General features: G+C 51.8%; 104 protein-coding genes, 1 tRNA gene, 1 other RNA gene and 3 pseudogenes (2 of these 109 running past the window's edge). 75 read left to right on the plus strand and 34 right to left on the minus strand.

Annotated elements, in window-relative coordinates; translation table 11 throughout:
- Nucleotides 1–459 carry the 5' portion of a YggS family pyridoxal phosphate-dependent enzyme gene (locus tag GFC06_RS08375; RefSeq protein ID WP_016154400.1) on the minus strand. The gene continues 246 nt to the left of window position 1, outside the view, so 459 of the gene's 705 nt are visible here — the first part of the coding sequence; it begins with the start codon at nt 457–459; its stop codon lies beyond the left edge, outside the window.
- 17 nt (nt 460–476) lie between these two features.
- Here GFC06_RS08375 and GFC06_RS23235 point away from each other — a divergent pair.
- The 3 genes and pseudogenes from GFC06_RS23235 to GFC06_RS08385 form a co-directional block, all read left to right on the plus strand.
- A pseudogene (locus GFC06_RS23235) lies at nt 477–602 on the plus strand (type IV pili twitching motility protein PilT); the annotation flags it as partial.
- A gap of 274 nt (nt 603–876) precedes the next feature.
- Nucleotides 877–1,314, plus strand: coding sequence for a hypothetical protein (locus tag GFC06_RS08380; protein WP_373365346.1), 438 nt, complete (start codon nt 877–879; stop codon nt 1,312–1,314).
- A complete protein-coding gene (locus GFC06_RS08385; protein ID WP_049281521.1) occupies nt 1,314–1,733 on the plus strand; it encodes a DUF3828 domain-containing protein in 420 nt (139 codons plus the stop codon). Before GFC06_RS08380 ends, GFC06_RS08385 begins: the two co-directional genes overlap by 1 nt.
- A 5-nt stretch (nt 1,734–1,738) precedes the next feature.
- Here GFC06_RS08385 and GFC06_RS08390 read toward each other — a convergent pair.
- Nucleotides 1,739–1,909: pseudogene (locus GFC06_RS08390) on the minus strand (YggS family pyridoxal phosphate enzyme); the annotation flags it as partial.
- 17 nt (nt 1,910–1,926) lie between these two features.
- Here GFC06_RS08390 and GFC06_RS08395 point away from each other — a divergent pair.
- A complete protein-coding gene (locus GFC06_RS08395; RefSeq protein ID WP_103766651.1) occupies nt 1,927–2,907 on the plus strand; it encodes a type IV pilus twitching motility protein PilT in 981 nt (326 codons plus the stop codon).
- On the opposite strand, the gene ruvX is transcribed toward GFC06_RS08395, so the two are convergent.
- From ruvX to metK, 8 genes are all read right to left on the minus strand, one after another.
- Nucleotides 2,904–3,320, minus strand: a complete 417-nt coding sequence (gene ruvX, locus GFC06_RS08400) for a Holliday junction resolvase RuvX (RefSeq protein WP_003825428.1) — start codon at nt 3,318–3,320, stop codon at nt 2,904–2,906. The genes GFC06_RS08395 and ruvX overlap by 4 nt on opposite strands.
- The gene (locus GFC06_RS08405) at nt 3,320–3,883 is read right to left on the minus strand and encodes a YqgE/AlgH family protein (RefSeq protein WP_016154395.1); all 564 of its coding nucleotides are present in this window, start codon (nt 3,881–3,883) and stop codon (nt 3,320–3,322) included. The genes ruvX and GFC06_RS08405 overlap by 1 nt, the downstream gene beginning before the upstream one ends.
- Nucleotides 3,884–4,059: 176 nt before the next feature.
- Nucleotides 4,060–5,007, minus strand: a complete 948-nt coding sequence (gene gshB / locus GFC06_RS08410) for a glutathione synthase (RefSeq protein ID WP_016154394.1) — start codon at nt 5,005–5,007, stop codon at nt 4,060–4,062.
- Between the two features lie 12 nt (nt 5,008–5,019).
- Nucleotides 5,020–5,751, minus strand: coding sequence for a 16S rRNA (uracil(1498)-N(3))-methyltransferase (gene rsmE / locus GFC06_RS08415; RefSeq protein ID WP_016154393.1), 732 nt, complete (start codon nt 5,749–5,751; stop codon nt 5,020–5,022).
- Nucleotides 5,752–5,826: 75 nt separating this feature from the next.
- Entirely contained in the window at nt 5,827–6,534 is a 708-nt protein-coding gene (gene endA / locus GFC06_RS08420; RefSeq protein ID WP_016154392.1) for a deoxyribonuclease I, read from the minus strand.
- A 94-nt stretch (nt 6,535–6,628) separates the two neighbouring features.
- Complete coding sequence (locus GFC06_RS08425) at nt 6,629–7,126, minus strand: SprT family zinc-dependent metalloprotease (protein ID WP_016157438.1); 498 nt, start codon at nt 7,124–7,126, stop codon at nt 6,629–6,631.
- Nucleotides 7,127–7,203: 77 nt separating this feature from the next.
- The gene (gene galP / locus GFC06_RS08430; protein WP_153690030.1) at nt 7,204–8,598 is read right to left on the minus strand and encodes a galactose/proton symporter; all 1,395 of its coding nucleotides are present in this window, start codon (nt 8,596–8,598) and stop codon (nt 7,204–7,206) included.
- Nucleotides 8,599–8,996: 398 nt separating this feature from the next.
- Nucleotides 8,997–10,151, minus strand: a complete 1,155-nt coding sequence (gene metK, locus GFC06_RS08435) for a methionine adenosyltransferase (protein ID WP_003027071.1) — start codon at nt 10,149–10,151, stop codon at nt 8,997–8,999.
- 538 nt (nt 10,152–10,689) lie between these two features.
- Between metK and GFC06_RS23485 the strand changes: the two genes are divergently transcribed.
- The 5 genes from GFC06_RS23485 (at nt 10,690) to speB (ending at nt 14,972) form a co-directional block, all read left to right on the plus strand.
- Complete coding sequence (locus GFC06_RS23485) at nt 10,690–10,827, plus strand: hypothetical protein (protein ID WP_269149342.1); 138 nt, start codon at nt 10,690–10,692, stop codon at nt 10,825–10,827.
- Nucleotides 10,828–10,918: 91 nt separating this feature from the next.
- Nucleotides 10,919–11,050, plus strand: a complete 132-nt coding sequence (gene yqgB, locus GFC06_RS08440) for an acid stress response protein YqgB (RefSeq protein WP_049041971.1) — start codon at nt 10,919–10,921, stop codon at nt 11,048–11,050.
- An 8-nt stretch (nt 11,051–11,058) separates the two neighbouring features.
- Complete coding sequence (gene speA, locus GFC06_RS08445) at nt 11,059–13,035, plus strand: biosynthetic arginine decarboxylase (protein ID WP_153690031.1); 1,977 nt, start codon at nt 11,059–11,061, stop codon at nt 13,033–13,035.
- Nucleotides 13,036–13,187: 152 nt separating this feature from the next.
- Nucleotides 13,188–13,919, plus strand: coding sequence for a hypothetical protein (locus GFC06_RS08450; RefSeq protein WP_153690032.1), 732 nt, complete (start codon nt 13,188–13,190; stop codon nt 13,917–13,919).
- A 132-nt stretch (nt 13,920–14,051) separates the two neighbouring features.
- The gene (speB, locus tag GFC06_RS08455) at nt 14,052–14,972 is read left to right on the plus strand and encodes an agmatinase (protein WP_153690033.1); all 921 of its coding nucleotides are present in this window, start codon (nt 14,052–14,054) and stop codon (nt 14,970–14,972) included.
- Nucleotides 14,973–15,083: 111 nt separating this feature from the next.
- On the opposite strand, the gene loiP is transcribed toward speB, so the two are convergent.
- Complete coding sequence (gene loiP, locus GFC06_RS08460; RefSeq protein ID WP_016154387.1) at nt 15,084–15,842, minus strand: metalloprotease LoiP; 759 nt, start codon at nt 15,840–15,842, stop codon at nt 15,084–15,086.
- Between the two features lie 279 nt (nt 15,843–16,121).
- On the opposite strand from loiP, the gene tkt reads away from it, so the two are divergent.
- The 11 genes from tkt (at nt 16,122) to GFC06_RS08515 (ending at nt 28,521) form a co-directional block, all read left to right on the plus strand.
- Complete coding sequence (gene tkt / locus GFC06_RS08465; protein WP_016154386.1) at nt 16,122–18,113, plus strand: transketolase; 1,992 nt, start codon at nt 16,122–16,124, stop codon at nt 18,111–18,113.
- Nucleotides 18,114–18,429: 316 nt separating this feature from the next.
- On the plus strand, nt 18,430–18,873 hold the full coding sequence (gene cmtB, locus GFC06_RS08470; RefSeq protein ID WP_049282161.1) for a PTS mannitol transporter subunit IIA: 444 nt from the start codon (nt 18,430–18,432) through the stop codon (nt 18,871–18,873).
- A 27-nt stretch (nt 18,874–18,900) separates the two neighbouring features.
- Complete coding sequence (locus tag GFC06_RS08475) at nt 18,901–20,280, plus strand: PTS mannitol transporter subunit IICB (protein ID WP_153690034.1); 1,380 nt, start codon at nt 18,901–18,903, stop codon at nt 20,278–20,280.
- Nucleotides 20,281–20,304: 24 nt separating this feature from the next.
- Nucleotides 20,305–21,582, plus strand: coding sequence for a zinc-binding dehydrogenase (locus tag GFC06_RS08480; RefSeq protein WP_016154383.1), 1,278 nt, complete (start codon nt 20,305–20,307; stop codon nt 21,580–21,582).
- On the plus strand, nt 21,579–22,550 hold the full coding sequence (gene glpX, locus GFC06_RS08485; RefSeq protein ID WP_153690035.1) for a class II fructose-bisphosphatase: 972 nt from the start codon (nt 21,579–21,581) through the stop codon (nt 22,548–22,550). Before GFC06_RS08480 ends, glpX begins: the two co-directional genes overlap by 4 nt.
- 15 nt (nt 22,551–22,565) lie before the next feature.
- On the plus strand, nt 22,566–23,075 hold the full coding sequence (locus GFC06_RS08490) for an MltR family transcriptional regulator (protein ID WP_153690036.1): 510 nt from the start codon (nt 22,566–22,568) through the stop codon (nt 23,073–23,075).
- Entirely contained in the window at nt 23,072–23,782 is a 711-nt protein-coding gene (locus GFC06_RS08495) for a nucleoside/nucleotide kinase family protein (RefSeq protein ID WP_153690037.1), read from the plus strand. The genes GFC06_RS08490 and GFC06_RS08495 overlap by 4 nt, the downstream gene beginning before the upstream one ends.
- Nucleotides 23,783–24,069: 287 nt before the next feature.
- Nucleotides 24,070–25,098: an erythrose-4-phosphate dehydrogenase gene (epd, locus tag GFC06_RS08500; protein ID WP_016154379.1), complete on the plus strand. Its 1,029-nt coding sequence runs from the start codon at nt 24,070–24,072 to the stop codon at nt 25,096–25,098.
- A 39-nt stretch (nt 25,099–25,137) separates the two neighbouring features.
- Nucleotides 25,138–26,301, plus strand: a complete 1,164-nt coding sequence (gene pgk, locus GFC06_RS08505) for a phosphoglycerate kinase (RefSeq protein ID WP_003027032.1) — start codon at nt 25,138–25,140, stop codon at nt 26,299–26,301.
- An 88-nt stretch (nt 26,302–26,389) separates the two neighbouring features.
- Entirely contained in the window at nt 26,390–27,469 is a 1,080-nt protein-coding gene (gene fbaA, locus GFC06_RS08510) for a class II fructose-bisphosphate aldolase (RefSeq protein ID WP_003027029.1), read from the plus strand.
- A gap of 191 nt (nt 27,470–27,660) precedes the next feature.
- Nucleotides 27,661–28,521, plus strand: a complete 861-nt coding sequence (locus GFC06_RS08515; RefSeq protein WP_019077645.1) for a small-conductance mechanosensitive channel MscS — start codon at nt 27,661–27,663, stop codon at nt 28,519–28,521.
- Between the two features lie 41 nt (nt 28,522–28,562).
- Here the strand turns inward: GFC06_RS08515 and dctP are convergent, their stop codons facing one another.
- Entirely contained in the window at nt 28,563–29,609 is a 1,047-nt protein-coding gene (gene dctP, locus GFC06_RS08520) for a TRAP transporter substrate-binding protein DctP (protein WP_153690038.1), read from the minus strand.
- A 200-nt stretch (nt 29,610–29,809) separates the two neighbouring features.
- On the opposite strand from dctP, the gene argO reads away from it, so the two are divergent.
- The 3 genes from argO to srsR all read left to right on the plus strand — a co-directional run bounded on the left by argO (nt 29,810) and on the right by srsR (nt 32,344).
- A complete protein-coding gene (gene argO, locus GFC06_RS08525; protein WP_003027005.1) occupies nt 29,810–30,445 on the plus strand; it encodes an arginine exporter ArgO in 636 nt (211 codons plus the stop codon).
- A 93-nt stretch (nt 30,446–30,538) separates the two neighbouring features.
- Nucleotides 30,539–31,261 (plus strand): oxidative stress defense protein, encoded by a 723-nt coding sequence (locus tag GFC06_RS08530; protein WP_029139653.1) that lies wholly within the window; start codon nt 30,539–30,541, stop codon nt 31,259–31,261.
- Between the two features lie 186 nt (nt 31,262–31,447).
- Nucleotides 31,448–32,344: a LysR family transcriptional regulator SrsR gene (srsR, locus tag GFC06_RS08535; protein ID WP_153690039.1), complete on the plus strand. Its 897-nt coding sequence runs from the start codon at nt 31,448–31,450 to the stop codon at nt 32,342–32,344.
- On the opposite strand, the gene GFC06_RS08540 is transcribed toward srsR, so the two are convergent.
- From GFC06_RS08540 to argP, 5 genes are all read right to left on the minus strand, one after another.
- On the minus strand, nt 32,341–33,807 hold the full coding sequence (locus tag GFC06_RS08540; RefSeq protein ID WP_153690040.1) for an acetyl-CoA hydrolase/transferase family protein: 1,467 nt from the start codon (nt 33,805–33,807) through the stop codon (nt 32,341–32,343). The two genes, srsR and GFC06_RS08540, sit on opposite strands and share 4 nt — an antisense overlap.
- Before the next feature lie 24 nt (nt 33,808–33,831).
- Nucleotides 33,832–34,617 carry a methylmalonyl-CoA decarboxylase gene (scpB, locus tag GFC06_RS08545; RefSeq protein WP_049041966.1) on the minus strand — a complete coding sequence of 262 codons (786 nt, stop codon included), beginning with the start codon at nt 34,615–34,617 and terminating at the stop codon, nt 33,832–33,834.
- 10 nt (nt 34,618–34,627) lie between these two features.
- Nucleotides 34,628–35,623, minus strand: a complete 996-nt coding sequence (meaB, locus tag GFC06_RS08550) for a methylmalonyl Co-A mutase-associated GTPase MeaB (protein ID WP_049282164.1) — start codon at nt 35,621–35,623, stop codon at nt 34,628–34,630.
- The gene (scpA, locus tag GFC06_RS08555) at nt 35,616–37,760 is read right to left on the minus strand and encodes a methylmalonyl-CoA mutase (protein ID WP_153690041.1); all 2,145 of its coding nucleotides are present in this window, start codon (nt 37,758–37,760) and stop codon (nt 35,616–35,618) included. The genes meaB and scpA overlap by 8 nt, the downstream gene beginning before the upstream one ends.
- Before the next feature lie 226 nt (nt 37,761–37,986).
- The gene (gene argP, locus GFC06_RS08560) at nt 37,987–38,880 is read right to left on the minus strand and encodes a DNA-binding transcriptional regulator ArgP (protein ID WP_003825477.1); all 894 of its coding nucleotides are present in this window, start codon (nt 38,878–38,880) and stop codon (nt 37,987–37,989) included.
- Nucleotides 38,881–39,050: 170 nt separating this feature from the next.
- Between argP and rpiA the strand changes: the two genes are divergently transcribed.
- Nucleotides 39,051–39,710, plus strand: a complete 660-nt coding sequence (rpiA, locus tag GFC06_RS08565; RefSeq protein ID WP_016154364.1) for a ribose-5-phosphate isomerase RpiA — start codon at nt 39,051–39,053, stop codon at nt 39,708–39,710.
- Nucleotides 39,711–39,980: 270 nt separating this feature from the next.
- A complete protein-coding gene (gene serA, locus GFC06_RS08570) occupies nt 39,981–41,213 on the plus strand; it encodes a phosphoglycerate dehydrogenase (protein ID WP_016154363.1) in 1,233 nt (410 codons plus the stop codon).
- 381 nt (nt 41,214–41,594) lie between these two features.
- Here the strand turns inward: serA and GFC06_RS08575 are convergent, their stop codons facing one another.
- From GFC06_RS08575 to zapA, 3 genes are all read right to left on the minus strand, one after another.
- Complete coding sequence (locus tag GFC06_RS08575) at nt 41,595–42,191, minus strand: 5-formyltetrahydrofolate cyclo-ligase (RefSeq protein ID WP_047499309.1); 597 nt, start codon at nt 42,189–42,191, stop codon at nt 41,595–41,597.
- Between the two features lie 19 nt (nt 42,192–42,210).
- Nucleotides 42,211–42,394, minus strand: a non-coding RNA gene (gene ssrS / locus GFC06_RS08580) — 6S RNA.
- Nucleotides 42,395–42,435: 41 nt separating this feature from the next.
- Nucleotides 42,436–42,765, minus strand: coding sequence for a cell division protein ZapA (gene zapA / locus GFC06_RS08585; protein ID WP_003026980.1), 330 nt, complete (start codon nt 42,763–42,765; stop codon nt 42,436–42,438).
- A gap of 167 nt (nt 42,766–42,932) precedes the next feature.
- On the opposite strand from zapA, the gene GFC06_RS08590 reads away from it, so the two are divergent.
- From GFC06_RS08590 to GFC06_RS08625, 8 genes are all read left to right on the plus strand, one after another.
- Entirely contained in the window at nt 42,933–43,511 is a 579-nt protein-coding gene (locus GFC06_RS08590) for a YecA/YgfB family protein (protein ID WP_016157420.1), read from the plus strand.
- A 24-nt stretch (nt 43,512–43,535) separates the two neighbouring features.
- Nucleotides 43,536–44,861, plus strand: coding sequence for a Xaa-Pro aminopeptidase (gene pepP / locus GFC06_RS08595; RefSeq protein ID WP_049282166.1), 1,326 nt, complete (start codon nt 43,536–43,538; stop codon nt 44,859–44,861).
- Complete coding sequence (ubiH, locus tag GFC06_RS08600; RefSeq protein WP_049282167.1) at nt 44,858–46,036, plus strand: 2-octaprenyl-6-methoxyphenyl hydroxylase; 1,179 nt, start codon at nt 44,858–44,860, stop codon at nt 46,034–46,036. The genes pepP and ubiH overlap by 4 nt, the downstream gene beginning before the upstream one ends.
- 139 nt (nt 46,037–46,175) lie before the next feature.
- Nucleotides 46,176–47,378: an FAD-dependent 2-octaprenylphenol hydroxylase gene (gene ubiI, locus GFC06_RS08605; protein ID WP_047499314.1), complete on the plus strand. Its 1,203-nt coding sequence runs from the start codon at nt 46,176–46,178 to the stop codon at nt 47,376–47,378.
- 452 nt (nt 47,379–47,830) lie between these two features.
- Entirely contained in the window at nt 47,831–48,925 is a 1,095-nt protein-coding gene (gene gcvT, locus GFC06_RS08610) for a glycine cleavage system aminomethyltransferase GcvT (protein ID WP_016157417.1), read from the plus strand.
- Between the two features lie 25 nt (nt 48,926–48,950).
- Nucleotides 48,951–49,340 (plus strand): glycine cleavage system protein GcvH, encoded by a 390-nt coding sequence (gene gcvH / locus GFC06_RS08615; RefSeq protein ID WP_003026965.1) that lies wholly within the window; start codon nt 48,951–48,953, stop codon nt 49,338–49,340.
- Between the two features lie 176 nt (nt 49,341–49,516).
- On the plus strand, nt 49,517–52,390 hold the full coding sequence (gene gcvP, locus GFC06_RS08620) for an aminomethyl-transferring glycine dehydrogenase (protein WP_047499316.1): 2,874 nt from the start codon (nt 49,517–49,519) through the stop codon (nt 52,388–52,390).
- Nucleotides 52,391–52,451: 61 nt separating this feature from the next.
- Nucleotides 52,452–53,195: an SDR family oxidoreductase gene (locus GFC06_RS08625; protein WP_016154354.1), complete on the plus strand. Its 744-nt coding sequence runs from the start codon at nt 52,452–52,454 to the stop codon at nt 53,193–53,195.
- 94 nt (nt 53,196–53,289) lie between these two features.
- Here the strand turns inward: GFC06_RS08625 and bglA are convergent, their stop codons facing one another.
- A complete protein-coding gene (gene bglA, locus GFC06_RS08630) occupies nt 53,290–54,723 on the minus strand; it encodes a 6-phospho-beta-glucosidase BglA (RefSeq protein ID WP_016154353.1) in 1,434 nt (477 codons plus the stop codon).
- A gap of 121 nt (nt 54,724–54,844) precedes the next feature.
- A complete protein-coding gene (locus GFC06_RS08635; RefSeq protein WP_003838265.1) occupies nt 54,845–55,573 on the minus strand; it encodes a MurR/RpiR family transcriptional regulator in 729 nt (242 codons plus the stop codon).
- A 52-nt stretch (nt 55,574–55,625) separates the two neighbouring features.
- Here GFC06_RS08635 and yqfB point away from each other — a divergent pair, with 52 nt between their 5' ends.
- Nucleotides 55,626–55,937 carry a N(4)-acetylcytidine aminohydrolase gene (gene yqfB / locus GFC06_RS08640; protein ID WP_016154352.1) on the plus strand — a complete coding sequence of 104 codons (312 nt, stop codon included), beginning with the start codon at nt 55,626–55,628 and terminating at the stop codon, nt 55,935–55,937.
- 163 nt (nt 55,938–56,100) lie between these two features.
- On the plus strand, nt 56,101–56,760 hold the full coding sequence (gene trhA, locus GFC06_RS08645) for a PAQR family membrane homeostasis protein TrhA (RefSeq protein WP_153690042.1): 660 nt from the start codon (nt 56,101–56,103) through the stop codon (nt 56,758–56,760).
- 79 nt (nt 56,761–56,839) lie between these two features.
- Here the strand turns inward: trhA and ygfZ are convergent, their stop codons facing one another.
- The gene (gene ygfZ / locus GFC06_RS08650) at nt 56,840–57,820 is read right to left on the minus strand and encodes a tRNA-modifying protein YgfZ (protein ID WP_153690043.1); all 981 of its coding nucleotides are present in this window, start codon (nt 57,818–57,820) and stop codon (nt 56,840–56,842) included.
- A gap of 257 nt (nt 57,821–58,077) precedes the next feature.
- On the opposite strand from ygfZ, the gene sdhE reads away from it, so the two are divergent.
- Complete coding sequence (gene sdhE / locus GFC06_RS08655) at nt 58,078–58,344, plus strand: FAD assembly factor SdhE (protein WP_016154349.1); 267 nt, start codon at nt 58,078–58,080, stop codon at nt 58,342–58,344.
- The gene (locus GFC06_RS08660; RefSeq protein ID WP_016154348.1) at nt 58,325–58,732 is read left to right on the plus strand and encodes a protein YgfX; all 408 of its coding nucleotides are present in this window, start codon (nt 58,325–58,327) and stop codon (nt 58,730–58,732) included. The genes sdhE and GFC06_RS08660 overlap by 20 nt, the downstream gene beginning before the upstream one ends.
- A 100-nt stretch (nt 58,733–58,832) precedes the next feature.
- Here GFC06_RS08660 and fldB read toward each other — a convergent pair whose 3' ends face one another.
- Nucleotides 58,833–59,354, minus strand: a complete 522-nt coding sequence (gene fldB / locus GFC06_RS08665; protein WP_016154347.1) for a flavodoxin FldB — start codon at nt 59,352–59,354, stop codon at nt 58,833–58,835.
- A gap of 113 nt (nt 59,355–59,467) precedes the next feature.
- Between fldB and xerD the strand changes: the two genes are divergently transcribed.
- The 5 genes from xerD (at nt 59,468) to lysS (ending at nt 65,683) form a co-directional block, all read left to right on the plus strand.
- Nucleotides 59,468–60,364: a site-specific tyrosine recombinase XerD gene (xerD, locus tag GFC06_RS08670; protein WP_016154346.1), complete on the plus strand. Its 897-nt coding sequence runs from the start codon at nt 59,468–59,470 to the stop codon at nt 60,362–60,364.
- Between the two features lie 23 nt (nt 60,365–60,387).
- A complete protein-coding gene (gene dsbC / locus GFC06_RS08675) occupies nt 60,388–61,101 on the plus strand; it encodes a bifunctional protein-disulfide isomerase/oxidoreductase DsbC (RefSeq protein ID WP_153690044.1) in 714 nt (237 codons plus the stop codon).
- A gap of 5 nt (nt 61,102–61,106) precedes the next feature.
- Nucleotides 61,107–62,840, plus strand: coding sequence for a single-stranded-DNA-specific exonuclease RecJ (gene recJ / locus GFC06_RS08680; protein WP_016157413.1), 1,734 nt, complete (start codon nt 61,107–61,109; stop codon nt 62,838–62,840).
- Between the two features lie 217 nt (nt 62,841–63,057).
- Nucleotides 63,058–64,156 (plus strand): peptide chain release factor 2 gene (prfB, locus tag GFC06_RS08685; protein WP_100250065.1). Its coding sequence is split into 2 segments (ribosomal slippage): nt 63,058–63,132 and nt 63,134–64,156, totalling 1,098 coding nucleotides; the frame shifts between segments, so codons are not numbered across the junction.
- A gap of 9 nt (nt 64,157–64,165) precedes the next feature.
- Nucleotides 64,166–65,683: a lysine--tRNA ligase gene (gene lysS, locus GFC06_RS08690; RefSeq protein WP_005123357.1), complete on the plus strand. Its 1,518-nt coding sequence runs from the start codon at nt 64,166–64,168 to the stop codon at nt 65,681–65,683.
- A gap of 85 nt (nt 65,684–65,768) precedes the next feature.
- Here lysS and idi read toward each other — a convergent pair whose 3' ends face one another.
- Nucleotides 65,769–66,317, minus strand: a complete 549-nt coding sequence (idi, locus tag GFC06_RS08695) for an isopentenyl-diphosphate Delta-isomerase (protein ID WP_049282175.1) — start codon at nt 66,315–66,317, stop codon at nt 65,769–65,771.
- A gap of 166 nt (nt 66,318–66,483) precedes the next feature.
- Here idi and actS point away from each other — a divergent pair, with 166 nt between their 5' ends.
- From actS to vexE, 12 genes are all read left to right on the plus strand, one after another.
- A complete protein-coding gene (actS, locus tag GFC06_RS08700) occupies nt 66,484–67,242 on the plus strand; it encodes an amidase activator ActS (protein ID WP_046274955.1) in 759 nt (252 codons plus the stop codon).
- Nucleotides 67,243–67,321: 79 nt separating this feature from the next.
- Nucleotides 67,322–67,395 (plus strand) — tRNA-Gly (locus GFC06_RS08705).
- Nucleotides 67,396–68,636: 1,241 nt separating this feature from the next.
- Nucleotides 68,637–69,164: a Vi polysaccharide biosynthesis protein TviA gene (locus GFC06_RS08710; protein ID WP_047499323.1), complete on the plus strand. Its 528-nt coding sequence runs from the start codon at nt 68,637–68,639 to the stop codon at nt 69,162–69,164.
- 257 nt (nt 69,165–69,421) lie between these two features.
- Nucleotides 69,422–70,699 carry a Vi polysaccharide biosynthesis UDP-N-acetylglucosamine C-6 dehydrogenase TviB gene (tviB, locus tag GFC06_RS08715; RefSeq protein ID WP_016157409.1) on the plus strand — a complete coding sequence of 426 codons (1,278 nt, stop codon included), beginning with the start codon at nt 69,422–69,424 and terminating at the stop codon, nt 70,697–70,699.
- A 2-nt stretch (nt 70,700–70,701) separates the two neighbouring features.
- On the plus strand, nt 70,702–71,742 hold the full coding sequence (gene tviC / locus GFC06_RS08720; RefSeq protein WP_141875615.1) for a Vi polysaccharide biosynthesis UDP-N-acetylglucosaminuronic acid C-4 epimerase TviC: 1,041 nt from the start codon (nt 70,702–70,704) through the stop codon (nt 71,740–71,742).
- Between the two features lie 29 nt (nt 71,743–71,771).
- Nucleotides 71,772–74,267, plus strand: a complete 2,496-nt coding sequence (gene tviD / locus GFC06_RS08725) for a Vi polysaccharide biosynthesis protein TviD (protein ID WP_152607523.1) — start codon at nt 71,772–71,774, stop codon at nt 74,265–74,267.
- On the plus strand, nt 74,267–76,003 hold the full coding sequence (tviE, locus tag GFC06_RS08730; RefSeq protein ID WP_153690045.1) for a Vi polysaccharide biosynthesis glycosyltransferase TviE: 1,737 nt from the start codon (nt 74,267–74,269) through the stop codon (nt 76,001–76,003). The genes tviD and tviE overlap by 1 nt, the downstream gene beginning before the upstream one ends.
- A gap of 45 nt (nt 76,004–76,048) precedes the next feature.
- Nucleotides 76,049–77,116 carry a Vi polysaccharide ABC transporter protein VexA gene (gene vexA / locus GFC06_RS08735; RefSeq protein WP_047499329.1) on the plus strand — a complete coding sequence of 356 codons (1,068 nt, stop codon included), beginning with the start codon at nt 76,049–76,051 and terminating at the stop codon, nt 77,114–77,116.
- A 9-nt stretch (nt 77,117–77,125) separates the two neighbouring features.
- Nucleotides 77,126–77,920: a Vi polysaccharide ABC transporter inner membrane protein VexB gene (gene vexB / locus GFC06_RS08740; protein ID WP_047499331.1), complete on the plus strand. Its 795-nt coding sequence runs from the start codon at nt 77,126–77,128 to the stop codon at nt 77,918–77,920.
- Between the two features lie 25 nt (nt 77,921–77,945).
- A complete protein-coding gene (gene vexC, locus GFC06_RS08745; protein WP_153690046.1) occupies nt 77,946–78,641 on the plus strand; it encodes a Vi polysaccharide ABC transporter ATP-binding protein VexC in 696 nt (231 codons plus the stop codon).
- Between the two features lie 22 nt (nt 78,642–78,663).
- Entirely contained in the window at nt 78,664–79,968 is a 1,305-nt protein-coding gene (vexD, locus tag GFC06_RS08750) for a Vi polysaccharide ABC transporter inner membrane protein VexD (RefSeq protein WP_047499334.1), read from the plus strand.
- A 19-nt stretch (nt 79,969–79,987) separates the two neighbouring features.
- Nucleotides 79,988–81,970, plus strand: coding sequence for a Vi polysaccharide transport protein VexE (vexE, locus tag GFC06_RS08755; protein WP_049282179.1), 1,983 nt, complete (start codon nt 79,988–79,990; stop codon nt 81,968–81,970).
- Nucleotides 81,971–82,198: 228 nt separating this feature from the next.
- On the opposite strand, the pseudogene GFC06_RS08760 reads toward vexE, so the two are convergent.
- Nucleotides 82,199–82,734: pseudogene (locus tag GFC06_RS08760) on the minus strand (N-acetyltransferase family protein).
- 950 nt (nt 82,735–83,684) lie between these two features.
- Here GFC06_RS08760 and pgaA point away from each other — a divergent pair.
- The 6 genes from pgaA (at nt 83,685) to GFC06_RS08790 (ending at nt 90,609) form a co-directional block, all read left to right on the plus strand.
- Complete coding sequence (gene pgaA / locus GFC06_RS08765) at nt 83,685–86,147, plus strand: poly-beta-1,6 N-acetyl-D-glucosamine export porin PgaA (protein ID WP_016154307.1); 2,463 nt, start codon at nt 83,685–83,687, stop codon at nt 86,145–86,147.
- Nucleotides 86,148–86,156: 9 nt separating this feature from the next.
- A complete protein-coding gene (gene pgaB, locus GFC06_RS08770) occupies nt 86,157–88,178 on the plus strand; it encodes a poly-beta-1,6-N-acetyl-D-glucosamine N-deacetylase PgaB (RefSeq protein WP_153690047.1) in 2,022 nt (673 codons plus the stop codon).
- Nucleotides 88,175–89,509 carry a poly-beta-1,6-N-acetyl-D-glucosamine synthase gene (gene pgaC / locus GFC06_RS08775; protein ID WP_075847468.1) on the plus strand — a complete coding sequence of 445 codons (1,335 nt, stop codon included), beginning with the start codon at nt 88,175–88,177 and terminating at the stop codon, nt 89,507–89,509. The genes pgaB and pgaC overlap by 4 nt, the downstream gene beginning before the upstream one ends.
- Nucleotides 89,506–90,012, plus strand: coding sequence for a poly-beta-1,6-N-acetyl-D-glucosamine biosynthesis protein PgaD (pgaD, locus tag GFC06_RS08780; RefSeq protein WP_049041934.1), 507 nt, complete (start codon nt 89,506–89,508; stop codon nt 90,010–90,012). Before pgaC ends, pgaD begins: the two co-directional genes overlap by 4 nt.
- Nucleotides 90,013–90,094: 82 nt before the next feature.
- A complete protein-coding gene (yjdI, locus tag GFC06_RS08785; protein ID WP_153690048.1) occupies nt 90,095–90,325 on the plus strand; it encodes a 4Fe-4S mono-cluster protein YjdI in 231 nt (76 codons plus the stop codon).
- Between the two features lie 11 nt (nt 90,326–90,336).
- On the plus strand, nt 90,337–90,609 hold the full coding sequence (locus GFC06_RS08790) for a GNAT family N-acetyltransferase (RefSeq protein ID WP_103766706.1): 273 nt from the start codon (nt 90,337–90,339) through the stop codon (nt 90,607–90,609).
- A 42-nt stretch (nt 90,610–90,651) separates the two neighbouring features.
- Here GFC06_RS08790 and GFC06_RS08795 read toward each other — a convergent pair whose 3' ends face one another.
- Complete coding sequence (locus tag GFC06_RS08795) at nt 90,652–91,581, minus strand: LysR substrate-binding domain-containing protein (RefSeq protein WP_016154301.1); 930 nt, start codon at nt 91,579–91,581, stop codon at nt 90,652–90,654.
- Between the two features lie 391 nt (nt 91,582–91,972).
- On the opposite strand from GFC06_RS08795, the gene GFC06_RS08800 reads away from it, so the two are divergent.
- The 7 genes from GFC06_RS08800 to GFC06_RS08830 all read left to right on the plus strand — a co-directional run bounded on the left by GFC06_RS08800 (nt 91,973) and on the right by GFC06_RS08830 (nt 100,476).
- Nucleotides 91,973–92,578, plus strand: a complete 606-nt coding sequence (locus GFC06_RS08800; protein ID WP_153690049.1) for an ankyrin repeat domain-containing protein — start codon at nt 91,973–91,975, stop codon at nt 92,576–92,578.
- 126 nt (nt 92,579–92,704) lie between these two features.
- The gene (locus GFC06_RS08805; protein ID WP_153690050.1) at nt 92,705–93,493 is read left to right on the plus strand and encodes a DUF2877 domain-containing protein; all 789 of its coding nucleotides are present in this window, start codon (nt 92,705–92,707) and stop codon (nt 93,491–93,493) included.
- Nucleotides 93,471–95,018: an acyl-CoA synthetase FdrA gene (gene fdrA / locus GFC06_RS08810; protein ID WP_016157393.1), complete on the plus strand. Its 1,548-nt coding sequence runs from the start codon at nt 93,471–93,473 to the stop codon at nt 95,016–95,018. Before GFC06_RS08805 ends, fdrA begins: the two co-directional genes overlap by 23 nt.
- Entirely contained in the window at nt 95,018–96,436 is a 1,419-nt protein-coding gene (locus GFC06_RS08815; protein ID WP_016154297.1) for a YlbE family protein, read from the plus strand. Before fdrA ends, GFC06_RS08815 begins: the two co-directional genes overlap by 1 nt.
- A 117-nt stretch (nt 96,437–96,553) precedes the next feature.
- On the plus strand, nt 96,554–98,104 hold the full coding sequence (locus GFC06_RS08820; protein WP_016154296.1) for a permease family protein: 1,551 nt from the start codon (nt 96,554–96,556) through the stop codon (nt 98,102–98,104).
- A 26-nt stretch (nt 98,105–98,130) separates the two neighbouring features.
- Nucleotides 98,131–99,081, plus strand: a complete 951-nt coding sequence (locus GFC06_RS08825) for a carbamate kinase family protein (RefSeq protein ID WP_047499340.1) — start codon at nt 98,131–98,133, stop codon at nt 99,079–99,081.
- A 12-nt stretch (nt 99,082–99,093) separates the two neighbouring features.
- Nucleotides 99,094–100,476 carry an amidohydrolase family protein gene (locus GFC06_RS08830; RefSeq protein ID WP_016157391.1) on the plus strand — a complete coding sequence of 461 codons (1,383 nt, stop codon included), beginning with the start codon at nt 99,094–99,096 and terminating at the stop codon, nt 100,474–100,476.
- Nucleotides 100,477–100,521: 45 nt separating this feature from the next.
- On the opposite strand, the gene GFC06_RS08835 is transcribed toward GFC06_RS08830, so the two are convergent.
- A complete protein-coding gene (locus tag GFC06_RS08835; RefSeq protein ID WP_151222352.1) occupies nt 100,522–101,397 on the minus strand; it encodes a nickel/cobalt efflux protein RcnA in 876 nt (291 codons plus the stop codon).
- Nucleotides 101,398–101,517: 120 nt separating this feature from the next.
- On the opposite strand from GFC06_RS08835, the gene rcnR reads away from it, so the two are divergent.
- Nucleotides 101,518–101,790 (plus strand): Ni(II)/Co(II)-binding transcriptional repressor RcnR, encoded by a 273-nt coding sequence (rcnR, locus tag GFC06_RS08840; protein WP_016154292.1) that lies wholly within the window; start codon nt 101,518–101,520, stop codon nt 101,788–101,790.
- A 53-nt stretch (nt 101,791–101,843) separates the two neighbouring features.
- Here rcnR and GFC06_RS08845 read toward each other — a convergent pair whose 3' ends face one another.
- Nucleotides 101,844–103,073, minus strand: a complete 1,230-nt coding sequence (locus GFC06_RS08845) for an amino acid permease (RefSeq protein WP_029139645.1) — start codon at nt 103,071–103,073, stop codon at nt 101,844–101,846.
- A gap of 142 nt (nt 103,074–103,215) precedes the next feature.
- Nucleotides 103,216–103,671, minus strand: a complete 456-nt coding sequence (locus tag GFC06_RS08850) for a multidrug/biocide efflux PACE transporter (protein ID WP_016154290.1) — start codon at nt 103,669–103,671, stop codon at nt 103,216–103,218.
- Between the two features lie 101 nt (nt 103,672–103,772).
- Here GFC06_RS08850 and GFC06_RS08855 point away from each other — a divergent pair, with 101 nt between their 5' ends.
- The 4 genes from GFC06_RS08855 (at nt 103,773) to kduD (ending at nt 108,077) form a co-directional block, all read left to right on the plus strand.
- Complete coding sequence (locus GFC06_RS08855; RefSeq protein WP_016154289.1) at nt 103,773–104,657, plus strand: LysR family transcriptional regulator; 885 nt, start codon at nt 103,773–103,775, stop codon at nt 104,655–104,657.
- A 102-nt stretch (nt 104,658–104,759) separates the two neighbouring features.
- A complete protein-coding gene (locus tag GFC06_RS08860; protein ID WP_006686936.1) occupies nt 104,760–105,938 on the plus strand; it encodes an acetyl-CoA C-acetyltransferase in 1,179 nt (392 codons plus the stop codon).
- Between the two features lie 483 nt (nt 105,939–106,421).
- Nucleotides 106,422–107,258: a 5-dehydro-4-deoxy-D-glucuronate isomerase gene (gene kduI / locus GFC06_RS08865; RefSeq protein WP_016154287.1), complete on the plus strand. Its 837-nt coding sequence runs from the start codon at nt 106,422–106,424 to the stop codon at nt 107,256–107,258.
- Nucleotides 107,259–107,315: 57 nt separating this feature from the next.
- Nucleotides 107,316–108,077, plus strand: a complete 762-nt coding sequence (gene kduD / locus GFC06_RS08870; protein ID WP_046276126.1) for a 2-dehydro-3-deoxy-D-gluconate 5-dehydrogenase KduD — start codon at nt 107,316–107,318, stop codon at nt 108,075–108,077.
- Nucleotides 108,078–108,221: 144 nt separating this feature from the next.
- Here kduD and GFC06_RS08875 read toward each other — a convergent pair whose 3' ends face one another.
- Entirely contained in the window at nt 108,222–108,548 is a 327-nt protein-coding gene (locus tag GFC06_RS08875; protein ID WP_065554331.1) for a cupin domain-containing protein, read from the minus strand.
- Nucleotides 108,549–108,685: 137 nt separating this feature from the next.
- Between GFC06_RS08875 and GFC06_RS08880 the strand changes: the two genes are divergently transcribed.
- Nucleotides 108,686–109,393 carry an aspartate/glutamate racemase gene (locus GFC06_RS08880; RefSeq protein ID WP_016154284.1) on the plus strand — a complete coding sequence of 236 codons (708 nt, stop codon included), beginning with the start codon at nt 108,686–108,688 and terminating at the stop codon, nt 109,391–109,393.
- On the opposite strand, the gene GFC06_RS08885 is transcribed toward GFC06_RS08880, so the two are convergent.
- On the minus strand, nt 109,365–110,300 hold the full coding sequence (locus tag GFC06_RS08885; protein ID WP_016157385.1) for a LysR family transcriptional regulator: 936 nt from the start codon (nt 110,298–110,300) through the stop codon (nt 109,365–109,367). The genes GFC06_RS08880 and GFC06_RS08885 overlap by 29 nt on opposite strands.
- A gap of 118 nt (nt 110,301–110,418) precedes the next feature.
- On the opposite strand from GFC06_RS08885, the gene lysA reads away from it, so the two are divergent.
- Nucleotides 110,419–111,675, plus strand: coding sequence for a diaminopimelate decarboxylase (lysA, locus tag GFC06_RS08890; protein WP_016154282.1), 1,257 nt, complete (start codon nt 110,419–110,421; stop codon nt 111,673–111,675).
- A gap of 51 nt (nt 111,676–111,726) precedes the next feature.
- On the opposite strand, the gene GFC06_RS08895 is transcribed toward lysA, so the two are convergent.
- Nucleotides 111,727–112,737 carry a LacI family DNA-binding transcriptional regulator gene (locus GFC06_RS08895; RefSeq protein ID WP_153690051.1) on the minus strand — a complete coding sequence of 337 codons (1,011 nt, stop codon included), beginning with the start codon at nt 112,735–112,737 and terminating at the stop codon, nt 111,727–111,729.
- Nucleotides 112,738–112,750: 13 nt separating this feature from the next.
- Nucleotides 112,751–113,779: an HTH-type transcriptional regulator GalR gene (gene galR, locus GFC06_RS08900; protein ID WP_016157382.1), complete on the minus strand. Its 1,029-nt coding sequence runs from the start codon at nt 113,777–113,779 to the stop codon at nt 112,751–112,753.
- A 598-nt stretch (nt 113,780–114,377) separates the two neighbouring features.
- On the opposite strand from galR, the gene aas reads away from it, so the two are divergent.
- Nucleotides 114,378–115,343, plus strand: the start of a protein-coding gene (aas, locus tag GFC06_RS08905) for a bifunctional acyl-ACP--phospholipid O-acyltransferase/long-chain-fatty-acid--ACP ligase (RefSeq protein WP_153690052.1). It continues 1,194 nt past the right edge of the window; the window shows 966 of its 2,160 coding nt (coding positions 1–966); it begins with the start codon at nt 114,378–114,380; its stop codon lies off the right edge, out of view.

The following is a 115,343-nucleotide window of genomic DNA, read 5'->3' on the forward strand; positions in this document are numbered from 1 at the left end:
GGCGACTTCAGCGGCCAGTGCATCAAGCTCTGCAAGCGGAATACCTGACTTACTGTTCTCATCGCTGATATTAATCTGAATCAACACATTGAGCGGCGGCAGTTCCGCAGGGCGCTGTTCGCTCAGACGGGCAGCGATACGCAGACGATCAATTGTATGGCACCAGTCAAAATGTTCAGCGACCAGACGACTTTTGTTCGACTGCAGCGGGCCGATAAAGTGCCACTGCAGATCGTTAACGCCTTTTTCCTGAAAGTAGCGGATCTTATCCACCCCTTCCTGGACATAGTTTTCACCGAAGGCACGCTGCCCTGCGGTCATGGCTTCTTCGATGGCGCTCGCAGGTTTGGTTTTGCTGACCGCAAGCAACATAACTTCTTCTGAAGACCGCCCGCAACGCGTCGCGGCGGCTGAGATTTTGTCCCGGACATGTGCCAGGTTATGCGCGATATCGTTCATTTTCCGAGGATGTTCATATGAATATGGAAGAAATAGTGGCCCTTAGTGTAAAGCATAACGTGTCGGATCTACACCTGTGCAATGCATGGCCCGCGCGCTGGCGCATAGGTGGAAAAGTCGAAATAGCACCATTTACTACGCCTGGGAAGGCTGCAGATAGGCTGAGTATAAAAATGTGAGTCTGTAGGAGGACGTAAACAGATTTAACTGACAGGATTTTCAATTCGTTTTATTCAGCTCCAGTTTGCGCCAGTGTAAATATTCTACAGTTATAAAATTTGGGATGATATTTATTTCTAATAAAGCAAAAACATTAGATAATTGGTAAGGTAAATATTATAACTTCATTTATTATTAAGCAGTAATACACATCGAAAATACAGATTACGGGCATATTTGCGATGTCAATAAATAGAGTTGGAAGCATTTAATGTTCAAGGTGATGGTTCGCTTTGTGATATTTCATACTCTTCGTTTATAAATGAGGTTTTGCAAATGTGGAATAAAGAAGCCGCTGTAAATTTTGTTAGGAATAATGCTCATGCGCACTCTACAGGTTATTGTGCCAGGGCAGTAACAGCAGCAATCGAACATGGAGGCGTATCCTTGCATCATGATAATGCTAAAAATATGGGGAAATATTTAGTATTGGCTGGTTTTCGTGAAGTATATGGCAATCCTATTAAAGGTGATGTTGCTATAATTCAACCATATACTGGAGGAAATACAGCAGGGCACATGGCGATTTTTGATGGACATTACTGGTGGTCAGATTTCAAACAGGAACATGGCGTGTATCCCGGACCTGGTTATCGTAAAAATCAGCCCTCGTATAAACTCTATAGGCATAACTGATGAAACGATTGATATTATTTACTTTTCTATTCTCATCGTTTGCTATGGCAGGAATAATACCTGCTGATACTCAGGCATTAAGATTCAATGCCTGGTATATCAAGCAGATTGCTCATAATATCATCCCAGTTGCAGATGATCCGACGGCATTAGAGCCTTATGTTATTATTGATACATTGAATAAATTAAAGCAAGCTTATAGAAGCAATGAGCTTGAAGAGGATTATTTTCTAAAAGTTCAGGATTTTGCCGATGAAGACTGGAGTAAGCATATTAGTATTGATCTAATTATAGCTGATCCTATTTGTACCAATGTCTATTTGACATTTGGAACAGGTGAGTCATCTCAAAAAGTTATTGACTGCATGGTAGAAGAAAAAGGTGTATGGAAAATCAAGAGCGTGACTACTCGCTATTAGTCGTTGTTTTCACCAATTGAAAATAATCCTGCGACGATGGCTTCTTCGATGGCGCTCGCAGGTTTGGTTTTGCTGACTGCAAGCAACATAACTTCTTCTGAAGACCGCCCGCAACGCGTCGCGGCGGCTGAGATTTTGTCCCGGACATGTGCCAGGTTATGCGCGATATCGTTCATTTTCCGAGGATGTTCATATGAATATGGAAGAAATAGTGGCCCTTAGTGTAAAGCATAACGTGTCGGATCTACACCTGTGCAATGCATGGCCTGCGCGCTGGCGCATAGGTGGAAAAGTCGAAATAGCACCATTTACTCCCCCTGACGTGGAGAATCTGCTGATGTGCTGGCTCAGTGAGCAACAACAGGTACAGTGGCGGGAACAGGGGCAGATTGATTTTGCCCTTACGCTGGCGGACTCCCGGCGTCTACGCGCCAGCGCATTTGCTCATCAGCAGGGAACCTCGCTGGCGCTAAGATTGCTACCGCTTGAATGTCCTCGTTTAGACGATCTTCAGACCCCCGAGGCCATACCTAAACTGCTGCACGGTGAAAATGGATTAGTTCTGGTCACTGGAGCCACCGGCAGCGGTAAATCAACTACCCTGGCGGCGATGGTGGAGTACCTTAATCAACATATTGCGGGGCACATTCTGACGCTGGAAGATCCGATTGAATATCGCTACACCAGCCAACGTTGTCTTATTCAACAGCGGGAGGTGGGCGTACACTGCGCTTCTTTTGCTGCCGGTTTGCGCGGCGCGTTACGCGAAGATCCCGACGTTATTTTGCTGGGCGAGCTGCGCGACGTGGAAACTATTCGTTTGGCCTTAACGGCAGCGGAGACCGGGCATCTGGTGTTGGCAACCTTACATACGCGAGGGGCGGCGCAGGCCATCGCGCGGCTGGTGGACACCTTTCCCGCTCAGGAGAAAGATCCGGTGCGTAACCAGCTGGCAGACAGCCTGCGGGCGGTACTTTCGCAAAAGTTGGAGGAAGATAAGCAGGGAGGACGCGTGGCGCTATTCGAACTGCTCGTCAACACGCCCGCCGTGGGTAATTTGATCCGCGAAGGGAAAACGCATCAGCTACCCGGTGTGATTCAAACCGGGCAGCAGACAGGTATGCAGACGTTTGCACAAAGTCAGCAGCAGCGCCAGGCGCAGGGGCGACTTTAGTAGCCCTGCTCGAAATAGCTTTCAAGGATAATAACGGCAGAAGCGGAATCTACTTTGCCTTTATTCAACGCCCGGTATCCGCCTTGCTCAAACAGGCCTGAGCGGGCTTCGACGGTGCTCAAACGTTCATCGTGCAGCGTTACGGTTACGCCAAAGCGACCGTGAATGCGGTTAGCGAATTTGCGCGCGCGCGCAGTAAGGGGTTGTTCGGTGCCATCCATGTTGAGCGGCAGGCCGACAATGATTTCGTCCGGCTGCCACTCTTTTAGCAGGCGTTCAATCAAACTCCAGTCTGGCGTACCGTCCTGTGCTTTGATGGCGGGCAAGGGTCTCGCCGTACCGGTAATGCGTTGACCAACCGCGACGCCGATACTTTTCGTACCAAAATCAAAAGAGAGTAATGTTCCGCTCATCAGGCGTGTCCCGCCACGCCAGGCATGGTCTGAATATCAATCCCGATAAGCTTCGCCGCATCGCGCCAGCGGTCGGCAATCGGCGTTTTAAATAAGATGTTGAGGTCTGCGGGAGCAGTGAGCCAGGCGTTATCCAGTAGCTCTTGTTCCAGTTGACCTTTTTCCCATGATGAATAGCCCAGCGCAACCAGCACTTCAGATGGCTGCTCCTGCGTACCCAGGGTTTCAAGTACATCGCGGGAGGTGGTGATGATAGTGTTATCTGAAATGCGAATACTGGAGGCAAAGCGTGACGGCGGGGTGTGTAGAATAAATCCACGGTCTTCCGCCAGTGGGCCGCCGAGCATCACCGGTTTGTCCAGACGAATGGCAGGATCGCGTGCTTCTGGAGTAATCTTCAGCTTTTCCAGAATCCCTTCAATTTGTAAGTTTTCCAGAGGCTTATTGACGATAATCCCCATTGCTCCGTTCTCATTGTGTTCACAGATATACACCACGGAACGGCGGAAAATCGGATCCTGGAGAGCAGGCATGGCAATTAGAAAGTGATGCTGTAAATTCATTGTCAGAGGTTCTGTTTCCTGGTTCAAAAAAGCAACAGAGCCCAGTATGTGGGCAAAGCGCGAAGATGTCACCCTCTGAAGATAGCTTTGCCGGATGGCGGCTTCGCCTTATCCGGCCTACGGGGTGCAAATGTAGGCCGGATAAGACGCGAAGGCATCGCCATCCGGCAACTTATTTATTTCTGCAAACGTGCCTCGATGGCGTCCATCAGCATACCGGTAATCGAAACCGGGAACTCCGCTTCAATTTCACGAATACAGGTTGGGCTGGTGACGTTAATTTCCGTCAGACGGTCGCCAATGATATCCAGACCGACAAAAATCAAACCTTTTGCTTTCAGCGTTGGCCCAATGCGACGTGCAATTTCCCAGTCGCTGTCGGTTAATGGACGCGGCTCGCCACGACCGCCGGCTGCCAGGTTGCCACGGGTTTCGCCGCCTTGTGGAATACGCGCCAGGCAGTACGGAACGGGTTCGCCATCGACCACCAGCACGCGTTTATCGCCGTCTTTAATTGCCGGCAGATAGTTCTGCGCCATGCAATAACGGGTACCGTGCTCGGTCAGCGTTTCGGCAATAACGCCAAGGTTCGGATCGCCTTCCTTGACGCGGAAAATAGATGCGCCGCCCATGCCGTCCAGCGGTTTGAGAATGATGTCGCTGTGTTTTTGCCAGAAGGCTTTCAGCTGCGCTTTGTTACGCGTGACCAGCGTTTCCGGCGTCAGGTCGGCAAACCATGCGGTGAACAGCTTCTCGTTACAATCGCGCAGGCTCTGCGGTTTGTTGACGATTAGCGTCCCTTTCTCCTCTGCACGTTCCAGAATATAGGTTGCGTAGATGAACTCGGTATCAAACGGCGGATCCTTACGCATCAGAATGACGTCCAGATCTGCCAGCGGGAGATCCTGCTCGCTATTGAACTCATACCATTTGTCGTAGTTCTGCTCTACGCTCAGGGTACGCGTACGGGCGCGGGCTTCACCGTTGATCAGATAGAGATCGGCCATTTCCATATAATGAATTTCGTAACCGCGACGTTGCGCTTCCAGCAGCATAGCGAAGCTGGAATCTTTCTTGATGTTGATGCTTGCGATGGGATCCATCACGATGCCGAGCTTGATCATTGTTCTTCTCCGTTAGCCCAGATCGCCAAAACGCACCTGTAGCGCGGTGATGGCGGTGAGCGCAGTTGTCTCAGTACGCAGAACGCGAGGTCCTAACAGAATATCAGTAAACTGATACCGTGCGGTCATGGCAATTTCATCTGCCGACAGCCCACCTTCGGGGCCAATCAGCAAGCGGATGCGTTCCACCGGGAGCGGCAGCGTATTGATGCTGGCGCTGGCGCGGGGATGCAGGTTCAGTTTCAGACCTTCATCCTGTTCGGCGCACCACGCTTCCAGATCCATCGCCGGGCGAATTTCAGGCACCCGATTACGACCGCACTGTTCGCAGGCGGCAATGGCGATTTTCTGCCACTGCTGGAGCTTCTTGTTCAGGCGTTCGCTGTCCAGTTTAACGCCGCAGCGCTCAGAAAAAAGTGGCGTAATGAGGCTTACACCCAGTTCAATCGATTTTTGGATAGTAAATTCCATTTTTTCACCCCGCGACATCACCTGGCCCAGGTGGATGTGCAGCGGCGATTCTCGATCGTCGAGTTCAGCGTTAAGCACCTTCACGTCCACGCTTTTCTTACTGGCGTGGGTGATTTCGGCGTCGAATACCTGATTGCTGCCATCAAACAGCTGTAGCGCCTGGCCAGGCCCCATACGCAGCACGCGGCCGATATGGTTGGCTGCATCTTCACACAGTGAAATTTGGCTGCCGGAAGTGAGTGGCTCAGGGTGATAAATGCGAGGAATGCGCATAGTTAAACATCCGCGTCATGGCCCTGGGCTGCAAAAGGCCAGGGCATGGTTAAAAAATATTGCTGCTAGTGTAGGTTAGCTCTTTTGCGCCTGGCAAGCGCGTTGCACATAGGGGTTATGGTTCCCCTGTACCTTCGCAATGCGTTCGTCGCGCTCACACTCCCAATCGGTGACCGGATACTGCTTATTCCAGGCATTAAAAAGCTGAGTTTGCTGGCGGGAGAGCGTCAGGTTGTATTGGTCGCGCATGTAAAAATAGGTACGCGCGATGGCGCCACGGGCGCGGGCTGGCGGCTCGGCAACTTTCTCTTTGAAGTCAACCTTCATGGTGCATTGTCCATATTGGCCTTCGCCACCGTTCCACTGGCTGTACATAAAGTTTGCGCGATCGCCATTGACCTCACCCACCGCGGGCTGCAGGTTATGCATATCGCTTTCCATTTTGCGATAGACCGGATCTTTAGCGCAGTTTTTACGCCCTCCGTCCTGCCAGCACTGGCGCTGATGACCAAATTGCCAGGCGGGGACCACGTGTTCCCATTCAATTCGACTGGCGCGGTTTTCATTTTTTCGCACTTTATAGCCGCAGGATTCGAGGTCAACGACCCCTTTTTTTCCTTGCCAGTTAATTTTACATCCGCAATAGAAATCGCCTGGCGCATCGGCGTTAACTTTAACGCCTGCTGCTTTTGCCTGAGAAAAACTGTTGATGCCTTCGGCTAAAACCGAGCCTGAAAACGCAGCGGCTAACAAGGCCGCAGCAAAAGAAAGATTACGGTACATCACGAACTCCGTGTCAAAACGAGCCCGCAACGTAGCGAAAGTCATTCCTGTATGCAATCAGTTAGATCAGAAAAGTTCCTGATAATTCTGAAGATTATTCTGCAACCAACGGTTCACCGCAGTGAACGCAGCGGTAGGTGGCTTCGCCGCGTACAACGCGGTTATGGCGGCGGACGGTCAGTTGGTGTTCCTGACACTTACAGCGGTATGTAAAGGTCTTACGCTGCACGGATTGCAGCTCAAACTGATGCGTGCGCCGGGCCGGTACGCCCAGCACGCTCTCCATCATCCATTTCCACTCTTTCCCGTGCGGCGGTACTCGGCCAAAGTGTTTCCACACCAGTAGATGCGCCAGTTCATGGGGCACCACTTCGTTAACGAACGCGTCAACATTCTCCATCAGCAAAACTGGATTAAGACGAATTTCGTAGGTTTGTAGCCACGCGGTACCCGCGGCGGTTCCGCGCTGTTGGTAAACCAGCTTTGGTTCCGGGTATTGGCGTTCGAGCTTGAGATTGGCCTGAGCGAGTTTTTCCCGCAGGCTGCGCATAACGGCTTGCTGGATGGCGATCGGGAGACGGGAGGTTTTCATAACGCCAGAGGATAGTGCGACAGGGAAGGGACTGCAAGAGGAAGGCTCCCTCCCACGGGGGAGGAAGCCTAACGAGATTAGTCGTGTGCGCCAATTTCGCGCAGTTTACGACCTTTCATCAGGTTACGTTCAATGTGTTCCAGAGAGACGTTTTTAGTTTCAGGGATCAGCCACAGGGTCAGGAAGATGAACAGTACGTTCAGGCCACCGTAGACCCAGAAGGTGTTGGCGCTGCCCAGCGAGTTCAGCATCGTCAGGAAGGTTGCGCCGACAATCATGTTGGCAATCCAGTTAGTTGCGGTAGAGCAGGTGATGCCGAAATCGCGACCTTTCAGCGGCTGGATTTCAGAGCACAGTACCCAAATCAGCGGACCGGCGCTCATCGCAAAGCCAACGATAAACATTAGCAGCATCAGGACAGCGAAGTATTGTGCGGCTGGCGAGTGAATACCCACGTGCATCATTGTACCCAGCACGCCCATACCGACGGCCATGACGATAAAGCCGAGGATCAGCGTAGGTTTACGGCCCCAGCGGTCAACCAGGCCAATGGCGATAAAGGTTGCCAGCACGTTGGTCAGACCGACAATAACGGTCCCCCACATCTGTTCGGTGGTGTTGGTGTAACCCGCCAGCTCAAAGATTTTTGGCGCGTAATACATAATGACGTTCATCCCGGTGAACTGCTGCATCACCTGTAACAGGACGCCAAGGAATACCGCGCGGCGGAAGTTGCTGTTTTCTTTAAACAGCGCCCAGCCGCTCTGCTTCACTTGCAGGCTTTCACGAATTTCATCCAGCTCGCGTTTAGCTTCAGCGCTGGTGTCACGCAGACGCAACAGAACGCGTTCGGCATCGACAAAACGACGTTTAGCCGCAAACCAACGCGGGCTGTCCGGCAGGAAGATGACGCCAACCAGCAGTAACAGGGCAGGGATGATGATCACGCCCAGCATCCAGCGCCATGCACCGCTGTAGCTAAACGCCGTATCGGAAAGATACGCACCTAAAATACCGATGGTGATCATTAACTGATACATAGAAATCATGCTGCCGCGAATTTTTTCCGGGGCGATTTCGGACAAGTACAACGGTGCGGTATAAGACGCAACGCCGACTGCCAGGCCGAGCAGCACGCGGGAAACCAGCAGCACTTCAACGTTTGGCGCTGCGGCGGAGAACAGCGAACCGGCAACAAACAGGATTGCGCCGATCATCAGGCTTTTTTTACGCCCCAGCTTGAAGGAGAGCCAACCGCTGCCGACGGCGCCCACTGCCGCACCAAACATCATGGAACTCACCACCCATTCCTGAGTGTGTGGGGTAATTTGGAACTCGTCGGTGATGAATGGTAAAGCACCGGCAATAACACCGATATCCAGGCCAAAAAGTAATCCAGCCAGGGCTGCCAGGAAGCAGACAAAAAATGTCATGGCTCTGTTGGAATGCCCCGTTTTTTTATTGTCAGGCATGATGCCCTCCGTTGGGTAGCTAGTTTTGTTGATGTTAAGGGTAGGTGAGTACGGGGTAAAAAAATGCGAATCACATCACATTAGTGTAATCGGTTACACTGGCATTCATGTGGATTATTGTTTAATGAGTTGAAAGTTAACATTATTTATTATTATAGAGTAAAGTTGATTGGCTGATTTTAAGACAATGCTGAAATATGATGTAACAGTGATGCAATGCTGGTAACGAAGAGATGTGAATTCAAGGTAGATAGAAATACCGTGCTATGTAATCGCTTTCATTTGTTATTGAAGCAAATGAAATTAGCGTGGTTATAGCGATGGGGGATGGGAGAGCAAATGACATAAAAAAAGACCAGCGCGAGGCTGGTCTTCATAAGCATTGAGCCGTAGAGGAATTACTTCAGACCGGCAGCTTCACGCAGCAGGGCGGCTTTGTCGGTTTTTTCCCATGGGAAATGTTCGCGACCAAAGTGACCGTAAGCAGCGGTTTCTTTGTAAATCGGGTGCAGCAGATCCAGCATCTGAATCAGGCCATACGGGCGCAGGTCGAAGAACTCACGCACCAGCAGGGTCAGCTGCTCTGAAGGCACTTTTTCAGTACCGAACGTTTCCACCATGATAGAGGTCGGTTCAGCCACGCCGATTGCGTAGGAAACCTGAATCTCACAACGGTCAGCCAGACCAGCGGCAACGATGTTTTTCGCTACGTAGCGGGCTGCATAAGCTGCGGAACGGTCAACTTTAGACGGATCCTTACCAGAGAATGCGCCGCCGCCGTGACGGGCCATGCCGCCGTAGGTATCAACGATGATTTTACGACCCGTCAGACCGCAGTCACCCATTGGACCGCCGATAACGAAACGACCAGTTGGGTTGATGAAGAACTTGGTTGAAGCTGTCAGCCATTCAGTCGGCAGTACCGGTTTGATGATCTCTTCCATAACGGCTTCTTGCAGCGATTTCTGATCGATATCTTCAGAGTGCTGAGTCGACAGAACAACCGCATCGATCCCGACGATTTTACCGTCGTCATACTGGAAGGTTACTTGGCTTTTTGCATCCGGGCGCAGCCAGGATAAGGTGCCGTTTTTACGCACTTCAGCCTGACGCTGCACCAGACGGTGAGCATAGGTAATCGGGGCTGGCATCAGCACGTCGGTTTCGTTGGTTGCATAACCAAACATCAGACCCTGGTCGCCTGCGCCCTGTTCCAGCGGATCCGCACGGTCAACACCCTGGTTGATGTCCGGAGACTGTTTACCAATCGCGCTCAGTACCGCACAAGAGTTGGCATCAAAGCCCATGTCGGAATGCACATAGCCAATTTCGCGAACCGTGTTACGGGTGATCTCTTCGATATCAACCCATGCGCTGGTGGTGATCTCACCGCCAACTAAAACCATGCCGGTTTTGACGTAGGTTTCGCAGGCAACGCGTGCTTTCGGATCCTGCTCCAGGATTGCATCCAGCACGGCATCAGAGATTTGGTCAGCGATTTTGTCAGGATGCCCTTCTGATACGGACTCGGACGTAAAAAGGTGTTTTGCCATATTTAATTTCACCTAAGGAGAATGTAGTTAGCTCAAACTGTCGAGTGGAATAGCCATGTGTAGAAGATTCTACCATGAGTCTGCAGATGACGGACACTGGCAGTCTGAGTGTTAATCGGTATAGATGGATTAACATCTGGACGGCTATTTTAAGGCGGTTCTGCGCCTGATTTCCAGCTTTTTTTGATTGAGCTCGCATTGTACTGAAAATGTAACTGGAAATTTTTCCTGACGGTGCTGGCAATGCGCGTATTTATCTTTTGCTTTTTCGTACTGTTGTCGGTATAAAACGCGGCGCGCGGCTCATATCCGTCATACTTCAAGTTGCATGTGCGTTGGCAATACTCGCCCAGTCACTTACTCCTGTAAGCGCCCGGGGATTCACTGCGTTGCCGCCTTCCCGCAACTCGATTTATTGAGGATAGACAAAAAAGCACACGAAGTTTTCATCGTGTTGCCACTTCCAGCCGGGTTAAAACTTTAGCTTTGGCTTGTGGGTTCGTTCCGTCAGGAGCAACCGTGGAGGTGATACGAGATAATGAACCGTTGTATTCTGCTGAATCTGTCGCACCGTTCTGGTGTACATATGTCCCCCGCAATCTGCATCTTGCATACCTGCCGATGTTATACCCATCTCGGCGCTTCTCAGGACTCCAGGGCCGGCAACGGTCACTAAGAACTGAACAAGGGCGCTCTTGGTAAACAAGAGTTTTCTCGTGGTTTCGCCGAACCGTCAGCATTAAGTTCGGTTACGTGTTTACATTGATATGAAAAAGAAACCGGTCGCACAGTCGGAGCGTCAGCACTATCTGCTGGAAATTCTGCCTGTATTTGGGTTGTTATCGCGTCTTCGGATTGCGATAGTAGTCAACTGTTTTACACTTGTTAATAAAATTTGAGGTTCGCTATGTCTGACGACATTTCTTTGGGTTCGCCTTCGTCAGCAGGCGAATACGGTGTACTACGCTCCATGCAGGAGGTTGCAATGAGTTCCCAGGAAGCCAGCAAGATGCTGCGTACTTACAATATTGCCTGGTGGGGTAATAACTATTATGACGTCAATGAACTGGGCCACATCAGCGTGTGCCCGGATCCCGACGTACCAGAAGCGCGCGTTGACCTTGCTGAGTTGGTGAAAGCCCGTGAAGCGCAGGGCCAGCGTTTGCCTGCATTGTTCTGCTTCCCGCAGATCCTGCAACACCGTCTGCGTTCGATTAACGCCGCGTTTAAGCGCGCCCGTGAGTCTTACGGCTACAACGGTGACTATTTCCTCGTTTACCCGATCAAGGTTAACCAGCACCGTCGCGTGATTGAATCGCTGATCCACTCCGGCGAACCGCTGGGGCTGGAAGCCGGTTCTAAAGCTGAACTGATGGCCGTTCTGGCTCATGCCGGAATGACCCGCAGCGTGATCGTGTGTAACGGCTATAAAGACCGCGAATACATCCGCCTGGCGCTAATTGGCGAGAAGATGGGCCATAAGATCTATCTGGTCATCGAGAAGATGTCTGAAATCGCTATCGTGCTGGATGAAGCTGAACGACTGAATGTTGTTCCGCGTCTGGGCGTGCGTGCGCGTCTGGCGTCGCAAGGGTCCGGCAAATGGCAGTCTTCCGGCGGAGAGAAATCGAAATTCGGCCTGGCGGCAAACCAGGTGCTGCAACTGGTAGAAATGCTGCGCGAGCGCGGTCGTCTGGACAGTATTCAGTTGCTGCACTTCCACCTCGGCTCACAGATGGCGAACATTCGTGATATTGCCACCGGCGTACGTGAGTCGGCGCGTTTCTACGTTGAGCTGCACAAGCTTGGCGTAAATATCCAGTGCTTCGACGTGGGCGGTGGCCTGGGCGTGGACTACGAAGGTACCCGTTCGCAGTCTGACTGCTCCGTAAACTACGGCCTGAACGAATACGCGAACAACATCATCTGGGCCATTGGCGACGCCTGTGAAGAGCACGGTCTGCCGCACCCGACGGTAATTACCGAATCCGGTCGCGCTGTTACCGCGCATCATACCGTGCTGGTGTCTAATATTATCGGCGTTGAGCGTAGCGAGCATACCGAAGCAACGCCTCCGGCTGACGATGCGCCGCGTGCCCTGCAAAGCATGTGGGAAACCTGGCAAGAGATGCATGAGCCGGGAACCCGTCGTTCGCTGCGTGAATGGCTGCACGACAGCCAGATGGATCTGCACGATATTCACGTTGGGTACTCTTCAGGCACCTTTAGCCTGCAGGAACGCGCGTGGGCAGAACAGCTCTATCTGAACATGTGTCACGATGTGCAAAAACAACTCGACCCGAGCAACCGCGCGCACCGTCCGATTATCGACGAGTTGCAGGAGCGTATGGCGGATAAGATTTACGTCAACTTCTCGCTGTTCCAGTCGATGCCGGATGCGTGGGGGATCGATCAGCTGTTCCCGGTGATGCCGCTGGAAGGGCTGAACAAGGCTCCTGAGCGCCGTGCGGTGCTGCTGGATATCACCTGTGACTCTGATGGCGCTATCGACCACTATGTTGATGGTGACGGCATTGCGACCACCATGCCGATGCCGGAATACGATCCGGAGAACCCGCCGATGCTGGGCTTCTTTATGGTGGGGGCGTACCAGGAGATCCTTGGCAACATGCACAACCTGTTCGGTGATACTGAAGCGGTTGACGTGTTCGTCTTCCCTGACGGCAGCGTGGAAGTTGAGCTGTCTGACGAAGGGGATACCGTGGCGGATATGCTGCAGTATGTGCAGTTGGATCCGAACACCCTGCTAACGCAGTTCCGTGATCAAGTGAAAAACACCGATCTGGATACCGAGTTGCAGCAGCAGTTCCTCGAAGAGTTTGAGGCAGGTCTGTACGGATATACCTATCTCGAAGACGAGTAATTGAGATATATCTGCTTGAGAGCCGGCTTATTTATATAAACCGGCTCTTTTTTTATTAATGAAATCTGAAATATGGTGGCAACTCTTTCTTTTATCTTTTTAGAACTCTACTGTTGCCGATGTAATAACTCGGAAACAGAAAAGGAATCGAGATGAAGGGATTTAAGTGGAACGTGTTTTTTGCCGTAATTTTTTTACTTGCTGGTGGCTGTTCCGTGCCCGCATATTATAGCAGTGCACCTTCGCCAGGCGTGGGAACGGCCTGGGGCGGCGACGTGCACTCAACGGTAACGGGCGTATCTGTAGAACGTGCGGAGCGCGACCCTGCCGAAGTCATATTAATAAATTATTCTGCAAAGTATTCGACGGGTTACGATAGAGTATACAGCATACGCATTAGTGATTTGGAATATGCTGTTCGCGATGCTAATTTTAATTCTATCCCTATTACCCGTCTTTACAACTCCTCTGTTGGGCAATGGCAATATAGTCTTCCAGCCAGGGTGGGGACAAATTATCAATTGTATGTGCGCAATCACAGTCGAGATACGAACTATGAAATCGTCGCGACTGTAGATGGGCTTGATGTACTTAACGGCAAACCTGGTTCGCTGAATAACAGCGGTTATATTGTTAATGCGGGAGATTCGCTGGCAATCAAAGGGTTCAGAAAAGATAAGTATACTGAAGCCGAATTTCGGTTTTCTGATGCTTCAAACTCCTACGCCGCTAACTCTGCGCAGGGTGACAGGCGCAACATCGGAGTGATTGGTTTCGCCGCATTTGCTTTGCAGGGCCTGGTCGTTAAAACGCTCTCGCCTTGCTCTGCGCAGGCATTCCCGGCGGACAGTAATGGTTATGCCCCGCCGCCATGTCGTCAATAAAAGCGCTGCTTGAAGCGGGGAAGTTTTAAGGCGATAATTACACAAAATCTGTTTTAAAAAATCTAACCCTTCCTCGTCGGGCCTAACGACGCGGAAGGGTTTTTTTATACCGACGAATATGAGGTTTTTGCCATGAGCACCTTAGGTCATCAATACGACAACTCCCTGGTTTCTAACGCCTTTGGTTTTTTGCGTCTGCCGATGAACTTCATGCCGTACGACAGCGACGCCGACTGGGTGATCACCGGCGTACCGTTTGATATGGCAACGTCTGGCCGCGCGGGCGGTCGTCATGGTCCGGCTGCGATCCGTCAGGTTTCCACTAACCTGGCGTGGGAACACAATCGCTTCCCGTGGGACTTCGATATGCGCGAGCGCCTGAACGTGGTGGACTGCGGCGATCTGGTTTATGCGTTCGGTGATGCCCGTGAAATGAGTGAAAAACTGCAGGCGCATGCTGAGAAGTTGCTTTCTGCCGGTAAGCGCATGCTCTCTTTCGGCGGTGACCACTTCGTCACGCTGCCGCTCCTGCGCGCGCATGCTAAACACTTTGGTAAAATAGCGCTGGTGCACTTTGATGCCCACACCGACACCTACGCTAACGGCTGTGAATTCGACCACGGTACCATGTTCTACACTGCGCCGAACGAAGGTCTGATCGATCCGAATCACTCTGTGCAGATCGGTATTCGTACCGAGTTCGACAAAGATAACGGATTTACCGTGCTGGATGCTTGTCAGGTGAACGATCGCGGCGTAGATGACATCATCGCCCAGGTTAAGCAGATTGTTGGTGATATGCCGGTGTATCTGACCTTTGATATCGACTGCCTCGATCCGGCGTTTGCTCCAGGAACCGGTACGCCCGTGATCGGCGGTCTGACTTCCGATCGCGCGATCAAGCTGGTACGTGGTCTGAAAGATCTGAATATCGTCGGGATGGATGTGGTGGAAGTAGCTCCGGCCTACGATCAGTCAGAGATCACCGCGCTGGCGGCGGCTACGCTGGCACTGGAAATGCTGTATATCCAGGCGGCGAAGAAAGGCGAATAACGGGTTTCGGACTATTTTGCCGGATGTCGCTGACGCTAGTCCGGCCTACATTATTGCTGAATTTGTAGGCCGGATAAGGCGCTCACGCCGCCATCCGGCACTGTTCGAGGATTATTTTATCCCGTCTGCGCTCATGCGATCGCGAATGTGTTGCGCACGTTCTGCAGATGCCGGGTGATCGTCAAACATTGAGCTTTGGCGTCCTGCTTCCAGTTTAGCCAGTTTCTCAAAGCTGGTGGCCAGTCCTGCCGGATTGATCCCACGTTTGCGCAACAAATCATACGAGTAATCATCTGCTTCGGATTCCTGACGCTGGGAGAACTGCGAGTTCACCAGTTTCTCGCCAAGATCGCCCAATTGCGACTGCGACAGGCTGCCGACAATGCCGCCAGCGGAAGCCGCTGCTGCACGTACGGCGTTAGTGCCCAGCGCGACCTGCATGCCTTTTTTCACGTGACCCAGCGCGACGTGGCCCATTTCGTGGCCGATCACCGCTTCGACTTCGTTATCGGTCATCATGTCCATCAGGCCGCTGTACACGCGGATACAACCGTTCGCCATGGCAAAGGCATTCACATCTTTCGCCATATAGACTTTGTAGTTCACCGGCTGGCCGTTAATGTTGTCGCCAAGCGCGGCGGCGATTTTGCCAAGACGCGTTGCGTACTCGCTGCTGGCAGGGGCGATAGTAGCCTTGCTGTCCATATCTTTACAGGCCTGATCGCTCAGCGCTTTTACCTGAGTATCGCTCAGACTATAGGCCTGAAAAGCCTCTGCGCCAGAAGAAAGCAGTCCGTTTGAGTCCATGTTCTGGCAGCCGGTCAATGCCGCCGCCATGCTCGTAGCAAGCAGTAAAGCGCGAATTTTCATTTTTTCTCTTCCGCACAAAGTCAGGATTTTTCTAAAAAATGCGTCGTTTGCAGGTAAACCGACGCTCGGCCTTAGTATAAAGAAAAGAACATTCAGCGGGCGAGAAGATTGCGCAACTTGCGCGCATGATCCAGAGATTTCTGAAGCGGTAAAAGGATGCTCCATGTACATGACACGCGGCTTGGGTTACATTGTTGGCACTTTTTTCCGGCGTAGCCCAAAACGCGCTGTCGTCAAGTCGTTAAGGGCTCAGCCTTCATTATCCGATCTGGAGTCAAAATGTCCTCACGTAAAGAGCTTGCCAATGCTATTCGTGCGCTGAGCATGGACGCAGTACAGAAAGCCAAATCCGGTCACCCGGGTGCCCCGATGGGTATGGCTGACATTGCCGAAGTCCTGTGGCGTGATTTCCTGAACCACAACCCGACTAACCCGTCCTGGGCTGACCGTGACCGCTTCGTGCTGTCCAACGGCCACGGCTCCATGCTGATTTACAGCCTGCTGCACCTCACCGGCTACGATCTGCCGATGTCCGAGCTGCAGAACTTCCGTCAGCTGCATTCCAAAACGCCGGGTCACCCGGAAGTGGGTTACACCGCGGGTGTTGAAACCACTACCGGTCCTCTGGGTCAGGGCATTGCGAATGCAGTGGGTATGGCTATCGCCGAAAAAACGCTGGCGGCGCAGTTTAACCGTCCTGGTCACGACATCGTTGACCACTTCACCTATGCTTTCATGGGCGACGGCTGCATGATGGAAGGTATCTCTCACGAGGTATGTTCCCTGGCCGGTACGCTGAAGCTGGGTAAACTGGTAGCGTTCTACGATGACAACGGCATCTCTATCGATGGCCACGTTGAAGGCTGGTTCACCGATGACACCGCTAAACGTTTCGAAGCTTACGGCTGGCACGTGGTTCGTGGCGTTGATGGTCACGATGCTGACGCGATTAAGCGCGCAGTTGAAGAAGCTCGCGCTGTGACCGACAAACCGTCCCTGCTGATGTGCAAAACCATCATCGGTTTCGGTTCCCCGAATAAAGCTGGTACCCACGACTCTCACGGTGCGCCGCTGGGTGATGCAGAAATCGCACTGACCCGCGAACAGCTGGGCTGGAAATACGCGCCGTTTGAAATTCCGTCTGAAATCTACGCGCAGTGGGATGCGAAAGAAGCAGGCCAGGCAAAAGAAGCTGCATGGAACGAGAAGTTCGCTGCTTATGCGAAAGCCTTCCCGCAGGAAGCCGCTGAATTCACCCGTCGTATGAAAGGTGAAATGCCGTCTGACTTTGACGCAAAAGCGAACGAGTTCATCGCTAAGCTGCAGGCTAACCCGGCGAAAATCGCCAGCCGTAAAGCGTCTCAGAACGCGATTGAAGCGTTTGGTCCTCTGCTGCCTGAATTCCTCGGCGGCTCCGCTGACCTGGCACCAAGTAACCTGACTCTGTGGTCTGGTTCTAAAGCTATCAACGAAGATACTGCCGGTAACTACATCCATTACGGTGTACGTGAATTCGGTATGACCGCTATCGCTAACGGTATCTCCCTGCACGGTGGCTTCCTGCCGTACACCTCCACCTTCCTGATGTTTGTGGAATATGCCCGTAACGCGGTGCGTATGGCTGCGCTGATGAAACAGCGTCAGGTGATGGTCTATACCCACGACTCCATCGGTCTGGGCGAAGATGGCCCGACTCACCAGCCGGTAGAGCAGGTAGCTTCGCTGCGTGTGACCCCGAACATGAGCACCTGGCGTCCGTGTGACCAGGTTGAATCTGCCGTTGCATGGAAATACGGTGTAGAGCGTCAGGACGGTCCGACCGCGCTGATCCTCTCCCGCCAGAACCTGGCACAGCAGGAACGTACCGAAGAGCAGCTGGCGAACATCGCGCGCGGTGGTTACGTGCTGAAAGATTGCGCCGGTCAGCCGGAACTGATCTTCATCGCTACCGGTTCTGAAGTTGAGCTGGCTGTGGCTGCCTGGGACAAACTGACCGCTGAAGGCGTTAAAGCGCGCGTGGTTTCCATGCCGTCTACCGACGCGTTTGACAAACAGGATGCCGCTTATCGCGAGTCTGTACTGCCGAAAGCTGTTTCCGCACGTGTTGCAGTGGAAGCGGGTATCGCAGACTACTGGTTCAAATACGTGGGCCTGAACGGCGCTATCGTTGGTATGACTACCTTTGGTGAGTCTGCACCGGCTGAGCTGCTGTTTGAAGAGTTTGGCTTCACTGTCGACAACGTTGTCGCGAAAGCAAAAGAACTGCTGTAATTTTGATTACAGGTGAAAACGGGTCGCTTATGCGGCCCGTTTTTTTAAAGTAAGTAAATTTATTTGATCGTTCGCAACCCAAAAATGTAGATTTGCATCACAAATATGATATTTAGCGATGTTTTATATTTGCAGCTTGAATCACATTATTGCTATTGATTTTTATATTTCTTTTCTCAATCCATTGTTTTTAAAGGCATCACCAAAAAACATTCTGCGCTGTATGTAGTTTTCTCCTCGATTGATTTCATTTTGCCGTGCGCGTATTTTATTTTTAACGCTAACTCGTACCCTAAAAATAAAATAAGGAAAATGTATGCGGCTGATTGATTACTTTCCCGAATCATCTATCTCAATAAAAAATTCAGCAAAGAACTGGCAGGAGGCAATTGACTTTTCTATGTCATCCTTACTCGCCAATCATTATGTCAATTCAGATTATATTCAGGCCATTAAAGACTCAACGACTAACAATGGTCCTTATTATATTTTAGCGCCAGGCGTCGCCATGCCGCACGCTCGACCGGAGTGTGGCGCGTTAAAAACCGGTATGTCATTAACGCTTCTCAAACAGGAAGTGAAATTTGCCGAAGATGATGAAGGTATCAGATTATTAATCGGATTGTCGGCGGCTAATGCTGATTCACACATTGGCGCTATTCAGGCCTTAAGCGAATTATTATGTGAAGAGGAAGCACTAACCGCTTTGTTAGCGGCTAAATCAGAAAAACAATTGGCGGATATTATCGCTCAAGCATAATTAACGGTTTCCTTTCAGGACATTATTATGGAAAACAAGTCTGCTCGTGCCAAAGTCCAGGCTTTTGGTGGGTTTTTGACTGCAATGGTCATTCCCAACATCGGCGCATTTATTGCCTGGGGTTTTATTACCGCATTATTTATTCCTACTGGTTGGATGCCGAATGAGCATTTCGCCAAAATTGTCGGTCCGATGATTACCTATTTACTGCCCGTCATGATTGGCTCCACTGGGGGGCATCTGGTTGGCGGGAAACGCGGTGCGGTAATGGGGGGCATTGGTTCTATTGGCGTTATTGTGGGCGCGGATATCCCGATGTTCCTTGGCGCGATGGTAATGGGGCCGCTTGGCGGTTGGGTGATTAAGCATATCGACCGTCTGCTGGAAAAACGCATTCCTGCAGGCTTCGAGATGGTTATCAATAATTTCTCTCTTGGTATTGCGGGAATGCTTTTATGCTTGCTGGGGTTTGAAGTTATCGGCCCAGCGGTTCTCATTGCCAATAATTTCGTGAAGGAGTGTATTGAAGCGTTGGTTCATGCGGGCTATCTGCCGTTGCTATCCGTAATCAATGAGCCGGCAAAAATCCTCTTTCTGAACAATGCCATCGATCAGGGGGTGTATTATCCGCTGGGGATGCAGCAAGCTTCTGAAACGGGAAAATCGATTTTCTTCATGGTGGCATCTAACCCAGGGCCGGGATTAGGTTTGTTACTCGGCTTTGCTATCTTTGGCAAAGGGATGAGTAAAAAGTCTGCGCCAGGCGCCATGATTATCCACTTCCTCGGTGGTATTCATGAACTGTATTTCCCGTATGTGCTGATGAAGCCTCTGACCCTGATCGCGATGATTGCCGGGGGAATGACCGGGACGTGGGTATTCCACCTGCTGGACGGTGGGTTAGTTGCGGGGCCAAGCCCAGGATCTATATTCGCCTATCTGGCATTAACGCCGAAAGGTTCTTTCCTCGCGACCATTGCAGGAGTCACCGCGGGAACCGTTGTTACTTTTGTTATTACCTCTGTCATCCTGAAAATAGAAAAGAACGTTGAAACAGAAAGTGAAGATGACTTTGCTGAATCAGCCAGAACCGTCAAAGCGATGAAGCAGGAAGGGAAATTCTCTTATAAAAACATTAAACGTGTCGCTTTTGTCTGTGATGCAGGAATGGGTTCCAGTGCTATGGGGGCAACCACGTTTCGTAAGCGTCTGGAGAAAGCGGGATTGAATATTACTGTGACTCATTATGCTATCGAAAACGTTCCGCAAGATGCCGATATTATTGTCACCCATGCCAGTCTTGAAGGTCGTGTTAAACGTGTAAGTGAAAAGCCATTAGTGCTGATTAAGAACTATATTGGTGACCCATTGTTGGATGATTTATTTAAACGCATTACTGCGAACTAGCCTTCTTATATTTTTGGAGTGAATATGAAAACGAAAGTTGCTGCCATATATGGCAAGCAGGATATTCGTATCCGCGAATTTGAACTGCCTGCAATTACAGATAATGAATTGTTAGTAAGCGTAATATCCGATAGCGTTTGTTTGTCCACCTGGAAAGCAGCAGCATTGGGGAGCGATCATAAACGCGTACCGGACGATCTGGAAAATCATCCGGTTATTACCGGACATGAATGTGCTGGTATCATTGTTGAGGTGGGGAAAAACCTGACGGATAAATATAAGAAAGGTCAGCGTTTTGTGTTGCAACCCGCGATGGGATTGCCAAGTGGATATTCAGCAGGATACAGCTATGAATATTTTGGCGGCAATGCGACATATATGATTATCCCGGAAGTGGCGATTAACCTGGGATGCGTTTTGCCTTACCACGGCTCTTATTTTGCTGCCGCCTCATTGGCAGAACCGATGTGCTGCATTATTGGCGCGTATAACGCGAATTTTCACACCACGCCTTACGTTTATGAGCATCGCATGGGGATTAAGCCAGGGGGGAACATTGCGCTTCTGGCCTGCGCCGGGCCGATGGGTATTGGTGCAATAGATTATGCCATTAACGGGAATATTCAGCCGTCGCGCGTGGTGGTGGTCGACATTGACGAAGCACGACTGGCGCAAGCTAAAAAACTGTTGCCCGTTGAGTTGGCGGCTGAAAAGGGGATTGAGCTCATCTATGTGAATACTACTGGCATGGATTCTCCGACAGCGATGCTGCGAGCGTTAACTCATGACGCAGGTTTTGATGATGTCTTTGTGTATGCGGCAGTGCCTGCAGTTGTTGAGATGGCTGATGATTTACTCGCGGAAGATGGTTGCCTGAATTTTTTTGCCGGTCCTACGGACAGTAACTTCAAAGTGCCGTTTAATTTTTATAACGTGCACTACAACAGCACTCACGTTGTCGGGACATCTGGTGGTTCAACGGATGATATGAAAGAGGCCATTGCGCTCAGTGCAACCGGCCAACTGCAACCGTCGTTTATGGTGACGCACATTGGCGGCCTTGATGCAGTTCCGGAAACTGTATTGAATTTACCGGCGATCCCCGGCGGTAAGAAGCTGATATATAACGGCGTTACCATGCCACTAACCGCCATTGCTGATTTTGCCGAGAAAGGGAAAACTGACCCATTATTCAAAGAACTGGCGCTGCTGGTGGAGGAGACGCACGGTATCTGGAATGAAAAGGCAGAAAAATACCTTTTGGCACACTTTGGCGTTGATATCGGGGAGGCGGCGATATGATGTCGCTGGCATGGCCGCTATTTCGTATCACGGAGCAGGCTGCACTGGCAGCCTGGCCGCAAACCGGGTGCGGCGATAAAAACAAGATTGATGGTCTGGCTGTGACGGCAATGCGGGAAGCATTGAACAGTATTGCCATTCGCGGACGCATCGTTATTGGCGAAGGGGAGATTGATCAAGCCCCGATGCTGTGGATTGGTGAGGAAGTGGGAACCGGCAGCGGACCTGAGGTAGATATCGCCGTTGATCCTATCGAAGGAACCCGAATGGTGGCTATGGGGCAAAGCAATGCGCTGGCCGTCATGGCGTTTGCCCCTCGCGGTAGTTTGTTACACGCTCCTGATATGTACATGAAAAAACTGGTTGTTAATCGGTTTGCGAAAGGGGCGATTAATCTGGCGCTGCCGTTGGCAGATAATCTGCGTAATGTAGCAGAGGCGTTGGGTAAACCGCTGAAGCGACTGCGGATGGTGACGCTGGATAAGCCGCGCCTTCAACCAGCGATTGCCGAGGCGACACGGCTTGGCGTCAAGGTCTTTGCTCTGCCCGACGGCGACGTGGCCGCCAGCGTGCTGGCCTGTAAGCAGGAGAATCCTTATGATCTGATGTATACCATTGGCGGCGCGCCTGAAGGGGTTATTTCAGCCTGTGCGGTTAAAGCGCTGGGGGGCGATATGCAGGCTGAACTGATTGATTTTTGCGAAGCGAAAGGAAATAACGCAGATAATCGTCTGATTGCGGCACAGGAACATCAGCGCTGCGCGGAAATGGGCGTTGAGATCAACCGGATCTACGCGCTGGACGAACTGGTAGGGGGAAATAAGATCCTCTTTAGCGCGACAGGGGTCACGGGTGGCGATCTTGTGAAAGGGATCCAACAGGTTACGAATGGTGTGCGCACGCAAACTTTACTGATCGGCGGCGCGGATCGAACGTGTAATATAATAGACTCTCTGCATTCATGGTGATTTATCGAGAAACGAATGACGACGCTGACAGAAGACGATGTGCTTGAGCAACTGGATGCTCAAAATAATTTACTCTCGTTTATGACGACGGCACATAACATTTTGCTCCAGGGCATTAAGCGCTTTCTACCGTCGCTGTTCGTTAATAACGATGAAGAGATCGTGGAATATGCAGTGAAGCCGTTACTCGCCCAGAGTGGACCGCTTGACGATATCGACGTTGCGTTACGTCTGATTTATGCGTTGGGAAAAATGGATAAATGGCTTTATGCCGACATCACCCATTTCTCTCAATTTTATCAGTACCTGAACGAGCAGGATAATATCCCCGGTTTTGTCGATGACATTACCTGGGATTTTGTCAGCAACGTGAACAGTATCACCCGCAACGCAACGCTCTACGGTGCGCTGGAGTCGATGAAATTTGCCGACTTTGCTGCGTGGTCCGAAGTGCGCTTTAGCGCAATGGTCAAGACGGCAATGACGCTGGCAGTGACGGCGATTTTAAAGGAATTAACGCCGTGAAAATCAAACTAACGGTGAATGGGCTACAGGTTGAAGCACATTACCGTGATGATGAGATAGAGAACGTCCACAAACCGTTATTACAACAGCTGGCAAAAATACATGCCACTCACCCGCAGCGACGAACGATCATTTTTCTCAGCGCACCGCCTGGTACGGGTAAATCGACGCTGACCACCTTCTGGGAATATCTCTCCCGTCAGGATCCTGGCCTGCCGGAGATCCAGACGCTGCCGATGGATGGCTTCCATCACTACAACACCTGGCTGGATGCTCATAACCTGCGAGCATACAAAGGTGCGCCGGAAACCTTTGATGTGGATAAGCTTGCACAGAATCTACGTCTGATAAGGGAAGGGGAGGGCACCTGGCCACAGTACGACCGGCAAAAACACGATCCGGTAGAAGCGGCCATAACAGTGACCGCGCCGATTGTGATTGTGGAAGGAAACTGGTTATTACGCGATGATGAAAGGTGGCGGGCGTTAGCTGAGTTTTGTGATTACTCGCTGTTTATTCGTGCTCCTGCCAACGCGCTCCGTACACGACTGGTAGGTCGTAAACTGGCGGGCGGACTATCACAAGCTGACGCTGAGGCGTTTTATGAGCGTACCGACGGACCGAATGTTCATCGGGTACTGGAAGCGAGTCTGCCTGGTGACCTGACGCTGGAGATGCTGGAATCTGGTGAATATCGGATTGCGTGAAGGCCAATTATTCCTGTTAAGCCGTAATGATTATTACGGCTTACTGGAATAATTTCCCCCGGTCTTAGCGGGAAAAGTGTGATGTACGTCAGATAACTGTTTTCTTTGGCTGGACAATCATTCCTTTTATTCCGCGTTTCGCTTATTCTAGCTGAAGCGTTTCAGTCGATTAAATGTTCGACAATTAACCAATTAGTCGCAGTTTGCGACAGGTAAGGTTTCCCTGAGCGATTTGCTGCATTACTCTGTCTGCCACATCGTTTCTGAGAAATCCTTGCAGGAGACCTATGACCGTACGCGTAGCGATTAATGGTTTCGGTCGCATCGGACGCAACGTGGTTCGTGCTTTGTATGAATCCGGGCGTCGGGCGGAAATCACCGTGGTGGCAATCAACGAACTGGCGGATGCTGCAGGCATGGCGCATTTGTTGAAATATGACACCAGCCATGGACGTTTTGCCTGGGATGTTCGTCAGGAACGTGACCAGCTCATCGTTGGCGATGACGCGATCCGCATTCTGCATGAGCGAACGCTCGATGCGCTTCCCTGGCGCGAACTGAGTGTCGATGTTGTGCTGGACTGTACGGGGGTTTTCGGCAACCGCGAACACGGCGAGGCGCATATTGCCGCTGGTGCAAAAAAAGTGCTCTTTTCACATCCTGGTAGTCACGACATCGACGCAACCGTTGTGTATGGCGTTAATCAGGATCAGCTGCGCGCTGAACACCGGATCGTTTCCAACGCCTCCTGCACCACGAATTGCATAATACCCGTCATTAAATTGCTGGATGATGCTTACGGCATTGAGTCTGGTACCGTCACCACGATCCACTCCGCGATGCACGATCAGCAGGTTATTGATGCCTATCATCCTGACCTGCGTCGCACGCGAGCGGCCAGCCAGTCTATTATTCCGGTTGATACCAAACTGGCGGCGGGCATCACGCGAATTTTCCCGCAGTTTAACGATCGTTTTGAAGCGATTGCGGTGCGTGTACCGACCATAAATGTGACGGCGATCGACTTAAGCGTGACGGTGAAAAAACCAGTAAAAGCCAGTGAAGTCAACCAGTTGCTGCAAAAAGCAGCACAAGGTGCATTTCATGGTATAGTTGACTATACGGAATTACCGTTGGTCTCTGTAGATTTTAACCACGACCCGCACAGCGCCATCGTTGATGGTACGCAAACGCGCGTGAGTGGCGCTCACCTGATCAAAACGCTGGTCTGGTGTGATAATGAATGGGGCTTTGCTAACCGTATGCTCGACACAACGTTAGCGATGGCTGCTATTGGTTTCAGGCTCGACGCTTGAGCGTCGACAAAACTTTATGAATCAACGAGAGGATTCACCATGTCTGTAATTAAGATGACCGATCTGGATCTGGCTGGTAAACGCGTTTTTATCCGTGCGGACCTGAACGTACCAGTTAAAGAAGGGAAAGTAACCAGCGATGCGCGTATCCGTGCTTCCCTGCCGACCATCGAACTGGCCCTGAAACAGGGTGCTAAAGTGATGGTAACTTCCCACCTGGGTCGTCCTACCGAAGGCGAGTACAACGAAGAATTCTCTCTGCTGCCGGTTGTTAACTACCTGAAAGACAAACTGTCTGCTCCGGTTCGCCTGGTAAAAGATTACCTGGACGGCGTTGAAGTCGCTGCCGGTGAACTGGTTGTTCTGGAAAACGTTCGCTTCAACAAAGGCGAGAAGAAAGACGACGAAGCGCTGTCCAAAAAATACGCTGCGCTGTGCGACGTATTCGTAATGGACGCTTTCGGTACAGCTCACCGTGCACAGGCTTCTACCCACGGTATCGGTAAATTCGCCGACGTAGCTTGCGCTGGTCCGCTGCTGGCTGCTGAGCTGGATGCGCTGGGTAAAGCGCTGAAAGAACCTGCTCGTCCGATGGTGGCTATCGTTGGTGGTTCTAAAGTTTCTACCAAACTGACCGTTCTGGACTCTCTGTCAAAAATCGCTGACCAGCTGATCGTTGGTGGTGGTATCGCGAACACCTTCGTTGCTGCTCAAGGCCACAACGTCGGCAAATCCCTGTACGAAGCTGACCTGGTTGATGAAGCTAAGCGTCTGCTGACGACTTGCGATATCCCGGTCCCGACTGACGTTCGCGTAGCGACTGAATTCTCTGAAACTGCACCGGCTACGCTTAAATCCGTTAGCGATGTAAAAGAAGACGAGCAGATCCTGGATATCGGCGACGCTTCTGCACAGCAGCTGGCTGACATCCTGAAGAATGCGAAAACCATTCTGTGGAACGGCCCGGTTGGCGTGTTCGAATTCCCGAACTTCCGCAAAGGTACTGAAATCGTTGCTAATGCTATCGCAGACAGCGAAGCATTCTCTATCGCAGGCGGCGGTGACACCCTGGCAGCAATCGACCTGTTCGGCATTGCTGACAAAATCTCCTACATCTCTACTGGCGGCGGCGCATTCCTCGAATTCGTGGAAGGCAAAGTACTGCCAGCAGTAGCCATGCTCGAAGAGCGTGCTAAAAAGTAAGACATTGATGGGCAGGGAAACCTGCCCAATTATTAGCGCGCTGTCGAGCGCGCCCCCTTTCCAAGGCCGAAGATACAGGACTCGCAACATGTCTAAAATTTTTGATTTCGTAAAACCAGGCGTAATCACTGGTGATGACGTACAGAAAGTTTTCCAGGTAGCTAAAGAAAACAACTTTGCTCTGCCAGCTGTTAACTGCGTTGGTACCGACTCCATCAACGCCGTTCTGGAAACCGCTGCAAAAGTTAAAGCGCCGGTCATCGTCCAGTTCTCCAACGGTGGTGCTTCTTTCATCGCGGGTAAAGGCGTGAAGTCTGACGTTCCTCAGGGCGCTGCAATCCTGGGTGCTATCTCTGGTGCGCATCACGTTCACCAGATGGCTGAACACTATGGTGTTCCGGTTATCCTGCACACTGACCACTGCGCGAAGAAACTGCTGCCGTGGATCGACGGTCTGCTGGACGCGGGTGAAAAACACTTCGCAGCAACTGGCAAACCGCTGTTCTCTTCTCACATGATCGACCTGTCTGAAGAGTCTCTGGAAGAGAACATCGAAATCTGCTCCAAATACCTGGCGCGCATGTCCAAAATGGGCATGACTCTGGAAATCGAACTGGGTTGCACCGGTGGTGAAGAAGATGGCGTGGACAACAGCCACATGGACGCTTCTGCACTGTACACCCAACCGGAAGACGTTGACTACGCATACACCGAGCTGAGCAAAATCAGCCCGCGTTTCACTATCGCAGCGTCCTTCGGTAACGTACACGGCGTTTACAAGCCGGGTAACGTAGTTCTGACCCCGACCATCCTGCGCGACTCTCAGGACTATGTTTCTAAGAAACATAACCTGCCGCATAACAGCCTGAACTTCGTCTTCCACGGTGGTTCCGGTTCTACTGCTCAGGAAATCAAAGACTCCGTAAGCTACGGCGTAGTGAAAATGAACATCGACACCGATACCCAATGGGCTACCTGGGAAGGCGTTCTGAACTACTACAAAGCAAACGAAGCTTACCTGCAGGGTCAGTTGGGCAACCCGAAAGGCGAAGATCAGCCGAACAAGAAATACTACGATCCGCGCGTATGGCTGCGTGCTGGTCAGGCAACCATGATCACCCGTCTGGAACAGGCTTTCAAAGAACTGAACGCGGTTGACGTTCTGTAATTTACGCCGTCCAACGTGACATGAGGCCCGCAAATGCGGGCCTTTTTTATTGCCATTTCAATGTGCTGCTGACAGAGAATTCTGTGATCTGTTTGGCAAAATCTGAGTTTATTGTTTACCCTTGTCAGGTTGCCAGTCCCGTTAGGGCGGCTTTATTTCTCCCGTTTGGGTAAGCAAAAAAGGAATATTGAATGGAAGATTTGAATGTTGTCGACAGCATAAACGGTGCGGGCACCTGGCTGGTCCGCAATCAGGAGCTACTGTTGAGCTATGCCGTCAACATCGTTGCGGCTCTCGCGATTGTCATTATCGGTATGATCGTGGCGCGTATCGTATCAAACACCGTTAACCGCCTGATGCTGGCGCGTAAAATTGATGCCACCGTTGCCGACTTTCTTTCTGCACTGGTGCGCTACGGTATTATCGCTTTCACGCTGATTGCCGCGCTGGGTCGCGTTGGAGTGCAAACTGCCTCCGTGATCGCCGTTCTCGGTGCCGCAGGTTTAGCTGTCGGTCTGGCACTGCAAGGGTCGCTGTCCAACCTCGCCGCAGGCGTGCTTCTGGTGATGTTCCGTCCGTTCCGCGCGGGTGAATATGTAGACCTTGGCGGCGTTGCGGGAACCGTGCTTAACGTGCAGATTTTCTCCACAACTATGCGTACCGTAGACGGTAAGATTGTGGTGATCCCAAACGGTAAAATCATTGCCGGGAACATCATTAACTTCTCTCGCGAGCCGGTCCGTCGTAACGAATTTATTATCGGCGTGGCCTACGACTCCGATATCGATCAGGTGAAAAAAATCCTCACTGATATCATCCAGTCTGAAGATCGCATCCTAAAAGACCGTGAAATGACGGTACGCCTGAATGAGCTGGGCGCTTCCTCGATTAATTTCGTCGTACGCGTCTGGAGCAACAGCAGCGATCTGCAAAGCGTCTACTGGGATGTACTGGAGCGCATTAAGCGCGAGTTTGATGCCAACGGTATCAGCTTCCCGTACCCGCAGATGGATGTGAACTTTAAACGCGTGAAAGAGAACGCGACCGAGTAACTTCAGCTAAAAACGCCCGCCAGAGAGATGCGGGCGTTGATTTATCTCGTCTTGTTAAGAATTGCGCTGACACCCTGCATCAGCTCGCCAACATCGTTTATTCCTTTACTTTCCTGTTGGGCAATCCATTCGGCCTGAACGTGCTGATACCCGGTAGCGGCTTGCCACGCATTCAGATCGCTGTTGGTCAGGTAATGAACGTGTGCACCCTCTTTTGCCATCTTTTTCGCCATTGCGGTCAGGCTTGCGTCCTGCACTGCGCCAATACGCTTTTGCGTCATGGCGGCGGCCCGATTGATGGCTGCGCGATCTTTCACGTCCAGGCTATCCCAGACGTCTTTATTCATCACCAGAAGATAAACGTGTCCGAGCCAGAGCGAAGGGGAGAGCTGAATATAGGGGGCCGCCCGCTGGGCATGGATATCATCTCCGCTGTCGAGGTTAACCATCAGGCCGTCAAGCTGTCCGGTCTGAAGCGCATCGGTAATTTTTTCATTCCATGGCATGCTGACCGGCACGCCGCCCGCGTTGCGTAAAAATGATTGATGCCAAAAGCTGGCGGTCCGCCATTGGCTTGCATTCAGCTGTGCCAAATCGACGTTCGGTTTGGTAGTAAAAAATCCAACCGGATAGCCGAGGAAAAACTGAAGATTCACCAGATTGTTGTTTTCCAGCTCGCGACCAAACTGGCGATACTCGCGGAAAATCCGCTGAAAGGCGTTAACCTGCGCTTCACCACGACCCGGTCCGAGGGGGAAGCTCTTAAAAATCTGGTGTCGCGGCAGTTGTTCGGGCGTGTACTCAGGGACCACGATCCCCATATCCGCCACGCTGCCCTGGCCGATCGTTTTTAAGGCGTCATAGCTGGTGGACAGCTCGCCGTTCCAGTGAGCGTCGATTTTCAAACGTCCAAGCGACTCTTGTTCGATTGCGCGAAAAAAAGTCTCTTTTATGAGCCGGGTACGCATGTTGCCATACGGCTCGTGATCGGTATAGCGCAGCGTTCTGTCTGCGCTGGCGACAGTGGGCCACAAACTGGTAACTACCAGCGAGGCACAGAAGAGAAAAATGTTCGCGTTATGCTTCATACCCATTCCTTTGGTATAGACAGACTTATCTTTCAGCATACCTCGGGTAACGCACAATCGCTATTGTCAGAGACTGAATATGGAGGGGAGTGTGCGCGGTATTATTAATAATGCTAATTACTGATTAATATTATCCATTTCCTCTAATGAATCCCGCGCAGTATAGTCTGCCCACAAGACAATTATGTGAGATGCTTTACATGTTATCCTACTATTTTCAAGGGCTTGCGCTTGGTGCAGCCATGATACTTCCGCTTGGTCCACAAAATGCCTTCGTGATGAATCAGGGGATCCGTCGTCAGTATCACATCATGATTGCTTTACTCTGCGCCATCAGCGATTTAGTGCTGATTTGCGCGGGGATCTTCGGCGGTAGCGCCTTGCTGATGCAGTCGCCATGGCTGATGGCGCTGGTCACCTGGGGCGGGGTCGCATTTTTACTCTGGTACGGATTCGGTGCGCTAAAAACGGCGATGAGCAGTAATCTGGAACTGGCCAGCGCCGAGGTGATGAAGCAGGGGCGCTGGAAAATTATCGCCACTATGCTGGCGGTGACATGGCTCAACCCACATGTTTACCTGGATACCTTTGTGGTGCTCGGGAGTCTGGGGGGACAACTGGACGTTGAGCCTAAACGCTGGTTTGCACTGGGAACCGTCAGCGCTTCGTTCCTGTGGTTCTTCGGTCTGGCATTGCTGGCGGCCTGGCTGGCACCGCGTCTGCGAACTGCGAAAGCACAGCGCATCATCAATACGCTGGTAGGATTAGTGATGTGGTTTATCGCTTTTCAGCTGGCAAAAGAAGGTGTTGCGCACGTTCATGCGCTGTTCAACTAAGTGTTGTCTGATGGACAACGCAGCGAGATCGGCTAAGCTTGCCTGCATGTGCCCTGAGTTTTGGGGTAATTAATGAAACATGGAGGAACGACCGTGAAGTTCAAAATAATGGCCCTGGCGGCATTAGTCGGATTCAGCGCACTATCGGTACAGGCAAATGAGTTGCCAAATGGACCGCACATCGTGACTTCCGGAACGGCAAGCGTAGATGCAACACCAGACATCGCCACCCTGGCGATTGAAGTGAACGTTGCTGCAAAGGATGCGGCTTCCGCGAAGAAGCAGGCCGATGAGCGCGTGGCGCAATATCTGTCTTTCCTTGAACAGAACCAGATAGCGAAGAAAGACATTAGCGCTGCAAACTTGCGTACGCAGCCGGACTACGACTACCAGAACGGCAAAAGCATCCTCAAAGGTTATCGTGCAGTGCGCACCGTTGAAGTCACGCTGCGTCAGTTGGACAAACTCAACGCTCTGCTTGATGGCGCGCTGAAGGCCGGTCTGAATGAGATTCGTTCGGTATCGCTGGGCGTTGCCCAGCCGGATGCTTACAAAGACAAAGCGCGTAAAGCGGCGATTGATGATGCTGTTCATCAGGCTGAACAGCTGGCAGCGGGCTTTAATAGCAAACTGGGTCCCGTTTACAGTGTGCGTTACCACGTTTCCAATTATCAACCGAGCCCGATGGTACGGATGATGAAAGCAGATGCAGCGCCTGCAACCTCTGCTCAGGAAACCTACGAACAGCCGGTTATTCAGTTTGACGATCAGGTTGATGTCGTCTTCCAGATTGAGCCTACAGTAACCAATAAGTAGTCTTGATATAGGCGTAAGTCGCCATCCGGCAAGTTTTTAGCCTGATGGCGATGCTTACGCGTCTCATCAGGCCGACAAAACATTCCAGCCGGTTTTTCTGTGAGCAACTGTAAAAATGAGACCTCACATTCAGTCTTTTTTTTCGTGGTAATGAGGATAGGCCATAGCGATTTTTAAGGGGACGCTATGGATATTTTTATCTCGAAAAAGATGCGTAATTTCATTCTGCTGGCGCAAACCAATAACATCGCCAGAGCGGCAGAAAAAATACATATGACCGCATCGCCTTTCGGTAAAAGCATTGCTGCACTGGAAGATCAAATCGGCTATACGCTGTTTACCCGTAAAGATAACAACATCAGCCTGAATAAAGCCGGACAGGAGCTGTATCAGAAGCTGTTTCCTGTCTATCAGCGCCTCTCTGCCATTGATAACGAAATCCATAACGCCTCTTGTCGCTCGCGGGAAATCGTCATCGGTATCGATAATACTTATCCAACGATTATTTTTGACCAGTTGATTAGCCTTGGCGATAAATATGACGGCGTGACGGCCCAGGCCGTTGAATTCAGTGAGAATGGGGTGATTGATAATCTGTTCGACCGCAAACTGGATTTCATTATCTCGCCACAGCACGTTTCCCCCCGCGTACAGGAGTTGGAAAATCTGGCGATCAGCGAACTGCCTCCGCTACGTCTGGGGTTTCTCGTTTCCCGGCGCTACGAAGAGAAACAGCCGCAGGATCTGCTGCGCGAGCTACCCTGGCTGCAAATGCGCTTCCAGAATCGCGCCAACTTTGAGGCGATGCTGGATGCTTATATGCGGCCCTGCGGGATCAATCCGACAATTATCTACCGTCCGTACAGCTTTATGGCCAAGATTAGCGCGGTGGAGCGCGGGCAGTTTTTGACGGTGATTCCTCATTTTGCCTGGCGGCTGGTGAATCCGTCGACGCTAAAGTATTTCGACGCGCCCGGCAACCCCATGTATATGCAGGAGTTTCTCTATTCGCTGAAAAATCATCGCTATACCGGCACCATGCTCCAGCATATTGCTGAAGATCGTGACGGTACGGCAAGTTAACCGAGCATCGATCCTGTCTCGAGAAGGTTGCGATGCAGATCGAACGCATGGCTGAGATCGTGATGGATATGCCCGCCGGGTGCTTTTTCCAGATAGCGGTGCAGGTAGTCCCGGTAAAGGGGATGCGCACAGTTATCGATAATCGTGTGCGCCCGCTGCATCGGAGATAACCCACGCAGATCGGCAATCCCTTGTTCGGTCACGATCACTTTAACGCTATGTTCGCTGTGGTCGACATGGCTGCACATCGGCACGATGGTTGAGATTTTCCCGCCTTTGGCAATCGACGGCGCCATAAAGATAGACAGGTAGGCGTTGCGCTCGAAATCCCCGCTGCCGCCGATCCCGTTCATCAGGTTCACGCCCGCAACGTGCGTGGAATTGGCATGGCCGTAGATATCAAACTCAAGCCCAACGTTGAGCGCAATGACCCCCAGCCGACGGATGATTTCCGGGTTATTGGAGATCTCCTGCGGGCGCAGCACAATTCGGCTGGCGAAGAAGTCCATGTTGTCGTAAATCTTCTGTAGCGACGGGGCTGAGATGGTCAGGCTGGAGGCGCTGGCACCGGTGATCTTGCCCGTTTCCAGCAGATGCACCACCGATTCCTGTAACACCTCTGAATACATCATAAAGGGCGGGATATCCGGATTCTCTCCCAGTCTCGCCATTACCGCGTTATTGATATTGCCCACGCCGCTTTGTAAGGGCAGAAACTCTGCTGGAATGCGTTTGTGCGCCATTTCTGCCAGTAGGAAAGTGACGACGTTATCGGCAATTTGTTGGCTGACCGGATTGGTTTTATCCGACGCATTCCCGGCATCGGGCAGGTCGGTATCCACTACCGCGACCACTTTCCTGGGGTCTATCTGCACGCACTGACTGCCCACGCGATCCATGGTATGAAATATGGGCACGCTGTTACGCCGCGGCGGTGCGCCGGGTATTACGATGTCGGCAAACTCAGCCACGCGTGGATTATGGTAATGATTCAACTCGATAATCACCTTTTTCGCCCGCAGCAGCCAGGTAGGCGCATTGCCAATACCGCTGGAAAGCCAAATCCGGCCATCCGGCGCAATGGCGGAAGCTTCAATGACGGCAACATCGATATCGCCAAAAAAGCCGTAATTAACCATCTGCGCGACTTCGCTCAAATGGAGATCGACAAACCTCACCTGGCCCTGGTTAATTTTCTCGCGCAGGCCAGAGGAGGTTTGATAAGGCGCACGCCAGGAAACGGCATCCGCCGCGGATAATGCATCATCAGCGGCGGCGCCAATTGACGCCCCGGTCAACAGGCGGATCTGAAAAGGCTGCCCGTCCTGATGCCGTTCGCAGGCGCGTTGGGCAATTGCGGTGGGTAACGCTTTTGGCGAACCCGCGGGGGTAAAGCCGCTAAACGCCACCATATCATCGTGCTGGATAATTTCTGCCGCCTGTTCGGCGCTCATCCGTTTCATGGCCGTCTCCTTCGTCGGGCGTGATTAATGGCCAACAAAATTAGGTTTACGTTTTTCCATAAACGCGTTCATCCCTTCCTGATAATCCTCGCTGTCGTACACCGCGCGGCGCATGCCCTGAATGCGCTCGAATTCGTCAGAGTTCATGGTGTGTGCTTCGCCCAACACGCGCAGTTCTTCTTTGATGACGGCGATTGCCAGCGGCGCTTTTTCCGAGATGTGATGCGCCATTTGCAGGGTGAAATCTTCCAGTTCCTCGGTTGGAACGACATGATTGAGGATCCCGACCGCCATGGCGCGTTGAGCGGTGATGGGCGAGGCGGTAAAAATCAGCTCCTTAACGATGTGAAAACCAGCGTCGCGGGTCAGGTTGTGGATGCCCACCAGGTTATAGGGCACGCCGAGGTTGACCGGGGTCATGGAGAAGGTAGACGTACTGGCTGCGATGATCAGATCGGAACTCATGATCATCTCAAACGCGCCGCCCCAGACGCTGCCTTCAACCATGGAGATCACCGGCTTCGGATATTTTTGGATCATGCGAGTTATCTGACGCAGCGGATCGTCATAAGAGAGCGGATCGCGACGTCCGGTGGGGAGCTCATGAATATCATGCCCGGCAGAGAACACTTTGGCCCCGCTCGGGGCGCGCAGAATGATGCAGCGAATGTCCGGACGATTGAGGTCGCTCAGCGCCTGCATCAGATCGTCAATAAACACTTTGCTCAGGGCATTGAGCTTGCGGGCGTAATTGAACTCAATGACCGCGACTTTCTGGATGATGACCACGTTGACGTATTGATAAGACATAATGTTCTCTTTATTGAAAGTAATGATGCTGAATAAATTCGCTGATGTGCCGCAGGCCGGTGCGCGGCGAAAGATCATTGTTTTTGACGGCCAGCAGCGTCTGCTGGAAATACTGGTCGAAATCAGCCCGGGCAAACAGCAGATGCAGGGCTTCTTCTTCAGCCTGCTTGTGTAGCCATTCCACCGCCTGCTGCTGGCGGACTTTTTCCAGTCGACCGCTGGCGGTAAGGCACGTTTTAAAGTCGGTTATCGCCTGCCAAACCTCCTCAATGCCGCGTTTTTCCAGGGCGCTACAGGTCAGAACCTGCGGCTGCCACTCGTCATATTTGCGGCGCAGAATATGCAGGGCGGATTCGTACATATGGCGGGCGATGGCAACGCTGGTACGGTTATCACCGTCGTCCTTGTTGATGACGACCAGATCCGCCATCTCCATCAGGCCTTTTTTGATGCCCTGCAAATCGTCGCCACCGCCGGCGATTTGCAGTGAGAGAAAGCAATCCACCATGCTTGCGACTTCGGTTTCCGACTGCCCAACGCCGACGGTTTCCACAATCACCACGTTGAAGCCAGCCGCCTCGCACAGCAGCATTAATTCGCGGGCGCGCTGGCTGGCGCCGCCTAAATGACCGCTGGAAGGAACCGGACGTATAAACGCAGATTCTGCGCGAGCCAGTTCCGTCATGCGGGTTTTATCACCAAGAATGCTGCCGCCGCTGACCGGGCTGCTGGGATCGACGGCGATCACCGCTACCCGTAACCCGCGGCGAATCAACAGCATGCCGAATGCTTCCAGAAAGGTGCTTTTACCCGCGCCCGGCGTGCCGGTGATCCCCAGACGCAGGGCGTTACCGGTGAACGGCATAATCGCGTCCAGCAATTGCGTACTCAGCGGCTGGTGGCGCGGGTGATTGCTTTCGACCAGCGTCATCGCCTGGGCGAGCGTAGCCCGTTCACCGAGTCGCAAGCGGCGGACGGTATCCTCAAGCGTGGTGGCGTTAATCATGATGTTTACTGATACGGGTTAACACATCGCGGACGCTGTCGAGCATCGGCGTGCCTGGGCCATAAATGGCTGCCACGCCATGTTCGTGTAGAAAAGCGTAATCCTGTGGCGGAATAACCCCGCCGGCGACGACGCAAATGTCTTCGCGTCCCCAGCCTTTGAGCGCGGTGACCAGCTCCGGGATCAATGTCTTATGACCCGCCGCCAGCGATGATGCGCCAACGACATGCACATCGTTTTCTACCGCCAGACGGGCAATTTCCTCCGGTGTGGAGAACATCGGGCTGAGATCGACATCGAAGCCGAGATCGGAGTAGGCGCTGGCGATCACTTTTGCGCCGCGATCGTGGCCGTCCTGACCCATCTTGGCGATCAGAATACGCGGGCGGCGGCCATTTTCTGCGAGGAACTGTTCAGTTTGCGCAACAATGGCATCGAACTCATCGGCGGATTTGTCGGACTGGTGATAGCTTTGCGCAATCACCCCAGTAACACACTGGCTGGGAACCAGATAACGGTCAAAGGCGGCCTCCAGCGCATCGGAGATTTCACCGAGCGTGGCGCGAACGCGGGCGGCGTTGACGGCGGCTGCCAGCAGATTTTCATTCTGCTGCGCGGCGTGGGTCAGCGCGGATAGCGCGGCTTTAACCGCATCATTGTCGCGGGTGGCGCGGATATGCTGCAGTGAGGCAATCTGCTCGTTGCGCACCTTCACGTTGTCGATCTCCAGCACCGACGTGTCGTCTTCTTTATCCAGCTTGTATTTGTTCACCCCGACGATAACGCGCTTACCCTGGTCGATCAGCGACTGTTCGCGCGCGGACGCTTCTTCGATCATCCGTTTAGGAAGTCCGGCTTCAATCGCCTTCGCCATGCCGCCTGCCTCATCAATCTGCTTGATGATCGTGCGCGCCTGCTTCACGATTTGATCGGTGAGTGATTCGACGTAATACGATCCGGCCAGCGGATCGACGGTGCGGCAGATCTCTGATTCTTCCTGAATGATGATCTGCGTATTACGCGCAATACGGGCGGAGAAATCGGTGGGCAGGCCGAGCGCTTCATCAAAAGCGTTGGTATGCAGAGACTGGGTGCCGCCAAGCGTAGCGCCGAGCGCTTCAATGGTGGTTCGTACCACGTTGTTGTACGGGTCCTGCTCGGTCAGGCTCCAGCCTGAGGTCTGGCAGTGGGTACGCAGAGCGAGAGATTTCGGGTTGGTCGCGCCAAAACTGCTGACCGCTTCGCTCCACAGATACCGTGCAGCGCGCAGCATGGCGACGTTCATAAACAGATCCATGCCGATGCCGAAGAAGAATGACAGGCGCGGGGCGAAGTCATCAATTTTCAGTCCGGCGGAAAGCGCGGCCTTGATGTATTCAATACCGTCTGCCAGCGTAAACGCCACCTGCTGTACGCAGTTTGCCCCGGCTTCACCCATGTGATAGCCGCTGATGCTGATGGTGTTAAAGCGCGGCATGTTGCCTGAGCACCAGGCGATGATGTCGGCGATAATGCGCATGGAGGGTTTTGGCGGATAAATGTAGGTGTTGCGGCACAGGTACTCTTTCAGAATATCGTTCTGAATGGTCCCGGTGAGCTGTTCCGGCGTCACGCCTTGCTCCTGCGCCGCGACGATATAAAACGCCAGCACCGGCAGCACCGCGCCGTTCATGGTCATCGATACCGACATCTTATCCAGCGGGATCTGGTCGAACAGCACCTTCATATCTTCGACGGTATCGATCGCCACGCCGGCTTTGCCGACGTCGCCCGCTACGCGCGGGTTGTCTGAGTCATAACCACGATGAGTGGCAAGGTCAAAGGCGACGGAAAGCCCTTTTTGCCCAGCGGCGAGGTTACGGCGGTAAAAGGCGTTGGACTCTTTGGCGGTAGAGAAACCGGCGTATTGGCGAATCGTCCACGGCTGCGCGGTATACATTGTGGCGCGCGGGCCACGCACGTAAGGCGGCAGACCGGGCAGGGTGCCCGTGACTTCCAAATTATCGAGATCCGCTTCGGTGTACAGCGGCTTGATGACAATCCCTTCCGCCGTCTGTCTTTCCAGCGACTCAACGGTTTTTTCCCGTCGACTGAGTTCTTTATTGGCGAGTGTTTGCCACTCCTGCACGTTTGCCATTTTTTGCTCCGTATTACGCAATAAGTTGAATCTTTGCGAATACGGTGTGCTTTTTCATTTGGCTTGTCGCCAGCAAAAAATAGCCAACAGGACGTCGTTTTTTGCCGTGTGGCGTGTTTTATTTTGTGATGTATTTCAAAGACGTGGCGGGAATAGCATGAAATGAGGGGAAAGGCTTGTAGGCCGGATAAAGCGTTACGCCGCTATCCGGCCTCTGTTCGAGGAATTAATCCTGACGCAGTACGTTGTGGCCATAGGCCAGCAGCGCGTCGGTGACGTTGCGCATCATGCGGCTTTCTGGTGCAAAGCGGTGCCAGTACAGCATCCGACGCTGGAACAGGCCTGGCGTTAAGTCGATAAGCTCACCGCTTTCCAGCTCTTTCTCAATCTGTAAGTGTGGGATCATGCAGCAGGTTGTTCCCTGACGGGCTAACTGGACGAAGGCTTCAGACGAGTTAACGATATGGCACGGTACGCTGCCCGGCGGTAGGTCGAAGTTTTGTTGCAAGAACGCCTGGTGCATATCATCAAGATGGTCAAACGCGACCGCCGGGGCTTTCAGCAGGGCGGAACGGGTGACGCCGTTTGGGAAATAACGCTCGGCGAAAGGTTTAGAGCCAACAAACAGGTAGTCCAGCGCGCCCAATTTATCCACCAGACAGCTTGGCAGCGCCTGATGTTGAATACTCACCGCGCCGACTACTTCACCCCGACGCAGACGTTCCTGGGTTCGGGTTTCATCTTCAACCTGCAGGTTCAGTCGAATCGGTGAATTAGCCAGTACCGGGGCCAGCGCCGGAAGTAACCAGGTCGCCAGACTGTCGGCGTTCACCGCCAGCGAAAGCAGAAGCGGCGTCGAGCCGGTTTGTTCATCGCCCAGCCACTCGTCTTCCAGCAGTTCAACCTGGCGCAGAAGCGCCAGTAGTTTCTGTCCCTGTTCCGTTGGGCGCGGCGGTACGGTGCGCACCAGCAGCGGTTGTCCGAACATATTCTCAAGCTGTTTTATGCGCTGTGAAACCGCGGATTGCGTGATGCACAGCTTTTGCGCCGCGCGCTCAAATCCTCGTTCACGAATAACCGCATCCAGTGCTTGTAGTGTTCTGTAGTCCGGACGTTTCATTGCTTTGACGCACTCCTGAAATTTTTGCTTGTTCTGCACTATGACACAATTTTTGATTGGGTAAAGACGAAATCCGCCGCTTGCGAGCGGGTGTGGGGACATTTTTCTGCACAATGTTCTATAATGCGCGTGAATTTTCCCACCATATTCACACCACAGGCGAAACGATCATGACGCAGGATGAACTGAAAAAAGCAGTAGGATGGGCGGCACTTCAGTATGTACAGCCCGGCACCATTGTGGGCGTAGGTACAGGTTCAACAGCCGCACACTTTATTGATGCGCTGGGCACAATGAAAGGTCAGATTGAAGGTGCGGTATCCAGTTCGGACGCATCGACTGAAAAACTCAAAAGCCTTGGCATCCACGTGTTCGATCTTAACGAAGTGGATAGCCTCGGCGTATACGTTGACGGCGCGGATGAAATCAACGGTCACATGCAGATGATCAAGGGCGGCGGCGCAGCGTTGACCCGTGAAAAAATCATTGCTTCCGTGGCGAAGAAATTTATCTGCATCGCGGATGCGTCTAAAGAAGTCGATATTCTCGGCAACTTCCCGCTGCCGGTCGAAGTGATCCCAATGGCGCGCAGCGCTGTGGCTCGCCAGTTGGTGAAGCTGGGCGGTCGTCCTGAATACCGTCAGGGCGTCGTGACGGACAACGGCAACGTGATCCTCGATGTGCACGGTCTGGAGATCCTCGACGCCATCGCGCTGGAGAATGCCATCAATGCGATTCCAGGTGTGGTAACCGTCGGCCTGTTTGCCAACCGTGGTGCGGATGTCGCGCTGATCGGTACGCCTGACGGCGTGAAAACTATCGTAAAATGATCTGACGGGAGCGTCTTCTCCCGTTAAAAAAATTTTGGCAGGGCAAATTTGGTGACTTGTGTCACGTTTATAATATTGTCCTGCCGATCTCTCCAAAGAAAAAGTTATCGCCAGTATTTTCCTCTGACATTTCCCGTTGAATGACATTTCTTCAGCACGGCGACGCAAACGTTCATATTGCCGCAATATTATTTTTTGATATGTTGAAGAGACGGATGAAAATCCCACACACAACACATCAGTTTGAACAAAAAAGACAGGGTCGGGGAAATGGCAAAGGTATCACTGGAGAAAGATAAGATTAAATTTCTGCTGGTTGAAGGCGTGCACCAAAAAGCACTCGAAAGCCTTCGTGCAGCAGGTTATACCAACATCGAGTTTCACAAAGGTGCTCTGGACACTGAACAACTGAAAGAGTCCATCCGTGATGCCCACTTCATTGGCCTGCGATCCCGTACCCATCTGACTGAAGATGTGATTGACGCCGCAGAGAAACTGGTCGCGATTGGCTGCTTCTGCATTGGCACCAACCAGGTTGATCTAAGTGCAGCGGCAAAGCGCGGGATCCCTGTGTTTAACGCACCATTCTCTAACACGCGTTCCGTTGCTGAGCTGGTGATTGGCGAACTGCTGCTACTGCTACGTGGCGTACCCGAAGCGAACGCCAAAGCGCACCGCGGCGTGTGGAATAAACTGGCTACCGGCTCTTTTGAAGCGCGTGGTAAAAAACTGGGGATCATCGGCTACGGCCACATTGGTACTCAGTTGGGCATTCTGGCGGAATCGCTCGGGATGCATGTCTTTTTCTATGATATTGAAAATAAACTCCCGCTTGGCAATGCCACGCAGGTACAGCATCTTTCCGACCTGCTCAATATGAGCGACGTGGTCAGTCTGCACGTGCCGGAAAATGCCTCCACCAAAAACCTGATGGGCGCGCGTGAGATTTCGTTGATGAAACCGGGGGCGCTGCTGATTAACGCCGCACGCGGTACGGTTGTTGATATTCCTGCGCTGTGCGACGCGTTAGCGACTAAACATCTGGCGGGGGCTGCAATCGACGTATTCCCAACCGAGCCGGCAACTAACAGCGATCCTTTCACTTCGCCGCTGTGTGATTTCGATAACGTGATCCTGACGCCGCACATTGGTGGTTCAACGCTGGAAGCGCAGGAAAACATCGGTCTGGAAGTAGCTGGGAAACTGACCAAGTATTCCGACAACGGCTCTACGCTGTCTGCGGTAAACTTCCCGGAAGTTTCGTTGCCGCTGCACGGTGGTCGTCGTTTGATGCACATTCACGAAAACCGTCCGGGCGTACTGACGGCACTTAACCAGATTTTTGCCGAGCAGGGCGTCAACATTGCCGCGCAGTATCTGCAGACTTCCGCGCAGGTAGGTTATGTGGTTATCGATATTGAAGCGGATGAAGATGTGGCGGAGAAAGCGCTGCTGGCGATGAAAGCCCTTCCGGGAACCATTCGCGCTCGTCTGCTGTACTGATTTCCTCTACATGGGCAGGCGGTTGACCTGCCCATCTTTCCTCTGATTTCCCTGCCTCAAAATCTCTTTCTGTAACGCATACATTCTGTTTTCGAGCTTTGCCGCAGTTGGCAACTAAAGGCAGCGTTGCGTGTTGTACAGCAATAAAAGGAATTTACGATAGGGGCGCAGCATAGCGCTGAAACGGGAAAGCCCCTACCGAAGCAGGGGCTCTAAAAAGGAAAGGGACGATGATGAGATACGTCATCATGCTGCTGATCCTGTTAATCATCGCTTGGCCAGCATATTAACAGAGAGTACGCAGGAGGGAGGTTCGCCTCCCTCACCCTTCACCGAGGAATTTAGGTCAAAAAAACGGCGCTGTCAATCGGCAAAAAACGGCTACCACTCCCAGATTTTGGACGGCGTCACCACCGCTGGCAGCGGGATATCCCACTCTTCAACCGGCAATTTTTCTACTAACTGGCAGTCATGCGCGTAGCCCACGGGTTGGAGCTTATGCTGTTGCCAGTTTTGTAGCGTGCGGTCGTAAAATCCGCCGCCCATGCCCAGGCGTTGCCCGTCCTCATCAAATGCCACTAACGGCGTAATCAGTACGTCCAGCTTTGACAGCGGCAATACGTCGCGTACATCAAGCCGTGGTTCCTGGATCTTTAAGCGATTGGTCACCAGGTCGCTGCGCGGATGATAGTGCAGGAACAGTAAATTACCGGGACTGAAGGGATGAAGAACCGGAAGGTAAACGCGCTTGCCCGCTCGCCACAGCTGATCTATCAGCGGCTGGGTATCGAGTTCGCCATCGAACGAGAGAAATACCGCCACAGTATGCGCGAGTACAACAGGGGGAAAACTGAGCATTCGGGTCGCGGCTTGCTGACCGTAGTGTCGTTGCTGTTCAGAGGTCAGCGCGCGACGACGCTGTCGAATCAGTTGACGAATTTCTTGCCGTGATAAAGGGAGTTCAGAAAGTAGTGTCATGGCTGTTGCCAGGTAGAAGGGAATCTCCGAGATGCCGCCGCAGGCTGTAACCCTTGAACCCTTGGTTCAAGGTGAATGCGTCGTCACAGTTTTAAGGCTTCTCGGACGGGCCGAGCATGCTCACCAACCATGGAGCGCCACATTCTTGTGGTATGAAATATCGGCTCAGGGGACTGGCCCGCTTGCAAACATCTCAGAGAAATTTTGTCTTCACGGTCACTCTACCACAGTAAACCGAAAAGTGTTATTCAAAGTTTTGGCCCGTTTTTTCGGTTATGCGACCCTGATCAAGCAACGCCTGTTCGATGGTCTGTTGTAGCATCCGAATACGTTGTTCCATGCTCGCCGCGTACTCACGCGTCTTCGCTTTTTCCTGAGTTAATTCATAGCTGATGTTCAACGCGGCGATGAAAACCAACTGCTCAGTATTTGTGACTCTAGTGCGAACTTTCAGATCTTGCAATCGCTGATTGAGATCGTCCGCAGCCTGATTCAACGCATCCCTTTGTTCAGGCGGGCAATTCACTCGCAGTGAACGGCCAAATATTTGGATATCGACGGGTTGTGCAGACATGCCACCTTCCTGCTGATTGACTGCGCTGCCTTCGTCTCCAGACCTTGGGTCCGCGAAGGGGCGACACTATAGCTACCCTGGTATCAAGATACAAGCCCTTTTCTGGTCCACCAGGGCCCAAAGTGGTAGCATACCATGAATATTCCTCCCTTTGATGACGAATGCTTATGTCTATACAGAACGAAATGCCTGGCTACAACGACGTTAGCCAGTTTTTGAACCAACAAGGGGCTGGATTAACCCCGGCCGAAATGCACGGCTTGATCAGCGGGATGATTTGCGGCGGCAACAACGACAGCTCATGGCAGCCGCTGCTGCACGACCTGACGAACGAAGGTCTGGCCTTCGGTCACGAGCTGGCTCAGGCACTGATGAAAATGCACTCTGCCACCAGCGATGCCCTCGAGGACGACGGTTTCCTTTTTCAGCTTTATCTGCCTGAAGGCGACGATGTTAGCGTGTTTGATCGTGCCGATGCGCTGGCGGGGTGGGTAAACCACTTTTTGCTGGGCCTTGGCGTTACGCAGCCAAAGCTCGACAAAGTGACCGGTGAAACCGGTGAAGCAATTGACGACCTGCGCAATATCGCTCAGTTGGGATATGACGAAGACGAAGATCAGGAAGAGCTGGAAATGTCGCTCGAAGAGATTATCGAATACGTGCGCGTAGCCGCCTTGCTGTGTCATGACACGTTTACGCGTCAGCAGCCGACCGCGCCGGAAGTCCGTAAACCGACTCTGCACTAAGAACGAAACGCAAAGGAGAGTGTGATGAGCGAGATATCTCAGCAAGAATTCCAGCGTCGTCGCCAGGCTTTACTGGCACAAATGCAGCCTGGCAGCGCCGCGCTGATTTTTGCCGCGCCTGAAGCGACGCGCAGCGCGGACAGTGAATACCCGTACCGCCAAAGCAGTGATTTCTGGTACTTCACCGGTTTTAACGAACCGGAAGCCGTGCTGGTGCTGATTAAAAGTGATGACACTCATAACCACAGCGTTTTGTTTAATCGGGTTCGCGATCTGACGGCGGAGATCTGGTTTGGCCGCCGTCTGGGCCAGGATGCCGCACCGGCAAAACTCGGCGTTGACCGGGCGCTGGCCTTCAGTGAAATCAACCAACAACTGCACCTGTTGCTCAATGGCCTGGACGCGGTGTACCACGCGCAGGGCGAATATGCCTGGGCAGATGAGATCGTGTGCACGGCGTTGGATAAACTGCGTAAAGGCTCCAGACAAAATCTGCACGCACCCGCCGCGATCATCGACTGGCGTCCAATGGTGCATGAAATGCGCCTGTTCAAATCAGCAGAAGAAATTGCGGTCATGCGCCGTGCCGGAGAGATCAGTGCGCTGGCGCATACCCGCGCGATGGAAAAATGCCGTCCGGGAATGTTTGAATACCAGTTGGAAGGGGAGATTCACCACGAGTTTACTCGCCATGGCGCGCGTTACCCATCCTATAACACGATTGTCGGCAGCGGCGAAAACGGCTGTATTCTCCATTACACCGAAAATGAAAGTGAAATGCGCGATGGCGATCTGGTGTTGATTGACGCCGGGTGTGAATACAAAGGTTATGCGGGCGACATTACGCGTACCTTCCCGGTAAACGGCAAATTTTCCCCTGCTCAGCGTGAAATCTACGACATCGTACTGGAGTCATTAGAGACCAGTCTGCGCCTGTATCGCCCGGGGACGTCCATCCAGGAAGTCACCGGCGAAGTGGTGCGCATCATGATTACGGGTCTGGTGAAGCTTGGCATTTTGCACGGCGAGATCGACCAACTGATTACCGAAAATGCGCATCGCCCATTCTTTATGCATGGTCTTAGCCATTGGCTGGGACTGGATGTGCACGACGTTGGCGTTTATGGTCAGGACCGCTCACGTATTCTCGAGCCAGGAATGGTGCTCACCGTCGAACCGGGGCTGTATATCGCGCCGGACGCCGATGTGCCGCCTGCTTATCGTGGTATCGGCATTCGTATTGAAGATGACATCCTCATCACCGAGGACGGCAATGAGAACCTGACCGCCAGCGTGGTGAAGAAAGCGGATGACATTGAAGCCTTAATGGCTGCGGCGCGGCTGCAATGAGCGTGATTATCGTTGGCGGTGGTATGGTCGGTGCAACGCTGGCGCTGGCCATTTCTCAGCTCAGCCACGGGACTCTGCCTGTTCACCTGATAGAAGCGAGCGAACCTGAAACTGACCGCCATCCAGGGTTTGACGCCCGGGCGATCGCGCTGGCGGCAGGGACCTGCCAACAGCTGGCGCGAATTGGCGTATGGCAGGCGATTGCCGATTGCGCAACGGCGATCAAAACGGTTCACGTCAGCGATCGCGGCCATGCCGGATTTGTGACGCTGGATGCGCAGGAATACCGTATTCCGGCGCTGGGCCAGGTGGTAGAACTGCACGATGTCGGGCTGCGTTTGTTTGCGCTGTTGCGTAAAGCGCCGGGCATCACGCTGCACTGCCCCGACCGTGTAGCCAGCGTGTCACGCACGCAGGAACGCGTTGAGGTTACGCTGGAAAATGGCGAGATGATCAATGGTCGCCTGTTGGTGGCCGCCGATGGCACGCGCTCCGCGCTGGCTACCGCCTGCGGCGTTGGCTGGCAGCAACAACCCTATGAACAACTGGCGGTGATTGCCAACGTCACGACCTCCGTTGCGCATGACGGGCGAGCGTTTGAACGTTTCACACAATATGGTCCGCTGGCAATGCTACCGATGTCTGATGGTCGCTGCTCGCTGGTGTGGTGCCATCCGCTGGAGCGGCGGGATGAGATTATGGCCTGGTCCGACGAACAATTTTGCCGCGAACTGCAAACTGCGTTTGGCTGGCGGTTGGGGCGTATTACCCAGGCCGGTAAACGCAACGCCTATCCGCTTTCGTTAACCTCGGCGCAAAAAGCCATTACCCATCGTACTGTGCTGGTGGGGAACGCAGCACAGACGCTGCATCCCATTGCCGGACAAGGTTTCAACCTTGGTCTGCGCGATGTGATGAGCCTGGCTGAGACGTTGACGCAGGCGCAAAACTGCGCGGAAGATATCGGTGATTATGCGGTACTGGCACGCTATCAGCAGCGCCGCGAACGCGATCGCGAAACGACGATTGGTGTGACCAACAATTTGGTGTATTTGTTTGCCAATCGCTGGGCCCCGCTGATCGTTGGGCGTAATGTCGGGCTGATGGCGATGGAATTATTCACGCCTGCACGCGATGCGCTGGCGGAGCGGACCCTCGGTTGGGTTGCGCGATAGATATATCCTGTAGGCCGAATTAAAGAAGCTGGCCTGATTAGCGCAGCGCCATCAGGCAATGTCGCGGAAGTAATGCCGGATGGCGGCTTTGCCTTATCCGGCCTACGGTTTTTGATTGTCCTATTTTCAGGAGCAAACAGTGCAAAGTGTTGATGTAGCAATTGTTGGTGGCGGCATGGTGGGACTGGCGGTTGCCTGCGGCTTGCAGGGCAGCGGGTTGCGCGTTGCGGTGTTAGAACAACATGTTCCGCAGCCTTTGGCGGCGGATGCACCTCCTCAGCTTCGCGTATCGGCCATTAATGCCGCCAGTGAAAAACTGCTTAGCCGACTGGGCGTCTGGTCCGACATTGTTGCCCGTCGCGCTTGTTGCTACCACGGCATGGAAGTCTGGGACAAAGACAGCTTTGGGCGTATTGCGTTTGATGACCAGAGCATGGGCTACAGCCATTTAGGCCACATCGTTGAAAACTCAGAGATCCATTACGCACTCTGGCAAAAAGCGCAGCGTTCAGCGGACATTACGCTGATGGCGCCCGCTGAGTTACAGCAGGTAGCCTGGGGTGAGAATGAGGCATTTCTGTCCCTGAAAGATGGCGCAATGCTGACCGCTCGCCTGGTGGTCGGCGCCGATGGCGCTAACTCCTGGCTGCGCAACAAAGCGGATATTCCGCTCACTTTCTGGGATTACCGTCATCATGCGCTGGTGGCGACTATCCGTACGCAGGAAGCTCACGGCGCGGTTGCGCGGCAGGCGTTTCACGGTGAGGGGATCCTGGCGTTCCTGCCGCTCAGTGACCCGCACCTGTGCTCTATCGTCTGGTCGCTTTCGCCGCAGGAAGCAGAACGCATGCAGCAGGCAAGCGTTGACGAGTTTAATCAGTCGCTGAATATCGCTTTTGATAATCGCCTGGGGCTGTGCAGCCTTGAAAGCGAGCGTCAGGCGTTTCCGCTGACGGGACGCTATGCCCGTCAGTTCGCTGCTCATCGTCTGGCGCTGGTGGGGGATGCGGCGCATACCATCCACCCGCTGGCGGGTCAGGGGGTTAACCTTGGCTTTATGGATGCGGCGGAGCTGATCGATGAGCTGAAGCGGCTACAGCGTCAGGGCAAAGATATTGGTCAGTATCTCTATTTGCGCCGCTACGAGCGTAGCCGTAAGCACAGCGCAGCGATGATGCTGGCCGGTATGCAGGGATTTCGTGAACTGTTTGCAGGCGAGAATCCGGCGAAAAAACTGCTGCGTGATATTGGTCTGAAACTGGCCGATACCCTGCCAGGCGTAAAACCACAGCTCATCCGCCAGGCGATGGGACTGAACGATCTTCCTGAGTGGTTACGCTAGCGTCCGTAAGGACAATCTTAAGAGTTTGAGACCCGTCACACTTTCCACTCCCGGCCTGCGCGCCGGGGTGCTTCTCTCATTTGAAATAATCTAATTCCACGCCTTTTTTCGCATTAGTTTTTTTAATATTACGTTTTTTTCATAACGCCATTTTTGACAATTTTTCCACATTTAATGTTGGTTGGTGCTGTTAATTCCAGCTTGTATTTATTTTTTATTCTGATTATTTGCCGTATGGATGGGGTTTTGTTCTGCCGGTGATTTTGCTGTTTTTGGCCATAAGCTAATGTGATGGTTAATTTTGCCTTATGGTTTAGCGTCTGTTTCGGTGGTAAGTTCAGGACAAAGAGAACGTTTGCGTCGTGGCCCCTGGAGCGGCTGCGGTGCTGGGTTTCGTGGCGAAAATTTCACCGCGAAAGAGTTGGTAGCCCCGCTTATTCAACGAGGAAAAGATGGCTCAACAGACTCCTTTGTACGAACAACACACGCTATGTGGCGCGCGCATGGTAGATTTCCATGGCTGGATGATGCCACTGCATTACGGTTCTCAGCTTGATGAACACCATGCTGTTCGCACCGATGCCGGAATGTTTGATGTGTCACATATGACCATCGTCGACCTGCGCGGTAGCCGCACCCGGGAGTTCTTGCGTTATCTGCTGGCAAACGACGTCGCGAAGCTAACGAAGACGGGTAAAGCCCTCTACTCCGGTATGCTCAACGCGTCGGGCGGCGTGATAGATGACCTGATTGTCTACTACTTCACTGAAGATTTCTTCCGCCTCGTTGTAAACTCCGCCACCCGCGAAAAAGACCTCTCCTGGATTACCCAACACGCTGAACCTTACGCCATCGACATCACCGTTCGAGATGATCTGTCGCTGATTGCGGTGCAGGGCCCAAACGCGCAGGAAAAAGCAGCCACATTGTTTACTGACGAGCAGCGCCAGGCGGTAGAAGGCATGAAGCCGTTCTTCGGCGTTCAGGCGGGTGATTTGTTTATCGCAACCACCGGTTATACCGGCGAAGCAGGCTATGAAATTGCCATGCCGAGTGAAAAGGCGGCAGACTTCTGGCGTGCGCTGGTACAAGCAGGTGTCAAACCTTGCGGTCTTGGCGCGCGCGACACGCTGCGTCTGGAAGCCGGCATGAACCTGTACGGTCAGGAGATGGACGAAGGCATTTCCCCGCTGGCGGCCAACATGGGCTGGACCATCGCGTGGGAACCGACTGACCGCGACTTTATCGGTCGGGAAGCGCTGGAAATGCAGCGTGAAAAAGGCCACGAACAGTTGGTCGGACTGGTGATGACCGAGAAAGGCGTACTGCGTAATGAACTGCCGGTGCGTTTCACCGATGCTTCCGGCAATCAGCAGGAAGGCATTATCACCAGCGGAACATTCTCCCCAACCCTGGGTTACAGCATCGCGCTGGCGCGTGTCCCTGCGGGTATTGGTGAGAATGCGATCGTACAGATCCGTAACCGCGAAATGCCGGTAAAAGTGACTAAACCTGTTTTTGTGCGTAACGGCAAAGCCGTCGCGTAATTCATCCTTTTTTGGAGATTGATTGATGAGCAACGTACCTGCAGAACTGAAATACAGCAAAGAACACGAATGGCTGCGCAAAGAAGCTGACGGCTCTTACACCGTTGGGATCACCGAACATGCTCAGGAGCTGTTAGGTGACATGGTTTTCGTTGACCTGCCCGAAGTTGGCGCAACCGTCAGCGCGGGCGATGACTGCGCCGTTGCGGAATCCGTAAAAGCGGCATCCGATATTTATGCGCCAGTAGGCGGTGAGATTGTTGCGGTTAACGACGCGCTCAGCGACTCCCCGGAACTGGTCAACAGCGAGCCGTATGCAGGGGGCTGGATCTTCAAAATCAAAGCCAGCGATGAAAGCGAAATTGAATCGCTGCTGGATGCGACTGCATATGAAGCTTTGTTAGAAGACGAATAAATACGCTTCATTCTTCACGTTGCAGGTGTGTTGGCTTTCTTGCACACCTCAGTTACTTACTGATGTAAGCTCCTGGGGATGTGCTGCGTCGCCGCCTTCCTGCAACGCGAATTTTTCGCGTATTCAGGTAAGTAGAGACACCTACGATTCACTGCACGTTTCAGGAACCATCGCCCATGACACAGACGTTAAGCCAGCTTGAAAATAGCGGCGCTTTCATTGAACGCCACATCGGACCGGACGCCGCGCAGCAGCAAGAGATGCTGAATGCGGTTGGCGCAGAGTCGTTAAACGCGCTGATCGGCCAGATTGTGCCGAAAGACATTCAGCTCGCAACCCCGCCACAGGTGGGCGAGGCGGCGACCGAATACGCTGCGCTGGCTGAATTAAAAGCCATCGCCGGGCGTAACAAGCGCTTCACGTCCTACATTGGCATGGGCTACACCGCCGTGCAGCTGCCACCGGTTATCCTGCGTAACATGCTGGAAAACCCGGGTTGGTACACCGCCTACACCCCGTATCAACCGGAAGTCTCCCAGGGCCGTCTGGAAGCACTGCTGAACTTCCAGCAGGTGACGCTGGACCTGACCGGCCTGGACATGGCTTCCGCTTCTCTGCTGGATGAAGCTACTGCTGCAGCTGAAGCCATGGCGATGGCCAAACGCGTCAGCAAACTGAAAAACGCCAACCGTTTCTTTGTGGCGGCTGATGTTCATCCGCAAACGCTGGACGTAGTGCGTACTCGTGCGCAAACTTTTGGTTTTGACGTCATTGTTGATGACGCGGCAAAAGCATTGGATCATCAGGATGTGTTCGGCGTGCTGTTGCAGCAGGTTGGCACCACCGGTGAAGTGCACGACTACAGCGCCCTGATGGCTGAGCTGAAATCCCGTAAAATAGTGGTCAGCGTCGCTGCCGACTTTATGGCGCTGGTACTGCTGACTGCACCGGGCAAACAGGGCGCGGATATCGTTTTCGGCTCTGCGCAACGCTTCGGCGTACCGATGGGCTACGGCGGCCCGCACGCGGCATTCTTTGCCGCTAAAGACGAATTCAAGCGCTCCATGCCAGGCCGTATTATCGGCGTCTCCAAAGATGCAGCGGGTAATACCGCCCTGCGCATGGCGATGCAGACTCGCGAACAGCATATCCGCCGCGAGAAAGCGAACTCCAACATTTGTACCTCGCAGGTTCTGCTGGCCAACATCGCCAGCCTGTATGCCGTTTATCATGGCCCGGTTGGCCTGAAACGCATCGCTAATCGCATCCATCGTCTGACCGATATTCTGGCAGCCGGTCTGCAACAGAAAGGATTGAAGCTGCGTCATGCGCACTACTTTGACACTTTGTGTGTTGAAGTGGCCGATAAGGCTGCGGTACTGGCACGTGCTGAAGCGGCAGAAATCAACCTGCGTAGCGATATCCATAACGCGGTAGGTATTACGCTCGATGAAACCACCACCCGTGAAAACGTGGTGCAGTTGTTCAATGTTCTGCTGGGAGACTGCCACGGTCTGAACATCGATACGCTGGACAAAGACGTGGCGCTCGACAGCCGTTCCATTCAGGACAGCATGCTGCGTGATGATGCGATCCTCAGCCATCCGGTGTTTAATCGCTATCACAGCGAAACCGAGATGATGCGTTACATGCACTCGCTGGAGCGCAAAGATCTGGCCCTGAACCAGGCAATGATCCCGCTGGGATCTTGCACCATGAAGCTGAACGCTGCCGCCGAGATGATCCCTATCACTTGGCCGGAATTCGCTGAACTGCATCCGTTCTGCCCGCCAGAGCAGGCAGAAGGTTATCACCAGATGATCGGCCAGCTTTCCGAATGGCTGGTAAAACTGACCGGTTATGACGCAGTCTGCATGCAGCCGAACTCCGGCGCGCAGGGCGAGTATGCGGGTCTGCTGGCGATTCGCCATTATCACGAAAGCCGTAACGAAGGCCATCGCGATATCTGTCTGATCCCGGCCTCTGCCCACGGTACCAACCCGGCCTCCGCACAGATGGCGGGTATGCAGGTAGTGGTTGTCGCCTGTGATAAGAACGGCAACATCGATCTTGGCGATCTGCGTGAAAAAGCGGCGCAGGCGGGTGAAAACCTCTCCTGCATCATGGTGACCTATCCCTCTACTCATGGCGTGTATGAAGAAACGATCCGTGAAGTGTGCGACGTTGTGCACCAGTTTGGCGGCCAGGTTTATCTTGATGGCGCGAACATGAATGCTCAGGTTGGGATCACCACACCGGGCTTTATCGGTGCCGATGTCTCACACCTTAACCTGCATAAAACATTCTGCATTCCGCACGGCGGCGGTGGCCCAGGTATGGGACCAATCGGTGTTAAATCGCATCTGGCGCCGTTCGTGCCGGGTCATAGCGTAGTACAGATTGAAGGGATGCTCACCCGTCAGGGCGCGGTTTCTGCGGCACCGTTCGGTAGCGCATCCATTCTGCCGATCAGCTGGATGTACATCCGTATGATGGGCGCAGAAGGTCTGAAGCAGGCAAGCCAGGTGGCGATCCTGAACGCTAACTACATTGCCAGCCGTCTGAAAGATGCCTATCCGGTGCTGTATACCGGTCGCGATGGTCGCGTGGCACATGAATGTATTCTCGACATTCGCCCACTGAAAGAAGAGACCGGCATCAGCGAACTGGATATTGCCAAGCGTCTGATCGATTACGGTTTCCATGCGCCGACCATGTCGTTCCCGGTAGCGGGTACGCTGATGGTGGAACCGACTGAATCGGAAAGCAAAGTGGAACTGGATCGCTTTATCAATGCGATGCTGGCAATCCGCGCAGAGATCGATCGCGTGAAAGCCGGTGAATGGTCGCTTACAGATAACCCGCTGGTTAACTCCCCGCACACGCAAAATGAGCTGGTCGCGGAGTGGAATCACGGTTACAGCCGCGAAATCGCCGTCTTCCCGGCGGGCGTAGCGAACAAATACTGGCCGACCGTGAAACGCCTTGATGACGTTTACGGTGACCGTAACCTGTTCTGCTCCTGCGTGCCGCTGAGCGATTATCAGTAATTGACTGATTCAGCTATCTTTTAAAGGCGCTTCGGCGCCTTTATTTTTGGGGAGAATAGTGATGGCTATAGCACTGGTTACGGGGGGCAGTCGCGGTATTGGTCGGGCAACCGCGCTGCAGTTAGCGCTAGAGGGTTACACGGTCGCCGTTAACTTTCATCACAATATTCGTGCGGCAACGGAGGTGGTGAACAATATCGCCGCTGCGGGAGGAAAGGCGTTTGCTCTGCGGGCAGATATCAGCGATGAAAGCCAGGTCGGGGCGATGTTTGAGTCCATTGACCGCGAGGGCGAGCCGCTGACTGCTCTGGTGAACAATGCCGGGATTTTGTTTGAACAGAGCACGGTGGAAAGTCTAACCGCTGAGCGTATTAATCGCGTCCTGGCGACGAATGTTACCGGCTATTTTCTGTGTTGTCGGGAAGCGGTAAAGCGCATGTCGTTTAAGCACGGCGGTCAGGGCGGGGCGATTGTGAATGTCTCTTCGGCGGCGTCACGGCTTGGCGCCCCGTTCGAATACGTTGATTATGCAGCCTCAAAAGGTGCGGTGGACACGCTCACCACCGGCCTCGCGCTGGAGGTTGCGGCGCAGGGGATACGCGTGAACTGCGTGCGACCCGGTCTTATCTACACGGAAATGCATGCGTCAGGCGGTGAGCCGGGAAGGGTCGATCGCGTGAAATCCATGTTGCCTATGCAGCGCGGCGGACAGCCGGAAGAGGTCGCGCAGGCGATTACCTGGCTGCTGAGTGAGAAGGCGTCTTACGTCACGGGCAGTTTTTTGGAGCTGGCCGGCGGGAAGTAATGCGTTGCTTGCCGGATGGCGGCGTAAATGTCTGCTCTGGTCTACAGGTACAGTTCCCGTAAACCCGATAAGCGCAGCGCCATCCGGCAAAAAATTACAGATTCTCGCCGTTGCTGGCAATCACTGCTTTATACCACTCAAAACTTTTCTTACGCGAACGCGACATATCGCCGGTGCCGTCGTCGTGTTTGTTCACGTAGATAAAACCGTAGCGTTTGCTGTACTGGCCGGTGGTGAACGAGACGCAGTCGATGCAGCCCCACGGCGTGTAGCCCATCAGATCTACGCCGTCATACGTTACCGCTTTCATCATCTCTTCGACGTGGGCGCGCAGATAGTCGATGCGGTAGTCATCGTGGATGCTGCCGTCTTCTTCCACTTTGTCGTAAGCGCCAAATCCGTTTTCAACGATAAACAATGGCTTCTGATAACGCTCGTACAGTTCGCATAAGGCGTAACGCAGGCCAACCGGATCAATCTGCCAGCCCCAGTCGGATGCTTTGACGTGCGGGTTCGGCACGCTGCCCTCAAAACCGGAAATAGCATCGCCGCTACCACCTTCCGCTTTTACCGCGTTGGTCATGTAGTAACTAAATCCGAGATAGTCGCAGGTGCCTTCACGCAGGATTTGTTCATCGCCAGCTTCCATTCGAATATTGAATTCGCGGCGCTCCCACTCGTTCAGTACATAAGATGGATAGTAGCCGCGCAGTTGAACGTCGGTGAATACATAGCGTTCACGCATCGATTCCTGCGCGAACATCACATCTTCAGGCTTACAGGAGTACGGGTATAGCGGGACCATTGCCAGCATGCAGCCGACTTTCATTTCAGGGTTGATGCGACGTGCGGCTTTCACCGCCAGAGCGCTGGCCACAAACTGGTGGTGCAGCACCTGGTACATAGTCTCTTCCGGGTTTTCATGCTCGGTATACACCACGCCGGAGCAGCAATAGCCAAACAGCGGTGCACGCCAGTTACGCTGGTTGTTGATCTCGTTGAAGGTCATCCAGTATTTGACCTTGTGCTTGTAGCGCTCAAAGACCACTTCAGCAAAACGGACAAAGAAATCGACGACTTTACGATTGGTCCAGCTACCGTACTGTTGAACCAGGTGTAGCGGCATTTCGAAGTGGGAAAGGGTGATGACCGGTTCGATATTGTACTTCAGCAGTTCATCAAACATGTCGTCGTAGAATTTTAGCCCTTCTTCGTTTGGCTGGGTTTCGTCCCCTTTGGGGAAGATACGGGTCCAGGCAATTGACGTACGGAAGCATTTGAAGCCCATCTCGGCAAACAGCTTAATGTCTTCTTTGTAATGACCGTAAAAATCGACGGCTTCGTGGTTGGGGTAGTACTTACCTGGCACGACGTCCTGAGTGATTTCTCGCGGAACGCCGTGTGCCCCCCCGGTCAGTACGTCGCAAATGCTGGGCCCTTTGCCACCTTTATTCCAGCCGCCTTCAACCTGATGCGCCGCAACCGCGCCGCCCCATAAAAAATCGTTTGGTAAGGTAAGTTTTTTCATCTGCGCTCAGTCTCAAATTAATACAATCTGATTTTGAGTCTAACAAAGGAAAGATAAATGTCACGATATAACAAAATAGCGTTAATGTGATTTGTTACATCAAAAAAACATATTGTTTTTTTTACGCTATTCTTTTCGCCAGCTTGCGACCGAGTGATTCCAGAATATAAATAACGGGGATCTGCGTGGTTATATCGTATACCCCGGCAATGCGTGTCTGTGGAACGTGCCAGGAGAGATTAAAGTCGGCAAGTTTCGCGAGGCGCGAATGTTCATGGCTGGTGACCGACAGAACCTTACAGTTATGCAGACTGAACTGGCTGGCAAAGCGTAGGATCTCTTCGGTTTCTCCAGAAACGGAAAGCACGATCGCCAGCGCGTTTCTGGCCATATCATTAGTTACCGGGAAATAAGGGTCATCGATGTGGTTACTGAATTTTCCGACGTTTGAGAAAAAACGTGCGCCATATTTTGCCAGGGCTCCGGATGTTCCCGCCCCGACGAATATAATACGCTCGGAAGATAATATAATATCAACAGCCTGATCGAGTAGTTTGTCGAACTCGTCGTTATTAACGCCTTTAAAGAAGCTGATAATTTCGCTGGCACCGAAATTAGCCTGTTGCGGTTCATTCTGCTCTAAATATAATTTGAAGCGTACGCGAAATTCTGAGTAACCTTCACACTTAAGCTTGCGGCAAAAGCGCAGTACGGTGGTGGTGGAAACGCCCACGGCATCAGCCAGTTCGCGAATGGTCATGTACATGACTTTGTCACGGTTTTTGATGACATAGTTGTAGACCAGCATCTCAAGATTGTTGAGACTGGCGATGGCAGCGTGGGAGAACATACTCACAATGGCAAAACTCACTCATCAGACTTCATCTACAGGGAATAATAACATGCAGCCAAATGACATCACTTTTTTTCAGCGTTTCCAGGATGACATTCTGGCCGGACGCAAAACCATTACGATTCGTGACGAGTCCGAATCACACTTCAAAGCCGGTGACATTCTACGGGTTGGGCGCTTCGAAGATGAGGGGTACTTCTGCACGATTGAGGTTGTTGGCACCTCAACCGTCACGCTGGATACGCTGACGGAGAAACATGCTCGCCAGGAAAATATGACGCTAGAAGAACTTAAACACGTGATTGCCGAGATTTACCCGGATCAAACACAATTTTATGTGATTGATTTTAAATGCCTTTGATTTTAAAGGTACGCCTGTTAGCTGAATATTAAAATATAATATCATGATTTTTATGGATTATTATTTAGTTGGCAAATATTTTAGCTAACAGGTGTTCACTGGAACCATTCTCAGTTACGCTAGAGGAGCAATCACGATAGTGTTCGTTTCTCGGGAGTAAAATATGGTTCAGAAGCCATTAATTGCGCAGGGATATTCGCTGGCAGAGGAAATAGCCAATAGCATCAGTCACGGTATCGGGCTGGTGTTTGGGATTGTCGGACTGGTATTGTTGCTGGTTCAGGCAGTGGATACCAACGCCAGCGCCGTGGCGATAACCAGCTATAGCCTGTATGGCGGCAGCATGATCCTGCTGTTCCTCGCCTCAACTTTATATCACGCGATCCCCCATCAAAGAGCAAAAGTCTGGCTGAAAAAGTTCGACCACTGCGCGATTTATCTGCTGATTGCCGGGACCTACACGCCATTTCTGCTGGTGGGGCTGGATTCGCCGCTGGCACGTGGACTGATGATTGTTATCTGGAGCCTGGCGCTGCTCGGTATTTTATTCAAACTGACCATTGCGCACCGGTTTAAGGTTCTGTCGCTGGTAACCTACCTGGCGATGGGCTGGCTATCGCTGATTGTGGTGTATCAACTGGCGGTTAAGCTGGCGGTGGGGGGGGTGACGTTGCTGGCAGTTGGTGGTGTGGTGTATTCGCTGGGCGTTATTTTCTACGTCTGTAAGCGCATTCCATACAACCACGCGATCTGGCACGGCTTTGTGCTGGGTGGCAGCGTTTGCCATTTCCTGGCGATCTACCTGTACGTGGGGCAGGCGTAATTATTATTACCCAGCGGTGCTGTGCTTACCGGGTCTTTAAAACTCGTGACCCGGTAAGATAAAGTCACCACCCGGCGATTTACTCTTCCAGCGAATACGGCAGCGGTACGATATGCAGCGTTTTCGCGTCGTCACGAACGCGGAACACGCTGTCGGCTTCCATGTCGTTATTCATCACAACCTGCACCAGTACCTGTCCATCCGCCAGTTGCACCGCGGCGAGTACGGTGCCGGTACGACGCCAGTTCTCGCCCATTTTCAGCTCCAGGTCTTCACCTGCTTCCGGTACCCGACTGGCCGCACCTGCCAGCGTCCACATGGCACGTTTGTTGGCTCCGCGGAATTTTGCGCGAGCAACCATTTCCTGACCGGTATAACAGCCTTTTTTAAAGCTGATCCCGCCCAGAGCCTGCAGATTGGTGGCTTGCGGAATAAACTGTGCGCTGTTGGTAGTATCAATCACCGGAATACCTGCTTCGATATCCAGCGCCAGCCATTGTTGGCTGTTATTTAACTCCGCTTCACCGCGCAGCTTCTCTACCAGGGTTTCCGCCGTTGCAATATCAACGATCAGCAGGAAACGCTCAGCGGGATGTTCGAACCACAATATGGTGGAAGAACCCTCAGTAATGACCTGCTTATCGCTGTTTGGTAATTCGCTAAAGAGATTGGCCAGCGCAGCACGCGCCTGGAATCCCGCGACGCCCAGCAGTACGCGCTCGTCGTCCGGGGCAATCGCCACTTTCGAGAAGACTGCATATTTTTTCAGTTCGGTGAGCTGCGCATCGCGCAGATTACGGCGCTCAAGCCATGCAAAACCGTCACCCTGGCGGAACAGACGCAGGTTGCTCCACATTTTACCTTTGGCGTCACAATGTGCTGCCAACACGTGCTGATGCTCAGTCATCTGGCTGACATCCGCTGTGACCTGACCCTGAATATACTTCTCACTGTCGACACCGGTGATGGTGGCGAGCGCCCATTCATCGAGCGTCATTAGCGTCAGAGGCAAGCGCGTTGACGCGAAAGGCTGGCGAGGAGGAAAAGATATAAAAGCCATAATTAATGTCCTGATTTGCTTAACGCAGTGATAATGACTAATGGTAAAAGAGCTATGGCCCATTGCAAGCGGTTTAAACAGGCTATTTGTGCCATATATTAAGCTTTGCGAGGAGACATCCAAAAATGCTGAATCCTTTGACTTAATGTGGTTTTATTTAGCGAGCACGCTTCCGTTTACTGATATTCCCGTAAATATGAGGGAAAAACACGTTACAATAGCGGGATACTTCGTTTTCGCGAGACAGGAAGAAGAACATGGATATTAACAACAAAGCACGTATTCATTGGGCATGCCGTCGCGGTATGCGTGAGCTGGACATCTCGATCATGCCGTTTTTCGAACATGAATATGACAGCTTAAGTGATGAAGAAAAACGTATCTTTATCCGTCTGCTAGAATGTGATGATCCAGACTTATTTAACTGGTTGATGAATCATGGGAAACCGGCTGATGCTCAGCTAGAGCAGATGGTGCGACTTATCCAGACACGGAATCGGGAACGTGGTCCAGTGGCAATCTGATTTACGCGTTTCATGGCGCGCGCAATGGCTTTCGCTGCTCATTCATGGGCTGGTGGCGGTATTTATATTATTGATGCCCTGGCCATTGAGCTACACCCCATTATGGCTGGTTCTGCTCTCTCTGGTGGTGTTCGATAGCGTCCGTAGCCAGCGCCGAATCAATGCCTGTCAGGGCGAGATTCGGCTGTTGATGGACGGTCGTCTGCGCTGGCAAGGGCAAGAGTGGACTATTGCTAGCGCACCCTGGATGGTCAAAACAGGCATGATGCTGCGTTTACGTTCCGATGCCGGAAAACGTCAGCATTTGTGGCTGGCGGCAGACAGTATGGATGACGCGGAGTGGCGGGATTTGCGGCGGTTAATACTGCAACAGGCGAAGCAGGGATAATGCTGATGAATGCCTGATGGCGTGCAGCGTTAAGGTCTACGGTTCGGTGCGACATGTAGGCCGGATATGGCGTTTACGCCTACATCCGGCAAAATGGTTATCAGGACCAGTGTTCGGCCATTTCACCAAGGATTTGCTCGCACCAGGCCTGAATGCGTTCATCGCTGAGATCGTACTGGTTTGTTTCATCCAGTGCCAGGCCAACAAACAGCTGTCCATCGGCAATGACGGGCTTATCGCTGGTAAATTCATACCCTTCGGTTGGCCAGTAACCAACAAATTTTACGCCTTTGGTGACCAGTTTATCGTGCAGCATACCCAGCGCATCCAGGAACCATTCACCGTATCCCAACTGATCGCCCATACCGTAAAGCGCAACAATTTTGCCTTCCAGGTTGAGGTCGTCCAGTTGCTCCCAGACCGCTTCCCAGTCCTCTTGGATTTCACCGAAATCCCAGGTTGGGATGCCTAAAATGAGCACGTCATACTGCTCCATTAAGGTCGGGGAATCATCTTTGAGGTTGTGCAGTGTCACCAGTTCGGGACCCAGGATATCGCGGATTTTTTCTGCTGCCATTTCGGTATAGCAGGTGCTGGAACCGTAAAAAAGACCCATGTTCATGACGTAAACATCTCAATTCTGCTGTAGCGTTGCGGGTAGTGTAACAGAATCGCCGCATTCTCGGCACAATGAGGCATAATGCATCAAAAATGAGAGTGAAATAAGGGGCGCGAGTGGAACAGGATCTGGCGCGCATCGAGCAGTTTCTTGATGCCCTGTGGCTGGAACGAAATCTGGCGGAAAACACGCTAAGTGCGTATCGTCGCGATCTGACCATGCTTGTTGAATGGCTACATCACCGCGGCGCCTCGCTTGCGACCGCGCAGAGTGATGACCTGCAAGCATTGCTGGCTGAGCGGATGGATGGGGGATATAAAGCCACCAGTTCCGCACGCTTGCTCAGTGCAATGCGGCGTTTTTTTCAGCATCTGTACCGTGAAAAATATCGCGAAGATGACCCCAGCGCCTCGCTTGCATCACCTAAACTTCCGCAGCGTCTGCCCAAAGATCTCAGCGAAGCACAGGTCGAACGACTTCTGCAGGCGCCGCTGATAGAACAACCGCTGGAACTTCGCGACAAAGCCATGCTGGAAGTATTGTATGCCACAGGCCTGCGCGTGTCTGAACTGGTGGGGCTGACGATGAGTGACGTCAGCCTGCGTCAGGGCGTGGTTCGGGTGATCGGTAAAGGTAATAAAGAGCGCCTTGTCCCGTTAGGTGAGGAGGCGGTGTACTGGCTGGAAACGTACCTGGAGCATGGGCGTCCGTGGTTGCTCAACGGTGTATCAATAGATGTGCTGTTTCCCAGCCAGCGGGCGCAACAGATGACTCGTCAAACCTTCTGGCATCGTATCAAACACTATGCTGTGTTGGCTGGAATCGACAGCGAAAAGCTGTCCCCGCACGTCCTGCGGCATGCGTTTGCCACGCATCTGCTCAATCATGGCGCTGACCTGCGCGTGGTGCAGATGCTACTGGGGCATAGCGACCTCTCGACAACGCAGATTTATACTCATGTCGCAACGGAGCGCTTGCGGCAACTACATCAACAGCATCACCCGCGAGCGTGAGTGCTGACAGGAAAGGATAGGTTATGAAAAAACGTTTTATGATGTTCACCCTGCTGGCGACGGCGTTTTCTGGCATGGTACATGCAGACGATGCGGCGATTCGCCAGTCATTAGCGAAGCTGGGTGTTCAGAGTACCGAGATTCAGTCTGCTCCGGTTGCGGGCATGAAAACTGTACTGACCAATAGCGGCGTGTTGTACGTTACCGAAGACGGTAAACATATTATTCAGGGACCGATGTATGACGTGAGCGGTGCAAGCCCGGTAAACGTCACCAACCAACTGCTGATGAAGCATTTGAACGCGCTGGAAAACGAGATGATCGTCTACAAAGCGCCGCAGGAAAAACACGTCATTACCGTTTTCACCGACATCACCTGTGGCTACTGCCACAAGCTGCATGAAGAGATGAAAGACTACAATGCGTTAGGGATTACCGTACGCTATCTGGCCTTCCCTCGTCAGGGACTGGAAAGCCAGGCCGAGCAGGATATGAAATCTATCTGGTGTGCGAAGGACAAAAACAAAGCCTTTGACGACGCCATGGCTGGCAAAGATGTGAAGCCTGCGACCTGTAATGTGGACATCGCTAACCACTACGCGCTGGGCGTACAGTTTGGCGTCAGCGGTACGCCGGCGATTGTGCTGAGCAATGGCTTTGTAGTGCCTGGCTATCAGGGCCCGAAAGAGATGAAAGAATTCCTCGACGCCCATGCAAAACAAACCAGCGGTAAATAATTCGCGTGAAACAACAGATACAACTTCGTCGGCGTGAAGCCGACGAGACCGCCGAGCTACCTGCCGACTTGCCGCCATTGCTGCGCCGTTTATACGCCAGCCGTGGCGTGCGCAGCGCGCAGGAGCTTGAGCGTAGTGTGAAAGGCATGCTGCCGTGGCAGCATTTGAACGGTGTCGAAAAAGCGGTTGAAATCCTCTATAACGCTTTTCGCGAAGGAACCCGAATCATCGTGGTCGGCGATTTTGACGCCGATGGCGCGACCAGCACCGCGCTCAGCATTCTGGCGATGCGCGCGTTGGGCTGCAGTAACGTGGACTACCTGGTGCCTAATCGTTTTGAAGACGGTTATGGCTTAAGCCCGGAAGTCGTTGATCAGGCCCATGCCCGGGGCGCTCAGCTGATTGTCACCGTCGACAACGGCATCTCGTCCCACGCGGGTGTTGAACATGCCAGAACGCTGGGGATCCCGGTCGTTGTGACCGATCACCATCTGCCAGGGGACACGCTGCCGGGTGCTGAAGCGATCATCAATCCTAACCTGCACGATTGTGAATTCCCGTCTAAATCGCTTGCTGGCGTTGGCGTGGCCTTCTATCTGATGCTGGCGCTGCGCACCTTCCTGCGTGACAAAGGCTGGTTTGATGAACGAGGAATTGCGCCGCCGAACCTGGCGGATTTGCTCGATCTGGTTGCGCTTGGCACGGTGGCCGACGTGGTCCCGCTGGATGCCAATAACCGCATTCTGACGTGGCAAGGCTTAAGCCGTATTCGTGCCGGAAAGTGCCGCCCTGGTATAAAAGCGCTGCTGGAGATTTCCAATCGCGACCCACTCAAATTGGCTGCCAGTGATTTAGGTTTTGCTCTCGGACCACGGCTGAATGCAGCGGGGCGTCTGGACGATATGTCCGTTGGCGTGGCGCTGTTGCTGTGCGACAACATTGGTGAAGCACGCGTGCTGGCCAATGAGCTGGACGCACTCAACCAGACGCGTAAAGAGATCGAGCAGGGTATGCAGGCGGAAGCGCTGACTCTGTGTGAAAAGCTGGAACGCAGTAGCGATACGCTACCAGGCGGTCTGGCGATGTACCATCCCGAGTGGCATCAAGGAGTGGTGGGGATTCTGGCATCGCGTATTAAAGAGCGCTTTCACCGTCCGGTAATTGCGTTTGCCCCGGCCGGTGACGGTACGCTGAAAGGCTCCGGGCGCTCGATTCAGGGGCTACACATGCGCGATGCGCTGGAGCGCCTGGACACTCTTCATCCAGGTATGATCCTCAAGTTTGGCGGTCACGCTATGGCGGCGGGTTTGTCGCTGGAAGAGGCGCAGTTTGAGCGTTTCCAGCAGCGTTTCGGCGAACTGGTAACCGAGTGGCTGGACCCCGCCTTACTGCAGGGCGAAGTGGTGTCTGACGGTGCTCTGAGCGCGGCGGAGATGACCATGGAGGTCGCGCAAATGCTGCGTGATGCCGGACCGTGGGGACAAATGTTCCCGGAACCACTGTTTGACGGGCATTTCCGTCTGCTCCAGCAGCGTCTGGTCGGTGAGCGTCATCTGAAGGTGATGGTGGAGCCCGTCGGTGGTGGACCGTTGCTGGACGGTATTGCGTTTAACGTTGATACCACCTGCTGGCCGGATAACGGTGTTCGCGAAGTTCAGCTTGCCTACAAACTGGATATTAATGAGTTTCGCGGCAACCGCAGCCTGCAGATTATAATCGATAATATCTGGCCACTTTAGCGTCACTTTACACAAAATCATTCAAGCTGCATCGAGGCGGCAAGTGGATGAGTCTCCATAAGCGTACGAGCAGTACGTGACTGGGGCGAAATCGCGCAGCCAACAAAGAGGCAGCTTGAAGGATGATGTGTATATTCGCTATAAAAAAGGGTGTGGATTAGTTACAATCCCGCTCTTATAACCGCATTTTGACTAGTCCAATAAAAGAAATCAGACAATGTTTGAAATTAATCCGGTAAATAACCGCATTCAGGACCTCACGGAGCGCTCTAACGTTCTTAGGGGGTATCTTTGACTATGATGCCAAGAAAGAGCGTCTGGAAGAAGTAAACGCCGAGCTGGAACAGCCGGACGTATGGAACGAACCCGAACGCGCGCAGGCGCTGGGTAAAGAGCGTTCCTCCCTTGAGGCCATCGTTGATACGCTTGATCAGATGAGCCAGGGCCTGGAAGATGTCTCCGGCCTGCTGGAACTGGCTGTAGAAGCCGACGACGAAGAAACCTTTAACGAAGCCGTAGCAGAACTTGATACGCTGGAAGATAAGCTGGCCCAGCTGGAATTCCGTCGTATGTTCTCCGGTGAATATGATAGCGCAGATTGCTATCTCGATATTCAGGCTGGCTCAGGCGGTACGGAAGCACAGGACTGGGCAAGCATGCTGATGCGTATGTACCTGCGTTGGGCTGAAGCGCGTGGCTTTAAGACTGAAATTATTGAAGAATCTGAAGGTGAAGTGGCGGGTATTAAATCCGTGACCATCAGAATTGCTGGCGAATATGCTTACGGTTGGCTGCGTACTGAAACCGGTGTACATCGCCTGGTGCGTAAAAGCCCGTTCGACTCCGGCGGTCGTCGCCATACGTCGTTCAGTTCAGCGTTTGTCTACCCGGAAGTTGACGATGATATTGATATCGATATCAACCCGGCGGACCTGCGTATTGACGTTTATCGCGCTTCTGGTGCGGGCGGTCAGCACGTTAACCGTACCGAATCTGCGGTGCGTATCACCCACATCCCGACCGGGATTGTGACGCAGTGTCAGAACGACCGTTCCCAGCACAAGAACAAAGACCAGGCCATGAAGCAGATGAAAGCGAAGCTTTATGAACTGGAAATGCAGAAGAAGAATGCCGAGAAACAGGCGATGGAAGATACTAAATCAGATATCGGCTGGGGTAGCCAGATTCGTTCTTATGTCCTTGATGACTCCCGCATTAAAGATCTGCGTACCGGGGTTGAAACCCGCAACACGCAGGCGGTGCTGGATGGCAGCCTGGATCAATTTATCGAAGCAAGTTTGAAAGCAGGGTTATGAGGAACCAACATGTCTGAACAACACGTACAGGGCGCTGACGCGGTAGCCGACCTTAACAATGAACTGAAAACGCGCCGTGAGAAGCTGGCGAGCCTGCGCGAGCAGGGGATCCCCTTCCCGAACGATTTCCGTCGCGATCATACCTCAGACCAACTGCATGCTGACTTCGACGCAAAAGAAAACGAAGAGCTGGAAGCGCTGAACATTGAGGTTTCCGTTGCTGGCCGTATGATGACCCGCCGTATTATGGGTAAAGCATCATTCGTTACGCTGCAGGATGTTGGCGGCCGCATTCAGCTGTACGTTGCTCGCGACGATCTGCCGGAAGGCGTCTACAACGAGCAGTTCAAAAAATGGGATCTGGGCGATATCCTCGGCGCGAAAGGTAAGTTGTTCAAGACCAAGACCGGTGAGCTGTCCATCCACTGTACCGAGCTACGTCTGCTGACGAAAGCGTTGCGCCCATTGCCGGATAAATTCCACGGTCTGCAGGATCAGGAAGCGCGCTATCGTCAACGCTACCTGGACCTCATCTCTAACGATGAATCCCGCAATACCTTTAAAGTGCGTTCACAGATTATGGCGGGTATCCGCCAGTTCATGGTTGGTCGTGGCTTTATGGAAGTAGAAACCCCGATGATGCAGGTGATCCCTGGTGGGGCAGCAGCGCGTCCGTTTATCACCCATCATAACGCGCTGGATCTGGACATGTACCTGCGTATCGCGCCGGAACTGTACCTCAAGCGCTTGGTGGTTGGCGGCTTCGAACGCGTATTCGAAATTAACCGTAACTTCCGTAACGAAGGCATCTCTGTTCGCCATAATCCAGAGTTCACCATGATGGAACTCTACATGGCTTATGCGGACTACAAAGATCTGATCGAACTGACCGAATCACTGTTCCGTACGCTTGCGCAGAACGTTCTGGGAACGACTGAAGTGCCTTACGGCGAAGAAGTCTTTGACTTTGGTAAGCCGTTCGAAAAACTGACGATGCGCGAAGCGATTCAGAAATACCGTCCGGAAACCAACATGGCCGATCTGGATAACTTCGATTCTGCAAAAGCGATTGCGGAATCTATCGGCATCAAAGTTGAGAAGAGCTGGGGTCTGGGCCGTATCGTGACCGAAATCTTTGAAGAAGTTGCAGAAGCGCACCTGATTCAACCGACCTTCATTACCGAGTACCCGGCAGAAGTTTCTCCGCTGGCGCGTCGTAATGATGAAAATCCGGAAATCACCGATCGCTTCGAATTCTTCATTGGCGGACGTGAAATCGGTAACGGCTTCAGCGAGCTGAACGATGCAGAAGATCAGGCGCAGCGTTTCCAGGATCAGGTTAATGCCAAAGATGCAGGTGACGACGAAGCGATGTTCTACGACGAAGACTATGTTACCGCTCTGGAACACGGTCTGCCGCCGACTGCGGGCCTGGGCATTGGTATCGACCGTATGGTTATGCTGTTCACAAACAGCCATACTATCCGCGACGTAATCCTGTTCCCGGCAATGCGCCCGGTTAAGTAAGATGTGAAATGCCGGATGGCGGCTGATGCCTTATCAGGCCTACAATGCGTTATGTAGGCCTGATGGGCGTAGCCCCGTCAGGCAATCAATTCCCGTTGGCAAACTTGCGCAGTAACTCTCGCGCCTTAACGTCTGAAACCTGCATTACCATCCACGGGCTAAAAGCCCACGGCGTCGCGTCAATCCCGCTTAAAACATCCTCAAGATTGCTCCACTGGGAATCCATCACTTCATCTGGGTTTAGCTGTAGCTCACTGACGATATGTGCGGCATAAACCGGGCATACTTCGTTTTCCACTATTCCACTCGGATCCGTGGCGCAATAACGAAAATCAGCATACACGGGGCTGAGCGAGTCGATGTCTGCACCCAGCTCGAAGCTAGCCCGGCGGATAATAGCGGCTTCGGTGCTTTCACCCAATTGCGGGTGACCGCAGACAGAGTTGGTCCAGACGCCTGGCCAGGCTTTTTTGTGCAGCGAACGGCGGGTGACCAGCAGTTGACCCTGCTCGTTAAATATCCAGCATGAGAAAGCAGAGTGCAGGGGGGTTGTGGCGGTATGCGCCGCATACTTTTCCAGTGTTCCACAGGGCTGGCCCTGCTCATTCAATAAAATGACATGTTCCTGTCGCATAGCGTCCACCATCAATCTTAAGCATTCACATTATATGCTTTATTAAGTCAGAATGATTAACAGAGGGTGTGAAATGCCAGAGTCGACGCTTCGTTGCGCGATATGATTTGGCATCCGGTTTCTGGCTGCTATGATAAAGCGTCTGAAAATGTTGCGAGGTATTGTTTTGAGTGCAGGACGCCTGAAGAAAAATGGCCTGAGTATCGCGATGCTGCTGTGTGTCGGTCTGCTGTTAGCTGGCTGTTCCGGGAGCAAGTCGTCTGATACAGGAAGTTATTCCGGCTCCGTGTATACCGTGAAGCGGGGAGATACGCTATACCGTATTTCGCGCGCCACCGGGACCAGCGTAAAAGAGCTTGCACGCCTGAATAATATTTCACCGCCCTATACCATTGAAGTGGGGCAAAAGCTGAAGGTCAGCGGCGGCGCGAAAACCAGTTCAGGCTCTGGCAAAACAACGACGAAATCCTCAACCAAAACGGCGGCGGTCAGACCATCTTCGTCCGTACCGCAGTCCTCCTGGCCACCGGTCGGACAGCGTTGCTGGCAGTGGCCTGCCAGCGGTAAAGTGATTCTGCCTTATTCAACCGCGGACGGCGGCAATAAAGGCATTGATATCTCAGCTGCGCGCGGTACGCCGATTTATGCCGCCGGAGCCGGAAAGGTGGTTTATGTCGGTAATCAGCTGCGGGGTTACGGTAATCTCATTATGATTAAGCACAGTGAGGACTACATCACTGCGTATGCGCATAATGACACCATGTTGGTGAACAACGGTCAAAACGTGAAAGCCGGGCAGAAGATCGCGACGATGGGCAGCTCGGATGCGACCACGGTGCGGCTGCATTTCCAGATCCGCTATCGGGCGACGGCTATCGATCCGCTGCGTTATTTGCCACCAAAGGGCAGTAAGCCAAAATGCTGACGGTGAATTAATCGCCAGTTAGTCAGTTAGTCCCTTGCCAAGAAGAGCGTAAGGTTTATAATCCCTTACGCACTCCAATGCGGGCGTAGTTCAATGGTAGAACGAGAGCTTCCCAAGCTCTATACGAGGGTTCGATTCCCTTCGCCCGCTCCACGACTTACTTCTCACTGACTCTCCTGATTCAATTATCCTTCGTAATCTCAATGTGTTTCTTTGTTTAACGGTCAGACAGACTCAATGCACGACTATGCAGGCTAAAGCGATTGTGGGAGACGATAGCCCCCCTGGCGGGAGATACCTCATATGAAACTAACTATCCACAGGGGCCAAAGAGAAATCTTTGACGTTCTCGGATAGTAGAGCCTTGTATATGTTGGTTAATCCTTTCAATTCGCGATACTGGTGTCTTAAATATCGCATTTCCCCCCCGTGGTACAAAAAATCAACTATCAATCAATTGAATTTATTTAAGAAATTTTAAGAAGTATGTTTGATTATCTGTCTGAAAATATATCAACGTTAATACAGGTCACGTATTTAATTGTTAGATTATAATTCCAAAGTTATCTTTATTTAACACGATATAAGATTGGTCATTCTTCATAAATAAGTAATGTAGTCTTTTTGTAGCTCAATTTTCTCTAATCGGCAGTAACAGGTTTTAAATGGTTTAGACTTGGTATGATTTTACCTGGATAAACATGGTGACATCTATTTTGTTAAAAATATCTTCAGGAGTTTAATTACTGCTGATAATTTCTTAAGGTGACTAGTTTTGTTCTCATTATCCGGTAACGAAATTATGTAGATACACAAAAATATACGAGTCAGTTTAGTACTTTGTACCATTTTGAATGCTTGCTATGCCGGGGGGCTCGTTAGCCTTGTGTATATTATGTCATTGTTGTTGAAAAATATAGCAAATATAGTTAGATAGACTTCAGTTGTACTGATTAAAATCTCACACGGTATAGCTAAGAATTTAAAGGTAGAGACATGGGTGACAATTCAGTCAGGCTACCTTTAACCCCAGTATGTATGCTGGTAATTTGTAAGAAAATGTTTCCTTGTGTTTTGAGAATTTTCTCATTTTGAATAAAAGATGAAAGTGCGGTTTCACAGGTAGTGCTAATAATACAACCAATAATCGTATTAAAATGCCGATATCCATTAGTAATTCAAATCTAAGAATGAGTGATTGATAGCTTTTAGCTATGAATGGCGAGGGGTTGATATCACATCCTTGTTGTGTAAAAGTTCATCTCATGTATTTAGCAATATTAATAAAATCAATTACTCGATTGTTAGGTATTTTTTAGAGGGTCGGTGTGCTTAAAAGTAGACACTTACCTTTCCATGGATGAAATAGAGTTTTTTGAGGTTATGGAGGCTTCATGAAGTATCAACATTTCTGGCCACCTAATGATATTTACTTTGGGGGTGGTGCCGCTAGTGTTATTGATGAAATGTCACTGATTACAAACGAAAGAAATTATTTATTCGTGAATCTTAATCAATATAGCTTACGTAGCACCTTGGTTTTTTTCTCACGGAATAAAAATATCAATAAAATCATAATCATCATTTCCAGCTCACGGTTGATGCCTTTGGCTCTTTTTTGGTTGGATAATATCAAAAATGTTATTGCTGTTTTCGATACCTCAACATCTGTGTCGGAGATGATTAAGAAAATAAGCCTATATCGACGAAATGGTGACAAGATAACGGCAGGGCGAAGGGAATGTAACTTTAAGATTAGCAACAAAGATATCATGAAGATGAAGTACTTCTTAACCGAAAGCGGTATGGAGGAGCTTCAGGATAGATTTATGAACTCGCCGTCAACATTGTATCGTTGGAGAAAAGAGATCGCCCTTAAATTCGGCGTGCGAGACCCTCGATATCTTCTATTGCCAGAATAAAATGCTATGCGTTTTCTCATTAAGAATTACAATTAAAGAACCGATCTTTAATTGTTGTTTTAGAACGGATACTGCATACGACCTCCATTTAACTAAAATTAGGAAATATAAAATTTCTAGCCTTGCTTAGACTAGAAACTGTCGTGATTTCGATAAGAATAGATACGCTGGCTAAGAACGTCAGGGGCGGTAGCGTTCCAGAAAAAATCTGGGATTTATTTAAAGTTAATAATTATTAAATAAGGGACTTATCAGTAATGATCAGCAAAGATGATGTAAAAATTGCCATTATTGGACTCGGGTATGTTGGCTTACCATTGGCTGCTGAATTTGGGAAAATTCGTCAGGTGGTTGGTTTTGATGTTAATCATAAACGTATACTCGAGCTAAAAGAAGGGATCGATGTCAATCTCGAAACCACAGAAGAAGAGCTACGTGATGCTCGCCATCTGACGTTTACCTCATCAATTGATGAAATCAGAGAATGCAATTTTTACATCATTACCGTCCCGACGCCGATCAACGATTATAAGCAACCAGATCTCACCCCTTTGATTATGGCAAGTGAAACTGTTGGCAAAGTACTGAGGCCGGGGGATATCGTGGTGTATGAATCTACGGTATATCCAGGGTGTACTGAAGAAGAATGCGTGCCGATCCTTGAGCGTATGTCAGCAATGACATTTAACAAAGACTTCTTTGTCGGATATAGCCCAGAGCGCATCAATCCCGGCGATAAAAAATATCGTCTGACAACTATCAAGAAAATCACCTCTGGTTCAACTGCAGAAACGGCCTGTCTGGTTGATGAGATCTATCGACAGATCATCACGGCAGGAACGTACAAAACGGAAAGCATTAAGATCGCGGAAGCGGCAAAGGTGATTGAAAATACCCAACGCGATCTCAATATCGCGCTGGTAAATGAATTGGCGATTATCTTTAACCGATTAGAGATTGACACTGAAGCCGTACTGCGAGCAGCGGGAAGTAAATGGAACTTCCTGCCATTCCGTCCTGGACTGGTTGGTGGTCACTGCATTGGCGTCGATCCCTATTATCTGACTCATAAATCTCAGGGCATCGGTTACTATCCGGAAATTATCCTCGCGGGTCGTCGACTGAACGATAATATGGGTAACTATGTTTCGGGACAGTTGATCAAAGCCATGATCAAAAAAGGGATTAATGTTGAGGGTTCTAACGTTCTGATTCTGGGGTTCACCTTTAAAGAAAACTGCCCGGATATCAGGAATACCCGCATTATCGATGTTGTAAAAGAGTTGGGCAATTACAGCTGTAATGTTGATATTTTTGACCCTTGGGTGGATGCTGAGGAAGTCGAAGAGGAATACGGGATTATACCTGTATCGGAAATCAAGGCGGCTTCTTATGATGCCATTATTGTTGCCGTTGGCCATGAGCAGTTTAAGAAGATGGGGAGTACTGATATTCGTGGCTTTGGAAAAGATAAACATGTGCTTTATGATTTGAAGTATATCCTTTCGCCTGAGCAGTCAGATGTGAGGTTATAATCATGACAGCCTATGATGAATTAAAAATACAACTCGTTCTTGAACCAAAACGTTGGCTTATTACTGGCGTAGCAGGTTTTATCGGCTCTGGATTATTAGAAGAACTACTCTATTTAAATCAAACAGTAATTGGGTTGGATAACTTTTCAACTGGCTATCAACATAATTTAGAGGATGTGCGTGCCGCTGTCAGTGAAGAACAATGGTCGCGGTTTACCTTTGTTCATGGGGATATCCGGTCGTTTGCCGATTGTCAGGCTGTTTGTGAGAATGTCGATTACGTTTTACATCAGGCCGCTCTGGGAAGCGTACCTCGTTCCTTGCAGGATCCTATCACGACAAATAGCGCTAACATTGATGGTTTTTTAAATATGTTGACGGCGGCGAGAGATGCACATGTATCTGGTTTCACCTATGCCGCAAGCAGTAGTACTTATGGTGACCATCCCGATTTACCTAAAATTGAGGAACGGATCGGCCGGCCATTAAGCCCGTATGCGGTTACAAAATACGTCAATGAATTGTACGCCGAGGTGTTTGCTCGCAGCTATGATTTTAACACTATTGGCCTACGCTACTTTAATGTATTTGGCCGCCGCCAAAACCCTAACGGAGCATACTCTGCAGTCATTCCTCGCTGGATACTATCGCTTCTTAAAGATGAACCAATTTATATCAATGGCGATGGTTCAACAAGCCGCGATTTTTGCTATATAGAAAATGTGATTCAGGCAAATTTATTATCAGCAACGACTAATGATTTAGCCTCAAAAAATAAAGTCTATAATGTGGCTGTTGGAGACAGAACTTCGCTAAATGAGCTTTATTATCTCATCCGCGATGGGTTGAATTTATGGCGGGACGAACAAATTAGTGCTGAACCAATTTATAAAGATTTTCGTGACGGTGACGTTAAGCATAGTCAGGCAGATATTACCAGAATAAAAACATTTCTTTCATATGAGCCTGAGTTTGATATCAAAGAAGGACTTAAGCAGACTCTAAAATGGTATATCGATAAACAGACTGCTTTGTATTCCTGAGTATAACTACTCACTTTCTTTTCACGTGGATGAATTTAATGAAATCGTCAGAGATGTTTACGCTTACCGCCATTGGTAGTTGCCGTATCGCGAGTCCGGTAAAAAGAGCTCAGCCTTATTTTAATTTTAAGGCTAATTTTAAGAAAATATATGGATTTACGCATACGAGCAGCGAGGCATTACAGCAGGTCCGTTTTATTTTGGGATTGATAGATATTCCTGAAAAGGTCCGGCCTTTTATTTTTAGAACTGCTGTAAATTATTCAAAAACCGACGTTCATAGTCGTTCTGATTTCTATATCGTTGAGATTTCAAGTCAGAAGAAGATTATGGCCTATGGGTTGTGCTTACAACAAAATTATATAACTCGTCATTTTTATGAGTTCTTTAGCCAAACAGAGCGAGCGCGTGTGTACTGGTCGCTGGCCACGCAAGGGAATCAACACAAACTGCTGGCCTATCTCAAAGACGATCCCTGTTTTGCCGGAATGTCGGAAGACGATCGTGCCTTATTAAGCAATATTAATGTTGAGCAGATGGATGAGCATGCTATCGAACAGGATATGATGGAAATCATTCAGCTTCTTGGTCGCGATCGCGTTATGTTTATGACCCATGTTGATGCTGTGACTCGTGCTGGAACCGTCATTCAGTCCCGCAGTCGGTTGATTAAAAATGTCGAGACCATCGCCGCCAGGATGGATATTCCCTGCGTTAACCCGACAAATTTGATGGAAAAGTGGGGGCAGAAACGAGCCCTGGAAAAAAATGGCGACGATCTTACTCATTATACCGACATGTTTGGTGATGCGATCGTTGCGGCTATTTTTAAGGGAGTGATCAACAATACTAAGCATCATCTTGATGAGAGGCGGCAAGAGAAACAGGACCAAATACGTGAGATTACATTATCGATCACTAAGCTGCTTGCCGATGGCGACATTATTGCTGCATCACAGCAACTTTTTGCCGCATTAAGAAATCAGCAGCAAGAGCCCGTTCTAATCCAACTTCGGTCCGTAATCTTCAGCCGTTTAGGTTATTATGAACAGGCTTATCAGGATATTAGTGATGTTGAGAAAATTATCGGTACGACGGACAGCACATTACGTTGTCGGCTGAGGTCTCTGCATGGATTAGCGCGTTGGCGGGAAGCCTTATCGACGGCCGAGATGATGCTTTCCAATGAAATTGAAGATGAAGAAGTCCTTACCGTTGCCGCCGGCTCAGCCGATGCTTTACAGCTGTTTGATAAGTCATATCAATACTGGAAAAGTGTACTGTTATTGAATCCTGAAACCCAAAGCGGATGGGTTAATTTCCTGAGCAGCACGCAATATTTCAATGATGGCAACGCATTCTCCGAAGCTTTCCATGCCGGCATTCAATCGCAGCGCCTAAATGATGCGTTTATGGAAACAGCGTTATCTTTGGCAATCAAATTCAGTGATGAATTGATTTTCAAGCATGCGCTTGAGCAGTTACTCCGCCATGAGTCAGAATTTGCGCTGACGGTATTGTCGACGATTCATGATACCGGTCTAGTCATCCACGCAGCTTTCTGCATCAAGAATATGAGCTATCATCAGGCGCTTAGCACCTCGTATAAAGATAAACTCCACGACGTTTTTGTGGCATGGAACAATACCGCGCTGTCGCTACATTCGGTTGATGATTTTGTCTCACTGAGTACTTCGCTGGTGTACACCTTCTCTGCATTTATGGTTTATCCCCATGCACGTATTTCTCGCTTTAATAATGAAGTTAAAACGGCATGGCGCGAGAAATTAAGAGAAATGTATGAGCGTGAGGATTATGAAAATATCCTGGTAGGGGCGAAAATTGTGTGGCCACTTCTGGAGTTCGATCCTGTTAGCACAGTATATTGTGCAAGAACGCTGGTGAATCTTGGTGCCTGGAAAGACGCGTGCACGTTGGCCCACATGACCTTGATTCGTAACTCGAACATTACCAGCCTGCAGTCGATTATGTTACGCAGCATACGTCATATTAACGACATTCCGTTCCTCATTGATTTGATTGCTAACGTCATGAGCATTTCTCCATCATTCCAGAATGCCTCGATGAACGAGCTGTTTGAGAAAGAGTGTCGCAATGTTGCAACCAGAGCCCTTAAATATGTACGCCAGAAGAAAACTGAAGGGCGTCTGGATGAAGCATTGTCTGTATTGATTAGCCTGAAACGAATTGATCCTGATGTTTCTCGCCTGATGCGTGAATATAAGCAAATTATCAGATTATTTAATGAGTCACTGAAGGATGGCGGCAGCACTATCGCGTCTTATGAACATCTGGATTATGCGAAAAAATTACTCGTTTTTGATAGCGAAAATGCCTATGCCTTGAAATATGCCGCATTAAATGCAATGCATTTACGCGACTACACCCAGGCTTTGCAGTATTGGCAGCGACTGGAGAAAGTGAATGGGCCAACGGATCCGGTGACAAGGCAGATCTCGACCTGCATAACCGCATTACAAAAAAATACATCAGGGAAGTCGTAATGATTACGGAGGAAGAAAAGTTAGCTGCGCTAGGGAAAACGCTTTTAACATTGAAACAAGAGAGGAAGCTTGCGCAAGCTATTGCATTAATTGACAGTGAATTACCGGCTGAGGCTTTAACTTCATTAGCGATGCTAAAAAAAGCAGAATTTCTTCATGATTTCAATGAAACGGCGCGTGCATACGCGCTCTACGAAACGCTGATTGCACAAAACAATGATGAAGCACGTTATGAGTATGCGCGGCGTTTATATAATACGGGACTAGCCAAAGATGCGCAGCAAATTCTTAAAAAGGTTAGCACTGGCGTGCAGAAAAAATATAACAATTATTTAGGCAAAATAAATAAGATCTGCGATTTGCTTGAACGCCTTGAAGGGGAAGCGATCCCTGTGGGGACCAACACCCGTATTATTGCAATGAAGCATGCCATCTTGTTTTATCGAAATCGTCAGCCGCGGCAGCTTCCCGTCGGATCTTTTGGTCGCCTTGCGCTCTGTACAGGCTCGCTAGGTAGCGGCGGTGCAGAGCGTCAGATTTCCAGGCTGGCTATCGAGATCGCCAGAAAATATCGGCAACAGGGGAAAATTGGCGGCCTGAAAGTAGAAGAGCCGGTAGAGCTCATTATTCGCTCCCTGGCACCGGAACTCAGGCAAGACTTTTTCCTGAAAGAAGTGCTGGAAGAACAGGTCGAGGTGCTTGAAATCGCGAAGATTACCGGAAACTTCTTTGACGATGCGACAATAGAATCTCCGGAGTTGCGCTTATTGCTCTCTCATCTGCCGCCGGTGTGTAACTACGGCATCAAGCATCTGGTCCCCCACTTATGCGAGCGCAAGCCGGATTATCTCTCCGTTTGGCAGGATGGCGCTTGTCTGATGATTGCGCTTGCAGCGCTGATTGCTGGCGTGCCCAGAATTCAACTGGGATTACGTGGCTTACCGCCGGTGGTGAGAAAGCGTCTGTTCAAGCCGGAATATGAGCCTCTTTACCAGGCGCTGGCGGCCGTGCCTGGCGTTGATTTTATGAGTAACAACCATTGTGTGACCCGCCATTATGCCGACTGGCTAAAGTTGGAGGCGAAGCACTTCCAGGTTGTATATAACGGCGTCTTACCGCCATCTACCGAACCTTCTTCTGAGGTGCCACATAAAATCTGGCAGCAGTTTACGCAAAAAACCCAGGATGCGGACACGACTATTGGTGGCGTTTTCCGCTTTGTAGGCGATAAGAACCCTTTTGCATGGATTGATTTTGCAGCACGCTATTTACAGCACCACCCCGCCACACGCTTTGTGCTGGTAGGCGATGGTGATTTGCGCGCTGAAGCGCAGAAACGCGCCGAACAGTTGGGGATTCTGGAGAGAATACTATTCGTTGGCGTCTCGCGTGACGTGGGGTATTGGCTGCAAAAAATGGACGTATTCATTTTGTTTTCGCGTTATGAAGGGCTACCCAATGTGCTCATTGAAGCACAAATGGTCGGGGTGCCGGTGATTTCAACCCCTGCAGGTGGATCGGCAGAATGCTTTATTGAGGGTGTTTCGGGTTTCATTCTTGATGATGCACAGACGGTCAATCTTGACCAGGCTTGCCGCTATGCAGAACAGTTGGTCAATTTATGGCGCAGCAGAACCGGTATTTGCCAACAGACGCAGTCATTTTTACAAGAACGCTTCACCGTTGAACATATGGTGGGAACGTTTGTACAAACCATTGCCTCTCAGCCTCGTTAATTAATGGGCAGCATTTTTTCAGCTATTTCATTTATAAAATAAGTTATGAAAAAAATTATTATATTATTAACGACGTTTTTACTGCTTTCGGGATGCACTATTCCCAGGGCGGTATTTAAATCCAGCCTGATTAATCAGGACGATCCTCATTATCATCTGGTTGAAGTCACACCGACATTAAAACTGAGTGATGCCGATACTGTGCCGAAAACTATTGTCGATCCGGTCTTTGCCGAAAATAACTGGCACTGGACCTCTTTGGCTAAAGGCGATGTGCTGCATATCACTATTTTATCCTCGGGCGGGGCGGGGTATTTATCCAATAACGCGAGCGGCGACCGGGCGGATTTTGAAAATATTCTTGTGACTGACGGTAATATCGTTCAGGTGCCTTATGCCGGGATAATCCCGGTTACCGGGCTGGATGTGACACAACTGGCTGAAGAGATCAGAAAGCGACTTTCGCGCGTTGTCCTGAATCCTCAGGTGCTGGTGACGCTTACCGCCCGCACCGGAGCCATGGTGACGGTCGAGGGCAGCGGGAAAACGGGTCGCTACCCTCTCGAACAGAGTATGAATCGTCTTAGTCATTTTTTGGCAACGGCGGCGGCAGTAGAAAATACCAGCGCAGAGATGATGGAAGTTCACGTGACGCGCCAGCAACATTATTTCAATGCGCGACTGTCAGATATTTATCAGTATCCCGGGTTGGATATTGTCTTACAGCCGGATGACCGTATCACTCTGCGTCAAGTGACCGAGTATGTTAATGTGCTCGGCGCGGCGGGTGTTCAGGGGAAACATGCTCTGGTTCAGCGTCATTCCAGCGTAGTGGATGCTTTAGCGCTGGCGAAAGGATTAAACGACAATCTTGCCGATCCGCAGGCGGTTTTTCTGTACAAGCATGACGAAGCGGAACAGGCGAAACAGCAGATGCGTAAGCTGAATATCTATCATGTCGATATGAGCCAACCTGACTCGGTGTTTTTAGCACAGGCCATGCGGGTGGAAGACGGCGATGTTATCTATATCTCGAACGCCTCTTTGACTGATTTCGCTAAGGTGAAAGCCGCATTCGATAGCTTTTTGATCCGCGGCTCTAATTCTTTCTAACGTCGCCATATGAATATTTTGAAAAATAATACTTATTATTTTATGAAACTCATTACCGTCTGTGAGTTAATCATTTTGTTAATGTCACGCGATATCAAAACACGCTATAACGGTAATTTGCTAAACTATATGATGGTGCTGGCCGTACCACTGGTATGGATAACCATTACCGTTATTTCTTTTCAATATTTAAATCGCACCGTGCCAATATTCACTGACGATATCAGCTTTGTTATTGCAGGTATATTACCGTATCTGTTATTTCGTTATACCATTACCGCAACCATGCGCACCCGTTCATTCTCCACATCGTTGGCGGTTGTCTCGCAGGTTAAGAAAAGACATGTGATTTTTGCTCTTGCCGCAGTCGAATTTGTTAATGCGGTTATCATTTATATTATTGTTTCATTAATTAACTTTCTTATCTTCTCCCGCTGGGAAGCCCAGAAACCGATCCTGATTTTTGAAGGGATGGTTATCGCATGGCTTCTGGGGTTATCGTTTGGTTACTTTTGTGACGCACTGTCTGAACGGTTTCCGCTGGTCTACAAAGCCGTTCCTGTGGTGCTAAGACCGATGTTTTTGATTTCAGCTGTCTTTTATACGGCGAATGAATTGCCCTATTCATTATTGAGCATATTCAGCTGGAACCCTCTACTTCATGCTAATGAGATAGTCAGAGAAGGAATGTTTGAGGGGTATAACTCCTTGTACCTTGAACCTCTTTACCCTCTGGCATTTTCCGCAACGTTATTCCTCGCGGGCATCATTTTTCACCTGATTTGTGACACTGAAAATCACTGACTTTAGCTTCAGGAGAGACGCGTTCGTGTTCGGTTTATTAGGTTGTACACGCCATTTTGAGTCTGATAAGGGCCCGCGGGTGGTCCTTGATAAAACAGATTTTGTCATGGATTACCATGAGCATATCGGTATTCTGGCGGCCCCTGGTTCAGGCAAAACGACGCTAACCCGATTGCTGTGCGGTATAGATGCTCCTGATGAAGGGGATTTTATTGGGCTACGGGGTGATGCGCTCCCACTGGGGGCAAATGCTTTTGTTCTGCCGGGGTTAACCGGCGAAGAGAATGCACGCATGATGGCCAGTCTTTATGGCCTGGATGGCGATGAATTTTCACATTTCTGCTATCAATTGACCCAGCTTGAACAGCGCTATACCGACAGGGTGAGTGAATATTCTGTCACGATGAAAGCGCATCTGGCATTTGCCATTAATTTACTGCTTCCCTGTCGCCTTTATATTGCCGATGACAAGCTGTACACCGGGGATAATACCTCACAATTGCGTATGCAGGCGGCGCTAGCTTATGAGCTGCAACAGAAAGGGTTGATTGTGCTAACGCGCAACCCTCGGCTTATTAAAGAACACTGTCATGCGTTTGGCGTACTGCTGCATGGGAAAATTACGATGTGTGAAGATTTAGCACAGGCATCTGCGCTTTTTGAACAATATCAGTCAAATCAGGCGATGCTTCAAACTGATAATTATTCCTTTGATATATAAATAGAAAATATACGGATAGAGAGTGGAAAATTCAGAACGTATTAAAAAATGGAAAGAGGAAAGGGCGAAGGTAGCAGAAGAAAGCCGAGCCTTGCGACTGAAACAAAAAGAGGATGAACGCGCCCTTCGCCAGACAGAAAAAACGGCCGATGCGAAAAGTCAACATCGCCCAGACGCCGGTTGGTCCGCGACGGATGCTGATTCCGTCCGTAGAGCGTCATTGGTTATTAAAGAGCGACGTGTTCAGCAAGCCAAGCAATCGCTACGTCGGCTCTTTCTTTATATTGCTTTGCCGCTGCTGGTTATTATGCTTATGTCGTGGCTATTAACTTCGCGTTTTTATAGCGCGGATGCCACCTTTATTGTGCAAACTGATGCCAGCCAGGATAATTTTTCTGGAACAGCTTTCTTTGGTGCAGGCAATGAGATGTCGGAGGGCTTTCAGGTTCGCGAGTTTATACTTTCGAAAGAAATGATGGAGCGGATGGAAAAAGATCTCGGTTTTTTATCTTATTTCGCGCAAGACGATATCGCATTATTTTCCCGCTACCATGCACCGCTGGGTATTAATGATGATCCTTATCGTTACTATTTATCGAAAGTCTCGGTTGCTGTCGATATTCAACAGGGCATGCTGCGTTTAAACGTCAAGGCGCGGAGTGCGAAACAGGCTGAGTTTTTTGCCCAGCGCATTCTGGCTTTTGCTGAACAGCACGTTAATACCGTTTCAGCGCGGATGCAGCAGGAACGAATTTTATGGCTGGAAAACGATGTTAAATCGGCCCAGGAAAATCTGGGGGCAGCTCGGCTTGAATTGCTAAAAATACAGCATATACAAAAAGATATTGAACCGCAGGAAACCGTGACCGCGATTTATCAATTAATTGCTGGCTTTGAAACGCAGTTGGCGGAGGCGAAAGCGGAATACGCGCAATTAATGGCTAATGGTTTGGATCAGAACCCCCTTATTCCTCGCCTGTCGGCCAAAATCAAGGTCCTGGAAAAGCAGATCGGCGAACAACGTAACCGCCTGTCAAATAAGTTAGGGTCGCAAGGCTCTTCAGAAAGCCTGTCCCTGTTTGAAGATCTTCGCCTGCAGAGTGAGATCGCCAAAACACGCTGGGAATCTGCCTTACAGACCTTACAGCAAGGGAAGCTTCAAGCGTTACGTGAGAGACGGTATTTGCTGATCATTTCTCAACCGATGGTGGTGTCTGACACCACTCGCTATGCCGATGGAACAAAGTGGTTACTGTTCTTCGTGTTGCTGGGCATCGCGTACCTGGTGACTTCTCTCCTGATAACTATCAGGCGGATGCGTGAATAAGGCGGAGTAAGGAAATACGATGAGCTTGCACTCTACATGTAAAAAAAAATCGCCAACTACCCTGCTCAAACAAGAGGATTGGGAGGGGCTATGTCACTATTTCGGGCAGCATCCCGAAAAAGTGCGAGATAGTGCTGGAAATGAGCAAAACATTATTCTCTTCGCTATCGCGTGTTTGCGTAAAGATGAAACAGATGCCGCGCTGACTTTGTTGTCCGACCGTGTGCTGACGGCAAAGAATAGCCGTGATTTATTGCGACGCTGGGTTATTTCGCCGCTGGCATCACATCATCGGGACGCTGTACTACAGGTGGTTAACAAACTGCTGGCGGTGAATGTGTGCCAGCCGGAGGATGTCCTGCTGGTCGCAAGCGTGCTGCTTAAGAGTAAACAATATGCGACTGTTGCTGACTTAGCCGAGCGGGCATGGCTCGCTTTTTCGGGCAATAGCAAAATTTTTGCCCTCCATCTGCGCAGCCTGACGCTGGTGGATAAAGAGTTACAGGCAATCTCGTTGGCCAGAACACAGGCGCAGGAAGTTCCCCCGCGGGGAGATATGATTGAGACCTGCCTCCGTTTCTTAAATAAAAGCCGCCTACCAGAAGATCATGACCTGGCCCGCGCATTGCTCCCTTTCTTCGCGTTAGAAAAGCAGGAGTCGGCGGGGCTGGCGGTTGATACGCTGTGCGCTGTCGGTAAATATCAGGAAGCCATTCAGACTGGGGAGTCTGCATTAGCCCGTGGGTTGGATGGTGCAGCGCTGCGTCGTAGCCTGGGGCTTGCCCACTATCAATCTGGTCGCAGCCGGGAAGCGAAGCTTCAGGCCGCTGAGCATTGGCGTCATGCCCTGCAATTTAACCCTGATAATTTACGGATCGTGACCCTGTATGCCGATGCCTTAATCAGAACGGGTCAGAATGAGAAAGCCATTCCGTTACTGCAGCAGTCGCTCGCGACTCATCCTGATCTTCCTTATGTCAGAGCCATGTATGCCCGAGCACTGCGCCAGGTTGGGCAATACGCTGCTGCCAGCGATGAGTTTGTACAACTGGCAAGGGAAAAAGGGGTGACCAGTAAATGGAACCGTTATGCCGCGGCGGCGTTGTTACAGGCGGGGAAAACAAGCGAAGCGGAAAGCGTCTTTGAGCACTATATTCAGGCCAGAGCAAGCCATCTGCCTCAGTCATTCGAAGAGGGGCTGCTGGCGCTTGATGGGCAAATATCTGCCGTTAATCTACCGCCTGAGCGCCTTGACTGGGCATGGGAAGTTGCCGGCAGACAGTCCGGTATCGAGCGCGATGAATGGGAACGCCGGGCGAAGTGGGGGTATCTTGCCGATAATTATCTCCTCGACTGGCTTGAATGCCGTGGAGAGCAGGCCGACGAACCGATGTATCGGTTGGCCGATATATCGCATGTCGAGCAGTTTTTCCAACGGCTGCAGCTCGATAAGCGTGGTTGCATTGTTGTATCGGCTCATATGGGCGCAATGTATGCCGGGCCGATGATCCTCTCCTTGCTGGAAATGAACAGCAAATGGGTGGCTTCCACGCCTGGCGTGCTCAAAGGGGGCTACGGCGAGCGGTTGATTTCGGTTAGTGACAAAAGCGAAGCGGACGTGGTCAGGGCCTGCATACAGGCCTTACATAGTGGGCAGTCGCTTGTTGTGGCGATCGACGGCGCGTTGAATTTGAGCGCGCCGACTATCGACTTTTTTGGCCAGCAGATTACCTACTCCACCTTTTGCTCTCGACTTGCCTGGAAAATGCACTTACCCACCGTATTTGGTGTTCCGGTGTGGCGAGACGGGCGCATCCATTTTGTTTTGGAGAAAATGGTCGATCCGCAGAGGTTCGAAAGCCAGTCTTCTTTTATTGAGCGCTGGAAAGACAATTACCTGAAATGTGTAACCCAAATCCTGAATAGCGGGCCTGAAAATCTGAGACTGTCGGGGGGGATTTGGCGAAATATCACGCGCAGGGATGAATCATCTTCGGGCTGAAAAGATGTTTGCCCCGCGATGCCTTTGGCGCACCAGGCGGGGCCGCCCGCTAAGTAAAACTGAGTTATTCGATTTAGAAAGCATCCGTTCATTAACGTTCGGGTGCTTTTTGCGTTCTAACGAGCTGAAAAATGGAGAATTATATAATAGCTACGTTATACCTGAATGTGGTTCTGTTTGTCTGAGGGTTACCAGAGGACAGTATCCTGAAGTCATCCCTTAGCAATGTTAAATAGCGGCATCGAAATCCGCTGGTAGCGTACTGTTACCTGTGCCCAGGCTGCGTTGCATTAATACCGTATCAAGCCAGAGCCCATGCTTGAATCCAATGTTCGTCAGCGTACCTATTTTCGTAAATCCAGCCTGCTGATGGACTTTCAGCGATCCCTGATTATTGCTGTCGCCGACGATAGCGATCAACTGCCGATAACCCTGCGTTTCAGCCCACTCAATTACATGGCGTAGCAACGCTTTTCCCACCCCTGACGCTGTGCAGTCGGGTCAATATAAATCGAATCTTCGAGGGTATAGCGATAGGCATAACGCTCGCGGTAGCGGGTGAGATAGCAATACCCGATGACCTTATCTTCTTGCAATGCGACAACCCACGGCAGTTCCAGACTGCGGATTTTTTCCAGACGATCCTGCATCTCGCGGGTATCCGGCGGGTCAGTTTCAAAGCTGCCGGTACCGTGAATAACATGATGGGCGTAGATATCGCGTATGGCGGGGATGTGTTTTTTTTCAGCGTTAACGATTTTCATTGACCAGCTCCCATTGGCATCTTTGTCCAAATTACCTCAAAGGCTGGAGGGAAGGTAAGTGCAAAAAATTATGCGTCTATACCCGTCATTCTTTTAGCTGTATGTGCGTTAGATACGCTAGCTCACTTCAGTCACATAGTTCGCTATGCTCCTGGGGATTTACTCACTTGCCGCCTTCATGTAACTCGAATTATTTAGGGTATATAAATTATTTTCAATGTAAATAAGCTTTCAAATTGTAAGGGTAAAGGGGTTGTGGTTGATACTGTCAATAATACGCAAGAGTGTTAAACACTTTAGCGAGTTGAGCAATGCACAATTCTTCGCGCACGTATTATGGCGGATACCAAAATACCAATTTTGGTAGATTTCAATGATAGGTTCAAGAAGTCATTTGATTTTATTGAGTTTTTACTGTACTTAGTTCTGCTTATGACTGTACCTTTAATTTCATTTTATCGACCCTGTTCGAAACTTAAAATTAGGTTATATTATTTACATTGTGAGCTTTGTTGTTATCAGGGGCATTATTATCAGAACTTTCTCTATCCGCACACAATAGTTACCATGCAAACAGTTGCGCGGTGTAGCTATGCTAGCCAGCAATAGTTATCATCGTCACAAGGTTTCGTCATGCAAACTTAATCTAAATCCAGAATTCAATCCCAAGAGTATTAGGATTATTTAGTCTAAAATACTTTTTTGTCTAAGAGTTTTCGTATCGCATAGCCACGAACTACGCTGAGTGATAAAATTTTCGAGTTTACGCCTGCTTTCCCACGATTAGAGGGCGAGGCGCGGGTAGTCAATAAGACGAAAGAATTAATTGCTTCATAACCCTATTGCAAAATAAGCGGCAGTGCATCTTACATGGTCGGGTATCGTAAGTAACTGACTGTAATATATTGAAAACGCTTATTTTTACTCTGATGTAAGTTATAAGGGCAGATATGTTAAGTATGCGTCGACATGCCAACTTCATTAAACGTTTTAAGTCTTTAAGCTGTTTATTTACGGCAAGCGTTCTTTTCCCTATGCAAATCTCTGCAGCGACATCAGATTATGACGCTTTGGTTATTGAAGCGCGGGGTGGTAATAGTGCACCGTTATTGCGTTATCTAGAGGATCAGGGAAAGCAAAGCGCGCTAACGCCAAATCAGGTTGCCGACTGGCTGCAAGTTTCCAGTTGGGTTGATAACAACGATAAAGCCACTATTGAAATCTGGCAGCGCTATCGTGGGCAGATGGATGTGCCTGCACGCGGCAAAGTCGCCGCTGCACGTGCGTACCGTAACCAGAAAAACTGGAATGATTCATTGGCGGTATGGGAAAGCGTTTTACAGGAAGAGCCTGACAACGTTGACGTACGCACCGGCTGGATAATGACGTTGGCAGATGCTCGCTACAATCAGCAAGCCCTTACTGAAGCGAATAAATGGGCACAGGCACATCCGGGGGCTGACTCCGATGCACTACTTGCCTACGTATATCATTCTCAGGGGAAAAACTGGGACGCGCTGTTGGTTGCCAGCCAGGCGGATGACGTTGATCCTGGCAACAAAAATGCAAAATCTACGCTGCTGTCTGCTCTGTCAGCAAACCGTGTTTCCGGACCCGCCTTAAATATGGCGGAGGTAGTGCCTACGGCAGATCCTGTGAAGCGCCGCCTTGAGCTTGATGCGGCCGCCGAAATGGTACGTTCCTCCTATACGTCTGCACGTAATGAAGAAGAGCGGTTTATCGTGGCGGATAAAGCGCTGGCCCGTTATGACCAGTTGCTGGCTGCCTGGAAGGATGAGCCATCCGCGCAGAATGATGTCCGTCGGGCGAGAATTGACCGCATGGGGGCTTTGCTGGTTCGTAAGCGAACGTCTGAAGTGATTAAGGAATACGAATCGCTTTCTGCGAGCGGCGAAGTGCCAAACTACGCAAAACGCTGGGTAGCATCGGCATGGTTAAGCGAACGCCAGCCAGAAAAAACCGAAGCGATGCTGATGAGTATCTACTACCCGAATGGACCGATTCCCGTTACGCCGCTTGGTCCTGAGGATCAACAGGATCTGTTCTACGCGCATATCGATAATGAAAACTTTGATGCCGCTAAAAAACAGGCCGAAAACCTAATCAAAGAGAGTCCGTACCTGAGACGCATCTATGGTTCGCCAACGCCGCAGCCTAACGATAACTGGCTGCTCGGACAGTCGATGCTGACGCAATATTATATTGCTGCCAATGAACTACCTGAGGCTGAAAAGCTCGCAGAGCATCTGGCGCGAACAGGTTCAGGTAACCAGGGGCTGCGCATATCTTATGCCTCCGTTCTTGAAGCGCGTGGCTTGCCGCATGCGGCGGAGAAAGAGCTGAAGCTGGCGGAAGTGATTGAGCCAAGTAACCTGGAACTGGAACGTCAGCAGGCTTATGTTGCGTTGGATCTCCAGGAATGGAGGCAGGCCGATGAACTGACGGATGATGTCATTGCTCGTAGCCCGGATGATGAAGCGACGCTACGCCTCGCGCGTATTCGTGATGTCCACAAAATGTCGGAAGTGCGCATTAGCGGCACACAAGGGATCTCGTCCGATAGCCCGGTCAGCGGTAAGAATGACTTCAACATCAATACTGCCATTTACAGTCCGCCAATTAACGACAACTGGCGATTGTTTACTGGATTCAACTTTGCTACTGGCGAATTTGAGGAAGGTAAAGGCATCAGCCGCGATCTGGCGGCAGGGGCGGAATGGACTTCCCGCGACTACTGGGCAGAAATGGAAGTCTCTGGCCGAAATTATGGCGATGGTCAGAAAATTGGCGGTCGTCTTTCCGGCTGGCATGACTTCAATGACAACTGGCGCGTAGGCGGTTCGGCCGAGCGCTTGTCGCGTAATACGCCACTGCGCGCGCTGCGTAGCGGCGTGTATGCCAACGGCGGCGATATGTTTGTTCGCTGGTATCAAAACGAACGACGTGAATATCAACTGTCGTTTGCCGCATCACATTTCTCAGATGGTAACGATCGCATCGAATACGGACTCAGCGGAAAAGAGCGCATGTGGACAACGCCGCGCTTCACCCTGGACTTTACCCCGGGCATCGGCGGGAGCACCAACACCAAAGAGAATGTGCCGTATTACAACCCGAAGAGTGATTTTTCCGTGGTACCGGGTCTGAGCGCGGAGCAGGTTCTTTACCGCCATTATGACACCGTGTGGACGCAGCAAGGTCTGGCTGGCGTAGGTGGCTATTGGCAGCAAGGCCAGGACGCTGGTGCCATCGTTCAGGTGGGATACGGACAACGGCTCAAATGGAACAACGTTGTAGATGGCGGGGTGATGCTGATTTGGGATAAACGCCCCTACGACGGTAAACGTGAGCGGAATATCTCCCTCGCTTTCGATTTAAATGTCAGGTTTTAAGGATTGTTCATGCTGAAAAGATGCCTGTGGCTTAGCGCATTAATCGCTGGCTGGTTGATGATTACCGCGTGCAGTAGTGCGCACAATACAACGCCTCGCTACGTTCCTCCCGCAGAGAGAACGCCGCTGACGGCGGATCATCCGTGGCCGAAAAATAGCTTCCTGGTGCTCGGCTACCACGATGTCGAGGATGGTGCCGCCGACCAACGCTATCTTTCTGTGCGCACCAGCGCGTTGAGCGACCAAATGGCCTGGCTGCGTGATAATGGCTATAACCCGATCAGCGTGCAGCAAATCCTGGACGCCCATGACGGTAAAATCGTGTTGCCGGAAAAAGCGGTATTACTCACCTTTGATGACGGATATAGCAGTTTTTATACCCGCGTCTGGCCGCTGCTGAAAGCCTATAACTGGCCTGCGCTCTGGGCGCCGGTAGGGAGTTGGGTTGATGCTCCCGCCAACAAAAAAGTCGATTTTGGCGGCTTAATGACGGCGCGAGATAAATTCGCCACCTGGAAAATGGTCGAAGAGATGGGTAAATCACCGTTGGTGGAAGTCGGTGCACACACCTGGAATTCGCATTTCGGTGCACAAGCCAACCCGCAGGGAAGTAAAGAACCGGCAGTGGCGAACCGCCTGTATGATAAGAAAACCGGCACTTATGAAACGGATGAACAGTACGCGCGCCGTATAAACGAGGATATCTCTCTCATCACCAACAAGATCAAATCGGTGACCGGGAAATCACCGCGCGCGTGGGTCTGGCCTTACGGGGCAGCTAACGGCACAACGTTAAACCTGGCTAAAGAGCATGGCTATAAGATGGCCTTCACGCTCAACGAAGGGTTGGCGAATGCCGCGTTTCTTGATGACATCCCGCGCGTGCTAATCTCTGATAACCCCTCTCTTAAGCGCTTTGCCAGCCAAGTCGCTCAGGTACGTGAACCGCAGACGATGCGCGTGATGCATGTCGATCTGGATTACGTGTATGACAAGGACCCTGCTCAGCAGAAGCGAAACATCGACAAACTTATCCAGCGCGTTTATGACATGCGTATTTCTCATGTCTTCCTGCAGGCCTACGCCGATCCGCAGGGTGACGGAAATATTCGCGAGCTCTATTTCCCTAACCGCTGGCTGCCGATGCGTGCCGACCTCTTTAACTATATCTCCTGGCAGTTACAAACGCGGGCAGGGGTGACGGTGTATGCCTGGATGCCGGTTCTGGCTTTCGATCTCGACGCTTCCATCCCACGCGTAACCGCCTGGGATCCGAAAACGGGACGTACAGCGATCAACCGCGAGAATTATGTCCGTCTGTCCCCCTGGAGCAGCGAAGCGCGTCAGCGCATCACTGAAATCTATGAAGACCTGGCCAAACACGCCAGCTTCAAAGGGATTTTGTTCCATGACGATGCTTTCCTGACGGACTTTGAAGACGCGTCACCGGAGGCGTTGGCTGCCTACCGCGCCGCAGGGCTTCCCGGAAGCATTGAGCAAATCCGTAGCAATCCACAGGCGTTCGAGCGCTGGACGCGACTGAAAAGTAAGGTGCTGATCGACTTCACCAAACAACTGACCCAGGCGGTGCGTAATATTCGCGGTCCGCAGGTGCAGACGGCGCGCAATATTTACGCCATGCCGGTACTGGAGCCGGAGAGTGAAGCCTGGTTTGCGCAGAACCTGAATGATTTCCTCAATACCTATGACTGGACGGCACCAATGGCGATGCCTTTCATGGAGCAGATCCCGGCTAATGATGCCAACGCCTGGCTCGACAGATTAGTGAATGCCGTTGCACAAACGCCCGGCGCGCTGGACAAAACCGTGTTTGAACTACAGGCACGAGACTGGCGTAAATCCGGAGACGAGGCTGAAATCAGCGGAAAAAAAATAGCCGAATGGATGCGCCAGCTGAAATTAAGCGGTGCAGGTAACTACGGCTATTACCCGGATGATTTCATCAGCGACAAACCTGAGATGTCAGAGATTCGCTCGACGTTCTCCTCATACTGGTACCCGCAAAAATGACCGATCGCATAATTGCTTTCCTGATACTTTGCCTGATGTTCAGCCTGCCGTTTGGCGTGGCGGTCATCTTTACAGGTGAAGTGATGTTGAACTTCGTCTTCTTCTGGCCTTTGTTTATGTCTGCTTTGTGGATAAGCGGCGGGGTCTATTTCTGGTTCTACCGTGAGCGTCACTGGAAATGGGGAGATGACACACCGCCACCGACGCTGGAGGGGAATCCGCTGGTTTCCATTCTGATCCCCTGTTTTAACGAAGGGATTAATGCGCGCGAAACCATTGAGGCCGCGCTGGCGCAGCGATATAAAAATATTGAAGTGATTGCCATCAACGATGGTTCAACGGATGACACCCACGACGTGCTGGAACAACTGGCGGTGGAATACCCCAGTCTGCGGGTGATTCATCTGGCTGAAAACCAGGGCAAAGCGCTGGCGCTCAAGACCGGGGCAGCAGCGGCGCGCAGTGATTACCTGGTGTGTATTGATGGCGATGCGTTACTGGACCGTGATGCCGTTGCCTATATTGTGGCGCCGCTGATCCAGTTCCCGCGCGTCGGTGCGGTGACCGGGAACCCACGTATTCGAACCCGCTCCACCTTAATCGGTCGGGTGCAGGTCGGGGAGTTTTCTTCCATTATCGGCTTGATTAAGCGTACTCAGCGAGTTTATGGGCAGATCTTTACCGTTTCCGGTGTGGTTGCTGCGTTTCGTCGTCGCGCGCTGGCCGAGGTCGGTTACTGGAGCCCGGATATGATCACTGAAGACATCGATATCAGTTGGAAGCTGCAATTGCGCCACTGGTCGATATTCTTTGAGCCGCGCGCACTGTGCTGGATCCTGATGCCTGAAACGTTAAGAGGGTTATGGAAGCAGCGACTGCGCTGGGCGCAAGGCGGCGCGGAGGTGTTTATCGTGAACATGCGCCGCCTGTGGTCATGGGAATATCGCCGTATGTGGCCGCTGTTTTTTGAGTTCTGTTTTTCTACCTCCTGGGCGTTTGCCTATGCGATTAGTATCGTGCTGTTCCTGTTAGGGCTGATGATCCCGATGCCGGACTCGCTGTATGTACAACATCTGTTCCCGCCGGCCTTTACTGGGCTAATCCTCGGCGTGGTGTGCTTGCTGCAGTTTGCGGTGAGTCTGATGATTGAGCGGCGCTATGAAAAAGGCATTGGCGCGTCGTTGTTCTGGATTATCTGGTTCCCGGTGGTGTACTGGATGCTAAGCCTGTTCACCACGCTGGTCGCTTTCCCGAAAGTAATGCTTAAACGCAAACGCGGCAGGGCGCGTTGGGTGAGTCCCGATCGTGGAATTGGGAGGATCGAATCATGAGTCAGCCGCTGATCTTTACGGAGCAGCGTTTGCTGCCGCGCATCATTGACGTGTTGTTAACGCTTTTTGCCTGGGTTGGTTTTTTATATTTGATCTATAAAGGGCTGATCACCGCTCTGGCGCACTCACCTTATATAGGCGTGCGACCCTTTTTCACCACGCTGGATACGGTCACGTTTTACATCCTTGTCGCGCTGGTCAACGGACTGGTGCTGATTGGTTGGGCGAAGTACAACCAGTTTCGTTTTCGGGTGGAACGTCGTAGCCGCAGACCCGGACTGGAAGATCATGAGCTGGCGGAAAGTTTGCGTATTACCCGGGAACTGGTGACAGAGCTGAACAAAGCGCGGGTGCTGACGGTTCACCATCATGAAAGTGGTGAAATCAGTCATATCGATGTGGACAGGGATATCGCCGATAACCGTCTACCGCCGCCGACGCCCGCGATGCTGGAGTATTTGCCGCCAGAGCCGCAGCCGTCGTGGCAGAAAAGGCCTGAGTGATATTTCTACTTTCAGCTGCTTCCTTCAGCCTCGCACAGGTCTATGATTAGACCCAGACAATAAAAAAATGCGAGGCAATGTCGTGGATAAGGAACTACTGGATGCCGGTTACCGGGCCTATACCGGCGAGAAGATTGACGTCTACTTCAATACGGCGATATGTCAACATTCGGGCAACTGCGTGCGGGGAAGCGCAGCGCTTTTTGACCTGAAGCGTAAACCGTGGATCATTCCGGATGAAGTGGATGTCGCGACGGTCATTAAAGTGATTGATACCTGTCCGAGCGGTGCGCTGAAATATCGCCAGAAATGAGTGAGGGGACCATGGAAATTCTTGCAGGCCACAACAAATATTATGTTAACGATGCCGAAGGCAATCAGGTTGCCGAGATTGTCTTCGTGCCGACGGGTGAGCATCTGAGCATCATTGAACATACCGATGTCGACCCCAGCCTGAAAGGCCAGGGGGTCGGTAAACTGCTGGTGGCGAAGGTGGTGGAGAAAATGCGCGCCGAAAACCGCAAAGTTATTCCGCTGTGCCCGTTTGCCAAACATGAGTTTGATAAAACCCGCGAGTACGACGATATTCGCGCCTGATAATCTTACGTGCGCCGGAAGGCATGACCGCCGTCCGGCGCATCACTCCCGATGCAGCAAATCCTGATAAATTCCCGTCAATACCCCTTGTGGGCCAAACTCTTTTTTAATCCATTGGGTTACACGACCGGTGGCCGAATGCTGGGTCGCCAGCAGCATCCGTGAATCCTGACGCGGGTTGTGGATCTGCCGCGTGACCAGCAACGACTTTTCCATCGCCTCGCGCACCATATAGTCCGGTAGAAAACCGATGCCCTCACCCAGGATCTGGCACTGGCATTTGGTATTAAAATCAGGAACCAGAATCGACTCCTGTCCGTGTAACAGCCAGCCGACCTTCTTGTTGATGGTGTGCGCGGTGTCTTCCACCATGATGTTCGGGTACAGGCGCAGCTGGCTCTCAGAAATGGGTTCAGGCATAAAAGCCAGCGGATGATCCGGGGCGATCGCAAACGACCAACGGATCGCGCCGATCTCGGTGTAATCAATCCCCCCGCCGTCCAGTAACGTATCCGGCGCGCCAATAGCGATGTTGGCGAGGTTGTTAATGATCGAATCCCAGACGCCGTTATACACCTCGGTGGTGACGGTTATCTGGCAGGTTGGAAACTGTTTCTTGAGTACCTGCAGCAGTCGTGCCGTATGTTGAGGGGTATACAACAGTTGATTAATACAGATGCGTACCCGGGCTTCAATGCCCTGAGCAATGGTATCAATACTGCGCTTGATGGCGTGGAAATCGTTGAGCAGGTCGGTCGCCTTGCGAAACAGATAGCGTCCGGACTCAGTCAGCTCAATGCTGCGGGTACTGCGGGTAAACAGCACCACGTCGAGCCCCAGCTCCATGCGCTTAATGGTGTAACTAATTGCTGATGTGGTTAAGCCAAGTTCCTCAGCCGCCTTGCTGAAGCTGCTGTAGCGGGCTGCCATCGTAAATGCCAGCAGGTTTTCCTCGGTAAAAATTGAATTCATCTTCCTCCCCTCCGGCGACAAACGCGCATCCGCGACGCGATGATTGTTGAATGTATTTGTAATCCTTATGCAGAGCAATCAGTTTTGAACAGAATTTAACACTAGTTTTACAATTGATTTGAAGGCAATCACACTTCTGTATATTAATTGCAGGCCGCTATCCGTGTAGCATCACGCCTGATTTTCCTGACAACTGATTAATGGCTAAAAGCGGCTCTGTCATAAGGAAAAGATTGCACTACAGCACGTTTTGTTCTCATTGTTAAATTTGATTCAATAATCGACACGCTTACGATGAATGAAATTTAAGCGGATATTATTCTCTGCACTCTGTTGCTATTCTCAGCTTATCGGATATTTAAAAATTCTAAAAAACTGCAGGAGAGCGATTATGTCAGAGAAAGAACTCATTACTGAATTTCTGCTGGCGGCAGAGCAGGGTGATGCCGATGGATTAAAATCCTGCCTGGCAAAAAATGTGGATATTAATGCCACTAACCGCCAGGGGCGCACTGCCATAATTATTACCAGCTTGAATAAACATTATGACTGTGTTTCTTTATTGATTGCCGCCGGTGCCGATATTAATAAACAGGATCAAACCTGTTTTAATCCATTCCTGATTAGCTGTCTGACTAACGATTTAACGCTGCTGCGTACCGTATTACCGGCCAATCCCGATCTTAATTGCCTGAGCCGTTTTGGCGGCGTCGGTATTACGCCAGCCAGCGAAAAAGGTCATGTAGAGATCGTGCGCGAACTGCTGCTGCGTACCGATATCAATGTTAATCATACCAACTTTGTCGGCTGGACGCCGTTACTGGAAGCCATCGTGCTTAATGACGGCGGTGCGAAACAGCAGGAAATCGTCAAGCTGCTGCTCGACCATGGCGCAAACCCGCACATGACGGATAAATACGGTAAAACCCCGCTGGAGCTGGCGCGGGAGAAAGGATACCACGAAATTGCCGAGCTGCTGATTGCGGCCGGAGCCTGACAGAGGAGCGCCACTATCGCTACGCCATCACGGCGATGCGTACGGGCGCTAACCGCAGACGGCGCGTTTCTCGCTTTCCGGGGAACGGGACGGGTTGAACAGGTTTTTTCCCGCGCGGTAAACCTGTTGATACCTGAACAGCAGCGGTTGCTGACGTTACTGAGTGAAGGTTGTGATAACGCGCCTAACAGCTGTCGGCTGGCGCTGACGCATTGTGAAGAGCTGTTTCACCCCGGTGAGAGAGTCAGTTTTACCGAATCGGGGATAGCCGTTGGCAACGATAAATGGATAGAAACTTCCGGTTGTCTGCCGTGGCGCATACCACGGTGGAGGCTTGATGCAATAAGCCTTGCTGCAATCCGCTGGCTGCGCTGGGAAGAGGTTATCCGCCAACAGCTAAGAAGCGCTGACACATTATTTCTGTACCAGGGTGATAACCCGTTTTATCTGGAAATCACCCGCCAATTACTTAATCGCCGACGAACATTACTGGCGGCATTGCATACAGGAGAAAATATCTCTACAGCGGTCAGCCATTTAATTGGTCTGGGGATTGGTCTGACGCCCTCATCTGATGATTATTTAGTGGGCTTAAGCACTATTTTATTTATTCCGGGACATCCGCTGGGGAAATATCGTGATGATTTTTTAGCAGCCTTACAACGTGCCGGAAATAATACCACGCTACTCAGCAAAATAACGCTGGAGGAAGCCTTTCATCAACGTTATCGGGAAAGCGTCGGACGGCTGCTGAACCATATTATTACTGAGCAACAACCCGTTTCTACGCAATATATTACTGACATTAAAAATATCGGCTCAAGTTCTGGCTGCGACATGCTGTATGGCATGGCGGATGCCTGCGCCCTGAGCCACAGGTCCGGAGGGAATTATGTCGATCAGGATAGTTGTTAAAAAGAACACGTATTTTGATTCTGTCTCACTGATGTCTATCTCCACACGCGCAAATAAGCTCGATGGCGTTGAGCAGGCGTTCGTGGCTATGGCGACAGAAATGAATAAGGGCGTACTGAAGAATCTCGGTCTGCTCACGCCTGAACTTGAAGAGGCGAAAAGTGGCGACCTGATGATTGTCATTAAAGGCGCCAGCGAGGCGGCGAACGATCAGACGCTGGTGGCGATTGAAGATTTGTTTACGCATAAAGAGCAGGGGGGGCAGCATGAAGCGCGCTATGCCACGCTTGCCAGTGCGAAGAAGCATGTTCCTGACAGCAACCTGGCGGTGATCTCGGTCAATGGTCTGTTTGCCGCGCGTGAAGCGCGTCAGGCGCTGCAAAATAACCTCAACGTGATGCTGTTCTCTGACAACGTCTCTCTTGAAGACGAACTGGCGCTCAAGCAACTGGCGCATGAAAAAGGGCTGCTGATGATGGGGCCCGATTGCGGAACCGCCATTATTAACGGCGCGGCGCTGTGTTTTGGCAATGCGGTGCGTCGCGGCAACATCGGAATTGTTGGCGCCTCCGGTACCGGTAGCCAGGAGCTGAGCGTACGCATTCACGAGTTTGGCGGCGGGATTTCCCAACTGATTGGCACCGGTGGACGCGATCTGAGCGAAAAGATTGGCGGCCTGATGATGCTTGACGCGATTGGTATGCTGGAGGCCGATCCGCAAACCGAGATCATCGCGCTTATCTCCAAACCTCCTGCGCCAACAGTGGCGCGCAAGGTGCTGGAACGTGCGCGCGCCTGCCATAAGCCCGTCGTGGTGTGTTTCCTCGGACGTGAAGCCGCGCCTGCGGATGAAAACGGTCTGCTGTTTGCACGCGGCACTAAAGAGGCGGCGCTGAAAGCGGTACTGCTGACTGGCGTGAAAAAAGAGAGTCTGGATCTGCATCCGCTCAACTGGCCGCTGATTGAAGAGGTCCGCGCCCGCCTGACCCCGCAGCAAAAGTACATTCGCGGCTTGTTCTGTGGCGGCACGCTGTGCGATGAGGCGATGTTTGCTGCCATGGAAAAACATGCGGAAGTTTACAGCAACATTCATCCGGATCCGGCTTTTCGCCTGACAGATCTCAACCGCAGCGTGGGACATACCTTCCTTGATTTCGGAGATGACGATTTTACCAACGGTAAACCGCACCCGATGATCGATCCTACCAACCGCATTAGTCGTCTGTTGCAGGAAGCACGCGATCCTGAAGTCGGCGTGATCGTTATGGACTTCGTTCTTGGATATGGATCACATGAAGATCCGGTTGGCGTGATGATCGAGGCGATCGTCGAAGCCAAAGCGATCGCCGCCGCAGAGGGGCGTCCGCTTGAGATCCTCGGCTACGTGCTGGGAACCGATCTCGATACGCCGTCGCTGGAAAAACAGTGCCAGATGCTGACCGATGCAGGCGTGATCTGGGCGAGCAGTAGCACCAATACCGGATTGCTGGCGCGTGAATTTATCTGTAAAGGGGAGGAAGCCTGATGAGCCAGACACTGTTTAACCAGCCGCTGAACGTGATTAACGTCGGCATCGCGATGTTCAGCGATGACCTGAAAAAGCAGAATGTTCCCGTGACCCAGCTCGACTGGACGCCGCCGGGCCAGGGCAACATGCAGGTCGTGGCCGCACTGGACGAAATTGCCGATTCGCCGCTGGCTGACAAAATCGCTGCCGCTAACCAGCAGGCGCTGGAACGCATTATCCAGTCGCATCCGGTGCTGATTGGCTATGACCAGGCGATCAACGTCGTGCCGGGCATGACCCGCAACACCATCCTGCACGCCGGACCGCCAATCTGCTGGGAAAAAATGTGCGGCGCAATGAAGGGCGCGGTCACCGGGGCTTTGGTGTTTGAAGGGCTGGCGAAAGATCTGGATGAAGCCGCCGACCTGGCCGCCTCGGGTGAAATCATCTTCTCACCGTGCCACGAGCATGACTGTGTCGGTTCGATGGCGGGTGTAACGTCGGCGTCGATGTTTATGCACATCGTCGAGAACAAAACCTACGGCAACCGCGCATACACCAATATGAGCGAGCAGATGGCGAAGATCCTGCGCATGGGCGCGAACGATCAGAGCGTTATCGATCGCCTGAACTGGATGCGCGATGTGATGGGACCGATGCTGCGCGACGCCATGAAGCTGGCGGGCGAAATCGATCTGCGCCTGATGCTGGCGCAGGCGCTGCACATGGGCGATGAGTGCCATAACCGCAACAACGCCGGGACGGCGCTACTGATACAGGCACTGACGCCGTGGATTATTCAGACCGGCTATCCGGTTGAGCAGCAGCGTGAGGTATTCGAGTTCGTCCTCAGCAGCGATTACTTCTCCGGACCGACCTGGATGGCGATGTGTAAAGCCGCAATGGACGCCGCACACGGGATCGAATACAGCACCGTAGTCACGACGATGGCGCGTAACGGCGTTGAATTCGGTCTGCGCATCAGTGGCTTACCGGGTCAGTGGTTTACCGGTCCGGCGCAGCAGGTGATTGGCCCAATGTTTGCGGGCTATAAGCCCGAAGATTCCGGACGTGATATCGGTGATAGCGCAATTACCGAAACCTACGGCATCGGCGGTTTTGCCATGGCCACGGCACCGGCCATCGTGGCGCTGGTGGGCGGTACGGTTGAAGAGGCGGTCGATTTCTCTCGCCAGATGCGTGAAATCACTCTCGGCGAAAACCCCAACGTTACTATTCCGTTACTTGGTTTTATGGGCGTACCGACCGCTATCGACATTACGCGCGTGGGTAGCACCGGCATTCTGCCGGTGATTAACACCGCAATTGCGCACAAAGATGCGGGGATCGGCATGATCGGCGCCGGAATAGTCCATCCGCCGTTCGCCTGTTTTGAAAAGGCGATCCTCAACTGGCGCGACCGCTACTGCCAATAACAACAATCGGGGCTAACGCTGTTAGCCCCACAGTAGCGAAGCGAAAAACGTTGCTTACCTGCAGGGCTGGGCGATCCCCGGGATCGCAAACGATGCTTAACCTGTTAAGGATATTCCATGAACAGCATAAAACTAGAATGGAAACGTGGTGACTGGGCTGCTTACTTTGGGCTGATGACCAACAACCTGACTAACCTGCTGACAATGATGGGGCTGCTCATTTTTGTCGTCGGGATCCCTACCGAAATTGTCTATGGTCGCATTGCGCCTGCCTTTGGTCTGGCGGTGCTGGTGGCCAGCGTCTGCTACGCCTGGTTTGGCCTGCAGATGGCAAAGCACACCGGGCGTAAAGACGTGACGGCGCTGCCGTCCGGGCCGAGCGCACCGTCAATTTTTACCGTGACCTTCCTGGTGCTAATGCCGGTATATCAGCAAACCAAAGATGCCAACTTTGCTATCCAGATAGCTCTGGTGTGGTGCTTTGTAGAAGCGTTGATCCTGGTCGGCGGCTCCTTCCTGGGCGAGACCATCCGCAAGATGATCCCGCGTACGGTATTACTTTCTTGTCTGTCCGGTCTGGGACTGTTGCTGCTGGCGATGAACCCGATGCTGCAGGCATTTGAAGCGCCGACCGTCTCTTTCATCGTCTTGTTGTTGATCTTCATTAACTGGTTCGGTAAGAAGCCGATTTTTGCCCGCATACCCACCGGTTTGCTGCTGCTGATTGCCGGTACAGCGTTGGCGTGGATCTCCGGTTTGCAAAGCCCGGAAGCCATTAAATCTTCGATGTCTTCCTTTGGCTTCAACCCGCCGGAAATCCATGTCGACAGCTTCCTGCAGGGTTTGCCGCACGCGCTGCCGTACCTGGCTTCTGCGGTTCCTCTGGGTCTGGCGAACTACATTTTTGACCTTGAGAATATTGAAAGTGCGCATGCGGCGGGTGATGAGTACAACACCCGTAAGGTCATGATGGCGAACGGTTTTGCCTCCATGCTCGGCTGCATGCTGGGCAACCCATTCCCGGTGACCGTATATGTTGGGCATGCGGGCTGGAAAGCGATGGGGGCCAGCATCGGTTATACCCTCGCTTCAGGCATCACCATGTTCCTGGTACCGCTGTTTGGGCTGGGGGCGTTTATGCTCGCGATTATTCCGATGACTGCGATAGTGCCGATTCTGGTGTTTATCGGCGTGGTGACCGCCAACCAGGTGGTGCGAGAGACGCCCAAAGTCGAGGTTCCCGTTATCTTTATCTGCTTGTTCCCGTGGATCGCTAACTGGGCGTTGACCATCGTCAACAGCGTGATGGGCGCCGCCGGAACATCCGCGGGGAAACTGGGCAGCGACCTGCTGCACAGCAAAGGTGTCTATTACGATGGGCTGGTGCATCTGGGAAGCGGCGCGCCGCTGGCCAGTATGCTGTGGGGCTGCGTCGCTATCTTCGCCATTATGAATAAGCCGCTGCGTGGGGCGATTGCCGCAGCTTTTGGCGCGCTGTTATCGCTGTTTGGTGTGATTCACTCTCCGGCGGTTGGCTTTGCAGAAGGCAGTTCGATGATGTTTGTTGTGGCCTACCTGATGATGAGCGGCATGTTTGTCCTCAAGCATGTTCTTGATAGCCGTGAAGCGGTGACTGCGCCTGAGCAGGAACCGACGAAAACGACCTGAATCGTCTGTAAGCGGAAGATAACACTATGAAAGAACTTGTGGTCGTTGCCATTGGCGGCAACAGCATTATCAAAGATAACGCCAGCCAGTCGATTGAGCACCAGGCTGAAGCGGTGAAAGCGGTGGCGGACACGGTGCTGGAGATGTTGGCATCGGACTACAACATTGTGCTGACGCACGGAAACGGGCCGCAGGTGGGGCTGGATCTACGGCGTGCGGAAATCGCGCATGAGCGTGAAGGGTTGCCGCTCACCCCGCTGGCAAACTGCGTCGCCGATACGCAGGGCGGGATCGGCTATCTGATCCAACAGGCGCTGAACAACCGCCTGGCGCGGCGCGGTGAGCAGAAGGCGGTTACGGTGGTCACGCAGGTGGAGGTCGACAAAAACGATCCGGGCTTCGCTAACCCGACCAAGCCTATCGGCGCGTTCTTTAGCGAAGCGCAGCGCGATGAACTGCAGCGGGTCAATCCGGGCTGGCGCTTTGTTGAAGATTCGGGACGCGGCTACCGCCGGGTCGTCGCCTCTCCGGAACCGAAACGTATTGTCGAGGCGGAGGCGATCAAAACGCTGACCCAGCAAGGCTTTGTGGTGATTGGCGCGGGTGGCGGTGGGATCCCGGTGGTGCGTAGCGATCAGGGGGATTATCAGAGCGTGGATGCGGTGATTGATAAAGATCTCTCCACGGCTCTGCTGGCGCAGGAGATCCGCGCTGACATTCTGGTGATCACCACCGGCGTCGAGCAGGTCTGTATTCATTTTGGCAAACCCAACCAGCAGGCGCTGGATACGGTGGATGTCGCAACGATGACCCGTTACATGCAGGAGGGACATTTCCCGCCGGGGAGCATGTTACCCAAAATCGTTGCCAGTCTGGCGTTCCTGGCGCGTGGCGGTAAGCGAGTGATCATCACCACGCCGGAATGCCTGCCGGCCGCACTGCGCGGCGAAACGGGCACCCATATTGTCCATTCCTGAGAGGAAATGTGAATGAAGGAAAGTAACAGCCGCCGTGAATTTTTAAGTCAGAGCGGAAAAATGGTGACCGCTGCCGCGCTGTTTGGCGCAGTGGCTCCAGTCGCGTATGCTGCTAATCCTGTCGGGAACACCTGCGGGGCGAAGAGCACAATGACGATTAACGATAAGCACTATTACCTGGATAACGTCCTGCTGGAAGCGGGTTTTGATTACGAAAACTCGGTGGTGGTGCATACCCGTACCGCGCTGCAAACCGTTGAAATTCAGGACGGGAAAATTGTTGCATTGCGTGAGAATAAGCAGCATCCGGATGCGACGCTGCCGCACTACGATGCGGGTGGAAAGCTGATGCTGCCCGCCATGCGCGACATGCACATCCATCTGGATAAAACCTTTTACGGCGGTCCCTGGCGTTCGCTGAATCGCCCGGCTGGCACCACCATTCAGGATATGATCCGCCTTGAGCAAAAGCTGCTGCCTGAACTCCAGCCTTACACGCAGGAGCGCGCGGAAAAGCTCATCGATCTGCTGCAATCAAAAGGCACCTCGATCGCCCGCAGCCACTGCAATATTGAACCGGTTTCCGGGCTGAAAAACCTGGAAAATCTGCAGGCGGTACTGGCGCGTCGCCAGCCGGGTTTTGCCTGTGAAATCGTGGCGTTTCCGCAGCATGGCCTGCTGTTATCGAAGTCTGAACCGTTGATGCGTGAAGCAATGCAGGCGGGGGCGCATTACGTCGGCGGTCTGGACCCAACCAGCGTGGACGGGGCGATGGAAAAATCCCTCGACACCATGTTCCAGATTGCGCTGGATTACGATAAAGGCGTGGATATCCATCTGCATGAAACCAGCCCGGCGGGCGTTGCGGCGGTGAATTACATGGTGGAAACGGTGGAGAAAACGCCGCAGTTGAAGGGAAAACTGACCATCAGTCACGCATTTGCGCTGGCAACCCTGAACGAACAACAGGTGGATGCGCTGGCGAGCCGCATGGCGGCGCAGCAGATTACCATTGCCTCGACGGTGCCGATCGGTACCTTGCATATGCCGCTCAAGCAGCTGCGTGACAAAGGCGTGGAAGTGATTACCGGGACCGACAGTGTGATTGACCACTGGTCGCCGTACGGGCTTGGAGACATGCTGGAGAAGGCGAATCTGTACGCGCAGCTGTATATTCGTCCCAATGAACTCAACCTGTCGCGGGCGCTGTTCCTCGCCACCGGCGATGTGCTGCCGCTTAACGATAAAGGTGAGCGCGTCTGGCCGAAGGCGCAGGATGAAGCCAGCTTTGTACTGGTGGATGCCTCCTGCTCAGCGGAAGCGGTCGCGCGAATCTCCCCACGCACCGCGACCTTCCATAAAGGCCAACTGGTGTGGGGGAACGTCGCAAGCTAGCCAGGTTTGATGCGCAGCGGCAATCGCTGCTGCGCTCTCTGCTCGTTAACCGACGATCCCCATATAGCCGTGAATCCCCATATATAAGCCGACCATCGCGATGAGCGCGCTGGAAAAATAGGGCGCTTTGCGTGCCAGTGTGTTAAATCCGCTCCAGCGTTTGGCCGCCTGCTGCACGCTGATTGCCGCTCCCACGCCCACCGTTACCAGCGTTAGCGCCAGCCCGAGGCTGAAGCACAGCACCATGGTGGCACCCAGCGTGAAGGCTTTGAGCTGGATGCAAATCAGCAGTACCGTAATGGCAGCAGGGCAGGGGATCAACCCGCCGGTCAGACCAAACAATAATATTTGGCCGTTGGTGACCTCTTTGCCTGCAAAGCGGCGCTGAATATCGGTAGCATGTGCCCGCTCGTGGGCGTCCTGATACTCTTTCGAACCCTCGCTCAGCCCTGCTAACGCAGCATGGTTATGATCGTGGTCGTGGTCATGTTCGTGATGATGGTGGTGAGCTTCACCGTGGTTATGATGGTGGTGATGGTCATCATGATCGTGGTCATGATGCGTCTGGGTCAGCCAGTTCTGTTCTCCCTGCCAGGTTCGCCAGAACATCCAGAATGCGGTCCCGAGAATAATAATCGCCGAGACAAACTGCAGCCACGGCTCAACGGCCTGGGCAGTAAACGCTTTGCTGATATACATCCCGCCGAGCGCAATCAGCCATACCACTGCGGTATGCGACAACGTTGCCGCCAGCCCCAGCATCACCGCCTGTTTGATGGTCCCCTTAATGGCAATAATAAAAGCCGCCATCATCGTCTTGGAATGCCCCGGTTCCAGACCGTGTAACACTCCTAATAGAATCGCGCTGGGAATGAAAAACCAGGCGTTGCCTTGCTGAAGAAGCGTAGAAAACTCACCCATGAGAATGATTCTTCGTTGTTTAATTTTGCCAGATTCTACTCCCCCCCAGTATTAAATACTACCCCCCAGTAGAATGACGATGGTATTGTCGCTCCAGCCAGACGTTGAAAAGGTATTGCTATGTCACATACGATCCGCGACAAACAAAAGCTGAAAGCCCGAGCCAGTAAGATTCAGGGGCAGGTAGCGGCGTTGAAAACCATGCTGGATGAACCGCATGAATGCGCGGCGGTATTGCAGCAAATAGCGGCGATCCGCGGTGCGGTAAACGGGTTAATGCGCGAGGTGATTAAAGGTCATCTGACCGAGCACATTGTGCATCAGGGCGATGAAATTAAGCGCGAAGAAGATTTGGATGTGGTTTTGAAGGTACTCGATTCGTACATCAAATAAGTCAGTTTAACGGCTCATCCACATACTGATGAATGAGCCGTTAAAAACACGTTCTAGCCAAAAAACATCACAGATACGCACAGCAGACCGACAATCAGGGTGATCAGATTACCCACTGAACGGTACGGCTTTAGCGCCGGGATCAGATAGGTAGATAATGTCGGCATGATAAACAGAATCATGGCAATCAGCGGCCCGCTAATCGCGTAAATCATTGAAATTGCATTAGGGTTAATGCAGCAAATGATAAACGTAATGGTCGAAACCAGCATAATGGACAGGGCGCGGTTAAAGGCCCGGCTTTTCTTCACTCCCACCTGATGCAACGATGTTTTTACCACCTCGGTTGCCCCTTCAATCACGCCAAAGTAGGTGCCGAGGAACGATTTTGACATCGCCACGACGGCGACAATGATCCCAGAAATCGACAGCCATGCTGGTGCGTTTGGCATCATCGATAGCGCTGACAGAATGGTCACCCCTTCATTTTTCGCGTCCTCGATATAGTTTGTCGGAATCGAAAGCAAACAGCTGAAGACGAAAAACAGCACGCTCAGGCAGATGATGACGTAGGCTACCTTCATGATTTTTTTGCATTTACCCATGGCCTGCTCGCCATATTTCTCACGTCGGTCGATGGCGAACGTCGAGATAATTGGCGTATGGCTAAAAGCGAAAACCATCACGGGAATAGATATCCAAACCTGATGAAGCGTGTGCTGATCGAAAGACATCTGGCCGGTGAGTAGCGTTGGCTGCCAGCTTCCGGTCAGGTAGAGCGAAAGGAACAAAAAGTACGCGATGAGCGGGAACACCAGAAAGCCCATTACCCGAATGGTTGCTTGTCGGCCCATCAGAAAAATCAGGTTCAGCACCAGCACCACGCCAAGACTGACCAGCATGCGAACACGCAGATCGATGGCGATATGTTTTGCCAGTTGTTCGGTGAGTGAATTGGTTATCGCCACGGCGTAGATCAGCACCACCACAAAGAAGGCAATAAAATAGAGGGTCGTGATCAGGCTGCCTATCTTTTTGCCGTAGTAGTGCGTAACTGCACCAGTGATCCCTTCACCTGCCGAGGTTTTTGAGGACAGGATAAACTGGCACAGCGCCTTGTGCGGCCAGTAGGTTAAAGGCCAGGCGACGAGTGCGGTGATAAACAGTACCACTGCGCCTGCAGAACCCAGCTGTATGGGGAGGAAGAGGGTTCCTGCGCCGACGGCAGTCCCATATAGTGCGAAGCTCCAGAGAGTCTCTTCTTTTGACCAAAATTTCGACATTATTTGAACGTATCAACTATAAAATAAACAAAAAGAAGCGCAATTTACCACAAATGGCAGGGGCTGGGGGAGGTGTCAACAAGCGGGCGAGTGAATGGATCAAAAGCCGGAACCGAGAAGATTCCGGCTATTGTTTGAATTATCAGGCAGTAACGCGCTGCTGGCGACGCTTCATAACGCGCTCGCGTAAAGTGTCATAAGCCCAGTTATAGAACATGGTGTATGGCAGGAAGAACAGGAAGAAACCTATTTCCAGCGTGAATGCCTGGAGCAGGCTGACGTTCAGCACATACGCCACGATGCTCACCCCGATGACAATAAAACCGCTCTCGAAGCCTAAGGCGTGGAATGCCCGCACTTTAGCCGTACGTTTTACCAGGTGCGACGGCCACAGTCGGTCAAACAGGGCGTTATAAATGATATTCCAGATCATCGCCGTCGTGGCGAGAAGAATGGTCAGTCCGCCCATTTCCAGCACCGAGCGCTGCATCAACCATGCGGTGGTTGGTGCGAGGATCGCGGTGGCAATGCCTTCAAAGCAGACGGCATGAAAAATTCGCTCCAGTAACGAGCGGCGTTGGACTGTATCGTGTTGCATAATCTAAAACCTTCTTTGATGCCCGGATAACGGAATGGTGGCAATTTTATCGTTTTATGTGATATCTAAAAGATAGTATCCATCGATAAAGTAGATAGTTCATGCGTTACTCTCCTGAAGCGTTAACGGCATTTGTGGAGACCGTTTCCTGCGGCTCATTTTCTGCTGCGGCCCGGCGGCTGCGTAAAAGTCAGTCCACCATCAGCACGGCCATTGCGCATCTGGAAGCCGATCTCGGTTTTGCGCTGTTTGACCGCTCATCACGTCAGCCGACGCTAACCGAAGAAGGTAAGCGGGTGCTGGGCTATGTGCAGGCAATTTTGACGGCCAGCGAACGTCTTGATGAGGCAGCAATTTCGCTGTCGGGTGAAACGGAAGCGCGTCTGACCTTCGTTTTGTCTGACACGCTGCACCCGGATGTGCTGGAAGAATTGATGGTGCAGTTTGACCACAAGTTTCCCCATACCGAGTTTGAATGTCTGATTGGCGAAGATGAAGACGTGATCGATCTGCTGCAAAAAGGACGTGCTCAGGTTGGGTTGATCGAAGCGCGGGAGGATTACCCGACCGACATGGGCGTCACGCGTCTGCCGATGCAAACCTGGATGGGATTATACGTTGCGGCATCACATCCACTGGCGACTCAAGAAAAACTGCAGTGGGAACAGCTACATACCTGGCGAGAGCTGCGGCTGAATACCTATCTGGAAAGCGGCACCAACGTGGCGCGCGGCCCCGTCTGGTCGGCGCCTAACTATTTGTTGCTGCTGAGTATGGCGGTGCAGGGATTCGGCTGGTGCGCGCTCCCTTGTGCGCTGGTGGAGGAGTTTGCGGCAGAAAAACCGCTGGTCCAATTGATGCTGCCCGGCTGGCCAAAGGCTATCTCTATCGATCTGCTGTGGAATAAGAAATCACCGCCTGGCGTGGCGGGAAGTTGGCTGCGCGACCATTTACAGCAGAGTGGCGTTCAGATGACCAATAAATGATACGAATTTCCTTTGTGATAAAAATCACCGTTTTTAAACAACCTTGATAACTCTTTTTAACAATCATCTACTATTGCGGTGTTATTTTGCGCTGAGGTGGTGATGAAAGAGGTTGTGATAGTCGGGGCGTTACGGACACCAATCGGCTGCTTCCAGGGGACGCTGGCGCGCCACTCTGCCGTTGAATTAGGTAGCATGGTAGTCAGGGCGTTACTGGAGCGCACGGGCGTGGACGTTCACGCTGTGGATGAAGTGATCCTCGGACAGGTGCTTACCGCAGGTGCCGGGCAAAATCCGGCGCGTCAGTCCGCCATCAATGGTGGGCTACCCAATACCGTCTCCGCCATCACCATTAACGATGTCTGCGGCTCGGGTCTGAAAGCGCTGCATCTGGCGACCCAGGCTATCCAGTGCGGCGAAGCCGACATTGTGATTGCGGGCGGACAAGAGAATATGAGCCGTGCGCCGCATGTCCTTACTGATAGCCGTACCGGCGCACAGTTGGGCAACAGTCAACTGGTCGACAGCCTGGTGCATGACGGCCTGTGGGACGCTTTCAACGATTACCATATGGGCGTTACCGCGGAAAATCTGGCGCGGGAATATGGCATCAGCCGTGAACTGCAGGATGCCTACGCACTGCATTCGCAGCACAAGGCGCGGATGGCAATTGACGCCGGGCGCTTTAAAGATGAAATCGTGCCGGTGGTAACGCAGCGTAATGGGCAATCGTTCGTGGTGGATACCGACGAACAGCCGCGCACCGATGCCAGCGCAGAAGGGCTGGCGCGCCTGGATCCGACCTTCGACAGGCTCGGTTCAGTAACCGCGGGCAACGCGTCATCCATCAATGATGGCGCCGCTGCGGTGATGATGATGAGCGAGGCTAAGGCCCAGGAGCTGAATTTGCCGGTGCTGGCCCGCATCCGCGCCTTTGCCAGCGTCGGGGTCGATCCCGCGCTCATGGGAATTGCGCCGGTGTATGCGACGCGCCGTTGCCTTGAGCGTGTGGGCTGGCAACTGGCTGATGTTGATCTTATCGAGGCCAACGAAGCCTTTGCCGCACAGGCATTGTCCGTTGGAAAAATGCTGGAGTGGGATGAACGGCGAGTGAATGTGAACGGCGGAGCCATTGCGCTTGGTCATCCGATTGGCGCATCTGGCTGCCGTATTCTGGTTTCACTGGTGCATGAAATGGTGAAGCGTCGGGCGCACAAGGGCCTGGCAACGTTATGTATCGGCGGTGGTCAGGGCGTGGCGCTCGCTATCGAGCGAGATTAACCCCCCGAAGTTTTCTCTGCTTAAACGCCTTTCCCGCTGTATATCCCCTGCATCTATAAAAAGCCCTCCAACAGGAGGGCAAGGCCAGTTACAGAAACATACACTCTAAACTCTGCTAACGTATCAAAACGGCGTTTCATTTCATGTGATTAACAGCGCACTTTGTTAGAAAAGGTGTGTCAACGACATGTGAGGCTGGCTGTATTTTCAATGTCTTATCCCTACCCCTCATGAACTACTCGTGTTTGTTTTTATCTATCTAATTGTTTTAAATAATTTTATTTAAATCATTCCCGCGATTTATATGCGCTAGCGTGATCGCAATTACACTTTTGATAATAAGATGCAGAAAAAGTGAAACGTTGTTTTATTTGTAATTGAAAACCCATTCCGGGAGGGATATCATGAGCGCATAAGATAAAACGGAACAGCGTTTTGCTATTCGTTTAAGCATTCACGGTCAATTTATCACTGGAGGTAAATGTGGACGTAAGACAAAGCATCCATAGTGCGCATGCGAAAACCCTGGATACTCAGGAGCTGCGTAATGAGTTTTTGGTCGAAGAAGTGTTTGTCGCAGATGAATACACCATGGTCTACAGCCACATTGACCGCATCATTGTTGGCGGCATTATGCCAGTGGCCAAAACCGTCTCTGTGGGTGGCGAAGTCGGCAAACAGCTGGGCGTAACCTACTTCCTCGAGCGTCGTGAGCTGGGTGTGATTAACATCGGTGGCCCGGGCACGATTACCGTTGACGGCCAGTGCTATGAAATTGGTCATCGTGACGCGCTGTACGTCGGGAAAGGGGCCAAAGAAGTGGTATTCGCCAGCATCGATACGGCGAAACCAGCGAAGTTTTACTATAACTGCGCGCCGGCCCACACGACTTATCCCACCAAAAAAGTCACGCCAGCAGACGTTGCGCCAGTAACGCTGGGCGATGACCTCACCAGTAACCGTCGTACCATCAACAAATATTTTGTGCCGGATGTGCTGGAAACCTGCCAGTTGAGCATGGGTCTGACCGAACTGGCGCCGGGTAACCTGTGGAACACCATGCCGTGTCATACCCATGAACGTCGTATGGAAGTCTATTTCTATTTCAATATGGAAGAAGATACCTGCGTCTTCCACATGATGGGGCAGCCTCAGGAAACGCGTCATATTGTGATGCACAACGAGCAGGCGGTGATTTCGCCGAGCTGGTCAATTCACTCCGGCGTTGGCACAAAAGCTTATACGTTCATTTGGGGCATGGTCGGCGAAAACCAGGTCTTTGATGATATGGACCATGTAGCGGTCAAAGATCTGCGCTAGTTGCGGGCGATAGCCGTGCCTGCTGCGGCGGGCATTATAAAAAATTAAGGATTTACAATGATTTTGAATGCATTCTCTCTTGAAGGTAAGGTCGCCGTTGTGACCGGTTGTGACACTGGCCTGGGTCAGGGTATGGCGTTGGGTTTGGCTGAAGCGGGCTGCGATATCGTGGGGATCAACATCGTTGAACCGACGGAAACTATCGAACGCGTGACCGCGCTGGGGCGCCGTTTTTTAAGTCTGACCGCCGACCTGCGTCAAATTGACGGCATTCCGGCGTTGCTGGAGCGCGCAGTGGCAGAATTCGGTCATATCGATATTCTGGTCAACAACGCAGGTCTTATCCGTCGTGACGATGCGATCGACTTCAGCGAAAAAGACTGGGACGACGTGATGAACCTGAACATTAAGAGCGTGTTCTTTATGTCTCAGGCCGCGGCGAAGCACTTTATAGCTCAGGGTAACGGCGGCAAAATTATCAACATCGCCTCTATGCTTTCTTTCCAGGGCGGGATCCGCGTGCCGTCTTACACCGCGTCTAAAAGCGGCGTAATGGGCATCACCCGCCTGATGGCGAACGAGTGGGCTAAACATAACATCAACGTCAACGCAATTGCGCCGGGTTACATGGCGACGAACAATACTCAACAGCTGCGCGCTGATGAGCAGCGTAGCGCAGAAATTCTCGATCGTATCCCGGCGGGTCGTTGGGGTCTGCCGAGTGACCTGATGGGGCCGATTGTGTTCCTGGCATCCAGCGCATCTGACTATATCAACGGCTATACCGTTGCGGTAGACGGCGGCTGGCTGGCGCGTTAATCTGCTTTCCAGAACTGACAAACCCTGCCCTTTGGCAGGGTTTGTCGGTTAAACATAAGGTGAATGTAGCAATACACCGGAGGCGACATATTCATTCCCTCTGGAACAACATTATGCCGCCAGGCAGATTACGAACAGATAAAATTACGCAGGCAGAAAATCTTCGCGCATGGGCGTAAAGGTATCCAGTAGCGTTCCCGGTTTTAAACAGACGCAGCCATGCATAATGTTGGGCTGTTTATATAGGGTATCGCCTGCCCTAACGACATGCATTTCTTCGCCGATGGTAAATTCAAACTCCCCAGACAAAACGTAAGTCAGCTGCTCATGCGGATGATTGTGCATCGGACCAATCGCGCCTTGCTCGAAGTTCACCTCAACCGCCATCATTTTACCGTCGTGAGCAAGAATGCGTCGGGTAACGCCATTGCCCAGATCTTCAAGGGTGGTCTCTTTATGAAAAATAAACATTCGGCCTTCCTGTAATTAAAACAATGTTTCATTAAACCTATATCAGAAAATTAAAAAAAGAAATGCACGCCAACAGATGTGGAAAGTTGATCACATCTTTGGTTCACTGGAGAGATAACAACAAATCAGGGGAAATGATGAAAACGATCGGTCTGTTAGGCGGTATGAGCTGGGAATCCACCATTCCTTATTATCGACTCATTAATGAAGGGGTAAAACAGCGTCTGGGTGGCCTGCACTCGGCACAGATTCTGTTGCACAGCGTAGATTTTCACGAGATTGAAGCCTGTCAGTCTGGCGGTGACTGGCAGCGGGCTGGGGAGATCCTCGCGCAGGCCGCCGCAGGGCTTCAGCAAGCCGGAGCGGAAGGGATTGTGCTGTGTACCAACACCATGCACAAAGTTGCTGAGGCGATTGAAACCGCCTGTGACGTGCCGTTCCTGCATATTGCCGATGCGACGGGTCGGGCCATACAAAAACAGCAGATGAGCAACGTGGCGCTATTGGGTACGCGCTACACCATGGAGCAGGATTTTTACCGCGGACGTCTACAGACTGAATTTGGTATTAGCACGCTTATTCCTGAGGCTGATGACCGTCAGAAAATAAACCAGATTATTTTCGACGAGCTGTGCCTCGGTGAGTTCAGCAACGCCTCCCGCGACTACTACCTGAGCGTAATTGATCAGTTGGCTAAACAGGGCGCTCAAGGGGTTATCTTTGGCTGTACCGAGATTGGTTTGCTGGTTCCAGCCGAGCTAAGTCCATTACCGGTTTTCGACACCGCGGCAATCCATGCGCAAGATGCGGTGGCGTTTATGCTTTCGTCTGTGGATACAAAATAGCCTCCAGCGGATCGATAAGTCTCGGGAGATGGGCTTGCAGATGCGCTGTAAAAGCATCGACCAGCGCCGAGGCAGGGCGATGAAGTGGGTGGATCAGGCTGACCGTAAAGGGTACCGAAATGCTGAAGCGGCGGATAACCACTCCGCTGCTGGCATAATCCAGCGCGGTCAGTGGGTTCACCACCGAGATCCCCACGCCCGCCCGCACCATTGCACAAATTGAAGCGGCGCTGTGGGTTTCAATCACCATGCGGCGCTTCACCTGATGTTCGTTAAACAGGGTGTCCAGTAGCTGACGGTAACTGTCGGTCCGCGACAGGCTGATATAGTTCTCTCCCTGAAAATCCTGCGGCGTTAATACCGCTTTCTCGGTCAGCGGATGCCCCTGCGGCAGTACACACACTTCATCCAGCGCCAGCAATTCGGTGCGTTTCGTTCCGGCTGGCGTATGCAGCGTTTCCGTTAACCCCAGATCGTGGCGCTGCGCCGACAGCCACTCTTCCAACAGTGGTGACTCCTGCGGCACGATCTGAATGTTGACCTGCGGATAGCGCGCGAGAAATGGCTGTAGCAGCGGCGGTAAAAAGGACTGCGAAAATACCGGCAGGCAAACAATCGACAATTCACCTTGACGAAATTCGCGCAGGCTTTCGGCGGCGCTCACAATTCTGTCCAGGCCGTACCACGAACGTTGTACCTCTTCAAACAGACGTAAGCCTTGCACGGTTGGATGCAGTCGGCCACGCGTGCGTTCAAACAGCGTTAATCCCAGGACTTTTTCGAATCGGGCCAGTTCCCGGCTGACGGTGGGCTGCGAGGTATGTAGCATGCGCGCGGCTTCCGTCAGATTGCCTGCGGTCATGATGGCGTGAAAAATTTCAATGTGACGCAGGTTAACCGCGGGCATAAGCAATCCTCAAATGAGCTAATCCATATCATTTTTGCATAGACTCAAGATAAAACGATATTTTTTATTCTTTTTGAGCTGTGGCGTAATCATAAAAAAGCCAATACCGGAGCACACCATGCCACGCCCACTCAACAACACAGACACTGACCTGACCGCCGACAACCTGTTGCGCCTGCCTGCCGAATTCGGCTGCCCGGTGTGGGTCTATGATGCGCAGATTATTCGCGCGCAGATTGCCAAACTGAGTCAGTTTGACGTGGTGCGTTTTGCCCAGAAGGCATGTTCGAATATTCATATTTTGCGCCTGATGCGCGAGCAGGGCGTGAAGGTCGATTCCGTCTCGCTTGGCGAAATTGAACGCGCGTTGGCGGCAGGTTTTGTACCGGGCAAAGATGAGATTGTCTTTACCGCCGATATGATTGATGAAGCGACGCTCGCCCGGGTGCATGAATTGAGCATTCCGGTAAATGCCGGGTCGGTCGATATGCTGGAACAACTGGGCCAGCTCTCGCCGGGCCATCGCGTGTGGCTCCGCGTAAACCCTGGCTTTGGGCATGGACACAGTCAGAAAACCAATACCGGGGGTGAGAACAGCAAGCACGGCATCTGGTACAGCGATCTTCCGGCGGCGCTGGAGGTAATTCAGCGCTATAAGCTGAAGCTGGTAGGTATTCATATGCATATCGGCTCTGGCGTGGACTACGCGCATCTGGAGCAGGTGTGCGGCGCGATGGTGCGTCAGGTGGTGGAATTTGGTCAGGATCTGGAGGCGATCTCCGCAGGCGGCGGTTTATCAATCCCGTATCGCGAAGGTGAAGAGGCGATCGACACCGATCACTATTTTGGATTGTGGAACGCCGCGCGCGATAGTATTGCGCGTCATCTGGGTCATGCCGTCAAACTGGAGATCGAACCAGGGCGTTTCCTGGTCGCGGAAGCCGGCGTGTTAGTGGCGCAGGTGCGCAGCGTAAAAGAGATGGGCAGCCGTCACTTTGTGCTGATCGATGCGGGCTTCAACGATCTGATGCGCCCGGCCATGTACGGTAGCTATCACCATATCTCCGCGCTGGCGGGGGATGGTCGTTCTCTGCAACAAACTCCTCAACGGGAAACCGTGGTGGCCGGACCGCTGTGCGAATCAGGCGACGTGTTTACCCAGCAGGAAGGCGGAAATGTGGAAACCCGTCTGTTGCCTGCGGTGGTGCCGGGTGATTATCTGGTTTTGCATGATACCGGGGCGTACGGAGCGTCAATGTCGTCAAACTACAATAGCCGCCCGCTGCTGCCGGAGGTCTTGTTTGATAACGGCGTGGCGCGACTGATTCGTCGTCGCCAGACCATTGATGAGCTGTTAGCGCTGGAATTAATCTGAGTAAAGCTGGCCGGATAAGGTGCTTGCGTCGCCATCCGGCTCTTTTTCATATTACTTAAAGTACGGTCCGAGCGTTACTGAGTCACGTAATACCAGTTTGCCGGTAAACGGAGGGATCGGCTCCACGCTCTCACCGTTGGCCAGACGTATAGCCTGGTCGATTGCCGTGGTTATCATGGTATCAATCGGCAGATAAACGGTAGATAACCCCGGTTCCAGCCATTTGGCGCTGGGCGCATCATCAAAACCAAACAGCGAGACGTCCGTCGGGATCCTCAGTCCGGCCTGATGTAACGCTTTTGATGCACCTAATGCCATGTCATCGTTACAGGCGAACAGGGCGCTGAATTTCACCCCTTCCTCCAGCAGTTCTCGACAGGCTTCATAGCCTCGCGTCATCGTGGAGTCGCCGTATTTAACCTTATCAGGATCCCAGGGAATACTGTTTTTTTCCAGAGCCTTACGATACCCCATCAGGCGGGATTTACCGGTAGGCGTATGGCCTGGCACGGTGATGCAAGCAATATCGCTGTGCCCCTGCGAGATCAGATAATTGACCGCCTGATACGCCGCGTCTTCCTGCTCAAAGAAAATCGCGCGATCGCGGGCCTGACTGACATCACGGTTGATGACCAGCAAGGGCATCGCAATGCTGTTCATCAGCGACATAATCGCCTTTTCACTCATATAGCGGGTATAAAGAATAATGGCGTCGCACTGCCTGTCGGCCAGCATTTGCACGGCTTCCTGCTCACGCTCCGGCGTGTCGTGACCATCGGTGACGATCAACTGCTTGCCGTGAGACTCCGTCTGGCGCGAGGCCTGTTGCAGCAGGCGGCCAAAGTAGAATCCATCAAATGTGGAAACCACCAGGCCAATGCTGTTGCTGGTGCGATTCGCCAAAGAGCGCGCTAAAAAGTTGGGCCGATAATCGAGTGCCTGCATGGCCTTGAACACTTTCTGGCGCGTGCTCTCTTTTACCTGACCCGTTCCATTTAGTACGCGCGAAACGGTCGCTTTTGAGACGCCTGCGTGTCGTGAAACGTCCAACATCGTAGTCATGACGCAATCCTGGTTAATCGTTTGACGATGAGTTCCCCGGCTCTGTCAGCGCCGAAACGGAATGGCGACGCACCAGAGTTGGGTTAAAGACGTGGGTAATTTCAGGTGCGGGTCGCTTCTCCGCCAACGCGAGCGCCAGTTCAGCGGCCTGGGTTGCCATCGTCACGATGGGATAGCGTACCGTGGTCAGACGTGGGCGCACATAGCGGGAAATCAGCACATCATCAAAGCCAATCAGCGAGATTTCTCCCGGCACATCAATGCCGTTATCATTCAATACGCCCATGGCGCCAGCCGCCATTGAGTCGTTGTAGCAGGCTACCGCAGTGAAGTTTTTGCCACGACCAAGTAACTCGGTCATGGCCTGTTCACCGCCGCTTTCATCCGGTTCGCCGAACGTCACCAGTCGATCGCTTACCGGTATATTGCTCTCCGCCAGCGCGTCGTAATAGCCTTGCAGACGATCTTCCGCATCAGAAATACTGTGATTGGAACACAGGTAGCCAATGCGCGTATGGCCCTGCTGAATAAGGTGTCGGGTAGCGAGCCACGCGCCGAAACGGTCATCAAGGGCAACGCAGCGTTGTTCGAATCCCGGCAGAATTCGGTTAATCAATACCATGCCGGGGATTTGCTTCATTAATGAAGCCAAATCCGCATCCGGGATGATTTTGGCATGGACAACAAGGGCCGCGCAGCGGTGGCGAATGAGCTGTTCAATCGCCTGACGTTCCTTCTGTTCATTATGGTAGCCGTTGCCAATCAGCAAAAAATTCCCGGTGTTATAGGCCACCTGCTCGACAGCTTTAACCATTGCCCCAAAGAATGGATCGGACACATCACCAACGACCAGTCCGATGGTTTCAGTGGATTGTTGCGCCAGTGCACGCGCATTCGCATTGGGGTGGTAGCTGAGTGATTCCATTGCACTCGTTACGGCCAGACGCGATGCTTCGCTGGCTTTGGGGGAATCATTGATCACTCGAGAAACGGTGGCGACTGATACACCAGCTAGTCGGGCTACATCCTTTATGGTCGCCATGATAGTACCTGTTGTGGGTAAACGCTTACATTCCGTCAGTGTTACGGAAAATGGCTGGCTGTTCAAGCAGATTGCCCGTCAGGACCTCGCAAATGTGAGCGCGCGCGAGCGAAGTAAGACAGAAAATAGAAAATGCTAATTTTTGCTTACACTTTGCGATGTGCTGTTGCGATTGTTCGCTGGTGGGAGAACTGAGCGGATTGCTAAAGTTGGGATCCCAGAGGTATTGATAGGTGAAATCAACTTTCGGGTTGATCACTAGAATTACACCAGCCTGCGCAGATGCGCAGGTTTTTTTTTGCCTTCAGCCTATCTGTAACAGTAACCGATAATTTACACAACTCGTTGCATTTGGGTTCATTCCTTTGCGTTTTCGTACTGGCGTATCTGGCTGCTGACGACCACAATCAAGATCCCAGAGGTATTGATTGGTGAGATTATTCGGTACGCACTTCGTACCTGTCTCTTGCACCGACCTGCGCGGATGCGCAGGTTTTTTTTCGGACTGTATTTACCTGTTTACCTGTCGCGCCCATTCCCCAACTCGTATACTCTCCCACCATTAATGTTTCTATAATTAATGGCACAGGGAGTTGAGATGCTATTTGGCTTTTTTCGTAATCTGTTTCGCGTGCTTTTCCGCGTTCGCGTCACGGGCAATGTCAGCGCGCTACAGGGAGAACGCGTTCTAATCACTCCCAACCATGTCTCATTTATAGACGGCATCCTGCTGGCGCTATTTTTACCGATTCGTCCCGTCTTCGCCGTTTACACCTCGATCAGCCAGCAATGGTATATGCGCTGGCTAACCCCGCTGATTGACTTTGTGCCGTTAGACCCAACCAAACCGATGTCGATTAAGCATCTGGTCCGTCTGGTCGAGCAGGGCCGTCCGGTGGTGATTTTTCCCGAAGGACGCATTTCGACCACCGGTTCGTTGATGAAAATATATGACGGTGCCGGGTTTGTCGCCGCGAAGTCGGGAGCGACGGTCGTTCCTGTCCGCATTGAGGGGGCAGAGCTTTCCCACTTCAGCCGCCTGAAAGGTCTGGTTAAACAGCGATTCTTCCCGCGTATCCAACTGCACATTCTACCGCCGACTCAAATGCCAATGCCGGAAGCCCCGCGAGCGCGCGATCGCCGCAAAATCGCCGGTGAAATGCTGCATCAAATTATGATGGAAGCTCGCATGGCGGTACGCCCGCGTGAAACGCTATACGAGTCGCTGCTGGCGGCAAAATACCGTTTTGGCGCGGGCAAAAACTGCATTGAAGATGTTAACTTTACGCCGGACAGCTACCGCAAACTGCTGACTAAGACGCTCTTTGTGGCCCGTATTCTGGAAAAATACAGCGCCGAAGGTGAAAAAATCGGCCTGATGCTGCCAAATGCGGGGATCAGCGCGGCGGTCATTTTTGGTGCCATTGCGCGTCGACGCATTCCGGCCATGATGAACTACACGGCGGGCGTGAAAGGGTTAACCAGCGCCATTACTGCGTCTGAAATCAAAACGATCTTCACTTCCCGACAGTTTCTCGATAAAGGCAAACTCTGGCATCTACCG

Source organism: Citrobacter braakii (assembly GCF_009648935.1).
GTDB classification, from domain to species: Bacteria; Pseudomonadota; Gammaproteobacteria; order Enterobacterales; family Enterobacteriaceae; genus Citrobacter; species Citrobacter braakii.

What these genes read in the sequence shown, in the direction of transcription:
- GFC06_RS08475 (WP_153690034.1), top strand. Translation starts at nt 18,901, where the DNA reads ATGGAAAACAAGTCTGCTCGTGCCAAAGTCCAGGCTTTTGGTGGGTTT.
- sdhE (WP_016154349.1), top strand. Translation starts at nt 58,078, where the DNA reads ATGGATATTAACAACAAAGCACGTATTCATTGGGCATGCCGTCGCGGT.
- cmtB (WP_049282161.1), top strand. Translation starts at nt 18,430, where the DNA reads ATGCGGCTGATTGATTACTTTCCCGAATCATCTATCTCAATAAAAAAT.
- endA (WP_016154392.1), bottom strand. Translation starts at nt 6,534, where the DNA reads ATGTACCGTAATCTTTCTTTTGCTGCGGCCTTGTTAGCCGCTGCGTTT.
- GFC06_RS08850 (WP_016154290.1), bottom strand. Translation starts at nt 103,671, where the DNA reads ATGCAACACGATACAGTCCAACGCCGCTCGTTACTGGAGCGAATTTTT.
- GFC06_RS08575 (WP_047499309.1), bottom strand. Translation starts at nt 42,191, where the DNA reads ATGACACTACTTTCTGAACTCCCTTTATCACGGCAAGAAATTCGTCAA.
- argO (WP_003027005.1), top strand. Translation starts at nt 29,810, where the DNA reads ATGTTATCCTACTATTTTCAAGGGCTTGCGCTTGGTGCAGCCATGATA.
- pgaC (WP_075847468.1), top strand. Translation starts at nt 88,175, where the DNA reads ATGACCGATCGCATAATTGCTTTCCTGATACTTTGCCTGATGTTCAGC.
- GFC06_RS08860 (WP_006686936.1), top strand. Translation starts at nt 104,760, where the DNA reads ATGAAAGAGGTTGTGATAGTCGGGGCGTTACGGACACCAATCGGCTGC.
- loiP (WP_016154387.1), bottom strand. Translation starts at nt 15,842, where the DNA reads ATGAAAATTCGCGCTTTACTGCTTGCTACGAGCATGGCGGCGGCATTG.
- vexB (WP_047499331.1), top strand. Translation starts at nt 77,126, where the DNA reads ATGAATATTTTGAAAAATAATACTTATTATTTTATGAAACTCATTACC.
- GFC06_RS08540 (WP_153690040.1), bottom strand. Translation starts at nt 33,807, where the DNA reads ATGAAACGGATGAGCGCCGAACAGGCGGCAGAAATTATCCAGCACGAT.
- ubiH (WP_049282167.1), top strand. Translation starts at nt 44,858, where the DNA reads ATGAGCGTGATTATCGTTGGCGGTGGTATGGTCGGTGCAACGCTGGCG.
- lysS (WP_005123357.1), top strand. Translation starts at nt 64,166, where the DNA reads ATGTCTGAACAACACGTACAGGGCGCTGACGCGGTAGCCGACCTTAAC.
- gshB (WP_016154394.1), bottom strand. Translation starts at nt 5,007, where the DNA reads ATGATCAAGCTCGGCATCGTGATGGATCCCATCGCAAGCATCAACATC.
- pepP (WP_049282166.1), top strand. Translation starts at nt 43,536, where the DNA reads ATGAGCGAGATATCTCAGCAAGAATTCCAGCGTCGTCGCCAGGCTTTA.
- GFC06_RS08880 (WP_016154284.1), top strand. Translation starts at nt 108,686, where the DNA reads ATGAAAACGATCGGTCTGTTAGGCGGTATGAGCTGGGAATCCACCATT.
- glpX (WP_153690035.1), top strand. Translation starts at nt 21,579, where the DNA reads ATGATGTCGCTGGCATGGCCGCTATTTCGTATCACGGAGCAGGCTGCA.
- bglA (WP_016154353.1), bottom strand. Translation starts at nt 54,723, where the DNA reads ATGAAAAAACTTACCTTACCAAACGATTTTTTATGGGGCGGCGCGGTT.
- yqgB (WP_049041971.1), top strand. Translation starts at nt 10,919, where the DNA reads ATGAAAAAGAAACCGGTCGCACAGTCGGAGCGTCAGCACTATCTGCTG.
- vexA (WP_047499329.1), top strand. Translation starts at nt 76,049, where the DNA reads ATGAAAAAAATTATTATATTATTAACGACGTTTTTACTGCTTTCGGGA.
- GFC06_RS08425 (WP_016157438.1), bottom strand. Translation starts at nt 7,126, where the DNA reads ATGAAAACCTCCCGTCTCCCGATCGCCATCCAGCAAGCCGTTATGCGC.
- GFC06_RS08825 (WP_047499340.1), top strand. Translation starts at nt 98,131, where the DNA reads ATGAAAGAACTTGTGGTCGTTGCCATTGGCGGCAACAGCATTATCAAA.
- GFC06_RS08895 (WP_153690051.1), bottom strand. Translation starts at nt 112,737, where the DNA reads ATGACTACGATGTTGGACGTTTCACGACACGCAGGCGTCTCAAAAGCG.
- tviB (WP_016157409.1), top strand. Translation starts at nt 69,422, where the DNA reads ATGATCAGCAAAGATGATGTAAAAATTGCCATTATTGGACTCGGGTAT.
- GFC06_RS08815 (WP_016154297.1), top strand. Translation starts at nt 95,018, where the DNA reads ATGAGCCAGACACTGTTTAACCAGCCGCTGAACGTGATTAACGTCGGC.
- speA (WP_153690031.1), top strand. Translation starts at nt 11,059, where the DNA reads ATGTCTGACGACATTTCTTTGGGTTCGCCTTCGTCAGCAGGCGAATAC.
- pgaA (WP_016154307.1), top strand. Translation starts at nt 83,685, where the DNA reads ATGTTAAGTATGCGTCGACATGCCAACTTCATTAAACGTTTTAAGTCT.
- idi (WP_049282175.1), bottom strand. Translation starts at nt 66,317, where the DNA reads ATGCGACAGGAACATGTCATTTTATTGAATGAGCAGGGCCAGCCCTGT.
- gcvT (WP_016157417.1), top strand. Translation starts at nt 47,831, where the DNA reads ATGGCTCAACAGACTCCTTTGTACGAACAACACACGCTATGTGGCGCG.
- GFC06_RS08710 (WP_047499323.1), top strand. Translation starts at nt 68,637, where the DNA reads ATGAAGTATCAACATTTCTGGCCACCTAATGATATTTACTTTGGGGGT.
- GFC06_RS08885 (WP_016157385.1), bottom strand. Translation starts at nt 110,300, where the DNA reads ATGCCCGCGGTTAACCTGCGTCACATTGAAATTTTTCACGCCATCATG.
- tviE (WP_153690045.1), top strand. Translation starts at nt 74,267, where the DNA reads ATGATTACGGAGGAAGAAAAGTTAGCTGCGCTAGGGAAAACGCTTTTA.
- vexE (WP_049282179.1), top strand. Translation starts at nt 79,988, where the DNA reads ATGAGCTTGCACTCTACATGTAAAAAAAAATCGCCAACTACCCTGCTC.
- speB (WP_153690033.1), top strand. Translation starts at nt 14,052, where the DNA reads ATGAGCACCTTAGGTCATCAATACGACAACTCCCTGGTTTCTAACGCC.
- rsmE (WP_016154393.1), bottom strand. Translation starts at nt 5,751, where the DNA reads ATGCGCATTCCTCGCATTTATCACCCTGAGCCACTCACTTCCGGCAGC.
- rpiA (WP_016154364.1), top strand. Translation starts at nt 39,051, where the DNA reads ATGACGCAGGATGAACTGAAAAAAGCAGTAGGATGGGCGGCACTTCAG.
- GFC06_RS08405 (WP_016154395.1), bottom strand. Translation starts at nt 3,883, where the DNA reads ATGAATTTACAGCATCACTTTCTAATTGCCATGCCTGCTCTCCAGGAT.
- pgaB (WP_153690047.1), top strand. Translation starts at nt 86,157, where the DNA reads ATGCTGAAAAGATGCCTGTGGCTTAGCGCATTAATCGCTGGCTGGTTG.
- GFC06_RS08795 (WP_016154301.1), bottom strand. Translation starts at nt 91,581, where the DNA reads ATGAATTCAATTTTTACCGAGGAAAACCTGCTGGCATTTACGATGGCA.
- galR (WP_016157382.1), bottom strand. Translation starts at nt 113,779, where the DNA reads ATGGCGACCATAAAGGATGTAGCCCGACTAGCTGGTGTATCAGTCGCC.
- GFC06_RS08625 (WP_016154354.1), top strand. Translation starts at nt 52,452, where the DNA reads ATGGCTATAGCACTGGTTACGGGGGGCAGTCGCGGTATTGGTCGGGCA.
- GFC06_RS08590 (WP_016157420.1), top strand. Translation starts at nt 42,933, where the DNA reads ATGTCTATACAGAACGAAATGCCTGGCTACAACGACGTTAGCCAGTTT.
- tkt (WP_016154386.1), top strand. Translation starts at nt 16,122, where the DNA reads ATGTCCTCACGTAAAGAGCTTGCCAATGCTATTCGTGCGCTGAGCATG.
- metK (WP_003027071.1), bottom strand. Translation starts at nt 10,151, where the DNA reads ATGGCAAAACACCTTTTTACGTCCGAGTCCGTATCAGAAGGGCATCCT.
- GFC06_RS08820 (WP_016154296.1), top strand. Translation starts at nt 96,554, where the DNA reads ATGAACAGCATAAAACTAGAATGGAAACGTGGTGACTGGGCTGCTTAC.
- scpA (WP_153690041.1), bottom strand. Translation starts at nt 37,760, where the DNA reads ATGGCAAACGTGCAGGAGTGGCAAACACTCGCCAATAAAGAACTCAGT.
- dctP (WP_153690038.1), bottom strand. Translation starts at nt 29,609, where the DNA reads ATGAAGCATAACGCGAACATTTTTCTCTTCTGTGCCTCGCTGGTAGTT.
- fdrA (WP_016157393.1), top strand. Translation starts at nt 93,471, where the DNA reads ATGTCGATCAGGATAGTTGTTAAAAAGAACACGTATTTTGATTCTGTC.
- scpB (WP_049041966.1), bottom strand. Translation starts at nt 34,617, where the DNA reads ATGTCTTATCAATACGTCAACGTGGTCATCATCCAGAAAGTCGCGGTC.
- GFC06_RS08835 (WP_151222352.1), bottom strand. Translation starts at nt 101,397, where the DNA reads ATGGGTGAGTTTTCTACGCTTCTTCAGCAAGGCAACGCCTGGTTTTTC.
- tviD (WP_152607523.1), top strand. Translation starts at nt 71,772, where the DNA reads ATGAATTTAATGAAATCGTCAGAGATGTTTACGCTTACCGCCATTGGT.
- ruvX (WP_003825428.1), bottom strand. Translation starts at nt 3,320, where the DNA reads ATGAGCGGAACATTACTCTCTTTTGATTTTGGTACGAAAAGTATCGGC.
- lysA (WP_016154282.1), top strand. Translation starts at nt 110,419, where the DNA reads ATGCCACGCCCACTCAACAACACAGACACTGACCTGACCGCCGACAAC.
- GFC06_RS08490 (WP_153690036.1), top strand. Translation starts at nt 22,566, where the DNA reads ATGACGACGCTGACAGAAGACGATGTGCTTGAGCAACTGGATGCTCAA.
- tviC (WP_141875615.1), top strand. Translation starts at nt 70,702, where the DNA reads ATGACAGCCTATGATGAATTAAAAATACAACTCGTTCTTGAACCAAAA.
- galP (WP_153690030.1), bottom strand. Translation starts at nt 8,598, where the DNA reads ATGCCTGACAATAAAAAAACGGGGCATTCCAACAGAGCCATGACATTT.
- gcvH (WP_003026965.1), top strand. Translation starts at nt 48,951, where the DNA reads ATGAGCAACGTACCTGCAGAACTGAAATACAGCAAAGAACACGAATGG.
- gcvP (WP_047499316.1), top strand. Translation starts at nt 49,517, where the DNA reads ATGACACAGACGTTAAGCCAGCTTGAAAATAGCGGCGCTTTCATTGAA.
- rcnR (WP_016154292.1), top strand. Translation starts at nt 101,518, where the DNA reads ATGTCACATACGATCCGCGACAAACAAAAGCTGAAAGCCCGAGCCAGT.
- GFC06_RS08845 (WP_029139645.1), bottom strand. Translation starts at nt 103,073, where the DNA reads ATGTCGAAATTTTGGTCAAAAGAAGAGACTCTCTGGAGCTTCGCACTA.
- GFC06_RS08875 (WP_065554331.1), bottom strand. Translation starts at nt 108,548, where the DNA reads ATGTTTATTTTTCATAAAGAGACCACCCTTGAAGATCTGGGCAATGGC.
- fldB (WP_016154347.1), bottom strand. Translation starts at nt 59,354, where the DNA reads ATGAACATGGGTCTTTTTTACGGTTCCAGCACCTGCTATACCGAAATG.
- GFC06_RS08800 (WP_153690049.1), top strand. Translation starts at nt 91,973, where the DNA reads ATGTCAGAGAAAGAACTCATTACTGAATTTCTGCTGGCGGCAGAGCAG.
- GFC06_RS08450 (WP_153690032.1), top strand. Translation starts at nt 13,188, where the DNA reads ATGAAGGGATTTAAGTGGAACGTGTTTTTTGCCGTAATTTTTTTACTT.
- GFC06_RS08480 (WP_016154383.1), top strand. Translation starts at nt 20,305, where the DNA reads ATGAAAACGAAAGTTGCTGCCATATATGGCAAGCAGGATATTCGTATC.
- GFC06_RS08395 (WP_103766651.1), top strand. Translation starts at nt 1,927, where the DNA reads ATGAATATGGAAGAAATAGTGGCCCTTAGTGTAAAGCATAACGTGTCG.
- pgk (WP_003027032.1), top strand. Translation starts at nt 25,138, where the DNA reads ATGTCTGTAATTAAGATGACCGATCTGGATCTGGCTGGTAAACGCGTT.
- GFC06_RS08515 (WP_019077645.1), top strand. Translation starts at nt 27,661, where the DNA reads ATGGAAGATTTGAATGTTGTCGACAGCATAAACGGTGCGGGCACCTGG.
- argP (WP_003825477.1), bottom strand. Translation starts at nt 38,880, where the DNA reads ATGAAACGTCCGGACTACAGAACACTACAAGCACTGGATGCGGTTATT.
- GFC06_RS23485 (WP_269149342.1), top strand. Translation starts at nt 10,690, where the DNA reads ATGAACCGTTGTATTCTGCTGAATCTGTCGCACCGTTCTGGTGTACAT.
- GFC06_RS08635 (WP_003838265.1), bottom strand. Translation starts at nt 55,573, where the DNA reads ATGTTCTCCCACGCTGCCATCGCCAGTCTCAACAATCTTGAGATGCTG.
- meaB (WP_049282164.1), bottom strand. Translation starts at nt 35,623, where the DNA reads ATGATTAACGCCACCACGCTTGAGGATACCGTCCGCCGCTTGCGACTC.
- GFC06_RS08830 (WP_016157391.1), top strand. Translation starts at nt 99,094, where the DNA reads ATGAAGGAAAGTAACAGCCGCCGTGAATTTTTAAGTCAGAGCGGAAAA.
- srsR (WP_153690039.1), top strand. Translation starts at nt 31,448, where the DNA reads ATGGATATTTTTATCTCGAAAAAGATGCGTAATTTCATTCTGCTGGCG.
- serA (WP_016154363.1), top strand. Translation starts at nt 39,981, where the DNA reads ATGGCAAAGGTATCACTGGAGAAAGATAAGATTAAATTTCTGCTGGTT.
- kduD (WP_046276126.1), top strand. Translation starts at nt 107,316, where the DNA reads ATGATTTTGAATGCATTCTCTCTTGAAGGTAAGGTCGCCGTTGTGACC.
- GFC06_RS08385 (WP_049281521.1), top strand. Translation starts at nt 1,314, where the DNA reads ATGAAACGATTGATATTATTTACTTTTCTATTCTCATCGTTTGCTATG.
- fbaA (WP_003027029.1), top strand. Translation starts at nt 26,390, where the DNA reads ATGTCTAAAATTTTTGATTTCGTAAAACCAGGCGTAATCACTGGTGAT.
- GFC06_RS08855 (WP_016154289.1), top strand. Translation starts at nt 103,773, where the DNA reads ATGCGTTACTCTCCTGAAGCGTTAACGGCATTTGTGGAGACCGTTTCC.
- zapA (WP_003026980.1), bottom strand. Translation starts at nt 42,765, where the DNA reads ATGTCTGCACAACCCGTCGATATCCAAATATTTGGCCGTTCACTGCGA.
- yqfB (WP_016154352.1), top strand. Translation starts at nt 55,626, where the DNA reads ATGCAGCCAAATGACATCACTTTTTTTCAGCGTTTCCAGGATGACATT.
- epd (WP_016154379.1), top strand. Translation starts at nt 24,070, where the DNA reads ATGACCGTACGCGTAGCGATTAATGGTTTCGGTCGCATCGGACGCAAC.
- pgaD (WP_049041934.1), top strand. Translation starts at nt 89,506, where the DNA reads ATGAGTCAGCCGCTGATCTTTACGGAGCAGCGTTTGCTGCCGCGCATC.
- ygfZ (WP_153690043.1), bottom strand. Translation starts at nt 57,820, where the DNA reads ATGGCTTTTATATCTTTTCCTCCTCGCCAGCCTTTCGCGTCAACGCGC.
- GFC06_RS08790 (WP_103766706.1), top strand. Translation starts at nt 90,337, where the DNA reads ATGGAAATTCTTGCAGGCCACAACAAATATTATGTTAACGATGCCGAA.
- dsbC (WP_153690044.1), top strand. Translation starts at nt 60,388, where the DNA reads ATGAAAAAACGTTTTATGATGTTCACCCTGCTGGCGACGGCGTTTTCT.
- trhA (WP_153690042.1), top strand. Translation starts at nt 56,101, where the DNA reads ATGGTTCAGAAGCCATTAATTGCGCAGGGATATTCGCTGGCAGAGGAA.